Annotated in this window: 94 protein-coding genes and 2 tRNA genes (2 of these 96 only partly in view); 52 read left to right on the top strand and 44 right to left on the bottom strand. The window is 65.2% G+C overall.

The window, feature by feature from the left end:
- The 9 genes from U6115_RS16995 to U6115_RS16955 form a co-directional block, all read right to left on the bottom strand.
- Positions 1 to 263 carry the start of an MATE family efflux transporter gene (locus U6115_RS16995; RefSeq protein ID WP_043574040.1) on the bottom strand. The gene continues 1135 nt to the left of window position 1, outside the view, so the window shows 263 of its 1398 coding nt (coding positions 1–263); it begins with the start codon at positions 261 to 263; its stop codon lies beyond the left edge, outside the window.
- A 74-nt stretch (positions 264 to 337) separates the two neighbouring features.
- The gene (locus U6115_RS16990; protein WP_043574037.1) at positions 338 to 637 is read right to left on the bottom strand and encodes a hypothetical protein; all 300 of its coding nucleotides are present in this window, start codon (positions 635 to 637) and stop codon (positions 338 to 340) included.
- A 351-nt stretch (positions 638 to 988) separates the two neighbouring features.
- Positions 989 to 1708 carry a two-component system response regulator KdpE gene (kdpE, locus tag U6115_RS16985; RefSeq protein WP_043574034.1) on the bottom strand — a complete coding sequence of 240 codons (720 nt, stop codon included), beginning with the start codon at positions 1706 to 1708 and terminating at the stop codon, positions 989 to 991.
- A 20-nt stretch (positions 1709 to 1728) separates the two neighbouring features.
- A complete protein-coding gene (locus U6115_RS16980) occupies positions 1729 to 4416 on the bottom strand; it encodes a sensor histidine kinase (RefSeq protein WP_043574032.1) in 2688 nt (895 codons plus the stop codon).
- A 6-nt stretch (positions 4417 to 4422) separates the two neighbouring features.
- A complete protein-coding gene (kdpC, locus tag U6115_RS16975) occupies positions 4423 to 5001 on the bottom strand; it encodes a potassium-transporting ATPase subunit KdpC (protein WP_272900403.1) in 579 nt (192 codons plus the stop codon).
- A gap of 102 nt (positions 5002 to 5103) precedes the next feature.
- Positions 5104 to 7224: a potassium-transporting ATPase subunit KdpB gene (gene kdpB / locus U6115_RS16970; protein ID WP_047236899.1), complete on the bottom strand. Its 2121-nt coding sequence runs from the start codon at positions 7222 to 7224 to the stop codon at positions 5104 to 5106.
- A 23-nt stretch (positions 7225 to 7247) separates the two neighbouring features.
- Entirely contained in the window at positions 7248 to 9056 is a 1809-nt protein-coding gene (gene kdpA / locus U6115_RS16965) for a potassium-transporting ATPase subunit KdpA (protein ID WP_043574026.1), read from the bottom strand.
- A 2-nt stretch (positions 9057 to 9058) separates the two neighbouring features.
- Positions 9059 to 9148 (bottom strand): K(+)-transporting ATPase subunit F, encoded by a 90-nt coding sequence (gene kdpF, locus U6115_RS16960; protein ID WP_021476355.1) that lies wholly within the window; start codon positions 9146 to 9148, stop codon positions 9059 to 9061.
- Positions 9149 to 9556: 408 nt separating this feature from the next.
- Positions 9557 to 9745 carry a hypothetical protein gene (locus U6115_RS16955; RefSeq protein ID WP_011135152.1) on the bottom strand — a complete coding sequence of 63 codons (189 nt, stop codon included), beginning with the start codon at positions 9743 to 9745 and terminating at the stop codon, positions 9557 to 9559.
- A gap of 351 nt (positions 9746 to 10096) precedes the next feature.
- Between U6115_RS16955 and U6115_RS16950 the strand changes: the two genes are divergently transcribed.
- Complete coding sequence (locus U6115_RS16950; RefSeq protein WP_043574022.1) at positions 10097 to 10864, top strand: sulfite exporter TauE/SafE family protein; 768 nt, start codon at positions 10097 to 10099, stop codon at positions 10862 to 10864.
- 1 nt (position 10865) lies between these two features.
- Here U6115_RS16950 and U6115_RS16945 read toward each other — a convergent pair whose 3' ends face one another.
- The 6 genes from U6115_RS16945 to recA form a co-directional block, all read right to left on the bottom strand.
- Positions 10866 to 11618, bottom strand: a complete 753-nt coding sequence (locus U6115_RS16945) for a substrate-binding periplasmic protein (protein WP_043574020.1) — start codon at positions 11616 to 11618, stop codon at positions 10866 to 10868.
- 185 nt (positions 11619 to 11803) lie between these two features.
- Positions 11804 to 12295, bottom strand: coding sequence for a GNAT family N-acetyltransferase (locus U6115_RS16940; RefSeq protein ID WP_043574018.1), 492 nt, complete (start codon positions 12293 to 12295; stop codon positions 11804 to 11806).
- 107 nt (positions 12296 to 12402) lie between these two features.
- The gene (gene alaS, locus U6115_RS16935) at positions 12403 to 15036 is read right to left on the bottom strand and encodes an alanine--tRNA ligase (protein WP_043574016.1); all 2634 of its coding nucleotides are present in this window, start codon (positions 15034 to 15036) and stop codon (positions 12403 to 12405) included.
- Positions 15037 to 15101: 65 nt separating this feature from the next.
- On the bottom strand, positions 15102 to 15560 hold the full coding sequence (locus U6115_RS16930) for an SRPBCC domain-containing protein (RefSeq protein ID WP_043574014.1): 459 nt from the start codon (positions 15558 to 15560) through the stop codon (positions 15102 to 15104).
- Between the two features lie 3 nt (positions 15561 to 15563).
- Positions 15564 to 16022 (bottom strand): recombination regulator RecX, encoded by a 459-nt coding sequence (gene recX / locus U6115_RS16925; RefSeq protein WP_043574012.1) that lies wholly within the window; start codon positions 16020 to 16022, stop codon positions 15564 to 15566.
- Positions 16022 to 17074, bottom strand: coding sequence for a recombinase RecA (gene recA / locus U6115_RS16920; RefSeq protein WP_043574009.1), 1053 nt, complete (start codon positions 17072 to 17074; stop codon positions 16022 to 16024). Before recA ends, recX begins: the two co-directional genes overlap by 1 nt.
- A gap of 158 nt (positions 17075 to 17232) precedes the next feature.
- On the opposite strand from recA, the gene hrcA reads away from it, so the two are divergent.
- The 7 genes from hrcA to U6115_RS16885 all read left to right on the top strand — a co-directional run bounded on the left by hrcA (position 17233) and on the right by U6115_RS16885 (position 23885).
- Positions 17233 to 18255 carry a heat-inducible transcriptional repressor HrcA gene (gene hrcA / locus U6115_RS16915; protein ID WP_043574169.1) on the top strand — a complete coding sequence of 341 codons (1023 nt, stop codon included), beginning with the start codon at positions 17233 to 17235 and terminating at the stop codon, positions 18253 to 18255.
- A 33-nt stretch (positions 18256 to 18288) separates the two neighbouring features.
- A complete protein-coding gene (gene mltB, locus U6115_RS16910; RefSeq protein WP_172670379.1) occupies positions 18289 to 19332 on the top strand; it encodes a lytic murein transglycosylase B in 1044 nt (347 codons plus the stop codon).
- Positions 19333 to 19416: 84 nt separating this feature from the next.
- A complete protein-coding gene (gene dnaX, locus U6115_RS16905; protein ID WP_043574007.1) occupies positions 19417 to 21345 on the top strand; it encodes a DNA polymerase III subunit gamma/tau in 1929 nt (642 codons plus the stop codon).
- Between the two features lie 6 nt (positions 21346 to 21351).
- Positions 21352 to 21678 (top strand): YbaB/EbfC family nucleoid-associated protein, encoded by a 327-nt coding sequence (locus U6115_RS16900; protein ID WP_043574004.1) that lies wholly within the window; start codon positions 21352 to 21354, stop codon positions 21676 to 21678.
- Between the two features lie 41 nt (positions 21679 to 21719).
- Positions 21720 to 22163, top strand: a complete 444-nt coding sequence (locus U6115_RS16895) for a hypothetical protein (RefSeq protein WP_052257996.1) — start codon at positions 21720 to 21722, stop codon at positions 22161 to 22163.
- A 56-nt stretch (positions 22164 to 22219) separates the two neighbouring features.
- A complete protein-coding gene (gene recR / locus U6115_RS16890) occupies positions 22220 to 22816 on the top strand; it encodes a recombination mediator RecR (RefSeq protein ID WP_043574002.1) in 597 nt (198 codons plus the stop codon).
- 268 nt (positions 22817 to 23084) lie between these two features.
- On the top strand, positions 23085 to 23885 hold the full coding sequence (locus tag U6115_RS16885; RefSeq protein WP_043574165.1) for a class I SAM-dependent methyltransferase: 801 nt from the start codon (positions 23085 to 23087) through the stop codon (positions 23883 to 23885).
- A gap of 51 nt (positions 23886 to 23936) precedes the next feature.
- Here U6115_RS16885 and lolA read toward each other — a convergent pair whose 3' ends face one another.
- The 3 genes from lolA to U6115_RS16870 all read right to left on the bottom strand — a co-directional run bounded on the left by lolA (position 23937) and on the right by U6115_RS16870 (position 27482).
- Positions 23937 to 24554 carry an outer membrane lipoprotein chaperone LolA gene (lolA, locus tag U6115_RS16880; RefSeq protein WP_047244563.1) on the bottom strand — a complete coding sequence of 206 codons (618 nt, stop codon included), beginning with the start codon at positions 24552 to 24554 and terminating at the stop codon, positions 23937 to 23939.
- Positions 24555 to 24647: 93 nt separating this feature from the next.
- Positions 24648 to 25754 carry a hypothetical protein gene (locus U6115_RS16875; RefSeq protein WP_043574000.1) on the bottom strand — a complete coding sequence of 369 codons (1107 nt, stop codon included), beginning with the start codon at positions 25752 to 25754 and terminating at the stop codon, positions 24648 to 24650.
- Between the two features lie 135 nt (positions 25755 to 25889).
- Positions 25890 to 27482 carry an NAD+ synthase gene (locus tag U6115_RS16870; RefSeq protein ID WP_043573997.1) on the bottom strand — a complete coding sequence of 531 codons (1593 nt, stop codon included), beginning with the start codon at positions 27480 to 27482 and terminating at the stop codon, positions 25890 to 25892.
- Between the two features lie 73 nt (positions 27483 to 27555).
- Here U6115_RS16870 and U6115_RS16865 point away from each other — a divergent pair, with 73 nt between their 5' ends.
- From U6115_RS16865 to U6115_RS16850, 4 genes are all read left to right on the top strand, one after another.
- The gene (locus tag U6115_RS16865) at positions 27556 to 28683 is read left to right on the top strand and encodes a GNAT family N-acetyltransferase (protein ID WP_230623345.1); all 1128 of its coding nucleotides are present in this window, start codon (positions 27556 to 27558) and stop codon (positions 28681 to 28683) included.
- A 60-nt stretch (positions 28684 to 28743) separates the two neighbouring features.
- Positions 28744 to 28834 (top strand) — tRNA-Ser (locus U6115_RS16860).
- A 51-nt stretch (positions 28835 to 28885) separates the two neighbouring features.
- Positions 28886 to 28976 (top strand) — tRNA-Ser (locus U6115_RS16855).
- A gap of 120 nt (positions 28977 to 29096) precedes the next feature.
- On the top strand, positions 29097 to 29960 hold the full coding sequence (locus U6115_RS16850) for a hypothetical protein (RefSeq protein ID WP_146008460.1): 864 nt from the start codon (positions 29097 to 29099) through the stop codon (positions 29958 to 29960).
- A gap of 62 nt (positions 29961 to 30022) precedes the next feature.
- Here the strand turns inward: U6115_RS16850 and U6115_RS16845 are convergent, their stop codons facing one another.
- Positions 30023 to 31285 carry a DEAD/DEAH box helicase gene (locus tag U6115_RS16845; protein WP_173427807.1) on the bottom strand — a complete coding sequence of 421 codons (1263 nt, stop codon included), beginning with the start codon at positions 31283 to 31285 and terminating at the stop codon, positions 30023 to 30025.
- Positions 31286 to 31443: 158 nt separating this feature from the next.
- On the opposite strand from U6115_RS16845, the gene hflX reads away from it, so the two are divergent.
- From hflX to U6115_RS16820, 5 genes are all read left to right on the top strand, one after another.
- Positions 31444 to 32832 (top strand): GTPase HflX, encoded by a 1389-nt coding sequence (gene hflX, locus U6115_RS16840; RefSeq protein ID WP_043573992.1) that lies wholly within the window; start codon positions 31444 to 31446, stop codon positions 32830 to 32832.
- 132 nt (positions 32833 to 32964) lie between these two features.
- Positions 32965 to 33417, top strand: coding sequence for a MarR family winged helix-turn-helix transcriptional regulator (locus tag U6115_RS16835; protein ID WP_043573988.1), 453 nt, complete (start codon positions 32965 to 32967; stop codon positions 33415 to 33417).
- Positions 33414 to 34940: a DHA2 family efflux MFS transporter permease subunit gene (locus tag U6115_RS16830; RefSeq protein ID WP_043573984.1), complete on the top strand. Its 1527-nt coding sequence runs from the start codon at positions 33414 to 33416 to the stop codon at positions 34938 to 34940. The genes U6115_RS16835 and U6115_RS16830 overlap by 4 nt, the downstream gene beginning before the upstream one ends.
- A 191-nt stretch (positions 34941 to 35131) precedes the next feature.
- Positions 35132 to 37612, top strand: coding sequence for a GGDEF/EAL domain-containing response regulator (locus U6115_RS16825; protein WP_043573982.1), 2481 nt, complete (start codon positions 35132 to 35134; stop codon positions 37610 to 37612).
- Positions 37613 to 37739: 127 nt separating this feature from the next.
- Positions 37740 to 42917, top strand: a complete 5178-nt coding sequence (locus tag U6115_RS16820) for a PAS domain S-box protein (protein ID WP_193603937.1) — start codon at positions 37740 to 37742, stop codon at positions 42915 to 42917.
- A gap of 19 nt (positions 42918 to 42936) precedes the next feature.
- Here U6115_RS16820 and U6115_RS16815 read toward each other — a convergent pair whose 3' ends face one another.
- Positions 42937 to 45240, bottom strand: a complete 2304-nt coding sequence (locus tag U6115_RS16815) for an FdhF/YdeP family oxidoreductase (protein ID WP_043573978.1) — start codon at positions 45238 to 45240, stop codon at positions 42937 to 42939.
- A gap of 139 nt (positions 45241 to 45379) precedes the next feature.
- Positions 45380 to 45616, bottom strand: coding sequence for a hypothetical protein (locus tag U6115_RS16810; RefSeq protein ID WP_043573976.1), 237 nt, complete (start codon positions 45614 to 45616; stop codon positions 45380 to 45382).
- Between the two features lie 100 nt (positions 45617 to 45716).
- On the opposite strand from U6115_RS16810, the gene fdhD reads away from it, so the two are divergent.
- The 3 genes from fdhD to U6115_RS16795 are packed head-to-tail and all read left to right on the top strand — an operon-like array spanning position 45717 to position 48276.
- A complete protein-coding gene (gene fdhD / locus U6115_RS16805; RefSeq protein ID WP_047244475.1) occupies positions 45717 to 46529 on the top strand; it encodes a formate dehydrogenase accessory sulfurtransferase FdhD in 813 nt (270 codons plus the stop codon).
- A 32-nt stretch (positions 46530 to 46561) separates the two neighbouring features.
- Positions 46562 to 47080 (top strand): molybdenum cofactor biosynthesis protein B, encoded by a 519-nt coding sequence (gene moaB, locus U6115_RS16800; RefSeq protein ID WP_043573972.1) that lies wholly within the window; start codon positions 46562 to 46564, stop codon positions 47078 to 47080.
- Positions 47080 to 48276, top strand: a complete 1197-nt coding sequence (locus tag U6115_RS16795) for a molybdopterin molybdotransferase MoeA (RefSeq protein WP_043573968.1) — start codon at positions 47080 to 47082, stop codon at positions 48274 to 48276. The genes moaB and U6115_RS16795 overlap by 1 nt, the downstream gene beginning before the upstream one ends.
- Here U6115_RS16795 and mobA read toward each other — a convergent pair.
- Both mobA and U6115_RS16785 read right to left on the bottom strand, forming a co-directional pair.
- On the bottom strand, positions 48249 to 48872 hold the full coding sequence (gene mobA / locus U6115_RS16790; RefSeq protein ID WP_197465996.1) for a molybdenum cofactor guanylyltransferase MobA: 624 nt from the start codon (positions 48870 to 48872) through the stop codon (positions 48249 to 48251). The two genes, U6115_RS16795 and mobA, sit on opposite strands and share 28 nt — an antisense overlap.
- Entirely contained in the window at positions 48869 to 49111 is a 243-nt protein-coding gene (locus U6115_RS16785) for a hypothetical protein (RefSeq protein ID WP_146008461.1), read from the bottom strand. The genes mobA and U6115_RS16785 overlap by 4 nt, the downstream gene beginning before the upstream one ends.
- Between U6115_RS16785 and U6115_RS16780 the strand changes: the two genes are divergently transcribed.
- On the top strand, positions 49110 to 49889 hold the full coding sequence (locus tag U6115_RS16780; protein ID WP_052257994.1) for an alpha/beta fold hydrolase: 780 nt from the start codon (positions 49110 to 49112) through the stop codon (positions 49887 to 49889). The two genes, U6115_RS16785 and U6115_RS16780, sit on opposite strands and share 2 nt — an antisense overlap.
- Positions 49890 to 49958: 69 nt before the next feature.
- Here U6115_RS16780 and U6115_RS16775 read toward each other — a convergent pair whose 3' ends face one another.
- From U6115_RS16775 to U6115_RS16745, 8 genes are all read right to left on the bottom strand, one after another.
- The gene (locus U6115_RS16775; protein WP_043573965.1) at positions 49959 to 53024 is read right to left on the bottom strand and encodes an efflux RND transporter permease subunit; all 3066 of its coding nucleotides are present in this window, start codon (positions 53022 to 53024) and stop codon (positions 49959 to 49961) included.
- Between the two features lie 9 nt (positions 53025 to 53033).
- Positions 53034 to 54140: an efflux RND transporter periplasmic adaptor subunit gene (locus U6115_RS16770; protein WP_043573961.1), complete on the bottom strand. Its 1107-nt coding sequence runs from the start codon at positions 54138 to 54140 to the stop codon at positions 53034 to 53036.
- An 89-nt stretch (positions 54141 to 54229) separates the two neighbouring features.
- Entirely contained in the window at positions 54230 to 55780 is a 1551-nt protein-coding gene (locus U6115_RS16765; protein WP_052258004.1) for an efflux transporter outer membrane subunit, read from the bottom strand.
- A 161-nt stretch (positions 55781 to 55941) separates the two neighbouring features.
- Positions 55942 to 56745 (bottom strand): glycine betaine ABC transporter substrate-binding protein, encoded by an 804-nt coding sequence (locus U6115_RS16760; protein WP_043573959.1) that lies wholly within the window; start codon positions 56743 to 56745, stop codon positions 55942 to 55944.
- The gene (locus tag U6115_RS22825; protein WP_366241011.1) at positions 56742 to 56933 is read right to left on the bottom strand and encodes a hypothetical protein; all 192 of its coding nucleotides are present in this window, start codon (positions 56931 to 56933) and stop codon (positions 56742 to 56744) included. Before U6115_RS22825 ends, U6115_RS16760 begins: the two co-directional genes overlap by 4 nt.
- Entirely contained in the window at positions 56867 to 57073 is a 207-nt protein-coding gene (locus U6115_RS16755; protein ID WP_269082742.1) for a hypothetical protein, read from the bottom strand. The genes U6115_RS22825 and U6115_RS16755 overlap by 67 nt, the downstream gene beginning before the upstream one ends.
- A gap of 20 nt (positions 57074 to 57093) precedes the next feature.
- On the bottom strand, positions 57094 to 57390 hold the full coding sequence (locus U6115_RS16750; RefSeq protein ID WP_043573955.1) for an antibiotic biosynthesis monooxygenase family protein: 297 nt from the start codon (positions 57388 to 57390) through the stop codon (positions 57094 to 57096).
- Positions 57391 to 57418: 28 nt separating this feature from the next.
- Positions 57419 to 58432 (bottom strand): zinc-binding alcohol dehydrogenase family protein, encoded by a 1014-nt coding sequence (locus U6115_RS16745; RefSeq protein ID WP_043573953.1) that lies wholly within the window; start codon positions 58430 to 58432, stop codon positions 57419 to 57421.
- Positions 58433 to 58580: 148 nt separating this feature from the next.
- Between U6115_RS16745 and U6115_RS16740 the strand changes: the two genes are divergently transcribed.
- The 9 genes from U6115_RS16740 to U6115_RS16700 all read left to right on the top strand — a co-directional run bounded on the left by U6115_RS16740 (position 58581) and on the right by U6115_RS16700 (position 67321).
- Positions 58581 to 59492 (top strand): LysR family transcriptional regulator, encoded by a 912-nt coding sequence (locus U6115_RS16740; RefSeq protein ID WP_236686500.1) that lies wholly within the window; start codon positions 58581 to 58583, stop codon positions 59490 to 59492.
- A 116-nt stretch (positions 59493 to 59608) separates the two neighbouring features.
- Positions 59609 to 60979, top strand: a complete 1371-nt coding sequence (pcnB, locus tag U6115_RS16735; protein ID WP_043573951.1) for a polynucleotide adenylyltransferase PcnB — start codon at positions 59609 to 59611, stop codon at positions 60977 to 60979.
- Positions 60976 to 61485, top strand: a complete 510-nt coding sequence (folK, locus tag U6115_RS16730; protein ID WP_043573948.1) for a 2-amino-4-hydroxy-6-hydroxymethyldihydropteridine diphosphokinase — start codon at positions 60976 to 60978, stop codon at positions 61483 to 61485. Before pcnB ends, folK begins: the two co-directional genes overlap by 4 nt.
- A gap of 1 nt (position 61486) precedes the next feature.
- Positions 61487 to 62122: a deoxynucleoside kinase gene (locus tag U6115_RS16725; RefSeq protein WP_043573946.1), complete on the top strand. Its 636-nt coding sequence runs from the start codon at positions 61487 to 61489 to the stop codon at positions 62120 to 62122.
- 60 nt (positions 62123 to 62182) lie between these two features.
- On the top strand, positions 62183 to 62971 hold the full coding sequence (gene panB, locus U6115_RS16720) for a 3-methyl-2-oxobutanoate hydroxymethyltransferase (protein WP_043573944.1): 789 nt from the start codon (positions 62183 to 62185) through the stop codon (positions 62969 to 62971).
- Positions 62972 to 62990: 19 nt separating this feature from the next.
- Positions 62991 to 63824 (top strand): pantoate--beta-alanine ligase, encoded by an 834-nt coding sequence (panC, locus tag U6115_RS16715; RefSeq protein WP_043573942.1) that lies wholly within the window; start codon positions 62991 to 62993, stop codon positions 63822 to 63824.
- Positions 63825 to 63847: 23 nt separating this feature from the next.
- Positions 63848 to 64228 (top strand): aspartate 1-decarboxylase, encoded by a 381-nt coding sequence (gene panD, locus U6115_RS16710; RefSeq protein WP_043573938.1) that lies wholly within the window; start codon positions 63848 to 63850, stop codon positions 64226 to 64228.
- Between the two features lie 319 nt (positions 64229 to 64547).
- Positions 64548 to 66542, top strand: coding sequence for a bifunctional 2',3'-cyclic-nucleotide 2'-phosphodiesterase/3'-nucleotidase (locus U6115_RS16705; RefSeq protein ID WP_043573934.1), 1995 nt, complete (start codon positions 64548 to 64550; stop codon positions 66540 to 66542).
- A 71-nt stretch (positions 66543 to 66613) separates the two neighbouring features.
- Entirely contained in the window at positions 66614 to 67321 is a 708-nt protein-coding gene (locus U6115_RS16700; protein ID WP_052257993.1) for a tetratricopeptide repeat protein, read from the top strand.
- Between the two features lie 12 nt (positions 67322 to 67333).
- On the opposite strand, the gene U6115_RS16695 is transcribed toward U6115_RS16700, so the two are convergent.
- On the bottom strand, positions 67334 to 68125 hold the full coding sequence (locus U6115_RS16695; protein ID WP_043573931.1) for a substrate-binding periplasmic protein: 792 nt from the start codon (positions 68123 to 68125) through the stop codon (positions 67334 to 67336).
- Positions 68126 to 68326: 201 nt separating this feature from the next.
- Here U6115_RS16695 and U6115_RS16690 point away from each other — a divergent pair, with 201 nt between their 5' ends.
- Positions 68327 to 68734 carry a GFA family protein gene (locus tag U6115_RS16690; protein WP_043573929.1) on the top strand — a complete coding sequence of 136 codons (408 nt, stop codon included), beginning with the start codon at positions 68327 to 68329 and terminating at the stop codon, positions 68732 to 68734.
- Here the strand turns inward: U6115_RS16690 and rraA are convergent.
- The 3 genes from rraA to aceA all read right to left on the bottom strand — a co-directional run bounded on the left by rraA (position 68731) and on the right by aceA (position 71064).
- Positions 68731 to 69210 (bottom strand): ribonuclease E activity regulator RraA, encoded by a 480-nt coding sequence (gene rraA / locus U6115_RS16685; protein ID WP_043573926.1) that lies wholly within the window; start codon positions 69208 to 69210, stop codon positions 68731 to 68733. The genes U6115_RS16690 and rraA overlap by 4 nt on opposite strands.
- Before the next feature lie 38 nt (positions 69211 to 69248).
- Positions 69249 to 69632, bottom strand: a complete 384-nt coding sequence (locus tag U6115_RS16680; protein WP_043573924.1) for a hypothetical protein — start codon at positions 69630 to 69632, stop codon at positions 69249 to 69251.
- Positions 69633 to 69765: 133 nt separating this feature from the next.
- Entirely contained in the window at positions 69766 to 71064 is a 1299-nt protein-coding gene (aceA, locus tag U6115_RS16675; RefSeq protein ID WP_043573922.1) for an isocitrate lyase, read from the bottom strand.
- 447 nt (positions 71065 to 71511) lie between these two features.
- Here aceA and grpE point away from each other — a divergent pair, with 447 nt between their 5' ends.
- The 3 genes from grpE (at position 71512) to dnaJ (ending at position 75340) form a co-directional block, all read left to right on the top strand.
- The gene (grpE, locus tag U6115_RS16670) at positions 71512 to 72057 is read left to right on the top strand and encodes a nucleotide exchange factor GrpE (protein ID WP_043573920.1); all 546 of its coding nucleotides are present in this window, start codon (positions 71512 to 71514) and stop codon (positions 72055 to 72057) included.
- Between the two features lie 114 nt (positions 72058 to 72171).
- Entirely contained in the window at positions 72172 to 74094 is a 1923-nt protein-coding gene (dnaK, locus tag U6115_RS16665; protein WP_043573918.1) for a molecular chaperone DnaK, read from the top strand.
- Positions 74095 to 74215: 121 nt separating this feature from the next.
- On the top strand, positions 74216 to 75340 hold the full coding sequence (dnaJ, locus tag U6115_RS16660) for a molecular chaperone DnaJ (protein ID WP_043573916.1): 1125 nt from the start codon (positions 74216 to 74218) through the stop codon (positions 75338 to 75340).
- A gap of 120 nt (positions 75341 to 75460) precedes the next feature.
- Here dnaJ and U6115_RS16655 read toward each other — a convergent pair whose 3' ends face one another.
- Positions 75461 to 76573 (bottom strand): porin, encoded by a 1113-nt coding sequence (locus U6115_RS16655; protein ID WP_052257992.1) that lies wholly within the window; start codon positions 76571 to 76573, stop codon positions 75461 to 75463.
- An 891-nt stretch (positions 76574 to 77464) separates the two neighbouring features.
- Here U6115_RS16655 and U6115_RS16650 point away from each other — a divergent pair.
- The 3 genes from U6115_RS16650 to U6115_RS16640 are packed head-to-tail and all read left to right on the top strand — an operon-like array spanning position 77465 to position 91631.
- Positions 77465 to 79159, top strand: coding sequence for a ShlB/FhaC/HecB family hemolysin secretion/activation protein (locus tag U6115_RS16650; protein WP_043573914.1), 1695 nt, complete (start codon positions 77465 to 77467; stop codon positions 79157 to 79159).
- A gap of 36 nt (positions 79160 to 79195) precedes the next feature.
- On the top strand, positions 79196 to 91174 hold the full coding sequence (locus tag U6115_RS16645; RefSeq protein ID WP_043573913.1) for a hemagglutinin repeat-containing protein: 11979 nt from the start codon (positions 79196 to 79198) through the stop codon (positions 91172 to 91174).
- Positions 91175 to 91193: 19 nt separating this feature from the next.
- A complete protein-coding gene (locus U6115_RS16640; protein WP_146008462.1) occupies positions 91194 to 91631 on the top strand; it encodes a hypothetical protein in 438 nt (145 codons plus the stop codon).
- 68 nt (positions 91632 to 91699) lie between these two features.
- On the opposite strand, the gene U6115_RS16635 is transcribed toward U6115_RS16640, so the two are convergent.
- Positions 91700 to 92683 (bottom strand): IS110 family RNA-guided transposase, encoded by a 984-nt coding sequence (locus tag U6115_RS16635; RefSeq protein ID WP_047244354.1) that lies wholly within the window; start codon positions 92681 to 92683, stop codon positions 91700 to 91702.
- A gap of 415 nt (positions 92684 to 93098) precedes the next feature.
- On the opposite strand from U6115_RS16635, the gene U6115_RS16630 reads away from it, so the two are divergent.
- Complete coding sequence (locus U6115_RS16630) at positions 93099 to 93773, top strand: hypothetical protein (protein ID WP_146008463.1); 675 nt, start codon at positions 93099 to 93101, stop codon at positions 93771 to 93773.
- Between the two features lie 221 nt (positions 93774 to 93994).
- Here U6115_RS16630 and U6115_RS16625 read toward each other — a convergent pair whose 3' ends face one another.
- Both U6115_RS16625 and U6115_RS16620 read right to left on the bottom strand, forming a co-directional pair.
- Positions 93995 to 95584, bottom strand: a complete 1590-nt coding sequence (locus tag U6115_RS16625; protein WP_043578016.1) for a methyl-accepting chemotaxis protein — start codon at positions 95582 to 95584, stop codon at positions 93995 to 93997.
- The gene (locus U6115_RS16620; RefSeq protein ID WP_146008464.1) at positions 95553 to 95993 is read right to left on the bottom strand and encodes a hypothetical protein; all 441 of its coding nucleotides are present in this window, start codon (positions 95991 to 95993) and stop codon (positions 95553 to 95555) included. Before U6115_RS16620 ends, U6115_RS16625 begins: the two co-directional genes overlap by 32 nt.
- 416 nt (positions 95994 to 96409) lie before the next feature.
- On the opposite strand from U6115_RS16620, the gene hemB reads away from it, so the two are divergent.
- The 4 genes from hemB (at position 96410) to tdh (ending at position 100126) form a co-directional block, all read left to right on the top strand.
- Entirely contained in the window at positions 96410 to 97414 is a 1005-nt protein-coding gene (hemB, locus tag U6115_RS16615; RefSeq protein ID WP_043578015.1) for a porphobilinogen synthase, read from the top strand.
- A 72-nt stretch (positions 97415 to 97486) separates the two neighbouring features.
- Positions 97487 to 97708 carry a hypothetical protein gene (locus tag U6115_RS16610; RefSeq protein ID WP_043578013.1) on the top strand — a complete coding sequence of 74 codons (222 nt, stop codon included), beginning with the start codon at positions 97487 to 97489 and terminating at the stop codon, positions 97706 to 97708.
- Between the two features lie 135 nt (positions 97709 to 97843).
- On the top strand, positions 97844 to 99049 hold the full coding sequence (locus tag U6115_RS16605) for a glycine C-acetyltransferase (protein ID WP_043578010.1): 1206 nt from the start codon (positions 97844 to 97846) through the stop codon (positions 99047 to 99049).
- Between the two features lie 51 nt (positions 99050 to 99100).
- On the top strand, positions 99101 to 100126 hold the full coding sequence (tdh, locus tag U6115_RS16600) for an L-threonine 3-dehydrogenase (RefSeq protein ID WP_043578008.1): 1026 nt from the start codon (positions 99101 to 99103) through the stop codon (positions 100124 to 100126).
- A gap of 64 nt (positions 100127 to 100190) precedes the next feature.
- On the opposite strand, the gene U6115_RS22855 is transcribed toward tdh, so the two are convergent.
- Positions 100191 to 101732: a methyl-accepting chemotaxis protein gene (locus U6115_RS22855; RefSeq protein WP_197466025.1), complete on the bottom strand. Its 1542-nt coding sequence runs from the start codon at positions 101730 to 101732 to the stop codon at positions 100191 to 100193.
- Between the two features lie 160 nt (positions 101733 to 101892).
- Between U6115_RS22855 and hemG the strand changes: the two genes are divergently transcribed.
- The 9 genes from hemG (at position 101893) to U6115_RS16550 (ending at position 110786) form a co-directional block, all read left to right on the top strand.
- Positions 101893 to 103218 carry a protoporphyrinogen oxidase gene (hemG, locus tag U6115_RS16590; protein WP_043578005.1) on the top strand — a complete coding sequence of 442 codons (1326 nt, stop codon included), beginning with the start codon at positions 101893 to 101895 and terminating at the stop codon, positions 103216 to 103218.
- Positions 103219 to 103260: 42 nt separating this feature from the next.
- On the top strand, positions 103261 to 104151 hold the full coding sequence (glyQ, locus tag U6115_RS16585) for a glycine--tRNA ligase subunit alpha (RefSeq protein ID WP_043578002.1): 891 nt from the start codon (positions 103261 to 103263) through the stop codon (positions 104149 to 104151).
- Between the two features lie 67 nt (positions 104152 to 104218).
- On the top strand, positions 104219 to 104647 hold the full coding sequence (locus U6115_RS16580; protein ID WP_043578000.1) for a surface-adhesin E family protein: 429 nt from the start codon (positions 104219 to 104221) through the stop codon (positions 104645 to 104647).
- Positions 104648 to 104657: 10 nt separating this feature from the next.
- On the top strand, positions 104658 to 106718 hold the full coding sequence (glyS, locus tag U6115_RS16575; RefSeq protein ID WP_080770286.1) for a glycine--tRNA ligase subunit beta: 2061 nt from the start codon (positions 104658 to 104660) through the stop codon (positions 106716 to 106718).
- A gap of 110 nt (positions 106719 to 106828) precedes the next feature.
- A complete protein-coding gene (gmhB, locus tag U6115_RS16570; RefSeq protein ID WP_043577996.1) occupies positions 106829 to 107368 on the top strand; it encodes a D-glycero-beta-D-manno-heptose 1,7-bisphosphate 7-phosphatase in 540 nt (179 codons plus the stop codon).
- A 16-nt stretch (positions 107369 to 107384) separates the two neighbouring features.
- Complete coding sequence (locus U6115_RS16565) at positions 107385 to 108161, top strand: lysophospholipid acyltransferase family protein (protein ID WP_043577993.1); 777 nt, start codon at positions 107385 to 107387, stop codon at positions 108159 to 108161.
- Positions 108121 to 108831: a M48 family metallopeptidase gene (locus U6115_RS16560; RefSeq protein WP_043577991.1), complete on the top strand. Its 711-nt coding sequence runs from the start codon at positions 108121 to 108123 to the stop codon at positions 108829 to 108831. Before U6115_RS16565 ends, U6115_RS16560 begins: the two co-directional genes overlap by 41 nt.
- 19 nt (positions 108832 to 108850) lie before the next feature.
- A complete protein-coding gene (gene gloA, locus U6115_RS16555) occupies positions 108851 to 109240 on the top strand; it encodes a lactoylglutathione lyase (RefSeq protein ID WP_043577988.1) in 390 nt (129 codons plus the stop codon).
- 136 nt (positions 109241 to 109376) lie between these two features.
- On the top strand, positions 109377 to 110786 hold the full coding sequence (locus tag U6115_RS16550; RefSeq protein WP_043577986.1) for a sodium:proton antiporter: 1410 nt from the start codon (positions 109377 to 109379) through the stop codon (positions 110784 to 110786).
- A 65-nt stretch (positions 110787 to 110851) separates the two neighbouring features.
- Here U6115_RS16550 and U6115_RS16545 read toward each other — a convergent pair whose 3' ends face one another.
- Genes U6115_RS16545 through U6115_RS16530 form a run of 4 tightly spaced genes read right to left on the bottom strand, consistent with a single transcriptional unit; the run spans position 110852 to position 114135 of the window.
- Positions 110852 to 111655, bottom strand: coding sequence for a penicillin-binding protein activator LpoB (locus U6115_RS16545; RefSeq protein WP_146008465.1), 804 nt, complete (start codon positions 111653 to 111655; stop codon positions 110852 to 110854).
- A 59-nt stretch (positions 111656 to 111714) separates the two neighbouring features.
- Positions 111715 to 112317: a penicillin-binding protein activator LpoB gene (gene lpoB, locus U6115_RS16540; protein ID WP_043577983.1), complete on the bottom strand. Its 603-nt coding sequence runs from the start codon at positions 112315 to 112317 to the stop codon at positions 111715 to 111717.
- A gap of 21 nt (positions 112318 to 112338) precedes the next feature.
- Entirely contained in the window at positions 112339 to 112722 is a 384-nt protein-coding gene (locus U6115_RS16535; protein ID WP_043578161.1) for a YcfL family protein, read from the bottom strand.
- An 18-nt stretch (positions 112723 to 112740) separates the two neighbouring features.
- Positions 112741 to 114135 (bottom strand): COG3014 family protein, encoded by a 1395-nt coding sequence (locus U6115_RS16530; protein WP_052258202.1) that lies wholly within the window; start codon positions 114133 to 114135, stop codon positions 112741 to 112743.
- Between the two features lie 326 nt (positions 114136 to 114461).
- Between U6115_RS16530 and mpl the strand changes: the two genes are divergently transcribed.
- On the top strand, positions 114462 to 115343 hold the 5' portion of the coding sequence (gene mpl, locus U6115_RS16525; RefSeq protein ID WP_043577980.1) for a UDP-N-acetylmuramate:L-alanyl-gamma-D-glutamyl-meso-diaminopimelate ligase. It continues 489 nt past the right edge of the window; only the first 882 of its 1371 coding nucleotides appear in the window; its start codon is at positions 114462 to 114464; its stop codon lies beyond the right edge, outside the window.

Raw genomic sequence — 115343 nt, 5'->3', positions numbered from 1 at the left:
CCGGAGCCCAGATGGTGCGACAGGATGGGATTGAGCGCGGCCACCACGCCCATCAGCGTCACGTAGACGGTGATGAACACGCTGGCGCCGAGCGAAACCGCGGCCAGATCGTCGGTGCCGACGCGGCCGGCCATTACGGTGTCGACGAAGCCGGTGGCCACCTGGGCGATCTGGGCCACCATCATCGGCAGAGCCAGGCGGGCGATCTGGCGCCCTTCGCGCAGAATCTCCGAGCGCGAGGCGTGGTTGAGTTCAAACAGCATCAAATCCTGCCGGCATGGGTGCGAAACAGCACATTATAGCCGGCGCGCCCGCTTACTGTCTGCGTGCGTACCGACTAGAAGCGCACCGGCGGATCGCGGCGCAGATCGCAACTGATGATCAGCGTTTCGCCGAAGCGGGTGTTGATCGCCAGCGCGTCGGCCAGGCTGATGGCGTGCACGGTGAGATGCTGTTCATGGTGATCGAGGCTATAGCCCTGTTCGCGGGCGAAGGCGGCGAGATCGTAAAGGGCGCTGTCGTCGCTGGACGGCAGCGGTGTGGCGCTCAGGCTGCCACAGAGGGGGCGAGGTCTTCCCACGGCGTCGTAAATCGCAAAAGAAAAATCGGCATAGCTGTCTTGCTGGCAATCGTACATACGGCTCTCCCAAGGTCGGTCGCGCTGCGCGTGCCGGGCGGGTGGCCGTCGGCGACGCTTTAGCAGGATTTCTCGGCGCCCTGCAAGTTGTCATTAACTCGGCGCCTGGACGACCGCCGGATGGCGGCGCGTCCCGCGTCGATCAGACGGCTTGCGGGGGAGAGCGGTACGGCGCCAAGGCTGTGTCGCAGCCATGAAAAAACCCGCTGGCCACTTTACATCAGGAGCGCAAGCGGGTTCACCGTATACGCTTTAGCTGGCATTTGTATCGCGCCCGCAAGCTGTGTCAAATCGGCGCATGAACATCAGAATATGCCGCTGGCAGGGGGCTGTCAACCCTGGCCGCCGCGTTCAGGCGGTCTGGTTGCGGCTGGGGTCGCTTTCCACCAGCCGGTAGCCGACGCCGGTTTCGGTGACGATGTGGCGCGGCATTGCCGGGTTGTCTTCCAGCTTTTGCCGCAGGTGGCCCATGTAGACGCGCAGGTACTGGTTGTGCTCGGAGAACGACGGCCCCCATACCGCCAGCAGCAGCTCGCGGTGGGTGATGACTTTGCCGGCGTTGCGGATCAGCGTGGACAACAGCCGGTATTCGATCGGCGTCAGGTGCACCGGCGCATCGCCCTTGTGCACCAGGCGGTTGACCAGGTCGATCTTGATGTCGCCGAAGTGGAAGTTCTGCTGCGGCGCGGCGCTGCCCTGGATGCGGCGCCGCAGCAGCACGCGGATGCGCGCCAGGCATTCGGCCACGCCGAAGGGCTTGGTCAGGTAGTCGTCGGCGCCGGCGTCCAGCGCCGCCACCTTTTCCGTTTCCTGGGTGCGGGCCGACAGCACCAGGATGGGAATGTCGGTCCACTCGCGCAGGCTCTTGATCACGTCGATGCCGTTCATGTCCGGCAGGCCCAGGTCCAGTATCACCATGTCGGGTTTGCGGGTGGCCACTTCTATCTGGCCCTGCTTGCCGGTTTCGGCCTCGTAGACGGTGAGCCTTTCCTCATCCAGCGCCGACGACAGGAAGCGGCGGATCGGTTTTTCATCTTCGATGATCACTACGGAAATCGGTGCGTCGTTCATAGGGGTTCGCTCTTCTGGTTTCAGGCGTCTTCCGGCGGCAGCTCGGGCGGCGCGCCGGCGGGCAGGGTGAAGGAGAAGCGGGCGCCGTGCGGGCTGAGGTTGCCGGCTTCTATGCTGCCGCCGTGGTTTTCGATGATGGCGCGGCAGATGGCCAGCCCCAGCCCGACGCCGGGCGTGGTGGATTCCGGCGCGCCGCGCGAGAATTTCTCAAAGGCTTTCTGTTCCATATTGGCCGGCAGGCCGGGGCCGTCGTCGCTGACGCTGATGCGCACCCGGGCGCCGTCGTGCTGGGCCGCCAGCTCGATGCGCGAGCCGGCCGGCGTGTATTTGGCGGCGTTTTCCAGCAGGTTGACCAGCACCCGCTCGATCAGCACCGCGTCGTATTCCAGCACCGGCAGGTCGCGGTTCAGTTTTAGCGCCAAATGATGGCGGCGCAGGCTGTGCTCGCAGGCGCGTACCGCGCTGCCCACCACCTCGTCCAGCAGTTGCCATTCCTTGTTCAACTTGACGCCGGATTGCAGCCTGGCCATGTCCAGCAGATTGGTCACCAGCTTGTTCATCCGCATCGCCTCATCCTGGATCGACTGCGAGATGTCGGCCTGCTGCTCCGGCGGCAGGCTGGGCGAATTCAGCATATTGGCCAGGCCCAGCATGGTGGTCAGCGGCGTGCGCAGATCGTGCGACACCACCGACAGCACGCTGTTGCGCAGCCGTTCCGACTCCATCGCCACGATGGCGTCTTGCGCCACTTCCACATAATGCACCCGCTCCAGCGCCAGCGCGATCTGCGCGGCGCAGGTTTCCAAGAGCCGCTGCTGCTCCGGCAGGAAGGCCGGGATCGTTTCCTCCGGCAGCAGCGCGATCACGCCGCGGGTGCGCATCGGCGCCTTCAGCGGCACGTAGAGCGCGGCGTTGGACGGCAGCGTGTTGGTGCCCAGGCCGGCCGGCTGCAGGTTGTCGAACACCCATTGCGCGACGCCGGTGTCGGCGCCGTTGCCGGCCTCGGTGGCGGCGCGCAGCTGGTCTTCGCTATTGGGGATGAACAGCATCACCTTGGCGCGGAACAGCGGCTCCAGCCGGCCGACCGCGGTGTCGATGATCTGCGACGCGGTCAGCGCGCCGGCCAGCTCGCGGCCCAGGTCGTACAGCGCGCGGGTACGGCGCTCGCGGTAGGTGGCGATGGTGGCCTCGAAGCGGAAGCGGGCGGTCAGCTGGCTGATCACCAGCGCCACCACCAGCATCACGATGAAGGTGAGCAGGTACTGGGTGTCGGACACCGCGAACGACAGCTGCGGCGGCACGAAGAAGAAATCGAAGGCCGCCACCGACAGGAAGGACGCCAGCACGCCGGGGCCGCGGCCGTAGCGGGTGGCGATCAGCACCACCGCCAGCAGGTGCACCATGATGACGTTGGACAGCGCGAAGTAGGGCACCAGCAAGTGGTTGAGCGCGGTGGTGGCGGCGCAGACCGCGGCGGCGGCCAGGTAGCCGCGCTGCGGCTTGCCGGATTCGCCGTCGCTGAACAGCAGGCTGGGCACGCGCTTGCCGCTCTTTTCGTCGGACGGTTCCAGGTCGTGGGCCACCACGTAGACGTCGACGTCGCCGGACTGACGGGTAAGCTCCTCCACCAGCGAGCCGCGCCACAGCCGCGCCAGCGGGCTGCTGGCCGACTTGCCGACCACCAGCTTGGAGACGTTGCGGGTGCGGGCGTAGGCCAGCAGGGTGGCGGCCAGCGAGCTGCCGCCCAGCACTGTGGTTTCCGCGCCCAGCTCTTGCGCCAGCTTCAGGCCCTTGAGGATGCGCGCGCGCTTTTCCTCCGGCAGCCGCTGCAGGCTGGGGGTTTCGACATAAACGGCGATCCAGTCGGCGTCCAGATTGGCTGCCAGCCGCTTGGTGCTGCGGATCAGCTTGTCGGTGCCCGGGCCGGGGCCGACGCAGACCAGCAGCCGTTCGCGCGCGTGCCAGACCGGGTTGATCGACTGGTCGGCGCGGTAGGCGCGCATCTGCGCGTCGACGCGGTCGGCGGTGCGCCTGAGCGCCAGTTCGCGCAGCGCCAGCAGATTGCCCTTGCGGAAGAAATTCTTGACCGCGCGCTCGGCCTGGTGCGGCAGGTAGACCTTGCCGGCGGCGAGGCGGGACAGCAGCTCGTCCGGCGGCAGGTCCACCAGCGAGACTTCGTCGGCCCTGTCGAACACATGGTCGGGCAGCGTTTCCCTGACGATGATGCCGGTGATCTGGCCGACAACATCGTTAAGGCTCTCCAGATGCTGCACATTGAGAGTGGTGTAGACGTCGATGCCGGCGGCGAGCAGCTCCTCCACGTCCTGCCAGCGCTTGGGATGGCGCGAGCCGGGGACGTTGGAGTGGGCGAACTCGTCGATCAGGATCAACTGCGGGCGGCGCGAGAGGGCCGTGTCGATGTCGAATTCCGACAGCGCGCGGCCCTTGTACTCGATCTGGCTGGGCGGAAGCACCTCCAGCCCGGCCAGCTGCGCCTCGGTTTCCTTGCGGCCGTGGGTTTCCACCACGCCGACCAGCACGCCGACCCCTTCCTGCTGCTTGGTTTTCGCCGCCGCCAGCATCGCGTAGGTCTTGCCTACGCCGGCGCAGGCGCCGAAGAAGATTTTCAGCCGGCCGCGCTGGGCGTCCAGCTCTTCGCGTTTCAATTCGTCCAGCAGGGCATCCGGGTCGGGGCGCAGATCGGTCATGCGGGTTTAGGCTTTCTTGGAAAGTTCGTCCAGCGCCAGGTTCAGCTCCAGCACGTTGATGCGCGGTTCGCCCAGCAGGCCGAAGGTTTCGCCGATGATGCGGCCTTCCACCAGCTTGCGCACTTCGGTTGCCGGCAGTTTACGCGCCGCGGCGACGCGGTCAACCTGGTAATAGGCGGAGGCGACCGAGATTTCCGGGTCGAGGCCGCTGGCGGAGGCGGTCACCAGGTCCACCGGCACCGGGCCGGTCTGGGTCGGGTGCGCCTTGCGGATGGCGTCGACATTGCCTTTCACCGCGTCCAGCTGGGCCTTGTTGGTGGGGCCCAGGTTGGAGCCGCCGGAGTTGCCGGCGTTGTACGGCATCGGGCTGGTGGCCGACGGGCGGCCCCAGAAATACTTGTCGCCGGTGAAGTTCTGGCCGATCAGGCGCGAACCCACCACTTTGCCGTCTTTCTCGATCAGGCTGCCGTTGGCTTGCGCCGGGAACAGCGCCTGGGCGATGCCGGTGGTGGCCAGCGGGTAGGCGAGGCCGGTGAGCAGCGACAGGCCGCCGAAGATCACCAGCAGGGGACGAATGACTTTCACGATAATCCTTTCCATTCTCTTGGCGAGAGGCCCGTTGCGCGTTCCGTGCGCCGGGCCTGCCGTGCGCCCGCTCCCCGGCGCGCCGGGAGGCGGGCTTGCCTGTTACACCAGACCCAGCGCGCCCAGCGCCATGTCGATCAGCTTGATGCCGGCGAAGGGCACCAGCAGGCCGCCCAGGCCGTAGACCAGCAGGTTGCCGCGCAGCAGCTCGGCGGCGCTCTTGGCGTGGTACTTCACGCCCTTCAGCGCCAGCGGGATCAGGAACACGATGATGACCGCGTTGAAGATCACCGCCGACATGATGGCGGAGGCCGGGCTGTTCAGGCCCATCACGTTCAGCGCGTTCAGCTGCGGGTAGGTGCTGGCGAACGCCGCCGGGATGATGGCGAAATACTTGGCCACGTCGTTGGCGATGGAGAAGGTGGTCAGCGAACCCCGCGTCATCAGCATCTGCTTGCCGATTTCGACGATCTCGATCAGCTTGGTCGGATTGGAGTCCAGGTCCACCATATTGCCGGCTTCCTTGGCCGCCTGGGTGCCGGTGTTCATCGCCACCGCCACGTCGGCCTGGGCCAGCGCGGGGGCGTCGTTGGTGCCGTCGCCGGTCATCGCCACCAGCTTGCCTTCGGCCTGATGGCTGCGGATCAGCTTCAGCTTGGCTTCCGGCGTGGCTTCCGCCAGGAAGTCGTCGACGCCGGCTTCGGCGGCGATGGCGGCCGCGGTCAGCGGGTTGTCGCCGGTGATCATCACCGTCTTGATGCCCATCTGGCGCAGTTCGGCGAAACGCTCCTTGATGCCGCCCTTGACGATGTCCTTCAGCTCGATCACGCCCAGCGCGCGGTTGCCTTCGGCCACCAACAGCGGGGTGGAGCCGCGGCGGGCCACTTCGTCGGCGCTTTTCGCCAGCGCGTCCGGGAACTGGCCGCCCAGTTCGGCGATGTGGCGGCGGATCGCGTCGATGGCGCCCTTGCGGATCTGGCGGCCGTCGTAGTCGATGCCGGACATCCGCGTTTGCGCGCTGAAGGCGATGAAGCTGGCTTCATGGCTGGCCAGCTGGCGCTCGCGCAGATTGAACTTCTGCTTGGCCAGCACCACGATGGAGCGGCCTTCCGGCGTTTCGTCGGCCAGGGAGGCCAGCTGGGCGGCGTCGGCCAGGTCTTTTTCCGACACGCCCGGCGCCGGGATGAAGGCGGAGGCTTGGCGGTTGCCCAGCGTGATGGTGCCGGTCTTGTCCAACAGCAGCACGTCGACGTCGCCGGCGGCTTCCACCGCGCGGCCGGAGGTGGCGATCACATTGGCGCCCATCATCCGGCTCATGCCGGCCACGCCGATGGCCGACAGCAGGCCGCCGATGGTGGTGGGGATCAGGCACACCAGCAGCGCCACCAGGGTGGTGATGCTGATAGGGGTGCCGGCCTTCACCGCGTCCACGCTGAACAAGGAGAACGGCAGCAGGGTGACGGTGACGATCAGGAACACGATGGTCAGCGCCACCAGCAGGATGGTCAGCGCGATCTCGTTCGGCGTCTTCTGGCGCTTGGCGCCTTCCACCATCGCGATCATGCGGTCGAGGAAGGTTTCGCCCGGATTGACGGTGATCTTCACCACGATCCAGTCGGACAGCACGCGGGTGCCGCCGGTGACCGAGGAGAAATCGCCGCCCGATTCGCGGATCACCGGCGCTGATTCGCCGGTGATGGCGGATTCGTCGACCGAGGCCACGCCTTCGATCACCTCGCCGTCCACCGGGATCACGTCGCCGGCTTCCACCAATACGAAATCGCCCTTGCGCAGGCTGGTGCCGTCGACGATGGTCTTGGCCGCGCCATGGTTGCCGCCTGCCAGCTTCTTGGCCACCACGTTTTTCTTGGCCGACCTGAGGCTCGCCGCCTGGGCTTTGCTGCGGCCCTCGGCCAGCGCTTCGGCGAAGTTGGCGAACAGCACGGTGAACCACAGCCACAGCGCCACGCCCAGGATGAAGCCGGACGAGGCTTCGCCGTGGCCGCCCAGCGACTGTATCCACAGCGCGGTGGTCAGAATGCTGCCCACGTACACCACGAACATCACCGGGTTGCGCCACTGGGTGCGCGGCGACAGCTTCTTGAACGAATCGACGATGGCGGGTTTCACCAGCGCCGGGTCGAACATCGACTTGCCGGCGTTCTTGTTGCCGGTGGCGATAGGTTCCGCCACCACGGATTTCAAATGATTCTTGTCGTTCATTGTCGTTTCCTTGACTGACGGGCTTAGTGGACGGCGAGCATTTGCAGCTGCTCGACCACCGGGCCCAGCGCCAGAGCCGGAACATAGTTGAGGGCGCCCACCAGCAGCACGGTGCCGATCAGCAGCACCACGAACAGCGGGCCGTGGGTGGGCAGGGTGCCGGCGGTGACGGCCAGACGCTTCTTGGCGGCCAGCGAGCCGGCGATGGCCAGGATGGGCACGATCATGAAGAAGCGGCCGAAGAACATGGCGACGCCGGTGGCGATGTTGTAGAACGGCGTGTTGGCGGACAGGCCGGCGAAGGCGCTGCCGTTGTTGTTGGCGGCGGAAGTGAACGCATACAGGATTTCGCTGAAGCCGTGCGCGCCCGGATTGGCGATGCCGGCCTTGCCCGCGGCGACGCTCACGGCGATGGCGGTCAGCGCCAGCACCAGGGTCGGTGTCACCAGAATGGTGATCGCGGTCATCTTCATCTCGTAGGTTTCAATCTTCTTGCCCAGGTATTCCGGGGTGCGGCCCACCATCAGGCCGGCGATGAACACCGCCAGGATGGCGAAGATCAGCATGCCGTACAGGCCGGAACCCACGCCGCCGAACACCACTTCTCCCAACTGCATCAGGAACATCGGCACCAGACCGCCGATCGGGGTCAGCGAGTCGTGCATCGAGTTGACCGCGCCGCAGGAGGCGGAGGTGGTCACGGCGATGAACAGTGAGGTGTCGATGATGCCGAAGCGCGCTTCCTTGCCTTCCATATTGCCGCCGGACTGCAGGTGGCTGGCTTGCTGGTCGATGTGCAGCGCCTTGTATTGCGGCACGCCGGCCTGCTCGGCGCTGGTTTCCACGACCACCGCGGTGGCGAACAGGATGGTCATCGCGGCGATGATGGCCCAGCCCTGGCGACGGTCGCCCACCATGCGGCCGAACAGGAAGCACAGCGCGGCCGGGATCAGGAAGATGGCGATGTCCTGCAGGAAGTTGGCCAGCGGCGTCGGGTTTTCAAACGGGTGGGCGGAGTTGGCGTTGAAGAAGCCGCCGCCGTTGGTGCCCAGCATCTTGATGGCTTCCTGAGAGGCCACCGGACCCATCGGCAGAGTTTGCGTCTGCGCAGTCTTGTCCTCCATCACCGGCTTGCCGTCCTTGCCGGTCACCGGGTTGCCCTTGGCGTCGACCTTGGGTTGCTGGTACTTGGTGACTTCCAGCGTGTGCACGTCCTTGTAGGCGGCCAGGTTCTGGATGGCGCCTTGCTGGGTGAACACCAGCGCGAACACCAGCGACAGCGGCAGCAGGATGTACAGCGTCAGGCGGGTGATATCCACCCAGAAGTTGCCGATCTTGGCGCTGCTGTGGCGGACGAAGCCGCGGATCAGCGCGATCACCACCGCGGCGCCGGTGGCGGCGGACAGGAAGTTCTGCACGGTCAGACCCAGCATCTGGGTCAGATAGCTCATCGTGGTTTCGCCGCCGTAGCCTTGCCAGTTGGTGTTGGTGACGAAGGAAACGGCGGTGTTGAATGAGGAGTCCGAGCTCACCGCGGCCATCGCCTGCGGATTGAACGGCAGAGAGCCTTGCAGGCGTTGCAGCGCGTAGACGGCCAGCGCGCCCAGCACGTTGAACAGGATCAGGGCCACGGTATAGCCGCGCCAGCCCATCTCCTCATCCTTCTGTATGCCGGCCAGCCGGTAGAAGCCGCGTTCCAGCGGCGCGAACCAGCGTACCGGACCGACGTTCTCCCCCTGCATGATGCGCGTCATGTACGCGCCAAGAGGCCAAGCCAGCGCCAGAAGCACGGCCAGGAACAGCCCCAGTTGGAGCATGGCGGGTGTTGTCATGATTAGAAATTCTCCGGCTTGACCAATGCGTAGATCAGATAAACGAACAGACCCAGCGCCAACAGGGCGCTGATCAGGTACCAGGCAGTCATTGCTTGCCTCCCAATTGGTCGCAGGCTGCGATCAACAGCCAGGTCAACGCGCCGAACAGCGCGAACAGACCGATGTAAAGAAGATCCATAGTGAAAATCTCCATGCGTAATGTGCAACCTGGAAGGTACGCAAACGGACGTCAAAAACCTGATAAAAGCGGGAGTGGGGGTGTAAAGAAAGTATAAAAATACTGTCGGATGCCAGTTTTTTTGAAAAATGCCGCCGCGCAAGGCGGAATGTTTCAATTTTTTTTAGGTAGACCGGCGGAATGGGGATGAGTTCGGCGCTCTGGCCGAACGGGCATTCGGCGGTTTGGTCAGCCCAAAGCGGGCATAAAGAAAAAACAGCGGGCGCTTGCCTTGGGCGGAGCGGAGAAGGCAGAGGGCGGGGGCGCGGCCCCCATCGGGTCAGAACAGGTCGTCGCAGCGATCAGCCAGGAAGCGGGCGTCGTCGCGGTCATGCGCGCGTTGCCGCACTTTTTGCTGGCGGGATCTTTCCTCATCGCTCAGTTGCGGTTTCGCCACCGCGTAGAGGAAGCTTTCATGTTGGTCACGGGCTTGTTTTCTACGAACGCTCAGGGGGATACGAGAAATCATCCTGCACCTTTCGATCTCGAAACGTGGGCTTCTCAGGGGGCCTGGCGGCTGGCGCTCCATGCGGGCGTCGCAAGCGGTCAGGCTGTGCCCTGACAGTATCAAATTGACGCTATTCATCCGGTTTGTAAAGCGATTGCGTGAATATCCGCGAGGGATTGTGGCGTTCCTTGTCGTTTTGTTCTGATTGCAAACATAGGCCGCCCTTGTTACGGGGCCGTGATGGCGCGATGAATCTTGGCGCGCAGGGGTGGCTTGGAATTAATGTTTATAATGTTGTATCTAATTAATCTAAATTGTTATAAGCAAAGCGCGTAGCATCGGATGGATCTTGCAGGATGAATGGGGAATCCGATGGATTTGGGATATACGGTTGCGGGCCTGGCGGTGGGCTTCATCGTCGGGCTGACCGGAGTGGGCGGAGGCTCGCTGATGACGCCCATTCTGCTTTGGTTCGGCATCTCGCCTGCCACCGCCGTCGGCACAGATCTCTTGTACGCCGCGCTGACCAAGGCCGGCGGCGTGGCGGCGCATCACCGGCAGCGCCACATCGACTGGCGCATCACGCTGCACCTGGCGCTGGGCAGCGTGCCGGCGGCGATGCTGACGTTGGGCCTGTTGAGCTGGCTGCACGTGCCGTCGCAGGTGATGGACGCGCTGTTCCGTTTCGTGCTGGGCATCGCCTTGCTGCTGACTGCCGCCGCCATCCTGTGCAAGCCGTGGCTGGTCCGCCTGGGGCAGCGCCATTTCGGCAGCCTGGGCGTAGGCGAGCGGCTGTGGCCGACCGCGCTGGTCGGCGCGGTGCTGGGTGTGCTGGTCACGCTCAGCTCCATCGGCGCCGGGGCGCTGGGCACGCTGGCCTTGTTTCTGCTGTACCCGGCTTTGCCGACTTCGCGGCTGATCGGCACCGAAATCGCCCACGCGGTGCCGCTGACGCTGGTGGCGGGCCTGGGCCATGCCGGCATGGGCCACCTGGACTGGGTGCTGCTGCTCAAGCTGCTCAGCGGCTCGTTGCCCGGCATCTGGCTGGGCAGCCGCTTGACCGGCAGGCTGGCCGACCATTGGCTGCGGCCGACGCTGGCGGTGATGCTGGCGCTGGCCGGCGGCAAGCTGGTATTGTGAGTCAGGGGTGGGTGTAGCGCCTTAGCAAAGCCGCGTAGCGCCCATCCTGCTTGATCCTGTCCAGCGCGGCCTGCAGCCGGGCGATGTAGTCGGGATTGCTGTCCCTCTGCATCGCGAAATAGAACTGGGTGCTGTCGTCCAGCACCTGCACCGAATCCAGCCTGTCCGGCTGCTGGTTCTGCTGCTTGGCGGCGTAGCGCTGGAACAAGCCGACCCCGACGCTGTATTGCACGCGGCGGGCGTACAGCAGCCTGGCCGACTGGGCCTCGTCATTGGTCAGCACCAGATTGACATTGTCGACGAAGCCCAGCTTCTCCATCATTTTCTGTCCCGGCGTGTCGCGCGCCACCGCCACCATCGCATGCCTGGCGTCGTCTATGGAGGCGGGCTGCGCGGCCCGCGGCCCGCTCAGCCGGAACAGTTCTATCGGCAGCGGCAGCGCCGGGCCTATCCATTTGAACATCTCTTCCCGCTCCGGCGTGCGCACGGCCAGATACAGCATGGTGTTGGGCGCTTGCTGCGCCTCGCGCAGCGCGCGGCTCCAGGGCTTGACCTGGATGACGGCGCGCAGGCCGCTGTCGCGCAGCATCATCGCCAGCAATTCGTTGGAGAAGCCCTTGTGCTCGCCGCCCTCGTCGTAGCTGAGCGGCGGCAGGATTTCGGTCAGCGCGTAGATGTCGGGCTGGGGCAGGTCGGCGCAGGCGGGCAGCGCTTGCAGGCAGCAAGCGAGGAAGGCGGCGCGGAGCAGGCGCATGATGCTCTCCGGTATCCGGTGCGTAATCCCACTATAAGCATTCCGCCGCGCGCGCCGGGCAAAAAAATGCCCCGGACGAGCCGGGGGCATCAAGCAAACAACAAAGGAGAAGCCATAAGAAGCCTCTGTATATTAGTAATGAATGATTTATTGCGTATTGATCTGGGACAAGCTTGCGCCGCGCTTCAGCACACCAGCTCCGCCAGCGGCTTGCTCAGGGTGACGCGCTCGTCCTCTATGCCCTGCGGATACGGTTGCTGCGCGCTGACCTCGTAGCCCAGCCGCTGGTAGAACTGCAGATTGCTGGGCAGGCGTCTGCGGGTGGATAGCTTGAGCTGCTGCACGCCCTGGCGTTGCAGCTCTTGCTCGGCGTAATCGAGCAGCGCCGCGCCCAGGCCCTGGCCTTGCAGGTCGGGATGGGTGCAGACGCGCTTGATTTCGGCGCAGCCGTTTTCCGGCGGCAGCACCAGCAGGCAGGCGACGATGCGCGATTGCCTGGCGGCGACGAAGATCTGGCTGCCGCTGCTGAGGTGGCCGGTGAGGCTGGCTATGGTTTCATCCAGCGCGGTGGGCGGGCTGGGCAGCTGCGACAGCAGCGGCGCGAAGGCCTGCTGGATCAGCTGGCATACCGCGGGCAGGTCATCCCAGCTGGCCTGGCGGAGTTTTATGGCGGACATGGCATGCTCCTAGTCTAGGGTGTGCCGACATTGTGAAAATTGATTATTACCATATGAAAAACGGCCACATGAATAACATGTGGCCGTTGGTACAGGTGCGTTTGGCTTTACAGCTTGCCGGCTACCCAGGCTTCCACGCCTTTCAGCGCGGCGGCCAGGTTTTCCGGCTGGGTACCGCCGGCCTGAGCCATGTCCGGGCGGCCGCCGCCCTTGCCGCCCACTTGCTGGGCGACGAAGTTGACCAGCTCCCCGGCCTTGAGTTTGCCGGTCAGGTCGGCGGTGACGCCGGCCACCAGCGCCACCTTGCCGTCGCTCTTGGCGGCCAGCACGATGGCGGCGGAGCCCAGCTTGTCCTTCAGCTTGTCCAGTGTTTCGCGCAGCGCGGTGTTGTCGGCGCCTTCCAGTTCGGCGGCCAGCACCTTGACGCCGCTCACCACGGCTGCGCTGTCGGCCAGGCTGTCGCCGGCGGAAGCGGCCAGCTGGCCCTTCAGCTTGGCCAGTTCCTTCTCCAGCGCCTTGGCGCCGTCCTGCAGCGCGGCGATCTTGGCCAACACCTCGTCGCTGGTCTGCGCCTTCAGCGCGCCGGCGGCGTCTTTCAGCAGGGCGTCCTGCGCCTGCACGTGGGCTATCGCGCCTTCGCCGGTGACGGCTTCGATGCGGCGCACGCCGGCGGCCACGCCGCTTTCGGCGACGATCTTGAACAGGCCGATGTCGCCGGTGCGTTTGACGTGGGTGCCGCCGCACAGCTCGGCGGAGAAGTCGCCCATGGTCAGCACGCGCACTTCATCGCCGTATTTCTCGCCGAACAGCATCATCGCGCCGGATTTCTGCGCGTCTTCCATGCTCATCAGCTCGGCCTTCACTTCCACGTTGTGGCAGATCACGCGGTTGACCACGCGTTCCAGCTCGGCGATCTGCTCGGCGGTCACGGCTTCGCCGTGGGCGAAGTCGAAGCGGGTGCGTTCCGGGTTGACCAGCGAGCCCTTCTGCGCAACGTGGCTGCCTAGCACATGGCGCAGCGCCGCGTGCAGCAGGTGGGTGGCCGAGTGGTTGCGCGCGCTGGCGAGGCGGGCATGCAGGTCGATGGTGGCGGTGACGGCGTCGCCCACCTTCAGCGCGCCGCTGAGCAGCCGGCCCTTGTGGCCGAAGGCCGCGGACTGGATCTTCTGGGTGTCGGCCACGTCGAACAGCGCGTCCAGGCCGGCGGTGGCGGAAATCTTGCCCACGTCGCCCACCTGGCCGCCGCCTTCGGCATAGAAGGCGGTGCCGTCCAGCACCACGATGCCTTCGTCGCCGGCGGACAGGCTGTCCACCGCTTCGGTGCCCTTGTACAGCGCCAGGATTTTTGCTTCCACGCTGCTCTTGTCGTAGCCGTGGAAGGCGGTGTCGGCGCCGCTGTAGGCGATTTTGCCGGTCATCTTGAAGTTGGAGCCGGCGCGGCCGCGCTCGCGCTGGGCCTCCATCGCGCGCTCGAAGCCTTCCAGGTCGGCGTGGATGCCGCGTTCGCGGCAGATGTCGGCGGTCAGGTCCACCGGGAAGCCGAAGGTGTCGTACAGCTTGAAGATGGTGTCGCCGTCCAGCGCTTTCTTGCCGCCTTCCAGCGCGGAGTCCACCAGACCCATGCCGATTTCCAGCGTTTCGGCGAACTTGATTTCCTCGGCGCGCAGCGCGTCTTCGATATGCGCCTGCTTTTCGCGCAGTTCCGGATAGGCTTCGCCCATCTCGGCCACCAGGTCGGCGACGATCTTGTGGAAGAACAAGCCCTTCTGGCCCAGCTTGTAGCCGTGGCGGATGGCGCGGCGGGCGATGCGGCGCAGCACGTAGCCGCGGCCTTCGTTGGACGGCAGGATGCCGTCGGCGATCATGAACGAGCAGGCGCGGATGTGATCGGCGATCACTTTCAGCGACGGCACGTCCTGGCTGTAGGCGACGCCGGTTTCGCGGGCGGCGGCGCGCACCAGACAGGCCAGCGCGTCGGTTTCATAGTTGGACTTCACGTGCTGCAGCACGGTGGACAGGCGCTCCAGGCCCATGCCGGTGTCGACCGACGGCTTCGGCAGCGGGTGCAGCGTGCCGGCTTCGTCGCGGTTGAACTGCATGAAGACGTTGTTCCAGATCTCCATGAAGCGGTCGCCGTCCTCGTCCGGGCTGCCCGGAGGGCCGCCGGCGACCGACGGGCCATGGTCGTAGAAGATTTCGGTGCACGGGCCGCAGGGGCCGGTGTCGCCCATGGTCCAGAAGTTGTCGGAAGCGTACGGCGCGCCCTTGTTGTCGCCGATGCGGACGATCTTGTCGGCCGGCACGCCGACGGTCTTGTGCCAGATGTCGTAGGCCTCGTCGTCGGACGCGTAGACGGTGACCATCAGCTTGTCTTTGGGCAGGTTCAGCCACTCGTCGCCGGTCAGGAACTCCCAGGCGAAGGTGATGGCGTCGCGCTTGAAGTAGTCGCCGAAGCTGAAGTTGCCCAGCATTTCGAAGAAGGTGTGGTGGCGCGCGGTGTAGCCGACGTTTTCCAGGTCGTTGTGCTTGCCGCCCGCGCGCAGGCATTTCTGGCTGGTGGTGGCGCGGGTGTAGTCGCGTTTCTCGAAGCCGAGGAAGGTGTCCTTGAACTGCACCATGCCGGCGACGGTGAACATCAGCGTCGGGTCGTTGCCGGGGATCAGGCTGCTGGAGGGGACGACCTGGTGGCCTTTGGCGGCGAAGAAGTCCAGGAACTTCTTGCGGATTTCGGAGGTTTTCATGATTTGTCTGGTCTATTTCAAAATTTTGCCCCGGACTGGCCGTCGGGGCGAATCCGTCGATTGTGTCAAGCCGTGGCGGCGCTGGCAAGGGTTTCGCAGCGCTGTTTCAACGCCTCGTTCATCAGCAGGAATCCCCGGCGCGCGCTTTCCTGGATTCCGGCGCCGCACAGCGGCAGCAGCACTCCGCTGTGCGCGCCGTCGTGATGCAGGCGGGTGGCGCCGCCGGCCAGCGCTTCCAGCCGCCAGCGGTGCTCGCGGTCCAGCAGGCCGGGCATCAGCGCTGCGCTGCGCCAGGCCAGCGTTTGCGACGCGGAGAGTTCGATGACGACGGGGCGCAGGGTGGCGCGCGCGCCGCCGGGATAGCGCAGGGTGGCCACCAGGCGGGCGCCCAGCCGATGGCGGCCGTGCAGGCCGACGATGAAAGGATTCCATTCCGGGTAGCGCGGCCAGTCGCACAGCACCTGCCACACCGTTTCGGGGACGGCGGCGATGTCGATCTCGGTGGCGATGGCGCGCGCCCTCATGCCTCAGTCCTCGTAGCCGTCGTCGTCCGCGCCGCCGGCCAGCACCTGGCGGATCACGTCGCCGGGAAAACCGCGCTGGGCGAGGAAGCGGTACTGCCTGGCCTTTTCCGCCGCGTCGGCGGGCGGGCGGCCGAATTTCTTGCGCCATTGCTCGCGCGCGCTGGCCAGGTCGTCCTGGCCGGACAGCGCTTCGCGTATGGTGTCGTCGTCGACGCCGCGCTGGCGCATTTCCTGCTGCAGCCGACGGCTGCCGAACTTGCCGCCCTTGCTGTTGGCGAACTGGCGGGCGAAGCGGTCGTCGGATTGCCAGTTGGCGGCGGCCAGCTCGTCCAGCGCCGCGTTCAATTCGTCTTCGCTGTCGGCAAAAGGCGCGAGCCGCCGAACCAGCTCGCGCCGGGAATATTCCCGGCGGGCAAGCAGTTCGACGGCCCGCGCCTTCAGGCTTTTGCCTGTCGCCGCCATCAGGCGTCGAGGGCGTCGTCGGCGAACTCTTCGTCGCCCTGGTTTTCGTTGATTTCGATCTTCACGCCCACCGCTTCGCGGATCTTGCGTTCGATTTCCTCAGCGATCGCCGGGTTGGACTTCAGCCATTCGCGGGTGTTGTCCTTGCCCTGGCCGATCTTCTGGCCGTTGTACGCGTACCAGGCGCCGGACTTGTCGATGAAGCCGTGCTTGACGCCCAGCTCGATGATTTCGCCCTGGCGGGAGATGCCTTCGCCGTACAGGATTTCGAAATCGGCCTGGCGGAACGGCGGGGACACCTTGTTCTTCACTACTTTGACGCGGGTGTCGTTGCCGATCACTTCCTCGCCCTTCTTGATGCCGCCGGTGCGGCGGATGTCCAGGCGCACCGAGGCGTAGAACTTCAGCGCGTTGCCGCCGGTGGTGGTTTCCGGGTTGCCGAACATCACGCCGATCTTCATGCGGATCTGGTTGATGAAGATCACCAGGGTGTTGGTGCGCTTGATGTTGCCGGTCAGCTTGCGCAGCGCCTGGCTCATCAGGCGGGCTTGCAGGCCGACGTGGCTGTCGCCCATCTCGCCTTCGATTTCAGCCTTGGGCACCAAGGCGGCCACCGAGTCGATCACGATCAGATCGACGCCGCTGGAGCGCACCAGCATGTCGCAGATTTCCAGCGCCTGCTCGCCGGTGTCCGGCTGCGAGATCAGCAGGTCGTCGACCTTGACGCCCAGCTTTTGCGCGTATTGCGGGTCCAGCGCGTTTTCGGCGTCGATGTAGGCGCAGGTGCCGCCCAATTTTTGCATCTCGGCCACGGCTTGCAGACACAGGGTGGTCTTGCCGGACGACTCCGGGCCGTAGATTTCCACCACGCGGCCGCGCGGCAGGCCGCCGACGCCAAGCGCCAAGTCCAGACTCAGCGAGCCGGTGGAGACCACCTGCAGGTTTTCGTTGATCTGGTTGTCGCTCATGCGCATGATCGAACCCTTGCCGAACTGCTTTTCAATCTGGGAGAGGGCGGCGGCGAGCGCCTTGCTCTTGTCTTCGGAAGCCATGCTGTCTCCAAATGGGGTAGGTCGGACCAATAATGGGGCGATTATCGCAGAAAACCAGAGCCCTAACAGCAGCTTGCCGGGGAACAAAAGCGCCTAACCGGCGCAAAGTCTTGCTGCTGGCCCTTTTGGCGCGGTTCAGGATGTGTACAATGGGGAACATGATGAACGAACGCGCCCAACGCCTGCTCAAGGTCCTGATCGAACGCTACATCGCCGATGGCCAGCCTGTCGCGTCCAAGGCCTTGTCGCTGCTGCCGGGGATGGAGCTGTCTTCGGCGTCCATCCGCAACGTGCTGGCCGAACTGGAGGGCATGGGCCTGATCGCCTCGCCGCACACCTCGGCCGGACGGGTGCCCACCGCGCGCGGCTACCGCCTGTTCGTCGACCGCTTGCTGACGATACGGCCGCTGGACGAGCTGGCGCGCCACGAGCTGGAGGCCAGCCTGCAGCCGGACAGCCCGCAGCGCATCGTCCAGGCGGCGTCGTCGCTGCTGTCGGAATTGACCAGCTTCGCCGGCGTGGTGATGACGCCGCAGCGCAGCGACGTCGCCTTCCGCCAGATCGAATTCCTGCGCCTGTCCGAGCGCCGCATCCTGATGATACTGGTGACGCTGGACGGCGACGTGCAGAACCACCTGCTGCTGACCGAGCGCGACTACACGCCGTCGGAACTGGTGGAGGCGGGCAACTTCATCAACCAGCATTACAGCGGCCAGGCGCTGGACGCGGTCACCTCCCGGGTGGAGGGGGAATTGCGCCAGCTGCAGGGCGACATCGCCGAGCTGATGTCGGCCGCGGTGCGGCTGGGACAGAAAACGCTGGCCAGCAGCGGCGAGGACGTGGTGGTCAGCGGCGGCTCGCGCCTGCTGCAGGTGAACGACCTGTCCGACGACCTGTCGCGGCTGCGCGAGCTGTTCGGCGTATTCGAACGCAAGACCGAACTGCTGAAGCTGTTGTCGCAAAGCCGCGAGGCGCAGGGCGTGAACATTTTCATCGGCGAGGAGTCTGGCCTGGTGACGCTGGACGAATGCTCGGTGGTCACCGCCCCTTACCGCGTCAACGGCCAGGTGGTCGGCACGCTGGGGGTGGTCGGGCCCACCCGCATGGCTTACGAAAGGGTGATCCCCATCGTCGACATCACCGCGCGGTTGGTGGGCAGCGCCTTGTCCTTCCGCGAATGAACCGCGCCTACGCTCATAAAAGAAAGCAAAATCATGAAATCGATGTTGAAACTGGCTATTGCCGCCGCCCTGGCCGGCGCGGCCTTCTCTGCGCCGCAGGCCCAAGCCGACGCCGCCTTTCTGGGGCGCCCGGACGTGCAGCGCTATATCGACGAACAGGTGGCCAGCGGCCAATTCAACCGCCCCGAGCTGGAGGCGGTGTTCGCCAATGTCGAATTGAAGCCCAATATCATCCGCATTCTGGACAAACCGTCCACTTCGCGTCCCTGGTACCAGTTCCGCGCCTCCACCGTCAGCGACAAAGTCATCGCCGACGGCGCGGCGTTCTGGCAGGACAATGCCGACGCGCTGGCGCGCGCCGAGCGCCAGTACGGCGTGCCGCCTGAGGTGATCGTGGCCATCCTCGGCGTGGAAACCCACTACGGCCGCAACACCGGCAGCTTCCGGCTGGTGGATTCGCTGTCCACCATCGGTTTCGATTATCCGCGCCGCGCCGCCTACTTCCGCGGCGAGCTGACCCAGTTCCTGCTGCTGGCCAAGGAAGAGGGCAAGGACCCGCTGACGCTGAGGGGATCGTACGCCGGCGCGATGGGGCTGCCGCAGTTCATGCCGTCCAGCTACCGCAAGTGGGCGGTGGATTTCGACGGCAGCGGCCATCGCGACATCTGGAACAACCCGCACGACGCCATCGGCAGCGTGGCCCATTACTTCAGCCGCTTCGGCTGGAAGCGCGGCGACGACGTGGTGGCGCCGGCCAGCGTGGTGCCGGGGCCGCAGGTGGACAAATTGCTGGCCGACAAATTCAATCTGCACTACACGGTGGGCGATTTGCGCAAGATGGGCGTCGCGCCGCAGACGCCGCTGGCGGACAACGTGCCGGCGGTGCTGTTCGCGTTGGAAAGCTCGCCCGGCGTCACCGAATACTGGCTGGGACTGAACAACTTCTACGCGATCACCCGCTACAACCGCAGCACGCTGTACGCCAAGGCGGTGCAGGAAATCGCCGACCAGGTGCGCCAACGCTATTACGCCGCGCTGGCGCGGAAACTGCCGGAGCCGGCATCCGCCGCCCAGTAAGGCCGCAAGCGCCGGCGCGCCAGGCCTGGCCGCGCCGGTAAAATCAGTCGCCTTGCGCGGCAATTGCCATTAAAATCCGCCCCCATGAGCTATCAAGTCCTTGCCAGAAAATGGCGCCCCAAGCGTTTCGCCGACCTGGTCGGCCAGGAACACGTGGTGCGCGCCCTCAGCAACGCCCTCAAGGAAGCGCGGCTGCATCACGCCTACCTGCTGACCGGCACCCGGGGCGTAGGCAAGACCACCATCGCCCGCATTCTGGCGAAAAGCCTGAACTGCGAAACCGGCAGCACCGCCGACCCTTGCGGCGAATGCTCGGCCTGCCGCCAGATCGACAGCGGCCGCTTCGTCGACCTGCTGGAGATCGATGCCGCGTCCAACACCGGCATCGACAACATCCGCGAAGTGCTGGAAAACGCCCAGTACGCGCCGACCATGGGCCGTTACAAGGTCTACATCATCGACGAAGTGCACATGCTGTCGAAAAGCGCCTTCAACGCGATGCTGAAGACGCTGGAAGAGCCGCCGGCCCACGTCAAGTTCATCCTGGCCACCACCGACCCGCAGAAGGTGCCGGTGACGGTGCTGTCGCGCTGCCTGCAGTTTTCGCTGCGCAATATGACGCCGCAGCAGGTGTCCACGCATCTGGCGCACATGCTGGACGTGGAAGGCATCGCCTATGAGACGGCGGCGCTGGCGCTGCTGGGCCGCGCCGCGGCCGGCTCGATGCGCGACGCGCAGTCGCTGCTGGACCAGGCCATCGCCTACGGCCTGGGCGAAGTCAAGGAAGACGGCGTGCGCGCCATGCTGGGCGCGGTGGACCGCCGCTATCTGTACACCCTGTTGCAGGCGCTGTCCGCCGGCGACGGCGCGGCGCTGATGGCGGAGGCGGACAATCTGGCCGAGCGCGGCGTCAGCTTCGACGCGGCGCTGGCCGAACTGGCGGTGCTGTTGCAGCAGTTGGCGCTGGCGCAGACGGTGCCGGCGGCGCTGGCCGACGACGAGCCGGAGCGCGAGGCCTTGTTCGCGCTGGCCGACGCCATCGCGCCGCAGGACGTGCAGCTGTATTATCAGATCGCCATCCATGGCCGCAAGGATCTGGCGCTGGCGCCGGACGAGCATGCCGGCTTCAATATGACGCTGCTGCGCATGCTGGCTTTCCATCCGGTCAACGCGCCGGCCGAAGCCGCGGCGCCGGCTCGTGCGGCTGTCGCGCCCCAGGCCAGGCCCGCGGCCGCATCCGCCGCAGTAGCCTCCGTCTCGGTGCCGGCGGAGCGGGGCATGTCGCCGGCGGCGCGCGCCCTGCAGGCGGCTGGCTTGGCGGCGCCAACGCCGGCCAAGTCCGCGCCGCGCGCGGCCAGCGAAGAAAGCGTCCCGGCCGCCGAGCCGGAACCCGAGCCCGCGCCCCGGCCGCAGCCTGCGCCGGCCGCCGCGCCCGCGCCTGAAGCGCTTGTCGCCGCGCCGGCTCCGGCGCCGCAACCGCAGCTGGTCGCAACGGCAAGCGAGGCGGACGATGATGGCCGCGACGAGGACGAAATCGACGACACGCCGTGGCAGGCCGATGACGGCGACGCGATGCCCGACTACGCGCAGGCGCCGCCGCCGGACGACGAGCCGGTCGACTACCAGTTCGACGGCGACTGGCAGGCGCTGGTGGTGGATCTGGGCGGCAAGCTGGGCGCGGCGCGAATGCTGGCGCACAATGCGGTATTGAAAGGCTGGAACCAGCAGCGGCTGGAGCTGGCGGTGCCGGAAAGCTTCCGCCACATGAGCGGACGCGATTACCAGGACAAGTTGAAGGCCGCGTTGAGCGAGCGCTTCGGCCGGGCGGTGGAGCTGACGGTGACGGTGGAGGAACTGGGGATGGAAACCCCGGCCATGGTCGACGCCCGCCAGCGCCAGGAGCAATTGGCCATTGCCCGAGAATGCATGAAAAACGATCCGGTGGTGCAGCAACTGGTGCGCGAAATGGGCGCCGCGCTGCTCATCGAGACCATCCAACCCGTACAGGAGTGAACAGCAATGTTCGGTAAAGCTGGAATCGCGGGCCTGATGAAGCAGGCCCAGCAAATGCAGGAAAACATGAAGAAGGCCCAGGACGAGCTGGCCACGGTGGAAGTCGAGGGCCAGTCCGGCGCCGGCATGGTGAAGGTCGTCATGACCTGCGCCCATGGCGTCAAGCGCGTCGCCATCGACGACAGCGTGCTGGACGACAAGGAAATGCTGGAAGACCTGATCGCCGCCGCGTTCAACGACGCCGCGCGCAAGGTGGAAAGCACCACCCAGGAGCGGATGTCCGGCTTCACCAACGGCCTGAACCTGCCGGCCGGCATGAAGCTGCCGTTCTGATCCCCCAGGCCCGGCGACGGGCCTTTTTTGCCGGAGCCGGGATGTTCGGCCATTTCACCATGCGCAGCCGGCTGCCGCGCCCGCCGGAAACGGTATGGCGCGATGTCGTCAGCCGCGGTGGCATCGCCGACGAATTCTTCCCCTGGCTTGGCATGCGGCTCCCGGCGGGCGAGCTGCCCGCGCGGCTGGACGCGCCGCTCCACGTCGGCTCTTGCTGGCTGCTGCTGTTCGGCTGCCTGCCGGTGGAGTGCGACGATCTGACGCTGCTGCGGCTGGAGCCGGGCGCTTTCGACGAGCGCTCCCGCATGCTGGGGCAGCGCGTCTGGTGGCACCGCCGCCGGGTGGCCGCCACGGCCGACGGCTGCGAGCTGGTGGACCGGGTGGCGTTCGTGCCGCGCTGGCCCGCCACGCTGCCGCTGTGCCGGCTTCTGTTTCGGCTGGTGTTCGCTTGGCGCCATCGCCGGCTGCGCCGGCGCTATCGCTGATTAAATGATTTCCGTGTGCGGCCCCGGCCGCTTTCCCCCAGGTTGATGCCGTGTCGATGAAGAATCCCCCCGCGCTGGAGCATTTGATTGCCGCGCTGAAAGTCCTGCCCGGCGTCGGTCCCAAAACCGCCCAGCGGATGGCTTTCCACCTGCTGCAACGCGACAAGAAGGGCGCCGACAAGCTGGCGCGCGCGCTGGACCGGGCGCTGACCCAGCTGACCCACTGCCAGCGCTGCAATACCTTCAGCGAGGCCGAGCTGTGTTCCATCTGCGCCGACGAAGGCCGCCGCCAGGACCAGCTGTGCATCGTGGAAATGCCGGCCGACCTGATGATGCTGGAGCAGGCCAAGTGTTTCGAGGGCCTGTATTTCGTGCTGATGGGGCGGATATCGCCGCTGGACAATATCGGGCCGAAAGACCTGAATCTGGACAAGTTGCTGACCCGGGCGCTGGACGGCCAGGTCAGCGAGATCGTGATCGCCACCAACTTCACCGCCGAGGGCGAGGTGACGTCCCACATGCTCAGCGAGCTGTTCAAGGAGCGCGGCCTGGCCGTCACCCGCATCGCGCGCGGCATGCCGGTGGGCGGCGAGCTGGAGTATGTCGATCTGGGCACGCTGGCGCAGGCGGTGTACGAGCGCCGCGGCGTGTAAGCGGGCATTGTCTTGTCATGGCCGTTTCGCTAGAATCGGCCCTTCCCGCCCCGACTTTCATCCTCAGGAGTCCTGTCGAAATGAACAAGTGATGCCCGGATGCTTCCGCATCCCCGATTCGTTCCGCCGTCCGGCGCGTGCGAGCGTGCGCATTGCTTGTTTTCGACAATCCGTTCCGAATCCTTCCCGTCTCTTGAGTCTGATGGGAGGCCGCTTTCGCGCAGCGCGCGCGTCGGCATTGCTTTCCCTTCCCTCAATGGAGGACAAGATGCCTGATGCCGTTCAACAACACGATGTTTTTCATTACAACCAGGCCGCCTGGGACCGCCAGGCGCGCGCCGATTGCGAGTGGTCGCGGCCGGTGGATGCCGCCGCCATCGCCGAAGCCCGGCGGGGCCGTGTGCTGGCGCGGCTGACGCCCAGCCCCTTGCCCGCCGGCTGGCTGGACGACGCGCGCGGCCTGGACGTCTTGTGCCTGGCCGGAGGCGGCGGCCAGCAGGCGCCGCTGCTCGCCGCCGCCGGCGCGCGGGTGACGGTATTGGACGCGTCCGTTGAGCAGCTGGCGCGCGACCGCGAGGTGGCCGAGCGCGATAGCCTGGCGTTCCGGCTGGAGCAGGGCGATATGCGCGATCTGTCGCGCTTCGCCGACGCGAGCTTCGACTGCGTGTTCCATCCGATCTCCAATCTGTATGTGCCGGATGTAGCGCCGGTGTGGCGGGAGTGCCATCGAGTGCTGAGACCGGGCGGACGCTTGCTGGCGAGCTTCTACAACCCGGCGGTGTTCGTCGCCGACCGCGATCCTGCGCTGATGGAGCAGGGCCTGATCCGGCCGCGATTCGCCATTCCATACGCCGATCCCGAGCATTTGTCCGAGGCCGAGCTGGAGGCGAAGCGAACGAGGGGCGAGGCGCTGGTGTTCGGCCACAGCCTGGACGAGCTGATCGGCGGGCAGACGGCGGCGGGCTTTCTGATCGCCGGTTTTCACGAGGACTGGCAGCTGCGGCCGCGCTTCCTGATCGACCGCTATCTGCCGACCTTCATCGCCACCTGGGCGCTCAAGCCGGCGTGAGGCGCGAAAAAAAGCCCGCCGGCACGGCGGGCTTTTTTTGCGCGGCGGGGGTCAGTCGCCGCTGACCACATCCACGCCCTTGGGCGGGATGAAGGCGAAGCGATTGGCCGGAAGCACCACGTTTTGCTGCGGCTTGACGAAGCTGACGCGGGTGTCGTTGCCGAAGCTGTCGGTCAGCTGCATTTCCACCAGCATATTGCCCTTGAAGCCCATGCGCACGCTGCTGAAGGTGTTGTCCTGCTTCTTGGGGCTGGCGGTCAGCCACTCCACATCGCCCTGCTTGCCGGCCTCGTTCAGCCGGTAGTCGAGCTCGATGGCGTTGCTGCCGGCCAAGAGCGCCGCCGGGCTGGAGCCCAGCGCCGCGCCCTGGGCCTTGCGCGTCACCTGGGCCAGGTCCTGGTCGTAGATCCACAGCGTCTTGCCGTCGCCGACGATCAGCTGCGAGTAGGGCTTGCTGTATTCCCAGCGGAATTTGCCGGGGCGGGCGATTTCCAGCCGGCCGCTGGCTTCCTCGCGCTTGCCCTTGTTGGTCACCAGCTGGGTGAAATCGGCGCTGAGAGTCTTGCTGCCGGCGACAAAAGCCTTCAATTGGGCGATGGCGGAGGCGTGCGCCGGCACAGCCAGGCAGGCCAGGGCGGCGGCGGTCAGGGCGAGCTTGAGCGGTTTCATCGGGTAAAGTCCTTGCGGGCGGCCGCGGCCGCCGGGAAAACAGGTATGACAGTCTGGCTTCCCAGCCGTTCCGGACGGCCGGGCGTTTGACGATTACTGCGCGCGCGCCTTGGCCTTTTTCTTTTTGGCCTTAGCGGCCGGCTGCGGGTAGGCCGGGGCCGGCAGGGCGGCATCGGCGGCGGGCGCTTCGTCGGCGCCGGCCTTGCTCTTCAGCCAGTCCGGCAGCTCCAGCTTGTCGTAGTCGATGATGTCGCTTTCGGCCGGCTGGTAGGCGAACTGCGGCTTGCCGTGGTGGCTGTAGCGCAGGTTGAAGTAGGCGTCGGCGCTGAATTCGGCGCTGGTCATGTGGATGGTCTGGCGGATGGCCTCAAGCTCGCCGCCGCGGCTGACATAGATGTCGCTGACGGTCTGGCCGTTCATTTCGCCGGCGGGGCTGAGCTTGACCAGGTCGCGCACCAGCGTGAGCATGGATTCGGCGTTGAACTTGTCATCCGGTTGGGCAGCCTGCTGATGGGCGGCCTTGGCCAGGCCGTCCAGGATCTGCAGCGTCATTTTCTGCTCCTGTTCCTTGCTGAGGGTCAGGCGCAGCTTGTACTTGGCGCCGACCTCGTCGGCATAGGCGTCCAGCGGCTCGAAGCTGAAGGCTTTCTTGTCCACTTGGGCGTAGGCCTGGTCGAGAATCTGCGGCATCGCCTGGTACATTTCCTTCAGCGGGATCTTGGCGGCGATGTCTGCCGGCAGTTTGGCGCGGATGAATTTGCCGGGGTTTTTGCGCAGCGAGGGCAGGGCCAGGTCGATGGCGGACGGGTCCACCAGCAGCGACATGTCCTGGGCGTGGAACTGCAGCGGCACCTTGACGCTGGCCAGCAGGTTGCGGCGCTCGAAGCGCAGTTCCGGTGTCAGCTCCAGTCGGCCGGTCGGCGCGTCGATGGCGCCGCTGATGTTCATCTTGATGGAGCGGCCGACCTGATCGACGGTGTCGGCGATGTCGGGCTGGCTCAGTTTGCCTTCACTATCGATAAAGCGCAGCTGGGTGAAGCCGAGCTGTCCGTCGAAATTGTAGCTGGCGTTTTGCCAGTTCTGAGCGATTACCTTGCGGGTTGCCTCGTCGGCCGGCTTGCCGGCCAGCGGCGTGGCGCAGCCGGTCAGCAGGGCGAGGGAGGAAAGCGCCGCGGCGGCGGCCAGTTTGATGCGAGTCATTGTTTTCAGGGTCCTGTGAAAGTCCGGTGATCCGAGGGCAGCTTGCCATTGTACCTGAAGCGGGAAGGGTTATGCCCTTGACCTGTTTTCGGCTTGGCGCGCAGGCGGGCGGCATGCTGCCGCCCGGGTGTGGATTCAGCTGAAGCGGTTGGTGATCGGGTAGCGCCAGTCCTTGCCGAAGCCGCGCTGGGTGACGCGCGGGCCCACCGGCGCCTGGCGGCGCTTGTATTCGTTGATCTTCAACAGCCGCACCACGCGGTTGACGTCCGCTTCGGCGTAGCCGGCGGCGATGATGTCGGCGGCCGACTGGTTGCCTTCTACATAGCGCGCCATGATGGCGTCGAGAATCTCGTACGGCGGCAGGCTGTCCTGGTCCTTCTGGTCCGGGCGCAGCTCGGCCGACGGCGGGCGGGTGATGATGCGCTCAGGGATCACGTCGGACACGGTGTTGCGCCAGCGGCAGAGTTCGAACACCAGGGTCTTGGCCACGTCCTTCAGCACCGCGAAGCCGCCGGCCATGTCGCCGTACAGCGTGCAGTAGCCGGTGGTCATTTCTGACTTGTTGCCGGTGGTCAGCACCAGCTTGCCGCTCTTGTTGGACAGCGCCATCAGCAGGGTGCCGCGGATGCGCGCCTGCAGGTTCTCCTCGGTGGTGTCCATCGCCAGGCCATCGAACGACGGCGCCAGCGCGGCCATGAAGCTTTCGTACATCGGCCAGATCTCGATTTCGTCGTACTTGACGCCCAGGCGGGCGATCATGTCGCGGCTGTCGGCCACGGAAATGTCGGCGGTGTAGCGCGACGGCATCATCACCGCGTGCACCTTGTCCGCGCCCAGCGCATCCACCGCCACCGCCAGCGTCAGCGCCGAGTCGATGCCGCCGGACAGGCCGAGCAGCGCGCCGGGGAAGCCGTTTTTGACTATGTAGTCGCGCACGCCGACCACCAGCGTGCGGTACACGCTTTCCAGCGCGTCCGGCAGCGCGGCTTGCTTGCCGGGCTGGAAGTCGCCGTCGGCATAGTCGACCAGCAGCAGCTCCTCGTCGTAGGCTGCGGCCTGGGCGACGACTTCGCCATCCTTGTTGACTGCGAAGGAGGCGCCGTCGAACACCAGTTCGTCCTGGCCGCCCACCATCTGCACGTAGGCCAGCGGCAGGCCGGTTTCCTCGACGCGGAAGCGCGCCATTTGCTGGCGGGTTTCGATCTTGTCGCGGTGGAAGGGCGAGGCGTTGAGCGCCACGATCAACTCGGCACCGGCGTCGGCGGTTTCCGCGGCGGGCTCCAGATGCCAGATGTCCTCGCAGATCAGCACGCCCAGCTTGACGCCGTTCTGCTCGAACACCAGCGGCGCGGCGCCCGGGGTGAAGTAGCGGCACTCGTCGAACACTTCGTTATTGGGCAGCTGCATCTTGTGGTACTGGCCCAGGCGGTTGCCGTCGCGCAGCACGGTGGCGGCGTTGAAGCGCTCATTGCCTATCCGCGCCGGATGGCCGACGATCACGGTGATGCCGTCCAGTTGCTCGATGGCGTCCAGGCCCTTGGCCACCTCGCGGTAGAAGCTTTCGCGCAGCAGCAGGTCTTCCGGGCTGTAGCCGGTCAGCGCCAGTTCCGGCGTGACCAGCACGTCGGCGCCTTGGGCGATGGCGGCGTGGGCCAGGGACAGGATTTTTTCGGCATTGCCGGCGATGTCGCCGACGACGGGGTTGAACTGGGCGAGTGCGATACGCATCTTGAGAAGACACCGATGATTCTTGATCGTCCGATTTTACCTGAAGATGGCATCGGTCCAGAAAGGAAAAGCATTGCAGCTGCAACTGTATGACGGCGTGGCCGCCATAAAGCGGCCGGCGTGGCCGCAGGGAGACGGCGCGAGCGTGTTCGTCGGCCAAGCATGGCTGACGGCGCTGGAGGAGACCGGCTGCGTCGGCGGCGCCACCGGCTGGCAGCCGATGCCGCTGGCGCTGGAGCGCGACGGCCAAGCGGTGGCGCTGGCGCCGGCTTATTTGAAACGGCACAACCGCGGCGAATACGTGTTCGATTGGTCGTGGGCCGAGGCTTACGCCCGTTCCGGGCTGGATTATTACCCGAAGCTGGTGGTGGCCTCGCCGTTCACGCCGGTGACTGGCGGCCGGCTGCTGGGCGGCGCGGACGAGCAGGCGCATCTGATCGCCGGCCTGCGGCAACTGGTGGACGACAACGGCCTGTCGTCGGCCCACGTGCTGTTTCCGACTGCGGACGAGGCCAGCCGGCTGCGGCAGGCCGGTTGGCTGCTGCGCGACGGCGTGCAGTTCCATTGGCGCAATCGCGGCTACGCCGATTTCGACGATTTCCTCGCCACGCTCAGCCGCGACAAGCGCAAGAAAATCCGCCAGGAGCGGCGCAAGGTGGCGGAGGCCGGCGTCGAAGTGAGGGCCTTGGCCGGCGCGGAGATCTCCGACGCCGATTGGCGGCTGTTCTACCGCTGCTACCGGCAGACCTATCTGGAGCATGGCTCGGCGCCCTATCTGAACCTGGATTTCTTCCGTCTGATAGGCGAGCGGCTGGCCGGCCATTGCGTGATGTTCGTCGCCAGCCGCGGCGGCCGGCCAATAGCCGCCAGCCTGTGCATGCGCCAGAACGATGTGCTGTACGGCCGCTACTGGGGCGCGCTGGACGACGTGCCCTGCCTGCATTTCGAACTGTGCTACTACCAGGGCTTGGAATATGCGATCGCCCAGGGGGTGGAGGCCTTCGAAGGAGGCGCCCAGGGCGAGCATAAGCTGGCGCGCGGTTTCGAGCCGGTGGCCACCTGTTCCGCCCACTATATCGCCGATGGCCGTTTTCGCGCCGCGATCGCCGCCTGGCTGGAGCGCGAAAGGCAAGGCGTGGGCGATTATGTGGACGAGCTTTTTTCACATTCCGCTTATAAAACGCTTGCGCCAGACGAATAGGACTTATATACTGCGCAGCCTCTGTCGGCGAAACGCCAAAGCGCAACGGCGGCAGGGTCTGGAGAGGTGGATGAGTGGTTTAAGTCGCACGCCTGGAAAGCGTGTTTAGGGTAATACCCTAACGGGGGTTCGAATCCCCCCCTCTCCGCCAGATTTCATGAAAATCCGCCGCGCGGGTTTTTATTTTAGCAGTACACCTCACGGAGAGGTGGATGAGTGGTTTAAGTCGCACGCCTGGAAAGCGTGTTTAGGGTAATACCCTAACGGGGGTTCGAATCCCCCCCTCTCCGCCAGTATTATAAAAAGCCCCGGCATGCCGGGGCTTTTTGCATGTCCGGCGTTTGGTTTTGCGCCGCCGGTATTTTCAGAGCCCGTCAGAGGCCTTTATTTTCCCGTGATGAATGGAACGAATGATGAAACGATTGCATTCTGTTTTGGGCATCGCCATGGCGGCGTTGCTGAGCGCCTGCGGCAGTTTGCAGAGTATCCCGGCGGCGAAAGTGCCGGCCGCTGTCGCGGCGAATGGGGTGGCGCTGAGCCAAGCCCGTCCGACCAAGGATGAAGTCGATTCCCGCTCCTATGAAATTCCCGAACATTCCGCTTTTGTGCGGCAAACTTCGGGAGGCAGCGTGGCGGTGGGGGTATTGCTGGGACCGCTGGGGGTGTTGGCCAATTCGATGAATATCGACCGCCTGACCCAGGATATGGGCGAATCCGGCAAGTCTTCCGCTTTGTACCAGCTGGATGCGCGGGCGGAAGCCATCGCTGCGATCGGCGACGAGCTGGGCAAACTCAACGCCGGCAGCATTAGGGACAAGGCGGCGTTGAAGCCTTACCTGATGTATTTCGTCGCCGACGAGAAGGTTGGCATTCAGGTTCAACTGCATTTGCGCGCCGAGTCCACCGTGGAGGAAGACGGCAAGAGCAAGCCCTGGGTCGGCGAATACGTGGTCTTGCTGCGCGATGCCCTGCCATTTTCCGCGTTGACGAGCCAGGATCCGGCCGCTTTGCAGGCGCTGCGCGGCGATATCAAGGCGGGATATCGCGAATTGCTGGACGAAATGGCCAAGGATTTCAGCGCCGGGGCGCTGCCGCGCCGCGATATCGCCTGGGTTATCGCGCCGGTTCTCGGTCTGGGCATGCCTGGCGATATCGAATACAACGCCCAGGGCCACATGGTGCTGCGCTCGCAATGGGGCAAGTACAATCTGGTGATTTTCCAGGACAAGAAAAGCTATGCCTTCAGCAATGGCCCGGTGCCGCGCGAGCAAGGCTGATTCTCCAGGCGCCAGCCGCCGGATGCCCTTGAGCCGAAGCCCCTCGCGGGGCTTCTTTCATTTCATCGGTCGGCTGCGGTTTGCTGCGCGGCGGCTTCGCGCAATTTGTCCTTCTTGCTTTTGCGCTTGCCCTTGATGCCGCCGTTGCCGTCCGGGTCCGTCAGAGAGGCGGCTGGCGCGGCGGCCTCGCTCGGTTCGAAGCCGTCTATCCGTTCGCGCGGCAACCGCAGTTGCTGGCGTTTTTCGATCAGCTTGAAGTGGGCGGCGCAATCGGCGCTGACGAAGCTGATGGCCTCGCCGCTGGCGCCGGCGCGGCCGGTGCGGCCGATGCGGTGGATGTAGTCGGCCGGCGAGCGCGGCAGGTCGTAGTTCACCACCAGCGGCAGCCGGGCGATGTCGATGCCGCGCGCCGCCACGTCCGTGGCCACCAGCACCCGCAAGCGCCCGGATTTCAGGTCGGCCAGCGCCTGGCCCCGCTGGCTCTGGCTGCAGTCGCCGTGCAGCGCGGCGGCGGCCACGCCGTTGCGCGCCAGCTTGCCGGCCACCCGGTCGGCGGCCTGGCGGCTGGCGACGAATACCAAGACCCGATCCCAGTCATGCGTCGCCAGCAGATGGCGCAGCAGCAGGGTGCGCTTGTCGGCGTCCACTTCGATGGCGCGCTGGCGGATGTCCGGCGTGGTGGCGGCGTTTTGTTCGATGTCTATCCGCAAGGGCTGGTTCAGCAGCGTTTGCGCCAGCGCGCATACCGCCGGCGGGAAGGTGGCGGACAGCATCAGGTTTTGCCGGCCCGCCGGCAGCAGGGCCAGCACGCGGTTCAATTCTTCGGCGAAGCCTTGGTCCAGCAGGCGGTCGGCCTCGTCCAGCACCAGGGTTTTGACCGACGACAGCCGCAGCGCGTTATGTTGATGCAAATCCAGCAGGCGGCCCGGAGTGGCCACCACGATGTCGGCGCCGCCGCGCAGCGCCATCATCTGCGGATTGATCGACACGCCGCCGTACACCACCGCCACTTTCAGCTTGCGGGGCAGGGCCTGGGCCAGGTCGCGCAGGATTTCGCCGACCTGGGCCGCCAGTTCGCGGGTGGGCAGCAGGATCAGCGAGCGCGGCTGGCGCAGCACGGCGCGCGGGCTGGCCAGCCATTGCTGCAACAACGGCAGGCAGAAGGCCGCGGTTTTGCCGGAGCCGGTTTGCGCGGTGGCCAGCACATCGCCGCCTTGCAAGATGGCCGGAATGGCGGCGTTCTGGATGGCGGTGGGCTGGATATAGCCTTGCTCGAGAGCGGACTGGACCAGGTCGGGCTGCAGGCCCAGGGAAGCGAATGACATGAATGATTACGGCTGTGGAAGATAAAGGGCGGAGCCCGAAGCGGCACGAGTATCGGCCGCGCCGGCCGTCCGGTCAAGGAAGATGCGCGACTGGCCAGCGGAGCGCGCCGTTTGCGGGTACTATCTGGGCTCTTCATCCAAAATAAAGCCATCCGTAGATGCAAACAGAAGTCAAAGAGAAGCCCCGCTACGCCATTGTGGCCTCGGTGCAGCTGCCGGAAGTCAGCGATGTCGAGTTCGAGGCCTCGCTCACCGAATTGAGCGAATTGGCCAAGACCCTGGGTTTCCAGGTGGTGCAGACCTTTGTGCAAAAGCGCAACAGCTTCGACCGCACCGCCTATATGGGCGTGGGCAAGCTGGAAGAAATCAGCATGTTCGTCAAACGCGGCATCCGCGCCGACGAGCTGGAAGACGAGCCGCAGCAGATGGACGCCAGCGCCGTCGAGATAGACGCGTTGCTGGTGGACCATGAAATCTCGCCGTCGCAGATGCGCAACCTGGAGCTGGCCGTCGGCTGCGAGGTGATGGACCGCACCATGGTCATTCTGGAGATTTTCCACCGCAACGCCCGCTCGCGCGCGGCGCGGGCCCAGGTGGAAATCGCCCGTCTCGGCTATATGGCGCCGCGCCTGCGCGAGGCGGCCAAGCTGGCCGGCCCGCAAGGCCGGCAGCGCAGCGGCATGGGCGGCCGCGGTTCCGGCGAATCGCACACCGAGCTGGACCGCCGCAAGGTGCGCGACCGCATCGCCGAGCTGCAGCGCGAAATCACCGCGATGGAGCTGGAGCGCAAGACCCAGCGCGCGCGCCGGCTGGAGCGTCAGGGCCAGGGGCTGGGCGGGGTGTCGCTGGTCGGCTACACCAACGCCGGCAAGTCCACGCTGATGCGGGCGCTGACCGGCAGCGAGGTGCTGGTGGCCAACAAGCTGTTCGCCACCCTGGACACCACGGTGCGGGTGCTGTACCCGGAAAGCGTGCCGCGCGTCTTGGTCAGCGACACTGTCGGCTTCATCAAAAACCTGCCCCACGGCCTGGTGGCCTCGTTCAAGTCCACGCTGGAGGAGGCGCTGGACGCCTCGCTGCTGCTGCATGCGATCGACGCCAGCGACCCCGGCTTCGAGCGCCAGCTGGAAGTGACCGACGTGGTGCTGAAGGAGATCGGCGCCGACGAGGTGCCGCGCATCCGCGTGTTCAACAAGATAGACCACGTCGGCGACGCCGCGGCGCAGGCCGCCTGGACCGCCGAACTGCGGCAGCGCTACCCGGGCTGCGTGGTGATGAGCGCGCTGCGCCCGGACGATGTGGCCGGCCTGCATGCGGCCATCGTCTCCTTCTTCCAGCAAGACCTGGTGGAGGACGAACTGCTGTTGCCGTGGTCGGCGCAGCAGCTGCGCGGCGAGATCTACAGCCACTGCCAGGTGCTGGAAGAGCATGCCGAGGACGAGGGCAGCCGCTTCCGCGTACGCGGCGAGCCGGAAAAGCTGCGCCGCCTGCGCGAGCAGCTGAATCCGGGCTCGCAGGGCCGGGAAAAGGAATATTGGGAACTGTGAGCGCCGCCGCGAGAAGGCGCAAGGCCCGGACGTCCGCGTCCGGGCCTTTTTCATGGCCGCGGCCGGCGCTGCTGGACTCCTGCCGCGGCTATGGTATTGTGCAAATAATAAACCACTATACGATATGACATCATGAAGATACGCATCGCGGAACGCTTCGGCTTTCTGGTCAGCGACACCGGGCGGTTGTACGGCCGGGTTTTCGACCAAAGGGCGCGGCAGCAGCTCGGCTTGTCGCTGGCGCAGTGCCGCTTGCTGGGCGCGCTGGCGGCGCACGAGGGCGAAAAGCCCTTGTCGCAGGCCGAACTGGCAGACAAGCTGGACCTGACGCCGATGGGCGTGGCGACGCTGTGCGACCGGATGCAGGCCGCCGGCTGGCTGCGGCGGGTGCCCAGCGCGACCGACCGCCGGGTCAATGAAATCGAACTGCTGGAGCCGGCCTTCGCGGCGTTGAAATCGGCGATGGCGCTGGGCGACGAGCTGCAGCAACAGGCGCAGCAAGGCCTGAGTCCGGAGGAGGACGCGCAGCTGCGCGCGCTGCTGGGCAAGGTGCACGGCAATCTGGCGAGCCTGCTGTCCCGATGAACGCCGCCGTCGGCGCGCCGCACCGCGGCATGATCACCGTGGCCATCATGCTGGCCACCATCATGCAGGCGCTGGACACCACCATCGCCAATGTGGCGCTGCCGCACATGCAGGGCAGCCTGCAAAGCTCGCAGGACCAGATCAGCTGGGTGCTGACTTCCTACATCGTCGCCGCCGCCATCGCCACCTTGCTGACCGGCTGGCTGTGCGCGCGCTTCGGCCGGCGCCGGGTGCTGCTGGCGTCGGTGGCCGGCTTCACCGTCGCCTCGGCCTTGTGCGGCCTGGCCGATTCGCTGTGGCAGATCGTCGCCGCGCGCTTGCTGCAGGGGGTGTTCGGCGCGGCGCTGGTGCCCTTGTCGCAGGCGGTGCTGCTCGACATCAACAGCAAGGAAAAAGTGGGGCAGGCGATGGCGATCTGGGGCGCCGGCATCATGGTGGGCCCCATCCTCGGGCCGCTCTTGGGCGGCTGGCTGACCGACAACGCCAGCTGGCGCTGGGTGTTCTACATCAACCTTCCGGTGGGCGTGCTGGCCTTTTACGGCATCGCCCGCTATCTGCCGGAGAGCCGCGCCGGCAACGACAAGCTGGACCGTTTCGGCTTGGCCACGCTGTGCGTGGCCATCGGCGCGCTGCAGCTGTTTCTGGACCGCGGCGAGCAGCTGGACTGGTTCAGCTCCGCCGAAATCTGTCTGGAGGCCATCGTCTGCGCGGCGGCCTTCGTCTATTTCATCATCCACACCTGGTCCGCGCCGGAAGGGCAGTCCTTCCTTAGCCGCGGCCTGCTGCGCGACCGCAATTTCGTCACCGGCAGCCTGTTCATTTTCGTGGTGGGGATGATCCTTTACGCCACCATGGCGCTGCTGCCCAGCCTGCTGCAAAGCCTGCTGGACTACCCGGTGGTGTTCACCGGCGAGGTGATGGCGCCGCGCGGGGTGGGTACCATGCTGGCGATGATGCTGGTGGGGCGGCTGGTGCACAAGGCCGACCCGCGGCTGATCATGGCCGGCGGCTTTCTGCTGACGGCGCTGTCGCTGTACCAGATGGCCGGCATCGCGCCGAACATGGGCAGCGGCATCATCGTGTTGTCAGGCTTCATCCAGGGCGCCGGGCTGGGCTTCACCTTCGTGCCCTTGAGCATGGTGACCTTCGCCACGCTGGAGCCGCAGCTGCGCAACGAGGGCACGCCGATCTACAGCCTGCTGCGCAATGTGGGCAGCAGCGTCGGCATCTCGCTGGTGCAGACCATGCTGACCGAGGACGCCGCGCGAGCGCATGCGGTGCTGGGCGAGCATGTGGCGCTGGGCAGCCCGCTGCTGCGGGAGTTGCCGGCGGCGCTCAGCCCGTTCACCGACGCCGGCCGCGCCTTGCTCAACCTGGAGGTGACCAGGCAGGCGGAGATGGTGGCCTATATCGACGACTTCACCGTGATGATGTGGCTGTCGCTGGCGGTGCTGCCGCTGTTGCTGCTCATCCGGCGTCCGGCGCCAAGCGCGCCGGCGGCGGGAGCGGACAGCGCGCACTGAAGTTGTTGCGCTGCAACATAAACATGCGCGCAGCGCTACGTGCTTACCATTATTTCGCTGGAATCTTGATCCCATCCGTATCCTGCCGGCTTGTGGCCGGGGCGGCCGAAGGCTATGCCTAACTCATGAGCCGGGCGCAGCCGCGCCCAGGCCGTCGCCGCATCGGCGCAGCCGCGCCATAAGGAAGCCGGATGTTCAACGATCTAAGGCATGAGAGGGCGCGGATACTGATCGTCGACGATATGGCGAGCAATATCCATGTCATCCGCGAGGCGGTGCGGGATCTGGGCGAGGTGCGCTTCGCCACCAGCGGCCGCGAGGCCTTGGAAATGGCGCAGCGGGCGGTTCCGGACGTGATCCTGCTCGATATCGAAATGCCCGGCATGGATGGCTACGCGGTATGCCGGGAGATCAAGGCCACGCCGCGGCTGAGCGACATCCCGGTGATTTTCGTCACCTCGCATGACGAAGACGGCCACGAGCTGCAGGCGCTGAACATCGGCGGCGTCGATTTCCTGCACAAGCCGCTGAACGTGCCGGTGGCGCGCGCGCGGGTGCAGACCCAGCTGGCGCTGCGTTTGCGAACCCGCCAACTGGGGGCCGCGCAGCGGGATCTGGCCGAGGTGCTGCGGCGGTTGCCGGCCTTCGTCGCCTACTGGAACGCCGATCTGTGCAACGAGTTCGCCAACGACGAGAGCGGCGCCTGGTTCGGCATCGCCGCCGCCGACATGCGCGGTCTGCCGGCGCGGGCGGTGCTGGGGGAGGCCAACTTCCTGGCGATGGAGCTGCGGCTGCGGGCGGCGCTGAACGGCGACGCGGCGACTTTCGACCTGAGCCTGGCCAAGCCGGACGGCGGCACGCTGCATGGCCAGGTGGCGCTGGCGCACCGGCCGCAGGAGGGCGGCAGGCCCGGCTGCCTGATGCTGATCGCCGACGTCACCGAGCGCAAGCGCGCGGAGCTGGCGCTGCGGGATGAAAAGGAGCGCATCCGCATCACGCTCAATTCGATAGGCGACGCGGTGATCGCCACCGACGCCGCCGGCCGGGTCACGTTTTTGAACCCGATCGCGGAGGAGATGACCGGCTGGCTGGCGAAAGAGGCGCTGGGCCAGCCGATCGAAAGCGTGATGCCGCTGCAGGCCAGCGATGCCGGCCGTGGCGTCGACAACCCGGTGCGGCTGGTGCTGGCCGAACGCCGCGCCGTCGGCATGACGCTGGACCGGGCGCTGCTGCGCCGCGATGGCCGGCTGTTGGAGGTGGAGGATTCCGCCGCGCCCATCCTCGACCATGCGGGCGAGCTGACCGGCGCCATCATCGTGTTCCACAATGTCGGCGAAGCGCGCGCGCTGGCGGTCAAGATGATGCATCTGGCGCAGCATGACGCGCTGACCAATCTGCCCAACCGCATGCTGCTGCAGGACCGTACCCAGCAGGCGCTGCGCCAGGCCGAAAGCAGCGGCGAGCGGCTGGGGCTGTTCATTCTCGATCTCGACCATTTCAAGGTGATCAACGACTCGGTCGGGCATTCGGTCGGCGACCGCTTGCTGCAGCTGGTCGCCAAGCGCCTGCAGGCGATAGTGCGGCCCGGCGACACCATCAGCCGGCAGGGCGGCGACGAGTTCATCATCCTGATGCCGGATCCGGTCAGCATCGAACAACTGGGCGCCGTCGCCGCCCGCTTGCAGAAGGCGGTGTCCGAACCTTGCCTGCTGGACGAGGAACGATTTGACCTGTCGGTCAGCATAGGCGTCAGTCTGTACCCGGACGATAGCCGCGACCAGGAAGAACTGTACCGCCACGCCGACGCCGCGATGTACCAGGCCAAGGAGGACGGGCGCAACCGCTACCGTTTTTTCTCGGCCGAGATCGAGGAGGCGCTGCTGTCGCGGCAGGCGCTGGAGCGCCATATCCGCATGGGCGCGGAGTCGGGAGGGTTTCGCGCTTACTACCAGGCCAAAGTGGATGTGACGGAGGGGCGGATCGTCGGGGTGGAGGCGTTGATGCGCTGGCGCGATGAGAGCGGCGAAATCATTTCTCCCGGACATTTCATCCCGCTGGCCGAGGAAACCGGGCTGATTTTGCCGCTGGGCCGCTTCATCCTGCGCCAGGCCTGCCTGGACGGCAAGCGTTGGCACGACGCCGGCTTGCCCTTGCGCATCGCCGTCAATGTCTCGGCCGCGCAGATCGCCGACGGCTGCTTCAGCGATACGGTGCGCGCGGTGCTGGCCGAAACCGGCATCGCTCCCCAACTGCTGGAGCTGGAAATCACCGAAGGGGTGCTGGCGGCCAATATCGCCCAAACCATGAGCGTGCTGGCCGAGCTGAAGCGCTTGGGCGTCGCCATCGCCGTCGACGATTTCGGCACCGGTTATTCCAATCTGGCCTATCTCAGGCAGTTTCCCATCGACGTGCTGAAGATAGACCAGAGCTTCGTCCGCGACATGATAGGGGACAAGAGCAATCTCGCCATCATCTCCGCCATCGTCAGCATGGCCCGGGGCCTGGATCTGCAACTGGTGGCCGAAGGCGTGGAGTCGGCCGAGCAGGAGCGGGCGCTGCTCGCGCTGGGGTGCCGCGTGATGCAGGGCTTTCTGTACGGCAGGCCGGTGCCGGCGGAAGAGATGGATCGCCAGTTGGGCAATGGCGCCCGCCTGGCCGGCAGCCAGGCCTGAGGCGCGGACGGCGGCGGTTTGCACACGGGAGGATAGGGTGGACGGGGAATCGGGCGCTCAGGCTAGCCATGGCCGTTCTTCTTTCGCATTGGGCTGGTCCTTGCTGGCCTTGCTGGCAGGGCTGGGATTGAGCGCCCTGACAGCCTGGCAATTGGCGCGCCAGAACGACGCCGATGTCCAACTGGCGGTGCGGAACGCGACGCAGCGGATGGCCAGGCAGGTGGCGTCCCGCGTGCTGCGCTATCAGTTCGGCCTGAAGGCGATGCGCGGGGTGGCCATGGCGGCGGGCGAGCGCGGCCTCAGCCGCGAACGTTTCCGCGATTACAGCGAGGGGCGCGACATCGCCACCGAATTCCCGGGGGCGCAGGGCTTCGGTTACATCCTCAGAGTGCCTCTGCGGCAAAGCGCGGCGTTCGAGCGCCGGATGCGGCGCGAGGGCATGTCCGATTTCCGCATCTGGCAGTTGCAGCCGCATCAGGGCGAGCGCGATGTCGTGGCCTACATCCAGCCGGAGCTGGGCAATCTGCGCGCGGTCGGTCTGGACATCGCCTCGGAGCCCAATCGCCGCGCCGCCGCGGAGCAGGCGCTGCGCAGCGGCCAGATGACGATGACTGCGCCGATCAAGCTGGTGCAGCGTTCGCTGGCCCAGGATCCGGCTTTTGTGGTTCTGCTTGCGGTCTATCGCGGCGGCGTGGTGCCCGCCACCGGCGCCGCCAGAATGGAGCAAGGCTACGGCTGGGTGAGCGTTCCCCTGCACATGAAAACCGTGATGGGAGGGCTGGAGCAGGAGCAAGGCGGCGTGCGGGTGGAGCTGAACGATGTCACCGACCCGGCCCGGCCGATTGCGGTGTACGCCAGTTCGACGCCGGCCGGGCAAGCGCTGGCGAGCTATTCCGAATACCAGTTGGTGCTGGGGCGGCGCTGGCAGCTGACGCTGCGCGCATATCCTGGCTTCGCCGCCCGGCTGCAGCAGCCGCGGCCGGCGGCGGCCGGCCTGGCCGGCGCGTTTCTGAGCCTGCTCGGCGCGCTGTTGGCTTTCATCTGGCAGCGCAGCCACCAGCGGCGGATGCAGCTGGCGGCCACCCAGGCGCGGCTGGCCACCATCGTCGAGAACTCGGCAGACGCCATCATCGGCAAGACGCTGGCGGGCGTGATCACCGACTGGAACCGCAGCGCGGAGCGGATGCTGGGTTTTTCCGCCGCGGAAGCCATAGGCCGGCCGCTGGCGGGGCTGGTGGTGCCTCAGGAGCGGCAGTCCCAGGTGGAGGACATCCTGGCGCGGGTCGGCAGGGGCGAGCCGGTCGAGCATTTCGCAACCCGCTGGCGGCGCAAGGACGGCAGCCTGGTGGACGTGTCGGTTTCCATCTCTCCGGTGCGCGACGCCGCCGGCGAGGTGGCCGGAGCGTCCACCGCGGTGCGGGACATCAGCCGGCAAAAGCAGGTGGAGGCGCAGCTGCACAGCCTGAACAGCCACCTGGAGGAGCTGGTGGCCGAACGCGGCGCCGAGCTGGGCAAGGCCAGGCATACCCTGCGGACGGTGGTGGACGCGGTGCCGTCGCTGATCGGCTATTGGGACCGCGGCCAGATCAACCGGGTGGCGAACCGGGCTTACCTGGATTGGTTCGGGGTGGCCGCCGACAGCCTGCCGGGCCTGTCATTGCGCGAGTTGCTGGGCGCGGAGCTTTACCGCGCCAACCAGCCTTACATCGAGGCGGCGCTGCGCGGCGAACCGCAAACCTTCGAGCGGCGGATTCCCGGGCCGGACGGCCGGGTGCGCGACGCGCTGACCCACTATCTGCCGGATATCGTCGACGGCGAAGTGCAAGGTTTCTACGCGGTGGTGCACGACGTGTCCGAACTGGTGGAAAGCCGCGACCGCCAGGCGCGCGCGCGCCAGGAGGTGGACTTGCTGCTGAGCACCATCAACCGCCAGCTCCTGTACTCGGTGACCGATGCCGACGGCCGGCTGCTGGAGGTCAACGATCTGTTCTGCTGCAGCCACGGCTACGCGCGCGAGGCGCTGCTGGGCCGGGATCTGCAATGGCTGGACGGCGGCGGGCAGACGCCGGCGTTCTGGTCGGCGTTATCGGGCGCGCTGCGCCGCGGCGAGGCCTGGCGCGGCGAAATGTGCAACCGCGCCAGCGACGGCGGCCTGCGCTGGCTGGACACCGTGATCGCGCCGCAGCTGGGCGCCGACGGCAGCCTGGGCCGCTGCGTGGCGCTGAGCATAGACACTACCGAGCGGCGGCGCGCCGACGCCGAGCTGGGCCGGGTCAATCGCCTGCTGAGCGATGTGCTGGGCGCGGCGTCGGAGATTTCCATCATCGCCACCGACGTCGACGGCGTCATCACCCTGTTCAACCGCGGCGCCGAGCGCATGCTGGGCTATCGCGCGGAGGAGCTGGTCGGCGTCAGCACGCCGGGACGCTTCCATCCGGCGGAGGAGATCGCCGCCCGCGGACGGGAGTTGAGCGAGCGTTACGGCCAGCCTATCGAAGGCTTCCGCATTTTCGTCCATGAATCGGAAATCCTGGGCGCTGATCATAGCCAATGGACCTATCTGCGCAAGGATGGCTCGCAACTGAAGATATCGCTGGTGGTGACCACCATGCGCGACGACGAGGGGCGGATCAACGGCTATCTGGGCATCGCCGTCGACATTACCGCCCAGCTGCAGCAGCAGCAGGAACTGACAGTGGCGCGCGACCAGCTGCAAATGGCGGCGGATGTCGCGCAGCTGGGCGTGTGGAGCTGGGTGCCGGCGGACGGCATGCTCAACTGGAACCACAGGATGTTCGAAATCCACGGCCTGGCGCCGCAACCGGAGCCGGCGCGGCAGGAACTGGAGTACCGGAGCTGGCTGGAGCGGCTCCATCCCGACGACGCGCGGCGGATGGAGGCAGGCATGATGGCGGCGGCGGCGGAAGGCGGGGCCTATGACGCCGCCTTCCGCGTGGTGCGTCCTAACGGCGAGGTGCGCCAGTTGCAGGCCGGCGCGCGGATCGAGCGCGACGGCGACGGGCGCGCGCTGCGCTTCACCGGCATTTGCGAGGACGTCACCGAGCGCCAGGCCTACGAAGCCACCTTGCTGGAGGCCAAGCGGCAGGCGGAGCAGGCCAGCATCGCCAAAGGCCAGTTCCTGGCCAATATGAGCCATGAGATCCGCACGCCGATGAACGCGGTGCTGGGTCTGCTGCAGCTGCTGCAGCGCACGGGGCTGGACGGGCGCCAGCGCGACTACGTCGAAAAAACCCAGGCGGCGGCCCGCTCTTTGCTGGGCCTGCTCAACGACATCCTCGATTTCTCCAAGATCGACGCCGGCAAGCTGCAGCTGGACCCGCACCCCTTCGACCTGGAAAGCCTGATGCGCGATCTGGCGGTGGTGCTGTCGGGCAATCACGGCGACCGCAATGTGGAAGTGCTGTTCCGGATGGATCCGACCCTGCCTTCCATGCTGTATGGCGACCGGCTGCGCCTGCAGCAGATCCTGATCAACCTGGCCGGCAACGCGCTGAAGTTCACCGTGGCGGGACAGGTGGTGGTCAGCCTGTCGGCGACGCGGCGCGGCGAGCGCGACGTCGTGCTGCGGTTCGAGATTCTGGACAGCGGCATCGGCATCAGCGCCGAGCAATTGAACCGCATTTTCGAAGGCTTCTCCCAGGCGGAAGCCTCCACCTCCCGACGGTTCGGCGGCACCGGGCTGGGCTTGGTGATCAGCAAGGGGCTGATCGAGCTGATGGGCGGCCGCCTGCAGGTGGAGAGCCGGCCCGGCGAGGGCAGCCGCTTCTGGTTCGAGCTGGCCTTCGGCTTGAGCGGGGGCGCGGCGCTGGCGGCCAGTTGGCCGGGGGATGGCCTGCGGGTGCTGGTGGTGGACGACAATGCGCTGGCCGGGGAGATCCTGCTCGACACCTTGTCCTTGGTGGGCTGGCATGCCGATTACGCCAATGGCGGCGAAGAGGCGATAGCGTTGGCGCGCGCGGCCATCGCCGGCGGCTGGCGCTACGACGTGGTGTTGATGGACTGGCGCATGCCGGGGCTGGACGGCGTGGAAACGGCCAGGCGCATGCGGCAGCAGGCCGCGCCCAACCATTCGCCGGTGATCGTGATGGTCACCGCCTTCGGCCGCGAGGTGCTGGCGGGCATCGCCCAGCAGCCGCAGGCGCCGTTCTGCGACGTGCTGACCAAGCCGGTGACGCCGCAGCAGTTAGTGGACGCCATTCGCCGCGCGGTGGCGGGCGCGGATAACGATTTGTGCGAGGCGATGCCGCCGGCCGCGCCGAGGCGGCTGGCCGGGTTGCGCCTGCTGCTGGTGGAGGACAACGCCTTGAATCGGCAGGTCGCGATGGAATTGCTGCGCGACGAAGGCGCCGAGGTCGCGCTGGCGGAGGGAGGCCTGCAGGGGGTGGCGCTGGCCAGCGCCGCCGATCCGCTTTACGACGTGGTGATCATGGACGTGCAGATGCCCGATATCGACGGCCTGGAGGCGACGCGCCGCCTGCGCGCCGATCCGCGCTGCCAGGCGCTGCCGATACTGGCGATGACGGCCAACGCCTCCCGGGCCGACCGCGACGAATGCCTGGCCGCCGGCATGGACGACCATGTCGGCAAGCCGATAGACATAGACGAACTGGTGGCCAAGCTGCAGGCGCTGGCCGGCTGGCAGGCGCGTAATACGCAGACGACCGGCGGGGAAGGCGAAGACGGCGGGAGCGACGATGGGCCGGCGATAGAGGCGCTGCCTTCGCGGCTGCGCCGCTTCGGCAACAAGCTCAAGGTATACCGCGCGGCGCTGGCGACTTTCCGTCCGGAGTGCGAAAGGCTGCTGGCTGATATGGAGCGGCAGGTGGACAAAGGCGCCTGGCCCGGCTTGCTGGTCAGCCTGCATGCGCTCAAGGGCGTGGCGGCGACCATGGGAGCGACGGCGCTGAATCGGCAGGCGCAGGAGCTGTCGCGGCTGGTGAAGGCCGGCAATCCGGGGCGGCTGGCGGCAACGGCGCTGGCCGACCGGCTGCGCGAACTGGAGCGGCTGGCCGACAGCAGCGCCGGCCAGCTGGCGGCGTCGCTGCCGGCCGAAGCGCGGAGCGCGCCGGCGTCCGGCGCGCTCGCGCTGGAGCGGGACCGGCTGCGGGATGTGCTGGCGCTGCTGGAAGACCACAATCTGGCGGTGATAGACCTGATCGAAGAATTGCTGGCGTTGGAGCTGGGCGACAGCGAGGCGCGGGTGCGCCAGGCGGCCGCCTGCGTGCAGCGCCTGCAGTTCGGCGACGCGATAGCGATCGTCCGCGGCCTGGTGGCGGCCGGCTGAGGGCCGGTCGCGCGGGCGCTCAGCCGGCGGCGCGGCGCAGGAGCACCGGCACCGATTTGGAGGTGGGGGTGTTGGAGACGTCGGCCACGCTGTCTAGCGGGATCAGCGGATTGGTTTCCGGGAAGTAGGCGCCCAGGCAGCCGCGCGGAATATCGTATTCCACCAGCAGGAAACCGTCGGCGCGGCGCTCCACGTCGTCGTCCCAGACTGTGAACAGGTCCACCCGCTCGCCGGCGGAAAAACCCAGCCGCGCCAGGTCGTCGCGGTGGATGAACAGCACCCGGCGCTGGCCGTAGACGCCGCGGTAGCGGTCGTCCATCGCGTAGATGGTGGTGTTGTACTGGTCGTGCGAACGCGCGGTCATCAGCACCATCAGTTGGTCGCCGTGGCGGGCGCGGGCGCGCTGGATGGGGGTGTCGCGCTCCAGCGCGTGGACGATGAACTGCGCCTTGCCGGCCGGGGTCAGCCAGCGCCGCTCGCGCGAGGCGGGCGTGAGGTGGAAGCCGCCCGGCTTCGCCACGCGGGCGTTGAAGTCGCGGAAGGCGTCCAGCACCTTGGCGATCTCGTCGCGGATTTTGGCGTAGTCGTCGACGAAGCTCAGCCAGTCCACTTTGCCGCCGCCCAGCGTCGCCTGCGCGATGCCGGCGACGATGGCGGTTTCGGAGCGCAGTTCGCGCGAGGCCGGCGGGTTGATGCCGTAGGACAGATGCACCATGCACATCGAGTCCTCCACCGTCACGCCCTGCGGGCCGCTTTTCTGCAGGTCTATCTCGGTGCGGCCCAGCGTCGGCAGGATCAGCGCGTCCTTGCCGTGGATCAGGTGGCTGCGGTTGAGCTTGGTGGAGATCTGCACCGTCAGCGCGCAGTTGCGCAGCGCGGCGAAGGTGAGCGGGGTGTCCGGCGTGGCCATCGCGAAATTGCCGCCCAGGCCGACGAATACCTTCACCCGTCCGTCGCGCATCGCGGCGATGGTGTCGACGGCGTCCAGGCCGTGATGGCGCGGCGGCTCAAAGCCGTAGACGTCGCGCAGCCGGTCGAGGAAGGCCGGGGTTGGCTTGTCCTCGATGCCGACGGTGCGGTCGCCCTGCACGTTGGAGTGGCCGCGCACCGGGCATAGGCCGGCGCCGCGCTTGCCGATATTGCCGCGCATCATCATCAGGTTGGACAGCATCTGTATCGCCGCCACCGAATTCTTGTGCTGGGTCAGCCCCATGCCCCAAGTGGCGATCACCGCCTTGCCGCGCGCGTACAGCCGGGCCAGCGCGTCGATGTCGCTCCAGGGCACGCCGGAATCGGCCGCCAGCGCCGGCCAGCTTTCGGCGCGCAAGTCGGCGGCGAAGGCGTCGAAGCCGCTGCAATGCTCGGCGAGGAAGCCGGCATCCAGCACCCGCTCGCCGCCGGCGGCCACGGCCTCGTCGTCCAGCTCCAGCACCCGCTTGGCCACGCCCTTGATCAGCGCGAAGTCGCCGCCCAGGGTCGGGCGGATGAACATCGAGCTGATGGCGACGCCGCCGCCCACCATGTCCAGCGGATGCTGCGGGCTGGCGAAGCGCTCCAGGCCGCGTTCTTTCAGCGGGTTGATGGAGACGATGGCCGCGCCGCGCTTCGCGCATTCGCGCAGCTCGTTCAGCATGCGAGGATGGTTGGTGGCCGGGTTCTGGCCGAATACCAGGATGGTGTCGGCGTGCTCGAAATCGTCGAGGATCACCGTGGCCTTGCCCACACCCACCGTGGCCGGCAAGGCGCGGCTGGTGGATTCATGGCACAGGTTGGAGCAGTCCGGAAAATTATTGGTGCCGAACATGCGCACGAACAGCTGGAACAGGTAGGCGGTTTCGTTGCTGGTGCGGCCGGAGGTGTAGAACGAGGCCTGGTTGGGGTCCGGCAGCGCCCGCAGGTGGCGCGCCGTCAGCGCGAAGGCGTCGTCCCAGGAGATGGGCAGGTAGCGGTCGCTGGCGGCGTCGTAGGCCAGTGGTTCGGTCAGCCGGCCATGCTGCTCCAGTTCGTAGTCCGATTGCTGCAGCAGCGCCGTCACCGTGTGGCGGGCGAAGAAGTCGGCGCCTATCCTCTTGCCGGTGGCTTCCGCCGCCACCGCCTTGACGCCGTTTTCGCAGAATTCGAAGGTGGAGGTGTGTTCGCGGTCGGGCCAGGCGCAGCCCGGGCAGTCGAAGCCGTCGGGCTGGTTCTGATGGAACAGCGTCTTGTAGCGGCTGCCCGGCACCTTTTCCTTGACCAGGGCGACGGTGGTGCTTTTCAGCGAACCGAGGCCGCCGGCCGGCGGCGCGTAGGGTTCGATTCGTCCCTTGGTCTTGGAATGGTCCATGCTGAAACAGGCTCCTGCGGCGGGTGGGTTAAGGGCGGGGCGGCGCCCCGCGTCGGGATGCAAGGATAAAGCATGCGGCCGCTTTGGTGGGAGTTTCCGGCGCGGCGGCTGGCGCCCCGTTCGGCAGGGGGGGATAATGTCAGCCTTCGTCGCTGAGCCAGGCGCGGCCGCGGCCGTCGGCGTACAGCTCGATGGCGGCCAGCTCCAGTTCGGCGAGCAAGGTCAGGCTGCGCCGCAGCGTGCTCATGCGCAGGCCGGACTGTTTGCACAGCCGCGGCAGCGACCAGGCCGGCGCGCCGGATTGGGCGGCGCGCCATAGCTGCGCCAGCAGGGCGGCGATGGCGGGGTCGAGCTGATCGGACGAGGGCTGGGTCATGGTTCGTCGGTCGGAGGTGGCAGGCGGTGTAGTGTAGGCGGATTGCGGCGCGGCGGAAATGCCGGCGCGCGCCGGTGGCGGGATGGCGGGAGAGGGCGATATGCGGGAGCAGCCAATGGGCGAGGGCGACGGTTTCATTCAATGCGCGGTGACGCGCCATCAGGAAGACGGCGGGCAGCGCGCCGACGCGGACCGGGTGGCGGAGGAAACGCCGGTGGCGCTGGTGTTCAACGGCATTTCCCACGCGGTGATGATGGCCACGCCATGCGACCTGGAGGCGCTGGCGGTGGGCTTCGCGCTGACCGAGGGCATCGTGGCGCGGCGCGGCGAGATCTTCGACGTCGAGGCCGAGTTTTTCGCCAGCGGCGCCGAGGTGAGGCTGGAGATCGCCCAGCCGGCTTTTTTGGGTTTGAAGGAGAGGCGGCGCTCGCTGGAAGGCCGCAGCGGCTGCGGCGTCTGCGGCATCGAGAGCCTGGCCTTGCTCGACCTGGCGCCGACGCCGATCGCCGCGGCGCGGCGGATAATCGCCCGCGCCGACATCATCGCCCGCGCCGCGCGCGAGTTGCCCGAGCATCAGCGGCTGATGCGCGCCACCGGCGGCGTGCACGCGGCGGCCTGGTGCGGGCCGGACGGCGCGGTGCTGCGGGCGTTCGAGGATGTGGGCCGCCATAATGCGATGGACAAGCTGATCGGCCATCTGGCGCTGCAGGGCGCGGCGCTGGATGAGGGCTTCGTGTTCATGTCCAGCCGCGCCAGCTACGAGTTGGCGCGCAAGGCGGCCAGGATGGGCATTCCGCTGTTGGCCACCATTTCCGCGCCCACCTCGCTGGCGGTGGACATCGCGCGCCAGGCCGGAATGTCGCTGGCCAGCTTCTGCCGCAAGAACGGCTTTGTCGAATACACCGCGGGCTGAGGTCCGGAGGCACTTACAGAAAGGTCATCGAAATGCATGACGAACAAGCGGTTTCGCTGCGCTGCGCGGTGCTGACCATCAGCGACCGCCGCACCCTGGACAACGACGGCGCCGGCGACCTGCTGGCGGAAAAACTGAGCCAGGACGGCCATGTCTGCGCCCGGCGCGGCATCGTCGCCGACAATATCTACCAGATCCGCCGCGTGCTCAGCGAATGGATAGCCGAGGACGAGGTGCAGGTGATCCTCACCAGCGGCGGCACCGGCTTCTCGCCGCGCAACTCGGCGCCGGAGGCGGTGCTGCCGCTGCTGGACAAGGAGATAGACGGCTTCGGCGAGCTGTACCGCCATTTCTCGCTGGCGCAGGTCGGCAGTTCGGCGCTGCAGTCGCGCGCGCTGGCCGGTTTCGCCAACCGCACGCTGATCTTCTGCCTGCCGGGGGCGGAGCGGGCGTGCGAGCTGGCCTGGGACAAAATACTGCGCGAGCAGCTGGACAGCCGCCACCGGCCCTGCAATTTCGCCAGCGCCTTCCGCGCCCAGGAGGAGAGCTGATGCTGGCATTCGAGGACGCCCAGCGCTACCTGGCCGATTACGCGCCGCCGTTGACGGGGACCGAAACCGTGCGATTGGACGAAGCGGCGGGCCGGGTGCTGGCGCGGGCGCTGACGGCCGCGCTGGACATGCCGCCGGCCGACAACAGCGCGATGGACGGCTACGCCGTGCGTTGCGCCGACGCCGCGCCGGGCGTGGCGCTGCCGGTGCAGCAGCGTTGCTATGCCGGCCAGGCGCCAGAGGCCTTGCTGCCCGGCCAGGCTATCCGCTTGTTCACCGGCAGCCTGCTGCCGGACGGCGCCGACGCGGTGGCGATGCAGGAGGACGCGGAAGAGGCCGACGGCATGGTGACGATCAGCCGCCCGCCGCTGCCGGGCCAGCATATCCGCCGCCGCGGCGAGGATGTGGCGGCGGGCGCGATCCTGCTGGAGGCCGGCTGCGTGCTGGGGCCCGGCCATATCGCCTTGCTGGCGTCGCAAGGGATGGCCGAAGTCCCGGTGTTCCCGCGCCTGAAGGTGGGCATCCTGACTTCCGGCGACGAGCTGGTCGCGCCGGGGGAGGCGCGCGCGCCGCAGCAGATCTACAACAGCAACGGCGCGATGCTGGCGGCGCTGGCGGCCGGCATGGGCGCGCGGGTGGCGGCGCGGCGGCATGCCCGCGACGTCGAGGACGAGCTGCGCCAGGCCTTCGCCGAGCTGGCGCGCGAATGCGACCTGGTGCTGAGCGTCGGCGGGGTGTCGGTGGGCGAGCGCGACCTGGTCAAGCCGGTGCTGGCCGGATTGGGGGCGGAGCTGGATTTATGGAAGGTTAGGATGAAGCCCGGCAAGCCGGTGGCGCTGGCCCGGCTGGGCGCGACGCCGGTGGTGTGCCTGCCCGGCAACCCGGTTTCGGCCTACGTGGTGTTCGCCTTGCTGGTGACGCCGTTGATGCGGCGGATGCAGGGGCGCGGCGAATGCTTCCCGCCGGTGGGCCAATTGCCCCTGGCCAGCGGCGCGCAGCGCAAGGACTGCGGCCGAGAGGACTTCCTACGGGTGCGGCTGGAAAGCGACGCGCGGCTGCATCCGCATGGCCGCCAGGCCGCCGGCATCATCAGCGCGCTGCCGGGATCGTCGGGCTTGGCCAGGCTGCCGGCGGACCGGCAACTGGCCGATGGCGACAGGGTCGCCTATTACGACTGGCGCCACTGGCTGGCGTAGGCTTCCGCCGCGGCCAGATCGTCCGGGGTATTGAGATTGCGAAAGGCCTCGGGCGCGTCGTCGAAATCTATCTGCAGCGCGCCGACGCGGGCCTGCCATTCCCTGACCTTGCGGCCGCCGGCGCGCAGATAGGCGCGCAGATCCTCCAGCAGCTCCACCGACAAAGCCATGCAGGCCGGGTGCTGCCGGCCGGCGCAGCTGGCCGCGCTCAGACTGGCCTCTCCGCGCAGCAGCGGCGCCAGCAGCCGCGAGGCCAGGTCGGCGGGCAGGAAAGGCAGGTCGCAGGGAACCGCCACCAGCCAGGGGGCCGCGCAAGCCGCCAAGCCGGCTTCCAGGCCGGCCAACGGCCCGCAGCCGGCGAACTCCGGCGCGTCCGGCAGCGCGCGGGCCAGCGCGGCATAGCGTTCCAGGTTGCGGTTGGCGCTGATCAGCAACTCTCCGTTTGCCAATTGCGGCCGCAGCCGCGCCAGCGTCAGCTCGACCAGCGGCGCGCCGACCAGTTCCAGCCAGCCCTTGTCCTGCCCGCCCATCCGCATGCCCTGGCCGCCGGCCAGAATCAGGCCGCTGACGCGGCGCGCTTCCATGGTCTGTTTCATTTTTTCGCTTTGCTTGCCGCGCCTGCGGCAGATTTCGGGCTGCGCCGCCGGCCGGGCGATGCAGCAGCGCGGGCCAGCGTCATGACTGCCCCGTCCGGGAATGCGATTTTGGCGGAGCATGGCGCAATGATTGAGTCATTTGGAATAATTTGGCGGCCGGTGCGTGTGGTAATGGCATGTTGGCTGCTGCGCGCCTTCTCCGCGCCGGCCAGCTTGGTTATGGCAAGGGGATTTCGCATGAGCATCACCATTCAGGCGGCCGGCGCTTCGGTCAATTATACCTGCAGCGGCGTTGGCCGGCCTTTGGTTCTGTTGCACGGCACCAGCGTCGATGCGCAGGGCAATTTCGGCCAAGTGGCGGAACGTTTCGCCGACCACTGCCAGGTGGTCATGCCCAATTACGGCGGTTGCGGCGGCTCCACTCTGCCGGACGGCGAACTGACGTTGGACATTTTGGTAGAGCAGGTCGCGGCGGTGATCCGCCATGCTGCGGACGAGCCGGTCGATCTGTTGGGCGATTCGCTGGGCGCGGTGGTGGCGGCCGCCGTCGCGGCGCGGCACCCGGACCGGGTGCGGCGCCTGATCCTGGTGGCCGGCTGGGCGGACAGCGGCGATGCCCGCCACCAGATGGTGTTTGAAGGCTGGCGGCGGCTTCTGGCGGCGGACGCCGAGCTTTGCAACCGCTATGCCTTCGCGCTCGCGGTCAGCCCGGCCGCGCTGACCCGGTTTGGCGGCGACAGCATCGACGCCTTGCTGCGCCAGCCCATGCCGCCCGACACGGCGCGCCGTGTCGAACTGGGCCTGCGCATCGATATCCGCCAAGCGGCGCGGACGATCGCGGCGCCGACGCTGGTGGTGGCGTGCCGCCAGGATTACCTGGTGCCGCCTTACCAGACGCGTGGGCTGCATCAGCTGATCCCGGGCAGCCGCTGCGTCGAAATCGACAGCGGCCACGCCGCTTTTCTGGAGCGGCCGGATGAACTGGTGGCGTTGGTGCGCGAATTCTGTCTGGCCTAGCCCGGTGGCGGCGCAAATGAAAACGGGCGGCTCCCAAAGGAGCCGCCCGGCGCGAATGGCGCGGCTGGCTTAGCGCGGCTGGTTTTCCAGCGCGGCGTCGCCGGCGGTTTCCACGGCGGTTTCGCGTTTGGAGGCCAGGAACATATACATCGCCGGCACCACGAACAGCGTGAACAGCGTGCCGATGGACAGGCCGGTGAAGATCACCAGGCCCATCGCGTAGCGGCCGGCGGCGCCGGCACCGGAGGCGATCACCAGCGGAATCACGCCGAACACCATCGCGGCGGTGGTCATCAGGATCGGGCGCAGCCGGATGGCGGCAGCCTGCTCGATGGCGTCCTGCTTGGACAAGCCGGTCTTGCGCAGCTCGTTGGCCACTTCCACGATCAGGATGCCGTGCTTGCTGATCAGGCCCATCAGCGTCACCAGCCCCACCTCGGTGTAGATGTTGAGCGAGGAGAAACCGAGGAAGATGAAGATCATCGCGCCGAACAGCGCCAGCGGCACCGACACCAGGATCACCACCGGGTCGCGGAAGCTTTCGAACAGCGCCGCCAGCGCCAGGAACACGATGATCACCGCGAACATCATCGTCACCAGGAAGCCGCCGGACTCCTGCATGAACTGGCGCGACTGGCCGGAGTAGTCGACGGTGTAACCGCTGGGCGCGACCTGCTGCACGGTATCGCGCATGAACTGCAGCACTTCGCCCTGCGACACGCCGGCCACGCCGGAGATGGTCACCGAATTGAGCTGCTGGAAGCGAGTGATCGACTCCGGCACCACGTCGTATTTCAGCTTGGCCACGGTGCCCACCGGGATCACGCCGCTGTTCGGCGTCTTGATGTAGTAATCCAGCAGCTGGGATGGATTCAGCCGGTCGGTTTGCAGCACCTGCGGAATCACCTTGTAGGAGCGGCCGTCGATCGAGAAGTAGTTGACGTAGCCGCCGCCCAGCGCCGCAGACAGCGAGTTGCCGACGTCCTGTTGGGTCAGGCCCAGCGCGGTGATCTTGTCGCGGTCCACTACCACCGTCGCCTGCGGCTTGTCGATTTTCAGGTCGGCGTCGACGAAGTAGAACTTGCCGGAGGCGCGCGCCTTGTCCATCACCTGCTGCGCCACCTGGTTCAGGTTCTCGAACGGCTCGGTGGTGGTGATGACGAACTGCACCGGCAGGCCGGACGCGCCGGGCAGGGCGGGGAACTGGAAGGCCGCCACGCGCGCGCCGGCGATCTTGTTCCAGCGCGCCTGCAGGTCCAGCTGGATTTCATGCGCGCTGCGCTTGCGCTGGTCCCATTCCTTGAACAGCACGCCGCCGATGCCGGCGTTGGTGGTGGGCACGCCGGTGATCTGGAACATCTGCTTGTATTCCGGCATGCTCTTGCCCACCTGGAACACTTGGTCGGCGTAGGCCTGCATCTGGTCGGCGGTGGCGGTGGGCGCGCCCACCACCTGCGACAGCACGATGCCCTGGTCCTCTTCCGGCGCCAGCTCCGACTTCGACATCTTGAACATCAGGCCCAAGAGCGCGATCAGGATCACGCCCATCACGATCAGCACCGGCCAGGTCTGCAGCAGGCTGCGCAGGATGCGCTGGTAGCGGTGGCGCACGCGTTCGAAGGTGCGGTCGATGGCGTGGACGAAGGGGCTGTTGTCCATGTCCGACTTGAAGAAGCGCGAACACATCATCGGCGACAGCGTCAGCGCCACCACGCCGGACACGGTGACCGAGGCGGCCAGCGTGAAGGCGAATTCGGTGAACAGCGCGCCGGTCAGGCCGCCCTGGAAGCCGATCGGCACGTACACCGCCACCAGCACCACCGTCATCGCCAGAATCGGGCCGCCCAGCTCGCGCGCGGCGATGATGGCGGCTTCGAGCGGCGTCTTGCCCTCGCGCATGTGGCGGTCGACGTTTTCCACCACGATGATGGCGTCGTCCACCACCAGGCCGATGGCCAGCACCAGCGCCAGCAGCGTCAGCAGGTTGATCGAGTAGCCCAGCATCAGCATGATGAAGAAGGTGCCGATCAGCGACAGCGGCATCGCGATCACCGGCACCACCACCGCGCGGAAGCTGCCGAGGAACAGGAAGATCACCACGGTCACGATCACCAGCGCCTCCAGCAGCGTCTTCACCACCTCGTGGATGGAGGTGTTGATGAAGTCGGTGGAGTCGTAGACGATCTGGCCGGTCAGGCCGGTGGGCAGCTGCTGCTGGATGGACGGGAACACCGTGCGCACGCGTTCGGCCACATCCAGGATGTTGGCCTCCGGCGCCACCTTGATGCCGATGAACACCGAGCGCACGCCGCTGAACGCGACGTTGAAATCATAGTTTTCCGAACCCAGCGTCACGGTGGCCACGTCCTCCAGCCGCACGATGGCGTCGCCGTTGCGCTTGACCGCCAGCTGCTTGAATTCGTCGACCGAATGCAGGTCGGTGGCGGCGGTCAGCGGGATGGTCACCATCTGGCCCTTGCTGGCGCCCAGCGCGGTCAGCGTGTTGTTGTTGGCCAGCGCGGCGCTGACGTCGGCCGCGGTGACGCCGTGCGCCGCCATCTTGGCCGAATCCAGCCAGGCGCGCAGCGCGAACTGGCGCGCGCCCAGGATTTCCGCCGTCTGCACCCCCGGCACCGAGTCCAGCTTGGGCTTGACCACCCGCACCAGGTAGTCGGTGACGTTGTTGGTCGGCAGCGTGTCGCTGTAGAAGCCCATGTACATCGCGTCGGTGGTCTGGCCGGTCTGCACCGTCAGCACCGGCTGCTGCGCCTGGGCCGGCAGCTGGTTCTTCACCGAGTTGACCTGGGTGTTGATCTCGGTCAGCGCGCGGTTGGCGTCGTAGTTCAGCCGCAGCGTGGCGGTGATGGTGGACACGCCGCTGGTGCTGGTGGACGACAGGTAGTCTATGCCCTGCGCCTGGGCGATGGCGGATTCCAGCGGCTGGGTGATGAAGCCGGCCACGGTCTTGGCGTCGGCGCCGTAATAGGCGGTGGAGATGGTCACCACCGCGTTTTGCGTGCGCGGATACTGGTTGACCGGCAGGCCGAACAACGAGCGCAGGCCCAGCACCACGATGAGCAGGCTCACCGTGGTGGCCAGCACCGGCCGTCGGATGAAGATATCGGTAAAGTTCATGGCGCGGCCTCAGTGTTCTTGCGGCGTCGGGTTCGGGCTATCGGCCGGCTGCACCGAATTGTTGACGGCGATCGGCGTGCCGGTCTTCAGTTTCAGCTGGCCGCTGGTCACCACTTCCTGGCCTTCCTTCAGGCCGGAGAGGATGGCCACCTGGTCGCCGCGGGTGTCGCCGGTGGTGACGAAGGCCTGCTGCGCCTCGGGGCCGTTCTTGCCAGCTTTAATGATGAACACCGTCGAACCGTACGGGTTGTAGGTGATGGCGGTCTGCGGCAGCGTCAGGTGCTTCTGCTTGCTGCCCACGTCTATGGTGGTGTTGGCGAACATGCCCGGCAGCAGCTTGCGCTTGGGGTTGGCGATGGTGGCCTCCACCTGCACGTTGCGGGTGGCCGGGTCGATCTTGGGGCTGATGGCGTTGATCTTGCCGTGGAACAGCTCGTTGCCGAAGGCGTCGCTCTTCAGCGACACGCTCTGGCCGATCCGCACCTGGCCGATCTGGCGTTGCGGCAGGTTGAAGTCGACATAGACCGGGTCTATGGTCTGCAGGGTGACGATCTTGTCGCCGGGGTTGAGGAACTGGCCCGGGTTCACGGTGGTGATGCCCAGCCGGCCGGCGAACGGCGCGCGGATGGTCTTTTTCGCCACCAGCGCCGCCTGTTGCGCCACCAAGGCCTTCTTGCTCTTCAAATCGGCTTCGTCGGCGTCCACCTGGGCCTGGCTGACGCCCTGCACCGCCAGTTGGGCGCGGTCGCGCTTCAGCGTGGTGGCGGACAGCTCGGCCGCCGCCTGCAGCGAGCGCAGCTGCGCGACGTCAGCGTCGGCGTTCAGCTGCACCAGCACCTCGCCGGCCCTGACGTCCTGTCCGGACTTGAAGGCGATCTCGCGCACTTGGCCGGCCACTTCGCTGCTGATGTCCACGCCGTGGACGGCGGTGAGGGTGCCCACCGAGCCCAATTGCGGCTGCCACTCTTGCGTTTTGGCGATGGTGGTGGACACCGTTTGCGGCCCGGGCTTGGGCGAGCTGGCGATCAGTTTCTGGATGTGGAGGAAAAAGCCCACGCCCAGCGCCGCTACCAGCAGCACTACGCAGCCCAGCATGATCAACATTCGCTTGGTCATGATTCGTTTTCTCTATATGGCAATTCGGATTGTGTTGGCGCAGGCCGCCGCGGTTGCGCCGGCCTGCGCGATGCGTGCTTGTCCGCCGCTCAGCCCCCGGCCCCCTGGGCGTCGGCGGCGGGGTGGCGCCACCAGCCGCCGCCCAACGCCAGGAACAGCGCCGCGGTGTCGCTGTAGCGGGCGGCCTGGGCCTGGATCAGGCCGATCCGCGCCTGCTGGTAGCTGCGCTGCGCGTCCAGCAGCGACAGGTAGCTGATGCCGCCCAGCTGGTACTGGCGGGTGTGCACCTGCAGCGATTCGCGCGCCTGGGTTTCGGCGTCGGCCTGGGCTTTCAGCGCCAGCGCGTCGGCATCCACCGCGCGCAGGCTATCGGCCACGTTCTGGAAGGCCTTCAGCACGGTGGAGCGGTACTGGGCCTCCGCCTGGCGGTAGGCAGCTTCGGCGCCGCGGCGCTTGGCGCTGAGCGCGCCGCCGTTGAACAGCGGCTGGGTCAGGCCGGCGGAGAGGCCCCACAGCGTGTTGCCCAAGTCCATGCCTGGCAGCACGGTGTGCTGGGTGCCGTAATTGCCGCTGAGGGTGATTTGCGGATACTGGTTGGCGGTGGCCACGCCGACATTGGCGCTGGCCTGGTGCAGCAGCGCCTCGCTGGCGCGGATGTCCGGCCTTTGCTTCGCCAGGTCGGACGGCAGCGATACCGGCAGCTCGGCCGGCAGCCGCAAGGAGTCGAGGTGGAATTCCGGCAGGCCGCCTTCGCCGGGGAAGCGGCCGACGAACACCGCCAGCTGGTGGCGGGTTTGCGCTAGCGCCTTGTCCAGCGGCGGCAGCAGGGCGCGGGTCTGCGCCACCAGCGTGCCCTGGGTCAGCGCGGCCGCGCGCGGCTGCGCGCCCAGCGCGACTTGCTTGTCGACGATGCGCAGTTGCTCTTCCTGCGCCTTCAGCAGCTCGCGCGTGGCTTCCAGCTGGCCGCGCAGCGAGGCTTCCTGCACCGCGGTGGTCACCACGTTGGCGATCAGGGTCTGGTAGGCGGCTTCGGTCTGGAAGCGCTGGTAGTCAGTGGCCGCCATCAGGCTTTCCAGCTGGCGGCGCTCGCCGCCGAACAGATCCAGCGTGTAGGACACGTTGACGGTGGCGTTGTAGACGTTGAACTCGCTGGGGCTGGTGCCGGTCAGGATGGCGCGCTGGCGGCCGCCGCCCAGCTGGGCGTTGACTGCCGGGTAATAGGCGGTGCCGGCGGCGGCGTTGTAGTTTTCGCGCGCCAGCGCCAGCGAGGCCTGGGCCGCGTCCAGCGTCGGGTTGTGCTCCAGCGCGGCGCGGATCAGTTGATCGAGCGAGTCGGAGCGGAACAGCGTCCACCATTGCTCCGGCAGATCCTGGCCATTGGCCAGCCGCTGGCTGGCGCCGGCGGGGCCGACATGCTCGCCGCGAGCGGAGACGGTGCTGGCGGGCAGCGGGGCTTCGGTATAAGGGCCGTTGGCCGCCGATGGCAGGACGGGCGGCTTGAAGTCGGGACCGACCGCGCAGCCGGCCAGCGCGATGGCGACGGCCAGCGCCGCGGCGCCATGTTTCAGATGATGTGGCGGCAGCCGGCGCGCAATGCCGCCAGGCTGTCCGCCGCCGCTTGGACTCGATTTGGAATACACAGCGTGCTCCTGGATTTGCGGAACGCCGCCCGCCGGCAAAGGCCGGCGGCTTTCCTGATCTCTTCCCCTGCGCCGGTGCGCATGGCCGTGGCATGGGGCTGAAGCCTGTATGCTCTATGGATTTCGTCCATATGTCTACTGAGTTGATGAATGGCCGGCCGCTATGTTGCTTTGATGGCGGAGGCGGCCGCGCGGGCGGTTTGCAGCCAGTGCCGCGCCGCCTGGAGCGGATCCATGCCCTGGCGCGAAATCTGGTGGTCTAGGCAAACCACCGACGGGTTGCCCAGCGTCAGCGCGCGCAGCGCCTCGACTGCGGCCGGCGGCAGGCGCGCCAGCGCGGACTTGCGGATCAGCAGCGTCGCCTCGTCCTTGCCGCGCAGCAGCTTTTCGGGGTCGGCCAATTCCCGGATGCTGTGCCGCCAGTGCAGGAACTGCGGCTGCCAAAGCGGCACCACCGCCCAGTCCTGGTTCGCCACCGCCCGCTCGAAGGCGGTGGCGCAGTCGTCCAGGCTGCCGTGGCGGAAGTGATAGCCGGCTTCGTCCAGCCGGTAGCGCTCGATGATTTCCAGCGAAAAGCGGCTGATGCCGGCGCCGGGGTTGATGCCCTGTATCGTTTTTTGCATGCGGGCGGCCACTTCCGGCTTTTCCAGGTCGGCCAGGCTGGAAACCTGCTCCTGAGGCACGTAGTCGGGCACGCCCCACAACGCGTACGGGGTGTAGAGCACAGCCAGCTTTTCCACTTCGTCTTCCAGCGGCGCGAGATAGGCGCCATGGCTGCCTGGCAGCCAGGCGCTGCACAGCAGATCGCCTTCGCCGTTGCGCAGCAGCTCGAACGCGCGTTCGTGCGGGACGCGCCATTCGCTGACGGCCACGCCATGCGCTTCCAGCAGGGCGGCCACCACCGCGGCGCTGGCGTGGTGGAAGGACAGGTCTATCGTGATCAGGGTGAGGTGGGGGCGGTTCATGTCGTCTCCGTGGCGTTGGGGGGAGGGGCGGCCGCCAGCGCCCGGCGCAGGGCTTCGCCGCCCAGATCGGTCAGGCGGCGCGCCTGCGCGACGACGCCGCTCAGGTGCAGGCCGGCGTGGGTCAGGCCGGACAACAGGATGCAGCTGGTATCGACGCCGGCCGCGCGCAGCGCCGCGGCGTAATCCAGGCCGTCGTCGCGCAGCGGATCCAGCCCGGCGGCGCTTGCCAGCGGCGCAGGCCCTCCGCCGTCGCCCGCGCCTGCGCCAGCGTTTCGGCGGCGATGTCCAGCGTGCCGGCGGCGCGGGCGCGCGCCAGGAAGGCTGTCATCTGCGGGTCGGCGGCCGGGCTCATAGCGCGGGGTTGGGCTGGAAGTGGATCAGGTCCGGCTCGCCGTCGAAGAAGTGCCAGAAGCTTTGGGCGAAGGGCTGGAAGTCGGCATGGTCCATGAAGGCGCGGTGCGCGTCCAGGCTGTCCCACTGCACTGCCAGCAGGTAGTCGCGCTCGGTTTCCAACTGGCGGCCCAGCTTGTGCGCCTGGTAGCCGGGCTGGCGGCGCAGGTAGCGGGCGGATGCCTCGGCCCAGGCGGTTTCGAAGGCTTGCGATAGGCCCGGCTTGACGCGCAGACGGACGATTTCAACGATCATTTCGCATTTTCCTTTTCGGCGATGGGGTTCAGAAGCCGGACAGCACGATCTTGCCCTTGGCGGTATGGCTTTCCAGCAGCGCGTGGGCGCGCTTCAGGTTGTCGGCGTTGATGGCGCCGAAGCGCTCGGCGACGGTGCTCTTGACGATGCCGGCGTCCACCAGCCGCGCCAGCTCGGTCAGCAGCTTGTGCTGCTCGATCTGGTCGTCGGTGGCGAACATCGAGCGGGTGTACATGAACTCCCAGTGCAGCGACAGGCTCTTGCGTTTGAGCTGGGAGATGTCCAGCGCAGCCGGGTCGTCGATCAGCGCGAGCTTGCCCTGAGGCGCCAGCGCTTCGACGATTTCGCCGAAGTGCTGGTCGGTCTGGTTCAGGCTGGCCACGTAATCGACCTGATCGATGCCGATGCGTTTGAGCTCCCGGCTCAGCGGTTGGCGGTGGTCTATCACATGATGCGCGCCCAGCTCCGCCACCCAGGCCTGGGTTTCCGGGCGCGAGGCGGTGCCGATCACGGTGAGGCCGGTGAGCCGGCGCGCCAGCTGGACCAGGATGGAGCCGACGCCGCCGGCGGCGCCGACCACCAGCAGCTTCTTGCCGGACGGCTGTTGGTTGGCCAGCACTTGCAGACGGTCGAACAGCAGCTCCCAGGCGGTGATGGCGGTCAGGGGCAACGCGGCGGCGGTTTCGAAATCCAGGCTGTCCGGCATGCGGCCGACGATGCGCTCGTCCACCGCGTGCAGTTCGCTGTTGGCGCCGGGCCGCTGCAGCGCGCCGGCGTACCAGACGCGGTCGCCCGGCCGGAACAGGCTGACCTGGCTGCCGACGGCCTTCACCACGCCGGCGGCGTCCCAGCCCAGCACGCAGGCCTCGCCGGCTTCCGGCGCCATATTGGCGCGGACTTTGACATCCACCGGGTTGACCGAAATGGCCTTCACTTCGACCAGCAGGTCATGCTTGCCGACGACGGGCTCGGGCAATTGCACGTCTTGCAGCGCTTCCGGATGGGAGATGGGCAGATTCTGATAGTAGGCGACGGCTTTCATCGCGTTTCCTTTGCTTGGCTGAGGGACCGCCGGGATGGCGGCTCCAAGTGATGGTTTGCATGGTATTCCTGTTTTATTTCCATTAAATCCAGCTAGAATTCGAATCAGTTTCAAAAAAATATTGATAAAAATGGTCAGGACCGATGATTTGCAGGTTTTCATCCGCGCCGCGGACAACGGCAGCCTGTCGGCGGCGGCGCGGCAGCTGGATCTGAGTCCGGCGGTGGCCAGCGCGGCGCTGAAGCGGCTGGAGCAGGCGGTGGGCGCGCAATTGCTGGCGCGCTCCACCCGCAGCCTGAGGCTGACGCTGGCGGGGGAGCGCTATCTCGAACACGCGCGCGCGGCGCTGGACGCGCTGCGGGCGGGGAGCGTGGCGCTGGCGCAGGATAGGCAGGCGCTGTCCGGCAGCCTGTCGCTATCGATGCCGTCTGACCTGGGGCGCAATCTGCTGCGGCCCTGGCTGGACGATTTTCTGCTGCGGCATCCGGGCCTGGGGCTGCAGCTGCAGATCAGCGACCGGGTGGCCGATCTCTACCGCCAGCCGGTGGACGTGGCGTTGCGCTACGGCGTGCCGGAGGATTCGGCGCTGGTGGCCTTGCCGCTGGCGCCGGACAACCGCCGGGTGCTGTGCGCGTCGCCGGACTACCTGGCGCGGCACGGCGCGCCCGCCGCGCCGCAGGAGCTGCGCGGGCGCGAATGCCTGCGCTTCATCCTGGGCGCGGCGGTGCACGAGCGCTGGAGCTTCGCGCAGGGCGGCGAGCGGCAGACGGTGACGGTGGCCGGGCGCTGGCAGAGCGACGACGGCGAAATCGTGCGCCGCTGGGCGCTGGCCGGACGCGGCATCGCCTACAAGTCGCGGCTGGACGTGCTGGCCGATCTGCGCGCCGGCCGTCTGTTGCCGCTGCTGGACGGCTATGATACGGAGCAGACCCCGCTGTTCCTGGTGACGCCGCACCGGCTGATGCTGTCGCCGGCGGTGGTGGCGCTGCGCGCGCATCTGCGGCAATGCCTGGATGGCTATCTGCTTGGCCCGGACGCGGCGGGCGACAGTCTTGATTGAAACAAGTTGCGGCGCGGGAGGGCGGGGATGTGTATTTTCCGTAAAGAATCGGGCTATAATCGCGGCCTTGAATCCCTAATCTTGCGAATCCAGCATTCCAAGTCACAATCTTCCACATGATCCGCAAGCTAATCCGAAAAGTACTGGACCTGCCGGCCGGCATGAGCAAACGCCGCAACAAGCCCCGCGTCTTCCCGTTGCCGCAACACGGCGTGCGCCGCGACCAGCTGAGCCAGGCGGCGCTGCGCGTCACCTCCCGGCTGCAGGAGGCCGGCTATGCCGCCTACGTGGTGGGCGGCGCGGTGCGCGACCTGATGCTGGGCGTGTCGCCCAAGGATTTCGACGTGGCCACCAACGCCACGCCGGAGCAGGTGCACCATCTGTTCCGCCGCTCCCGCATCATCGGCCGCCGCTTCCGCATCGTCCACGTGATGATGGGTCCGGAAACCATAGAGGTGACCACCTTCCGCGGCGGCAATGTGGACGACACCAATGAAACCGGCCGCATCATGGCCGACAACAGTTTCGGCAGCCAGGAAGAGGACGCGCACCGCCGCGACTTCACCGTCAACGCGTTGTTCTACGACCCGTCCGACGAAACCGTCATCGACTACCACAACGGCGTCAAGGACCTGCACGCCAAGAAACTGGTGATGATAGGCCAGCCGGCGCGCCGCTATCAGGAAGACCCGGTGCGCATGCTGCGCGCGGTGCGCTTGGCGGCCAAGCTGGGCTTCGAGATCGACGAGGACACCAGGAAGCCGATTCGCGCCCACGCCCATCTGCTGAAGAAAGAGCCGGCGGCGCGCCTGTTCGACGAAATGCTGAAGCTGCTGATGTCCGGCCAGGCCTACGCCTGCCTGAAGAAGCTGCGCGACGAGGGCCTGGCCCGCGGCGTGTTCCCGCTGCTGGACGCGGTGATGGACGACAAGGGCAACAACGACGACGCCTTCCTGCGCCTCAGCCTGGAAAGCACCGACGCCCGCCTGCGCGCCGACAAGCCGATTTCGGTCGGTTTCTTGCTGGCCACCCTGCTGTGGCGCCAGGTGAACCAGGGCTGGCAGCAGCGCCTCGCCGCTGGCGAGAAGAGCCTGCCGGCGCTGTTGTCCGCCATTTCCGACGTGGAGTCCGAACAGGACAACGATTTCGCCATCCCGCGCCGTTTCAGCGTGACCATGCGCGAAATCTGGACGCTGCAGGCGCGCTTCGACAGCCGCAGCGGCGGCCGGCCGTACCGCTTCCTGGAGCAGCCGCGCTTCCGCGCCGCCTACGATTTCCTGGCGCTGCGCAGCGAAGCCGGCGAAGTGCCGGCGCAACTGGTGAGCTGGTGGGAGCGCTTCCAGCGCGCCGACGCCGACGAGTGCGAGCGCCTGATCGCCGAGGCCAAGGAGCAGGGCGGCGACGCCGAGCCGGCCAAGAAACGCCGCCGCCGCCGCAGCAACAGCCGCCGCCGCGACGAGTCCGGAGGCGGGGAGAGCGCCGAGTGACGCTGGCCTACGTGGCTCTGGGCAGCAACCTGGAGCAGCCGGCGCAACAGGTCGGGGCCGCGCTCGCGGCCCTTGGCCATTTGGCCGGCGCCACGCTACTGCGCCATTCCTCGCTGTACCGCACCGCGCCGGTCGGTTACGCCGACCAGCCCGATTTCATCAACGCGGTGGCCCTGCTCGACACCGATTTGCCGCCGCTGGCGCTGCTGGATAGGCTTTTCGAGATCGAACAGCGCTTCGGCCGCGAGCGCAGCTTCCGCAACGCGCCTCGGGTCTTGGATCTTGACCTTCTGCATTACGATGGCGTCATAATGAGCGAGCCGCGGCTGACCCTGCCGCACCCGCGCATGCGCGAACGCGCCTTCGTGATGGTGCCTCTGGCCGAAATCGCCCCGGCCGGCATGCTGCCGGGCGTCGGCGACGTGGCCGCGCTGGCGGCCGCGCTGGACGCGTCCGGCGTGGAGCGGCTGGACGAAAGCCGTGGAACCCGACAACAACAGGAATAATATGAGCCAATTGCGCTACGTGGTGGTGGAGGGGCCGATAGGCTCGGGGAAATCCTCGCTGGCGGCCCGGCTGGCGCAGTACTGGGGCGTGCAGCTGAAGGCGGAAGACCCGGCGGCCAATCCCTTCCTGCCGCGCTTCTATCGCAATATGCCGGCCCATGCCTTGTCCACCCAGCTGAGCTTCCTGATGCAGCGCGCCGACATGGCGCGCGAGATGCTGCAGGGCGATCTGATGGCGGCGCCGCTGGTGTCGGACTTCCTGTTCGAAAAGGACGCGCTGTTCGCGCGGCTGAACCTGGACGAGCACGAGCTGGCGCTGTACCAGCGCCTGGCGCGCCAGGCCTTGCCGGAATACCCGGTGCCGGACCTGGTGATTTATCTGCAGGCGTCCGAAGACACTTTGCTGCAAAGGGTGGCCGCGCGGGCGGTGGAGTACGAGGTAAACTTCCCCGAAGGCTATCTGAAGCGCGTGCAAGCCGGTTATAGCGAGTTTTTCCACCAGTACGAGTCGTCGCCGCTGTTGATCGTCAACACCGATCATCTGAACCTGGTGGACGGCGACGAAGATTTCGATCTACTGATCCGCTGCATTGCCGAAATGCGCGGCCAGCGCAGTTATTTCAACAAGAGCGTCTGACCGGGGACCGGTTGCATCGTCCCCCTGGGCGCCGCAGATGGAACACGAGGAAGTCGAGAAATGAAAATAACCGTCAATACCCTGCACAAGCTGGCCGCGGAAGGCCAGAAGATCACCATGCTGACCTGTTACGACGCCAGTTTCGCCAGCCTGCTGGACGAGGCGGGGGTCGAGATTCTGCTGGTCGGCGACTCGCTGGGCCCGGTGATGCAGGGGGTGGATTCCACGCTGCCGGTCAGCGAGGCGGACATGCTCTACCACATCCGCTGCGTGGCGCGCGGCAGCAAGAACGCGCTGATCCTGGGCGACATGACTTTCGGCGCCTACCAGGAAAGCCCGCAGCAAGCCTTCGCCCACGCCGCCCGCCTGCTGCAGGCCGGCGCGCACATGGTGAAGCTGGAAGGCGGCGCCTACATGGCCGAGACCACCCGCTTCCTGGTGGAGCGCGGCATTCCGGTGTGCTCGCACATCGGCCTGACCCCGCAGTTCGTCAACGCTTTCGGCGGCTACCGCGTGCAAGGCCGCGGCGATGACGCGCAGCGCATCGTCAACGACGCCAAGGCGCTGTCCGACGCCGGCGCCAGCCTGATCGTGATGGAATGCGTGCCGGCGGCGCTGGCCAAGGAAATCACCGCAGCCATTTCCGCGCCGACCATAGGCATAGGCGCCGGCGTCGATACTTCCGGCCAGGTGTTGGTGCTGCATGACATGCTGGGCGTGTACCCGGGCAAGAAGGCGAAGTTCGTCAAGAACTTCATGGAAGAGGCCGACAGCATCCAGGGTGCTGTCGAAGCCTATGTCAAGGCGGTGAAGGAACAGACCTTCCCGACCGCGGAACACACCTACTAAGCCCGGGAGAGAACAAGCGATGGAAATCATCCGTACCGTGGCGGACATGCGCGCCTGGCGGAAACAGGCCGGCAAGCTGGCCTTCGTGCCCACCATGGGCAATCTGCATGAAGGCCACCTGGCGCTGGTGCAAGCCGCCCGCGGCCAGGCGGACAAAGTGGTGGTCAGCATCTTCGTCAACCGGTTGCAGTTCGGCCAGGGCGAAGACTTCGACGCCTACCCGCGCACCTTCGAGGCGGACTGCGACAAGCTGCGCGCAGCCGGCGTCGACGCGCTGTTCTTCCCGACCGAAGGCGAGCTGTATCCGCGCGTCAAGCAGGACTTCAACGTGGAGCCGCCGCGCATCCAGGACGAGCTGTGCGGCGCCTTCCGCCCCGGCCACTTCCGCGGCGTGGCCACGGTGGTGACCAAGCTGTTCAACATCGTGCAGCCGGACCTGGCCTGCTTCGGCAAGAAGGACTTCCAGCAGCTGCATGTGATCAAGGCGATGGTCGAAGACCTCAACTCGCCGATTGAAATCCTGCCGGTGGACACCGGCCGCGCCGCCGACGGCCTGGCGCTGTCCTCGCGCAATGGCTACCTGAGCGCGGAGGAGCGCGCCGAGGCGCCGCGCCTGTACCGCAACCTGACCGCGATCCGCGACGGCCTGCTGGCCGGCAGCCAGGATTACGCGGCGCTGGAACAGTCCGCGCGCGACGACCTGTCCGCCGCCGGCTGGGTGGTGGACTACGTGGAAGTGCGCCAGGCGGACACGCTGGAAATCGCTCACGCCGGCGAAAAGCGCCTGGTGGTGCTGGCTGCCGCGCGCCTCGGCCGCACCCGCCTGATCGACAATATCGAAGTGTTCCGCTAAGCCGGAACGACAAGGAAGCTGTCATGCAACGCAATATGCTCAAGTCCAAGCTCCACCGCGTGACCACCACGCACGCCGAGCTGCATTACATTGGATCCTGCGCCATCGACGAGAACCTGCTGGAAGCGGCGGACATTCTCGAATACGAAGAAGTGCAGATCTGGAACGTCACCAACGGCGAGCGCTTCGCCACTTACGCGATCAAGGCCGAGCGCGGCTCCGGCGTGATTTCGGTCAACGGCTCGGCCGCGCGCCGCGCCGCGCCGGGCGATTTGCTGATCATCGCCTCGTTCGCCCAATACGAAGACGCGGAGCTGAAGAACCACTCGCCCAAGCTGGTGTTTGTCGACGGCGACAACCGCCTGACCGAAGTCAAGGGCGCCACGCCGACCCAGCCGGCCTGAGCATCGTTTATCCGGAATCCAGCCGCCTGCTGAATCAGCAGGCGGTTTTTTATTTTCCAAACAGCGCTGATTCAAATGGCCGGCCTGATTTCCCCCGTTGAAATGAATGCATCCGAATTTTCTGTTCTTGGCCGATTTTTCTTGTTTTGCTTTGCCTATTGTTCGGCAATCCGGCGCTTGGATCATTCTGGCGATGTTTTTCAACCGTTTTTCTTCGCATTGAAATAAATAAATCATCTGCAAAGGCAGAATGCCGACGCTTAAGCCAATAGAATGCCGGCTGGGCGATTCAGACCCGGTAAGACAAGAAAGGCATGTGATGAGCAAGCATAATATCGCGGCGGCAGGATGGGCAGTCCTGCTGCTGGCGGGCTGTTCCAGCGGCAGCGCGCCGTCGGGCAGGCCGGCAGAGGGGACCACGGTCAGCGTGGCGCTGCTGGAAACCACCGATATCCACCAAAACGTCCTCAGCTACGACTATTACAAACTGGCGGCCAATCCGTCGTTTGGTTTGGAGCGGGCAGCCACGCTGATTCAGCAGGCGCGCAGCCAGTATCCGAACAATCTGCTGCTGGATGACGGCGATTTGATCCAGGGCACCGCGCTGGGCGATTACCAGGCGGCGGTGAATCCGGTGAAATGCGCGGATACGCTCGCCGTGCACAAGGTGATGAATTACCTGAAATACGATGCCGGCACCATAGGCAATCACGAATTCAATTTCGGCCTGCCTTTCCTGTCGCAGGTCACCAATACCGATTTCCGCCTGGCCAATATCGCGCGGCCATCCGCCTGCGGCGCGCCGGCTTATCCGCAGGTATTGGCCAATGTGGCCAATCTGGCGGATAAAAAGCCCATTTTCCAGCCTTATGCCCTGCTCAAGCGCACTTTCGCCGGCACCGCGCCGGACGGCAGCAGCGTGCAGGTGCCGGTGAATATCGGCGTGATCGGCTTCACGCCGCCCACCATCATGGATTGGGACAAGAAAAACCTGAACGGCCAGGTCTACACCAACGGCGTGGTGGAAACCGCCAACACCTATGTGCCGCAGATGCGCCAGGCCGGCGCCGACCTGGTGGTGGCGCTGTCGCACGGCGGGCTGGATCCGTCCAGCTACAGCCCGGCGATGGAAAACGGCAGCTGGCACCTGACCAAGACCGGCATAGACGCGCTGATGATAGGCCACTCGCACGATATCTTCCCCAACCCGGGCGCGGCCGGCTCGCAGTTCAACGCTATGCAGGGCGTGGACAACAACAAGGGCTTCGTCAACGGCGTGCCGACGGTGATGGCCGGCAATTGGGGCAACCGCCTGGGCGTGATCCGGCTGACGCTGAAATACAGCGGCGGCAAGTGGGTGGTGCAAACCGGCCAGTCGGCGGTGGAGACGCGTTCGATCAAGAACGCCGACGGCAGCTATGTGGCGGCCGACCCGCGCGTTGCGCAACTGGTGGCGGGCGAGCATCAGGCCACGATCAATTACGTGAAGACGCCGATAGGCAGCACCGATTTTCGCATGAACACCTACTTCGCCTTGCTGGGAGATGTCAGCGCGATCCAGATCGTCAATATGGCGCAGCAGGACTACGTGAAGAAATACGTGCAGGCCAACCTGCCGCAGTACGCGTCGCTGCCGGTGCTGTCGGTATCGGCGCCGTTCAAGGCCGGCCGAAATGGCGCCAGCGACTACACCGACGTGGCGCAGGGGCCGATCGCCATCAACAACGCCGCCGACCTCTACCTCTATCCCAACACGGTGCAGGCGGTGAAGGTGAGCGGCGCGGATGTCAAGAACTGGCTGGAGCGCGCCGCGCAGATGTTCAACAGCGTGGACCCGACGTCGTCGGCGCCGCAGGAGCTGATCAACTCCGCCTTCCAGGTGTTCAATTTCGACGTGATGTACGGAGTGCAGTACCAGATCGACGTCAGCCAGCCGGTGGGCAGCCGCATCGTCAACCTGACGTATGACGGCCAGCCCATCGATCCGTCCCAGCAGTTCATCGTGGCCACCAACAATTACCGCGCCAGCGGCGGCGGCAACTTCCCCGGCATAGATGGCACCAAAACCATCATCCAGGCCCCCGACGCCAACCGCGACGTGTTGATCGCCTACATCAAGGCCAATGGCGACCTGGGCCGGGCCCAGTACGGCAGCAGTCGGCCGTGGAGCTTCGTCAAGATCAACGCCAAGGTCAATTTCAAGAGCATCGCCAACCAGTTGGCGGCGGCCAGCCTCGCCGGCATCAATGGCGTGAGCCAGGGGGCGGACAACGGCGATGGCACCTGGACCTACCTGGTCGATCTGAGCAAGTGAACGCGGCTGCGCCACGGAGGAGCAGAGCCGGCGGCGTCCGCCGCCGGTTGTCAGCGATGAAATCCCATAATATGTCATGGATCGCCGCCATCGCGGCGGTGTCCATTCTCGCCGGCTGCGCCGCCAAGCCCAGCCAGGCCCAGCTGGACGACGCCCGCCAGCACGCGCAGTTCGCCAACGACGCGGCGGCCTGGCGGCAACTGGAGGATTGGGCCAGGAACGACGACGCCGACGCCCAGCGCGCGTTGGCCGAGGCGCTGGCCAGCGACGGCGGCATGGCGGGCTGGCGCAAGGCGCGGCCCTGGTACCAGGCGGCGGCCGAGCGCGGCGACGCGCTGTCGGCGTTCCGCCTGGCGCGGATCTACGCCAAGGGCTTGGGCGTGGCCGCCGACGCCGGCCAGTCCGACCGCTGGCTGGCGCTGGCGGCGCGACGCCGGCAAGCCGACGCCGCCTGCATGCTGGGCCTGCGCGCCAAGGATGGCGGCGACGCGGCGGCGGCCAGGCGCTGGTTCGAACTGGCGGCGGAGCGGGGCAGCGCCGAAGCGATGTTCCAGCTGGGCATCGCCTATCAGGAAGGGCTGGGCGTGGCGGTGGACTTGCCGCGCGCGCGCGGCTGGTACGAACAAGCGGCCAGGCTGGAGATGCCCGCCGCTTTGCAGACGCTGGCGATGGCTTACGAGGGCGGCGATCTGGGTTTGAAGAAGGACCCGGCCAAGGCATCCGAGCTGTTCAACCTGGCGGCCCACGCCATCCACGATTTCGAATCGGCTTTGTTTTGAGGCGGGCGCTGCTCAGCGCGGCACGTAGCGCCGCAGCAACTGCTCCAGCTCGCCGGAAGCCTGCATCTGCCGCAATTCCCGGTCGACCAGCTGTTGCAGCTGGGCGCCCCTGGGATTCTTGCGGCTGAAGATCATGTGGAAGGCGTTGCCCGGCATGCCGGGCAGCGGCATCCGGCCGATGGCCGGGTTGTCGACGATGTGGGTGACGCCCAGCCGGTCCAGGCCGGCCAGCACTTCATAGTCTTCGGCGAACAGGTCGAAACGGTCGGCCTGCAGCATCCTGGCGAGCGTCGGATAGTCGGCGGCGCGCAGCATGGCGTTTTTGTCGACCGCGGTCAGCGCGGAATAGGCGTAGCCCTTGACGCCGCCCAGCCGGTAGCGGCCAAGGTCGGCCTGGCCGGCGACGTTTACCCCGTCCGGATACTTGGCTCTCGAATAAAACACATAGTAGTGCGTCTGGTAATAGGGAAGGGAGAACAGGAACTGCTTCTCCCGTTCCGGATTCTTGCTGGCGCTCAAGGCCATCAGGTATTGCTCGTCGTTGTCGATCGCGGACAAACAGCGCTTCCATGGCAACAGGTCTATCCGGAACGGGATGCGCTGCTTGTCCAGGATGCGGGTGATGACATCCACCGAATAGCCGGTCAGTTCGCGGGTCTGCTGCTGGTTTTTGCGGACATAGTAGGTGTAGGGCGGCCATTCGTCGGCATCGTCGCAAATGCGCAGCGGCGAGCGGTCGAGCGCTTGCGCCTGGCATGGCGCGGACAGGCATAGCCAGGCGGGAAAAAGCCAAAGAGCGCGCATGTCTAGTATCCGCCGCGGGAAAATACCCATTCCGCCAGTATAGAACGCGACGGTCCCGCTGCCCGCCAGCACGGGGCGTGACAGTTTTTTTGCACATGCAGCATAGCTCAGGCATAGTGAAGAGAGCAGGGGCGTAGCGGCGCCCGGCGGCAGGCGCAGGAAGCCGCCCGGATGCGCGCCCCAATCCTTGGGAGAGCCGTCATGACCATTGGCCTGACCGGCGGTTGCCTGTGCGGAGCGGTGCGCTACCGGCTGCGCGGCACGCCTTTCCACATCACCCACTGCCATTGCCGCAGCTGCCGGCGCGCCAGCGGGGCGGCTTTCGTCACCTGGTTCACCATGCGGGTGCATGAATTGGAATGGCGCGGCGAAAAGCCGGTGCAGTATCACTCCTCCGCCGCGGTGTCGCGCGGCTTCTGCCCGCACTGCGGCTCCACGCTGACCTACTTCCACGAATCCGATCCCGAGGAAATCGACATCACCGCCGCTTCGCTGGACAACCCCGAAGTGCTGGTGCCGGAGCACCACACCTGGTGGGAGCAGAGGCTGGAGTGGGGCACCGCCAACGCCCAGGGCGCGCTGCCGGTGCATCAGCGCGGCGGCGGCTAGGCCAGTTGGCGCTCCGCCACGATCACGCCGTCCTCGTCGGCGTACAGCCATTGGCCCGGCGCGAGTTCACAGCCGGCGATGCGCACCGGCAAATCCCTCTGGCCGCCGCCCAGCTTCACCGATTTGCGCGGATGCGCGGCCAGCGCCTTGACCCCCAGCGGCAGTTGGCCAAGCGCCGCGCTGTCGCGCACGCAGCCGTCTATCACCAGCCCGGCCCAGCCGTTTCGCACCGCCAGCTCGCCCAATTGATCCCCCAGCAGCGCGCAGCGGCGCGAGCCGCCGCCATCCACCACCAGCACCTTGCCCTGGCCGTTTTCTCCCAGCGTTTGCCGCACCAGGCTGTTGTCCTCGAACAGCTTCAGCGTGACGATCTGGCCATGGAAGCGGGCATGGCCGCCGTATGACTGGAAAATGGGTTCCAGGACGCGGACGGCGTCTGCAAAGGAATCGCAAAGATCAGGGGTAGTCGGGATCATCGATGTTTCCTGGGGATCAATTGTTGGGGGGCGGCCGGCTAGCCGGGGAACATGCTCAGGAAAGCCTTGCCGATCGCGAAGGTGGCGCCGGACAGCAGCAAGATAAGGCCAGCGGTCTTGACACCGTCAATCTCGTTTTTTTGTACCGCGCTGATATTTTGCCAGGCGAGCCGGGTGAGTTGCTCGCTATCAGTGAGCTTGCCTTCCAGGCCTTGCTGGTCGATGGCGCTCAGCACCAGCGTGTACTCTTTGCCGTCGGTGGTCTTGAGGCTGATCTTGTCGCCCGGTTTCAGCTGGCTTTGTTGCGGCGAGGCCAGGCTGGACAGGGCTTGCTGATTGTCGGCGATGACGCGCATGGACGTGCAGCCGGTGAAGCACAGGCTGCTGGCGATGATTAGGCTGCCAGCCAGTATTTTTTTCATTGCACTAAATCTCCAGACATTGCGATTTGATTTGTTTTGAATGGTCTGTGAACGACATTTAATGAATTTATCATTTTTATCGCAATAAAAAACCGGCGTTTCCGCCGGTTTTTGTGTGCTGTTTGTGACGGTTTTAGTGGAATTGTTCTTCCTCGGTGGAGCCGGTCAGCGCGGTGACGCTGGAGGTGCCGCCCTGGATCACGGTGGTGACGTCGTCGAAATAGCCGGTGCCCACTTCCTGTTGGTGGGACACGAAGCTGTAGCCGCGGTCGCGCGCCGCGAATTCGGGCTCTTGCACCTTTTCGACGTAAGCGGACATGCCGCGCGCCACGTAGTCCTGCGCCAGGTCGTACATGTTGAACCACATGCTGTGGATGCCGGCCAGCGTGATGAACTGGTACTTGTAGCCCATCGCGCCCAGTTCGCGCTGGAATTTGGCGATGGTGGCGTCGTCCAGGTTCTTTTTCCAGTTGAACGACGGCGAGCAGTTGTAGGCCAACATCTTGCCTGGGTGCTTGGCGTGCACCGCTTCGGCGAACTTGCGCGCGAACTCCAGGTCCGGCGTGCCGGTTTCGCACCATACCAGGTCGGCGTAGTCGGCATAGGCCACCGCGCGGCTGATCGCTTGCTCCAGGCCTTTCTTGGTCTTGTAGAAGCCTTCGGCGGTGCGCTCGCCGGTGAGGAAGGGCTCGTCGTTGGGGTCGACGTCGCTGGTCAGCAGGTCGGCCGCTTCGGCGTCGGTGCGGGCGATCACCAGCGTCGGCACGCCGTAGACGTCGGCGGCCAGGCGGGCGGCGATCAGCTTTTGGACCGCCTCCTGAGTCGGCACCAGCACCTTGCCGCCCATGTGGCCGCATTTCTTCACCGAGGCCAGCTGGTCTTCGAAGTGCACGCCGGCGGCGCCGGCGCGGATCATCGACTTCATCAGCTCATAGGCGTTCAGCACGCCGCCGAAGCCGGCTTCGGCGTCGGCGACGATGGGCGCGAAGTAGTCGACATAGCCCTTGTCGCCCTTGTCCAGGCCCTTGGCATGCTGGATTTCATCGGCGCGGGTGAAGGTGTTGTTGATGCGCTCCACTACCTTGGGCACCGAGTCCACCGGGTACAGCGATTGGTCCGGATACATCGCCGAGTATTCGTTGTTGTCCGCCGCCACCTGCCAGCCCGACAGGTAGATGGCCTTGACGCCGGCCTTCACCTGCTGCATCGCCTGGCCGCCGGTGAGGGCGCCCAGACAGTTGATGTAGGGCTCGGTGTTCACCAGCTTCCACAGCTTTTCCGCGCCGTGGCGGGCCAGGCTGTGCTCAACCTGCAGGGAGCCGCGCAGGCGTTCGACGTCGGCGGCGGTGTAGCCGCGTTTGATGCCCTTCCAGCGCGGATTTTCGTCCCAGTCTTTCTGGATGGCTGCAATGCGTTGTTCGCGAGTCGTCATGTTAGAACCCTTCTCGATGCGTTTCTCTGCTCGCCAGGCGGGCCCGGCGTCCTCAATAGCGTGTCGGCGTATCCGGTGTTCCGGATTTTTTTGTCAAACCGGGCCGTGTGGGCCTGATTTTCCGCGCCGGCTTGAACAGCGCGTTCGCGCCATGCCGAGCCGGCTTTTTCCTTGGTGTGCGGCCATTATAAGCACAAAAAAAATCGCTTGTGTGCGGTGCAGCAGAGAAAAAATCGTGTGTTTTCATAAGCTAACAATTCATTCACTTAAACGAATCGTTCATCTGGTTGAAATGTTGCCAATACGAAAAAATGCCAGTTGAAATTTGCGGATATTCGTTTCTTGTCTTTTTGCCGACCGGCGCCGCCGAGGGCTTGAAATCGATGCAAAAGGCCCTACCTTGGGTCTGGACATCAAATTTAGCCGGTGCAATTCCAAGGAAACGTCATGCAAGAAAATCAGAACCCGGCGGCCGAAGCCGTGGAAAACGAAGCGACCGAAACCGCCAGCGACGCGCATACCGAGCTGGAGCAGACCCCGGAGCAGCACATCGCCGGGCTGGAAGCCGAGATCGCCGAACTGAACGACACCCTGCTGCGCGCCCGCGCCGAACTGGACAACCAGCGCCGCCGCGCGCAGGAAGAAGTGGCCGCCGCGCATAAATATGCGATCGGCAAATTCGCCGCCGAGCTGGTGACGGTCAAGGATTACCTGGAAATGGCGCTGCTCGACCAGAGCGGCCAGATCGACACCTTGAAGATGGGCGTGGACCTGACGCTGAAACAGCTGGTGTCCGCCTTCGACAAGGCGCAGATCAAGGACATCGCGCCCAAGGCCGGCGACAAGCTGGACCCGCACCAGCACCAGGCGATGAGCGCGGAAGAGTCCGACGCCGAGCCGAACACCGTGGTGCGCGTGATGCAGAAGGGCTACCTGCTGGCCGACCGCGTGCTGCGACCGGCCATGGTGGTGGTTTCGAAAGCCAAGGCATAAAAAAGGCTGCCGACGACCTCTTGAAAAGATCGGCATAGCCAATATTTATTGAGACAACAGGCGCTGGCTATCGGATCGGCCGGCGCCGGAACGAATCGAGAAAAGGAATACATCATGGGTAAAATCATCGGTATCGACCTGGGCACCACCAACTCCTGCGTGGCAGTGGTAGAAGGCGGCAACCCGAAAGTCATCGAAAACGCCGAAGGCAACCGCACCACCCCGTCCATCATCGCCTACGTAGAAGACGGCGAAATCCTGGTGGGCGCGCCGGCCAAGCGCCAGGCGGTGACCAACCCGAAGAACACCATCTACGCCGCCAAGCGCCTGATCGGCCGCCGCTTCGAAGACAAGGAAGTGCAGAAGGACATCGACCTGATGCCTTTCGAAATCCTGAAGGCGAAGAACGGCGACGCCTGGGTGAAGGTGCGCGACCAGGATCTGGCTCCGCCGCAAATCTCCGCGGAAGTGCTGCGCAAGATGAAGAAGGCCGCCGAAGACTACCTGGGCGAAGAGGTGACCGAAGCCGTGATCACCGTGCCGGCCTACTTCAACGACAGCCAGCGCCAGGCCACCAAGGACGCGGGCCGCATCGCCGGCCTGGAAGTGAAGCGCATCATCAACGAGCCGACCGCGGCCGCGCTGGCCTTCGGCCTGGCCAAGCAGGAAGGCGATCGCAAGATCGCGGTATACGACCTGGGCGGCGGCACCTTCGACGTGTCCATCATTGAAATCGCCGACGTGGACGGCGAGCACCAGTTCGAAGTGCTGTCGACCAACGGCGACACCTTCCTGGGCGGCGAAGACTTCGACCAACGCCTGATCGACTACATCGTCACCGAGTTCAAGAAAGAACAAGGCGTCGACCTGAAGCAGGACGTGATGGCGCTGCAACGCCTGAAGGAAGCGGCTGAGAAGGCCAAGATCGAGCTGTCCAGCGCCACCCAGACCGAGGTGAACCTGCCGTACATCACCATGGATGCCACCGGTCCGAAGCACCTGGCGATGAAGATCACCCGCGCCAAGTTCGAAAGCCTGGTCGACGACCTGATCACCCGCTCCATCGAACCGTGCCGCGTGGCCCTGAAGGACGCCGGCGTGTCGCTGTCCGACATCACCGACGTGATCCTGGTCGGCGGCCAGACCCGCATGCCGAAAGTGCAGGACGCGGTTAAGGAATTCTTCGGCAAGGAACCGCGCAAGGACGTGAACCCGGACGAAGCCGTGGCCGTCGGCGCCGCGATCCAGGGCTCGGTATTGTCCGGCGATCGCAAGGACGTGCTGCTGCTGGACGTGACCCCGCTGTCGCTGGGCATCGAAACCCTGGGCGGCGTGATGACCAAGCTGATCCAGAAGAACACCACCATCCCGACCAAGGCGTCGCAAACCTTCTCCACCGCCGACGACAACCAGACCGCGGTGACCATCCACGTGCTGCAGGGCGAGCGCGAGAAGGCCGCGGCCAACAAGTCGCTGGGCCAGTTCAATCTGGGCGACATCCCGCCGGCGCCGCGCGGCATTCCGCAGATCGAAGTGGAATTCAACATCGACGCCAACGGCATCCTGCACGTGTCCGCCAAGGACAAGGCTTCCGGCAAGCAAGCCAACATCACCATCCAGGCGTCGAGCGGTCTGTCCGAAGCCGAGATCGAGCGCATGGTGAAGGATGCCGAAGCCAACGCCGAGGAAGACAAGAAGCTGCACGAGCTGGTGACCGCGCGCAACCACGCCGAAGGCCTGATCCACAGCATCAAGAAATCGCTGTCCGAGCATGCCGACAAGATCGGCGCCGACGAAAAGGCCAAGATCGAAGACGCCGTCAAGGCGGCTGAGGAAGTGGTCAAGGGCGACGACAAGGAAGCCATCGAAGCCAAGGCCGAAGAATTGGCCAAGGCCAGCCAGAAGCTGGGCGAGATCATGTACGCCCAGGCCGCTCAGGCTGAAGGCGGCGCCGAAGGCGCGCAAGCCGCCGGCGACAAGAAAGACGACGGCAACGTGGTGGACGCCGAGTTCGAAGAAGTGAAAGACAAGAAGTAATCGTCGCATCTCGCTGAACGAGGCACAGGGAATGGGGGAGAGGCTCTCCACCGGCCTCTGTGCCTTTGCCGCATCAAGACGACAGGGCTGGCCGCAAGGCCGGCCGGAGAGTGAATAGACAATGTCGAAAAAAGATTTCTACGATGTGCTGGGCGTGAATCGCGATGCGTCCGACGATGACATCAAGAAGGCCTACCGCAAACTGGCGATGAAGTACCACCCGGACCGCAATCCGGACAGCAAGGAAGCCGAAGACAAGTTCAAGGAGGTGAAGGAAGCCTACGAGATCCTGTCCGATAGCCAGAAACGCAGCGCCTACGACCAGTTCGGCCATGCCGGGGTGGATCCGCAGGCGGGAGCCGGCGGCGGCCAGGGCTTCGGCGGCTTCGGCGATTTCGCCGACATCTTCAGCGACATCTTCGGCGGCGGCCAGCGCGGCGGCGGCGGCGGACGTTCCAACGTCTATCGCGGCGCCGATCTGCGCTACAACATGGAAATCACGCTGGAAGAGGCGGCGCGCGGCTGCGAGAAGCAGATCCGCATTCCGTCGCACGAGTCCTGCTCCACCTGCAACGGCAGCGGCGCCAAGCCGGGCACCCAGCCCAAGACCTGCTCCACCTGCGGTGGCCACGGCCAGGTGCGGATGAGCCAGGGCTTCTTCTCGATCCAGCAGACCTGCCCGACCTGTCACGGCAGCGGCAAGCAGATCTCCGATCCATGCACCAGCTGCCACGGCGCCGGCCAGAAGAAGACCACCAAGACGCTGAACGTGAAGATTCCGGCCGGCGTGGACGAGGGCGACCGCATCCGCCTGGGCGGCGAGGGCGAGCCCGGCCAGAACGGCGGCCCGGCGGGCGACCTGTACGTGGTCACCCACATCAAGCAGCACGCGGTGTTCCAGCGCGATGGCATGGACCTGCACTGCGAGATGCCGATCTCCTTCTCCACCGCGGCCTTGGGCGGCGAAGTGGAAATCCCGACGCTGGACGGCATGGCCAAGGTGAAGATCGCCGCGGAAACGCAGAGCGGCCGCGTCTACCGCCTGCGCGGCAAGGGCGTGAAGGCCGTGCGCGGCAGCGAATTCGGCGACCTGCATTGCCATGTGATCGTGGAAACGCCGGTGAAGCTGACCGAGCGCCAGAAGGAGCTGCTGCGCGAGTTCGAGGCCATCAGCCAGGGCGATGTGGCCACCCACAATCCGCGCTCCAAATCGTTCATGGACAAGCTGCGCGACTTCTTCGAGTAAGCCAGCCGCGGACGCGTCGAAAAGCCAGCCTGCAGCCAGGCTGGCTTTTTTATCGCCGCCAAGCAAAACAGCCACCCGCGAGGGTGGCTGTTTGCACATTCCGGAACCGGGGACGACTGCTTAGAAGTTGTGCTTCATCATCGCCCATACCGTGGAGGAGGTGGACTGCGCGTGGCCATTGATGGTTTGCGCGTCGCGGTTTTCCTTCACTTGGCCGTAGCCGGCCTGCAGCAGGGTGCGCTTGCTGACGGTGTAGTCCAGCGCGGCGGCCCACTGAGTGGCGCCCAGGCTGTAGCGCACGCCGTCCACCTTGGCGTCGCCGCGCTTGGAGTAGACCACCGACGGCTTGAAGTTGCCGAAAGCGTAGGCGGCGTTGATGGCCCAAGTGGTGTTTTCCAGCTTGTTGGTGCCAGTGGCGATGGTCGGGAAGTTGCCGATGCCGGCGAGGACTGGGCCGGAGTTATCGCTCTTCTGGGCGTGGGCATTGCCATACAGGGTGACCCACTGGTAGCTGGCAGCCAAGTACAGATTGTTGGCGTTGTAGCCGCCTTCCAGACGGTTGGTGGCGCTATTGCTGCCGCCCTTGGTATTCAGCGCGCCGGCGTAGGCCCAGGCGCCGAAGAAGCCACTGTTCTGGTAAGCGAGGCGCAGGCCGACCTTGTCGCCCTGTTTCATCTGGCCGGCGGCCTGGCTTTCGCCGGCGCCGTACTGGGCGGTGCCGCTGAAGCCGTATAGTTCCGGGGAGTCGTAGCGGACGCCGTTCTTGAAGCGGGAGTCGCCGTAGGCGCCGAACACGTCGGTGGCTTCGTACAGCGGGAAGCCGGTACCCATATTGTCGCGGAAGGGGCCGTACAGGTTGTCGGTGGATTCTGTGTCGCCGAGCACGTCGGTCAGGTAGCCCAGGCGCACCTTGCCGAAGCCGCCTTCCACGCCGACATAGGATTCGCGGTTGGCCAGCTTGCCGGAGTCGGTGCTGGAAAAGCCGGAAGTGCCGTCCAGCGACAGGCCGGTCTCAACCTGCCAGATGGTTTTCAGGCCGTTGCCCAGATCTTCCTTGCCTTTGAAGCCGATGCGGCTGCCGAAGTCGTCCACGCCGAAGGTGCTGGTGTAGTTGTTGGTGCTGTTCTTGGTGCTGGACACCCCGGCGCGCAGCGAGCCGTACAGGGTGACATCGGCTTGCGCGAGCGCAGGAACGGCCGCGGCGATGGCGGCGGCGAGGATAGCTTTCTTCATTTCTCTAAAACCCTTTGTTTTTGATTTGCCACGCGGGCAGCTGCCAAGGCGGTGCTTTTTTTATTCCGCCGTAGTGAAGGCGCAGTGTGTCGCGATGAAAAGTTCCCAGTCAAGAAACATTTATTAACAAGCTGGATGGTTTGTTTGGATGTCATCCGCATTGAGCGGCGGGCGGATTGATACTATTTGGCAGTTTTATTGATATCAACGGCTTGTCTGCGTCACATTCCGTTGCATTCTCCTGAGCGGATGAAATTATGCATTATGAAATTTTGTTTACGTTTCTTGCTATCCGGATTCGTGTTGTTTTTTTGATAATTCATATCTGGTAAAAATAAAATGCCTTTGGAATTTTCTGTGAATGCTGCATTGCCGCATTGATGGAGTTAAGGGCTGCTATGAGAAAATTTCATTTTATTGGCTAGGACAAGTCTTGAGTCGACACAGCTTCCTATTGATTTGGTAAGGATTATTGCCATTGTCTTTCATCTGCCTCTGCGCGCGATTGTATTTGCCATGACGAATGACGATGGTGTGGCTTCGTAGCGCGGAACAGAGCCTTTTACCCTGGAGCGGCGGTAAAAGTTCGCTAGCGCCATATTTACAAAATCCGGGCCGGATTCTTGTCGTTTGGCTAAGCTTTTGACAAAACCTGCGCGCGCAGGTCAGAGCGTTTCGGCACGGTTTCCCTATTGGCGCGCAGCAGCAGATTTTGCGTTTTTGATGGCGCTTCGCGGTGATTCATTGCCGGCGCGGCTGGGGAAACATGTGTTGAATATCATGGCTTTGTCTTATGGTTAAGTATTTTTACTTATCCATTTAACATGTTAATCAAGTGTAAAATAAGCGGCTAATTGTTAAGTTTTTTATAAAGATATTAAGCCGCCTGTGATGAAACTCCGTTCTCTGGCCGCCGCGCATGGCGGCTTTTTGCTGTCCGCCATCTGCCAGGCCGCCGCGCCGCCTGCCTTGATCCAGCAAACCGATCAGCTGCTGCGCCTGCAGCAGCAACAACTTGAACAGCAACGCCAATCGCTGCAGCAACGTCCGGATGTCTTTCTGCCTTCGTCCGCGGGCGCAAAGCCAGCGCCCGCCATTCCGGGCGCCGCGCCGACGGCGGCTTGCTTTGCCATCGGCCAGGCGCAACTGGACGGCGCGCCAGCCGGCTGGCAGGGCTGGCTGCAGCCGCTGCTGGATGCCGGGCTGGGTAAGTGCATGGGCCTGGACGAGCTGAATCGCCTGGTGGCGGCGCTGACCAACGAGATGGTGGCGCGCGGCTTCGTCACCAGCCGGGTTTATCTGCCGGAGCAGAATCTGCGCGGCGGCACGCTGCGGCTGGCGGTGGTGGCGGGCAGGATACACGCCATCCGCTTGAAGGAAGGCGGCAGCGATCTGGCCCTGCGCTCGGCGTTTTCATCCGGCCCCGGCGACATTCTCAATGTGCGCGACCTGGAGCAAGGGCTGGAGCAACTGGGCCGGTTGCCGGGCCAGCAGGCAACCATGGAGATGGTGCCGGCGGAGGCCCCGGGCGAGAGCGATGTGGTGGTGGCGCGGCAAGGCGGCCGGCCGCTGTCCGGCGCGCTGACGCTGGACGACTCCGGCCAGCGCGCCACCGGCCGGCTGCAAAGCACTGCCAGCCTCAATATCGGCGGCGCCGCTGGCCTGAACGATGTGCTGGCGCTGTCGTGGACTCAGGATGCCGAGCATCTGCGCCATCCCTTGAGCCAGTCGACCGCCGCCTCCTGGCTGCTGCCGCTGGGCGATTGGACCGCCATGGCCAGTTACAGCGGCTTCGCCTACCGCCAGACGGTGCAGGGCGTGAACCAGGATTTCATTTCCAGCGGCCACAGCCGCAATACCCAGTTGTCGCTGTCGCGGCTGTTGCGGCGCGACCAGAGCGGCAAGACCGAACTCAAGCTGAGCCTGACGCGCAAGGCGTCGCGCAGCTTCATCGAGGACGCCGAAGTGGCGCAGCAGCGCCGCGACCTGACCATCGCCGGGCTGGAGCTCAGCCACCGCCAGTATTGGGGCGAGGCGGTGCTGGACGGTTCCATCGGCTATCAGCGCGGCATCGGCGCCTGGGGCGCGCAGTCTGACGCCCAGGCGGCGCAAGGCGGCCCCAATCCGCGCCATCAGCTTTACCAGGGGCGGCTGGCGCTGCAATTGCCGCTACATGCCTGCGGCCAGACCTTGCGCTGGAGCAGCGAGCTGCGCGGCCAGTACAGTCCGGACCTGCTGATGTCCAGCGAGCAATTCGCCATCGGCGGCCGCGGCACCGTGCGCGGCTTCAATGCCAGTTCGCTGGTGGGGCAGAGCGGCTACTACCTGCGCAATGAACTGAGCTGGCCGCTGCCGCCGGCCGGCGCGCTGGCGTTGGAACCCTACCTGGGCCTGGACGCCGGCCAGATCTCGCGCCCGGTCGGGGAGACCGGCCCCGAGCGCAGCCTGTCCGGCTGGGCCGCCGGCTTGCGCCTGAGCCTGGGCGGCCATCTGTCCGCCGAACTGACCCACGAGCGCGCGCTGCACCAGCCGCAAGGCTGGGACCGCCCGGCCATCACCCACTTTTCGATCACCGCGCAGTGGTAAGCCCGCTGCCCTGTCCCGTCTTTTTGAGCTGACAATATGAACAAGCATCTTTATCGGATCATTTTCAATCAATCGCGCGGCCAATTGATGGTGGTGCAGGAAGACGCCAGCGGACAGGGCAAGGGCAACGGCGCAGAGGGCGTCGCCGCCCCGCTGGGGGCGGCGTGCAAGGCATTCTCGCTGAGGCTGAGCGTATTGCTGATCGGCCTGGGGCTGGGCGCCAGCGCCTTGGCGGCCGACATCGTCGCCGATCCGCACGCGGCGGCCGGCAAGCAGCCCGGCGTGATCCAGGCCGCCAACGGCCTGCCGGTGGTGCAGATCGCCGCCCCCACCGCCGCCGGCGTGTCGCACAACCAGTACCTGCAGTTCAACGTCGGCCCCGGCGGCGCGCTGCTCAACAACAGCGCGGTCAACGTCAACACCCAATTGGCCGGCTTTATCAGCGGCAACGCCAATCTGAAGAACGGCAGCGCCAGCATCATCCTCAACGAGGTGACGCAGGCCAACCCTTCGCAGCTGCGCGGCTATCTGGAAGTGGCCGGCCAGCGCGCGCAGGTGGTGATCGCCAACCCCTGGGGCATCAGCTGCAGCGGCTGCGGCTTCATCAACACGCCGCAGGTCACGCTGAGCACCGGCGCGCCGCAACTGAACGCCCAGGGCGCGCTGACCGGCTACCGGGTGGCCGGCGGCCAGGTCAGCGTCGATGGGGCCGGCCTCAATGCCGCCAATGTCGACAGCTTCGCCATCATCAGCCGGGCGGCGTCGATCAACGCCAATTTGTACGCGCAGAAGCTGGACCTGGTGCTGGGCCGCAATCAGGTGGACGCCGCCAGCTTGCAAGCGCAGCCGCTGGAGGCCAGCCCTGCCGACGCGCCGGCTTTCGCGCTGGATGTGGCGCAGCTGGGCGGCATGTACGCCAACGCCATCAAGCTGGTGGGCACCGAAAAGGGCGTGGGCGTCAACCAGCAGGGCGCGATGGCGGCGCAGGCCGGCGATCTGGAACTGACCAGCGCCGGCGACCTGATTCTGCGCGGCAAAACCTATAGCCAGCAGAATCTGGCGCTGCACGCCGGCGGCCAGCTGCAACACGAGGGCATCACCCGCGCCGAAGGCAATGTCCGCATCGACGTGGCCGGCCAGGCCATGCTGCACCAGGCGCTCAGCGCCGGCGGCGATCTGGCGCTGGAGGCCGGAGCCCTGCGCAGCGACGGCGCCCTGGCCGCCGGCTCGCAAGCCAACGGGAAGCTGAGCGAGCGCGGCAAGCTGGCGCTGACGAGCCGCGGAGAGCTGAAAAGCAGCGGCGAATTGCTGGCTGGCGGCGATGTCAGCCTGCGGGCCGGGCAGGCCAACTTGGAGGGGACAGTGCTCAGCGCCAGCCACGGCGCGCTGGAAGTCCAGGTCGCCGGCGATTTGCATGCGCAGCAAGCGCGCCTGAGCGCCGCTGGCGCCGCCCGGCTGGACATCGACGGCCAATTCGACAATCGGGATGGCCAACTGTCCGCCAGCCAAGTGCAGTTGCAATTGGGCGCGCTGGACAACCGGCAGGGCCAGATCGTGCAGACCGGGCAGGCGGATGCCGACTGGCGGATAGCCGGCGCCGTCGACAACCGCCAGGGCGAACTGGCCAGCGCCGCCGGACAGTGGCGGCTGCTGGCCGCCAGCCTGGACAACCGCGGCGGCGACATCAGCCATGCCGGCGGCGGCGCCTTGCAACTGGCGGTCGGCGAGCTGGACAACCGCGAGCAGGGACGCATTGCCAGCGACAGCCGGCTGGATGCGCAGGCCGCGCGATTGGACAACCGCCAGGGGCGCTTGGTCGGCGTGCAGGCGGCGACGCTTCAGATTCAGGGGCAGTTGAGCAATGACGGCGGCGTGCTGGGCGGGGACGGCGCGGTCAAGCTGACGGCCGGCCAGCTCGACAACGGCGCTGGCCTGATCCAGGCAGGCAAAGACCTGCAGCTGAGCGCGACCTCATTGACCAACGCCGACAAGGGCCAAATCCTGGCCTTGGGCAAGGACGCGTCCAGCCGGCTGGATGTCGATGGCGAAATCCATAACCAGGGCAAGCTCGCCGGCAACGCCGACCTGACGGTCAATGCGGCGACCATCGACAACGCCAAGGGCAGCCTGCAGGCCGCCGGCCATCTGGAGTTGGGCAAACAAAGCCAGCTGACTAACGACGGCGGCCATATCGTCGCGCAAAGCCTGAACATCGCCGCCGATGCGCTCAGCAACCAGGGCGGCGAGGTGTATGCGCAGCAGCAGCTGACCAGCCAGCTCAAGACCCTGGACAACAGCAAGGGCAGCCTGATCGGCGGCCAGGGCGTCGACTTGACGGTGGCCGACAGCCTGCATAACGACGGCGCGCTGGGCGGCGGCGGCGCGGTCAAGCTGACGGCGGGCAAGCTGGAGAACGCCGCCGGCACCATCCAGTCCGGCAAAGACCTGCAACTGACCGCCGCTTCGATCACCAACGCCGACCATGGCCAGATTCTGGCGCTGGGCCAGGACGCCGCCAGCAAGGTGGACGTCAGCGGCGAGCTGCGCAACCAGGGCAAGCTCGCCGGCAACGCCGACCTGACGGTCAATGCGTCGACCATCGATAACAGCAAGGGCAGCTTGCAGACCGCCGGCCATCTGGAACTGAGCAAGCAAAGCCAGCTCACGAACGATGGCGGCCATATCGTCGCGCAAAGCCTGGATATCGCCGCCGATGCGCTCAGCAACCAGGCTGGCGAAGTGTATGCGCAGCAGCAACTGACTAGCCGGCTGAAGACGCTGGACAATAGCCAGGGCAGTTTGGTCGGCGGCCTGGGGGTGGATCTCGCGGTCGGCGGCAAGCTGCATAACGACGGCGTGTTGGGCGGCGACGGCGCGGTCAAACTGACGGCCGGCGCGCTGGAGAATGGCGGCGGCTTGATTCAGGCGGGCAAGGACCTGCAACTGACGGCATCCAGCCTGAGCAATGCCGAAAAAGGCCGGGTTCTGGCGCTGGGCAAGGATGCGGCCAGCCTGCTGGACGTCAGCGGCGAGCTGCACAACCAGGGCAAGATCGCCGGCAACGCCGACCTAACCGTCAAGGCGGCAAGCGTCGACAATGCCAAGGGCAATCTGCAAACCGCCGGCGCGCTGAATTTGACCAAGCAAGCCGCGTTGAGCAACGACGGCGGCCATCTGGCCGCCCAAAGCCTGAACATCCAGACCGGCAGCCTGAGCAACCAGGGCGGCGAAATCCGCCAGGTCGGCCAAGGCGCGGCTACTTTGCAGATTGGCCAGGATTTCAACAACCAGCAAGGCCAGGTATTCAGCCAGGGCGGCCTCACGCTCGGCGCCGGCCAGCTGGACAATAGCCATGGCGTGCTGGCCAGCCAGGGCGCGCAGCAGTTGCGGCTGCAAGCGCTGAATAACCAGAACGGCGTGCTGGCCAGCGGCCAGGCGCTGGGCCTCGCCTTGTCCGGCGCGGCCGACAACCGCCAGGGCCAGATCCAGGGCGACAGCCTGCAGTTAAGCGGCCAGAGCCTGGACAACCGCGGCGGCGCCGTCAAGGCGCTGGGCGCGGACGCCAGCCGGGTCAGCCTGTCCGGCATGCTGGACAACTCGGAAAAAGGCGCGCTGGCGGTCAACGGCAAGCTGGACCTCGCCGCCGGCCAGCTGAACAATCAGCAAGGCCTGCTGCAAAGCGCGGCGTTGCTGAACGCGCAGATCGAGCAGGACGCGCAAAACCGCGACGGCCAGCTGTTGGCCGGCCAGCTGTCGCTGAGCGCCGCCAGCCTGGGCAACCAGCACGGCGAGATCGGCCAGGCCGGCGGCGAGCTGGCCAAGCTTGACATCCGCGGCCAGATCGACAACAGCGGCCAGGGCAAGATCACCGCCAACGGCCAGCTGCAGATCCACAGCGGCGACCTCGACAACCATCAGGGCGTGCTCAGCAGCCAGGGCGACCTGACGCTGCGGGGCGGCGCGCTGAACAATCGCCAAGGCACGCTGGGCAGCAACGGCGCGCTGGCGGTGACCGGCGCCAGCCTGGACAACAGCCAGGGCCTGTTGCAGGCAGGCCAGGCCCTGCAACTGGACAGCGGCAGCCTGCAGAACGGCGGCGGCAAGGTGCTGGCGCTGGGGCAGGGCGACAGCACCTTGAATGTGAGCGGCCAGTTAGCCAACGGCGGCCAGATCGCCGGCAACGGCAACTGGCAATTGAACGCCCAAAGCCTGGACAACAGCGGCGGCAGCGTTTACAGCCAGCGCAACCTGGCGGTCAATGCCGCCACCCTGGCCAACCCCGGCGCCATGCAAGCCGGGCAGGATCTGGCGCTGACGCTGCAAAGCGACTTCGTCAACAGCGCCGGCACCCAATTGCAGGCCAACCGCAACCTCAGCATCAGCAGCAGCGGCAACCTGTTCAACAACGGCGAACTGCAAACCGGCGGCAACCTCAAGCTGAGTGGCCTCAACTGGACCAATAACGGCAATGTCAACATCGGCGGCGCGCTGGATACCCGGCTCAGCCAGAGCCTGGTCAACAACGGCAACCTGGGCGCCGGCGCGCTGAATCTCAACGCCGCCAGCCTGGTCAATACCGCCTCCATCACCGCCGGCGACATCGCCATCCACGCCGGCAGCCTGGACAACGGCGGCGGCAAGGCGCTGTTGGCCTCGGCCGGCAATCTGGCTCTGGATGTCGGCGGCACGCTGAATAACCACGACGGCGCCTGGCTGTACAGCCAGGGCGATATGCGCATCGGCCAGGCCGGCGCGAAAACCGGCCAAGTGGTGAATCACGTCGCGACCTTGCAGTCGGACGGCAATATGTTTATTGACGCCGGGCGGGTGAGTAATGAGTCGAATTCGGTGGCGGTAACCGAAGAGTCTAGTTATTTGGATTCATCTAAAGTCACCTATCAAATTCCTCAACTCGTAATTCGGCGCGAAGTGCCATTGCATGATGGGATGGGCCATGTGTTTTATGAGAATAGGAGCGATGTAAGGTCGTTTGATTTTTCTAATGGTGCTGATGTTCAATATGCAGAGGTGAGAAAGAGTTGCAATTCGGATCATTGTGGGAATTTAAGTGCAATCCAGAATATTAAATATCAGTTGGTTAGTGATGATGAGGTAGGTAGGTTTTTAACAGTTCGGAAAGAGGTTTCAGGCGGGTGGAATTTTAATGCTGCACCAGTGGTGAGTGTTGAAAATTTCTATTACGTAGACCATGTTGGTAGTAGGTATACATATTTTCCTGGATTTGATCCAAATAAGAATCTTTTTCCCAGCGTTCTTCCTGATGATGTCAAAACTATTTCATCTGCTGGCTTCGATGTTGCACGAGTAGGTGAGGTTTCTAGAGCTACGAAGACTACTATAGTCATTGATAAGGTAAATAATGAGCCTGTGCAGGCTAAACTCTTGGCCGGAGGTCAGGTAGTTGTTAATGCTGGTGAATTTGTCAATCAATATAGCTCAGTTATGGTTGGTGGAGATTTGATGGTGTCGTCCGGAGGCATCAAAAATGTCGGTCAGCAATTAAAAAAGACCACAACGGTCACCGCAGTTTCAAGTGTAGTACAATCTATTAATAGTGTTTTTGATTTGAGGGGTTGTGTAACCGGGGGGCAGCCTAGATGTGGGACAACTTCGGTTGCGCTGCCTGCGACTACCAGTACTGAAGTTATCGGCTCCCTCGATGCCACCGTCGTCACCAACCAGCACCTGAGCCTGCAAGCGCCCACCATCGCCAACGGCAAGGGCGCGCCGCGGGTGGATGCCGCGACGATGCAGGCCGCGTTGGAGAATATCCAGGTGATGTTCGATCGGACGCCGGGATCGGCCAACGCGATCGACCATGCTGGCCAGACGCAGGGCGCGGCGCAGGCGGTGGACGCCGCGGCCCAGCCCGGCAAGCAGGCGCTGGGCGTGGAGGCCGCCGCGGCGTTGGCCAATGCCAGCCCCATCCGCATTTACGGCCAGGGAGAGCTGGGCGGGCAGTACCAGCCGGCGCCGGCCCATCAGCAGGTCACGCTGCAGGCCGGCGGCGCCAAGGCGGGCAACCCGGTGGCGAATGGCTACGCCGTGCCGGACAACGGCCTGTTCCATACCCAGCCGGCGCCGCAGCAGCCTTACCTGGTGGAAACCAATCCGCAGTTCACCCAGTACAAGAACTTCGTCTCGTCCGACTATCTGCTGAAGCAGCTGAACTACGACCCAAGCAAGGTGGAAAAGCGCCTGGGCGACGGCTTTTACGAGCAGCAGCTGGTCAGCCGCGCCGTCACCGACCTGACCGGCAAGCGCCTGCTGGACGGCAGCCGCAACGCGATGGAGCAGTACCAGCAGTTGATGAGCAACGGCGCGCAGTACGCCAAGCAATTCCAGCTGACGCCGGGCATGGCCTTGTCCGCCGAGCAGATGGCCAAGCTCACCTCCGACATGGTGTGGCTGGTGAAGCAGAACGTGGGCGGGCAGGAGGTGCTGGTGCCCATGGTCTATCTGGCCAACGCCGACCAAAAGTCGCTGCGCGGCCAGGGCGCGGTGCTGGCCGGCAACAGCATGAGCCTGCAAGCCAGCGGCGAGCTGATCAATAACGGCGTCTTGAAGGCCGACGCCACGCTGTTGGCGCAGGCCGGCGCTATCCGCATCGAAGGCGGCAAGGTGCAAGCCGGCGGCGACCTGGGCCTGAGCGCCAGGCAGAACCTGACCATTACCGACGACGCCCAGCACAGCCAGGCCGGCAGCAGCATACTGGCCGGCGGCAATCTGCAGCTGCAGGCTGGCGGCGATCTCAAATTGCAGGCGGCGGACGCGCGGGCGGGCGGCAACGCCTGGCTGCAGGCCGGCGGCGATCTGGACATCGGCAGCCGCGAAACCAGCTATAGCCTGGGCAGCGGCTACGGCAGCTTCCAGTACCAGCAGGTGGACCATGTCGGCAGCCAGCTGAACATAGGCGGCAGCCTGGTCCTCAACGCCGCCAGCGACCTGACCTTGAGCGGCAGCGCCGTCAAGGCGGGCGGCGGCATTCTGGCGGCGGCCGGCAACAACCTTGCGTTGGAATCCACGCAGGACAGCAAGCACGGCGCCGGCAGCTGGCGGGGCGGCGCTTACGACACGCTGTCGCAAAGCCATCACGCCGCCACGCTGCAAGGCGGCGACATCGCGCTGAAAGCCGGCGGCGACCTCAGCCTGCAAGGCTCTTCGGTACAGGCGGACGGCAGCCTGGCGGCCATCGCCGGCAAACAGCTGACGCTGCAAAGCCAGGTGGATACCCAGCGCGACAGCGGCTACAACTGGAGCGGCAGCCATAACTGGCAGACCGACAACCTGGCCGTGGCCGGCCTATCCAGCAAGGGCAGCCTGCAGGCCAACGCCGGCGGCGACGCCGTATTGAACGGCGCCAGCCTGAGCAGCGATGCCAAACTGGCCCTGTCCGCCGGCAACGACATCAAGCTGGGCGCAGTTGCCACCGAAAGCCGCAGCGACAACGACTGGGGCGACACCGTCCGCAATAACTACGACCTGACGCAGCACGGCAGCAGCCTGCATGGCGAAGCCGGCCTGGGGCTGCAGGCCGCGCGGGACATCCGCACCCAGGCCGCCAGCCTCGCCAGCGATGGCGAAGCGGCTTTGCTGGCCGGCCGCGACATCTATCTGGGCGCCGCCGACGACGCCCATAGCGACTACAGCAAGACCGTGCGCTCGTCCGGCGGCTTTTTCAAGCATAAAACCACCGTCGACATCAGCGCGCATCAAAGCACCACCCAGGTCGGCACCAATGTGTCCGCCGACACGCTCCGCGTCCAGTCCGGACATGACCTCAACATCGTCGGCAGCCAGCTGGCCGGCAGCGGCAATGTCGCGCTGCAGGCAGGCGACAATATCGACATCGCCGCCGGGGTCAATACCAGCCAGAGCTTCCAGTTCCACCACGAAAAAACCTCCGGCTTGTTTGGGCTGGGCGGCGCGGGCTTCATGGTGGGCAGCAAGGAGTTGACCGACGCGCTCAACGCCAACGGCGTCACGCAAAGCCAGAGCAAGAGCCTGGTGGGCAGCCTGAAGGGCGATTTGTCGGTGCAGGCGGGGCAGGGCTTGAACGTGCAAGGCAGCAGCCTGAGCGCGCTTGGCGGCAATGTCGATGTTGGCGCCGACAGCGTCGCCGTCGGCGAAGGCCGCGACATCATGGTGGTGGACCACGACCACATCGAAAAACAGCGCGGCTTCAGCGTCACCGAGGTCAACACGCTGAAAAACACCTTCGACAACCTGAAGGATGTGATCCATACCCAGCGCGGCTTCGGCCTGCTCAAGGGGCTGGCCAACGAAGCCGCCGCCAGCACCTCGTCGCAGCAGGGCGTGGACATCGCCTACTCCCGCGGCGAACAGGGCAGCCACGAACATAGCCGCACCGTCAGCAGCGTGGGCAGCGCGATCCTGGCCGGCGGCGACATCCGCCTGCAGGCCAGCGGCAAGCCGGCCGATGCCGCCGGCAGCGGCGATCTGACCATCACGGGTTCGCGCCTGCAGGGCGGCGGCAAGGTGGACCTGTTCGCCAACGGCAGCGTCAATCTGCTGGCCGGGCTCAACCAGCGCCAGGACGACAGCAGCAGCTACCGCTACGACAGCCGCGTGTCGATGTACAACCAGCAGATGGGCGACGTGATCCGCGCGCTGGAGGGCGGCCCCAGCCACAACGGCACTTCGCTGTCGCCGTACAACCAGCTGCGCGCCGAAAGCGTGGGCAGCCGCCAGGACCAGCAGCTGCAGGCCAGCGAAATCCGCGGCGACCAGATCCGCGTGGTCGGCCTGGGCGGCGATGTCAAGGTGGTGGGCGCCACGCTGCAGGGCGTGCACGATGTCAGCGTGGCGGCCAGCCAAGGCAGCGTCAACGTGCTGGGCGGCACGGAACATTACCAGAGCAGCCAGGACAGCCACAGCCTCACCTTCGGCAATATCGGCGGCGGCAACCACAGCGCCACCGTCGGCGCGCAGCATAGCTGGGACCAGCTGGCCGCCAACGGCAGCGCCCAAAGCGGCGGCTTCAGCCGGATAGAAAGCCAGCAGGGCAATATCGCGCTCAGCGCCGCCGACGCCATCACGGTGGCGGGCGCCGCGCTGCAGGCCGGCCAGGACCTGTCGTTGACCGGCAAATCGCTGCAAATCGCCCCCGGCGTGGACCAGGACCAGCACAGCGAAACCCACCGCATGAACCAGCGCGGCATCACCGGCGCGGTCAGCAGCCCCATCCTGGCCGCCGCCGACGCCGTCACCAGCATGGCCGAGGTGGCCAGCAACAAGAACACCGACGCCCGCACCCGCGCGCTGGCCGCCGGCACCGCCAGCCTGGCCGCCTACAACGGCTACCAGTCGGCCAAGTCCGTCTCCGACGGCCAATTGATCTCCGGCAGCCTCACCTTCGGCGCCAGCAAGAGCGAAAGCCGCGAGGAAGGCAAATCGCTGGCCAATGCCGAAACCAGCCTGACGGCGGGGCGCGACCTGATCCTGCGGGCCAGCGGCGGCGGCAAGGACTCCAATATCGACATCGCCGGCAGTCGGCTGCAGGCCGGCCGCAACGCCACCTTGCAGGCCGACAACCAGATCCAACTAGTGTCGGCGCAGGACAGCAGCAGCCTGCGCGGCGAAAACGACAGCTCCGGCTGGGGCGCCGGCATAGCCGTGTCTTTCGGCAAGGGCGGCTTCAGCTTCGGCGGCACCGCCAACGCCAACCACTCCTTCGGCAAGGAAAACGGCAGCACCATCGACCAGCGCGATACCACGGTTTCCGCCGGCGACACTCTCACGCTGAAGTCCGGCGGCGATGCCACCCTCAAGGGCGCCGAAGCGCGCGGCCAGACCATCGTCGCCAATGTCGGCGGCAACCTGGACATCGAAAGCCTGCAAGACCAGCACCAGTACCAAAGCAGCAGCAAGAGCATGGCCGGCAGCGTCACCATCGGCTACGGCTTCAGCGCCAGCGCCAATTACAGCCAGCAGAAGATGGACAACGACTACGCCAGCGTGCGGCAGCAGTCCGGGCTGAAGGCCGGCGACGGCGGCTACCAGGTGGCGGTGAAGGGCAACACCAATCTGGCGGGCGCCGTCATCGCCAGCAGCGACCGGGCGGTGGCGGATGACAAGAACAGCCTGAGCACCGGCACCCTCACCACCAGCGACGTATACAACCACGCTAGGTCTTCCGGCAGCAGCGTCGGCCTTGCCGTCAGCGGCAGCATGGGCGGCGGCGGCAAAAGCGGAGACGGCAAAGGTGGCGATGCCGGCGGCGCGGCCAGCGGCAGTAGCAGTAGCAGCGGAGCCGCGGCGGCCGCAGGCAACAGCGCGCCCGCCAGCCAATCGTCCGGCGGCAATTACAGCGGCGCCCATGTGCAGCAGTTCGGCAACGGGGGCAGCGCCGGCACATCTGGCGTGATGGCTTCCAGCCAAAGCGCCGAAAGCGTCACCCGCGCCGGCATCAGCGGCGGCAAGCTCGCCATCGCCGACGACGCCGGCCAGCAGGCCCTCACCGGCCAAAGCGCCGCCCAGGCCGCCGCGGCGGTAAATCGCGGCGTCAACAGCGACAGGGACGGCGCCAACGCCTTGCAGGACAAGTTCGACAAGCAGCAACTGCAAACCGCCTTCACCGTGGTGCAGACGTTTACCGACCAGATCAGCACCTTCGCCGCCAACAAGGCGGCCGAAGCCAAAGCGGCCAAGGACCTGGCCGACAGGGCCAAGACCGACCCATCGCTGAGCGACGAGCAAAAAGCGCAGTTGCAAGCCCAGGCCGACCAAGCGGCCAAATGGGCGCCGGGCGGCCGCTACAGCCAGATCCTCACCGCGGCGACCGCGGGGATCAGCGGCAATGTCGGCAACAGTCTGAGCGGCATGGCGCAAAATGCCGGCATCGCTTACCTGCAGGGCCTGGGCGCGCAGCAGATCAAGCAGATGGTGGATGAGCTGGAAAAGGGCGACAAAACGGTAGCAGGCGAAACCGTGCGCGCGGTGCTGCACGGCGCGCTGGCCTGCGCCGGCGCGGAAACCAGCAGCCAAAGCTGCGCGGCGGGCGCGATTGGCGGCGCGGCGGCTGTAGTGCTTAACAATGCGCTGGACAAGGCGCAAGACACCAACTCCGACAAGATGACGGCGGAAGAGAAGCAGCAGCGCGAGAATCTGGTCAGCAGCCTGCTGGCTGGCGCATCCGTCGCCGCCGGCGCGACCGATTCCGCCGCGACTACGGTGAATGCGGCGAAGACGGAGATGGAGAATAACTCCTTAACTAAAGACCGTGGTGTCGAGTGGGTCGAAAAGTTTTATAAGGCTACCCCCGAACAACGAGAGAAATTACTCCATAAGCATGACGGGGAGTCGCGCGAGTTAAGTCTGAGGGCTATGCAATGCGTAAGTGAGTCAACGTGTTTTGACCTGGCAGGTGAGATTAAAGGGAATGAGGATTGGTTTAATAAAATTGCCATTGCTTTTGAGAAAGCCGGTGATTCAAAAAGGGCAAATCTTTATCGAGCAGAGGCTCAGGCTTCTCAAGCGGATCTTGTAGTTGCATTGAATCGTGGTGGCGATTATAAAGCAGGGTTCCTATCATGGGGTAATGGGGATAATTCCGCTGGACTGAGAGAGGCTGGTGAGGTACGGCATCCCGATTATTTTTCAATTTCCGTTTCTGGTTTGGGCTTGTCGTTGAATACTACGCTCAATCTTTACAATCTTGATTGGTATGGCGGCCTTGGTGGAGGAGGGCGCGCAGGATTTGGCCTCTCTGGTTCTTTAGGCTGGATTGACGGTAATAGCTCTTGGAAAGGAAAGTCGGAGCAGCTTAAGAATACTAAATCTTTTATTGAAGGTGGATCAATTTCTGGGTCGGGATGTTTAATGAGCGTGTGTGTAGGCATGAGTCACGCAATCGGTGGCAGTACTGCTGCAGAGATTGGGCTTGGGGTAGGTGGCCAGGGACGTCTAAAATTACCTGACCTGCCTGTTAATTTCTGGTCATCATTTAGTTTTCCGCTTAATGTTGATAAATAAATAACTTTGTGAGGCAGTAATGATTCATTTGAGTGAAAAATGGAATCGCGTGTTTGTAAAGATTGTTTGTTGTTATGTTGCTGTTATGCTGGTGTTTGTAGTCAATTCTATGTTGAGAAGTCATGGTTCCGCTGATAGATTGGTTATGATGATATCAGATATTAGTGTTTTAGATGGCTGTGGAGTAAGTGTTGTTGATAGATTTAATAATGATAAAGTTATGATGGGTTCTTACCGGGTATCTCGTAAAATAGCAATGAAATCATGGTTGGCGGAGTCAGCTCATTCATGTATTCAGAAGCTTGTAAGTCGTGGGTGGACGGTAAAGAATGGCGTTTATTGTAAGAATGGTGTGGCGATGATGATTGATCAGTCTGGTGTTTTTTTTAAAGGGGAGGAAGTTGTGGTGGTTGATATGGAGTATGGGTTCCCACAGTCAAAACTCTGTCATGAATGATTTTTTCTGCGTAAAATATTAAGATTGAGGATGGCTTTTTATTAGGATCGTAGATACCGTCTTTCACGTCAAGCGGCTCGTGCGTAGTCGGCCCGGTAAGGCTGGCGTGTTTTCAGCACGCCAAAGCACAGATGGACCAGCTTGCGCATAGCTGCTCCCAGGGCGGACATTTTCGTCTTGCCCCGCGCTAATAATCGTTGATACAGCGCCTTAACATGTGGGTTGTATCGTATGGCGACCACTGCTGCCATGTACAGCACGGCTCGAAGGCGCGCTGGCCCAGCTTTGGATAGGTGAGCTCGGCCCAAGAGCGAACTGCCTGATTGACGTTCCACTGGCACCAAACCAAGATATGCGGCCAATTGCTCGGCGCTGACGAAATGATGGGTATGGATGATGGCCAGAAGATTGCTGCCCGACTGTGGGCCAATGGCCGGAATGCTGCTCAACAGGGCTAGGTCCGCTTTCAATTCCGGATGACGGTCAATATGGTCGTCGATATCCTGCTGCAACTTGGCCAGTTGTGTTCCGATAAACGCAATCGACTCGATCAGCGACTGCTGAATCAACTCTGGTGTATCGGTGGCTTCGGCTTTTTCTTGCCGATTCAGCTCACGGCGAAGATCCTGCTGCAGCGCCTCACGCCGAGCCAGCAACGCCTGTAGCGCACGGGCTTGTCGGCTGGGAGGCATCCAGGCCATAGGTTGGAGCAAGGCACCATAACGCGCCAGGACCAAGCTATCTACGCCATCGGTCTTGGTTCGAATCGCCAAGCCTTTGGCGAAGTCGCGGATTTGCGCCGGGTTGATGATGGAAACGATCACATCGGCATCGCACAAGGCGATGGCTGCTTGTTCGTGATACACGCCGGTGCCTTCCATCACAGCATGAACCTGCCGGGGCTCCAGGCCTTGCTTGGTCAGCCATGACAACAGAGCATGAATGCCGGTTTTATCGTTGCTCACGCATTTGGCTTTGCGTTTGTTGGCGGCATCCAGCAAAAGAGTGCAGTCCAGTTTGGCTTTGGCTACATCTATTCCGAGATAATGCATAAATCGGGTCCTCACGAAAAATGCCTAATCGCCCATTTGCCTTGTGCATGCAGGGTCGAACCCTTGGCTACCGTTCAGTGTCGGATTTGGCGATGAGGTGGAGTCGAAGGCTTTATCTACGGCTCAAGGTCTGGCCTTAAGGTTGGGCCCAAGCTGCTTCGGCTCCAGGCAGTGGCTGCTCACCACTACCGATTGCAAGATACAAGGTTGGGCTAAGCTTGCGAAGCCCAACGTTTACCGTGAAATATACGATAATGCCTATGGGGTAGGTCATATCTTTTCATTCTCGGTAAACGTTGGACTTCATTTCATTCAGCCCAATCTGCGGCCCTGGTTGGATTGATATATTAGATTTTAAAATTAGAGTCCAATTTGGATATAAATTATTATGTTATTCAGCTAAGGACTATCATTCGTGATTGATCGGATTAATTTAAATGTCCTTATGGGAGCGTTTTTTTCTACGTGCTTATTTTTCTTTTCGATTGCAATTTTTTTGACGATTTTTATATTTGCATTTTTGGTAAATGTCTTAAGGAGTTATGATGTTTTTGTTCTCCAGTTTTTGTCGTTTTTCTTTTTTTCGGTATCAGCTCTCGCTTTAGGGGTGATTTTTTCCGGGTTTTTGACAGAGTGTAAATTTTATGGTGGGGTAATTTTGAGGTTGGGGTGGTATTTTTACATCCTCAAACTATTGGTATTGATTTTTTTGGGTTGGCCAGCTCATAGCGGTTGGGTAATGTTAAGGGGGCTGTGGGGATGGGTGGGGTTTTGGGTATATTTCCCTGCTTGGATATTGGAGAGGAGGAGGATGAAATGGTTTTTAGGCTTTCCACTTTACTTGCTTCTTCCTGATGCCATTTTTATTATAATCCTTTTTTTTCAGAAAGGAATTGATTGGAGTGAGGTGTTTGCTTACTTGATTTCTCTGGGGTTTTATTCCATTTTCTTTAAGTATATTTTTGATTTATTTATTCATAGATTTCATTTTAAGTCTAACTGTTTTGAATCGAATATTTTCGTGGTAGTTGCTACTGTTTTTTCTGTTTTAGGAGGAGGTGGTTTGTTTTTGTTCGTTATTTTTGTTTAAGGGTTTTGTGAGGTGGCCGTTCTGGACGGTATCTACGGCCCTGTGGGAGTCAGTTTTGTCTGAGCAAGTCGTAGGCTTCATGTGGTTTAGCCTTTCGTACGCGCCATCGATATGGCGAGAATGCCCAGCTCGCATGCCATCTGGCTGCCGCGCTCAGCCCTGCCTCGATCCACACCCCCGCTAAGAAAGAAAACCGCCGCCATCACTGGCGGCGGCGGGTTTCACATGTGTTTTTCAAACTGGCTGACCAGCCGGCGCAGGTCGCCGGCGGTGAGGTGCAGTTTCTGGGCCACCTGCAGCGTGGTGCTGATGCTGTGGCCGTTTTGCTCGGTCAGGCGGCTCATGGTTTCCATGTTCTGGGCGACTTCGGTGGAGGCCGACGACTGTTGCCGCAGCATATTGGCCACGCTGGCGGAGGATTCCGCCACTTTCTCGTTGGCGCCGCGGATGGCCTCCAGCCCCTGGGCCGCCACCTGTATCGTCGCTTCGGCGATGTGCACCTTGTCCACCGCCGCCTTGACGTCGGCCAGCGCTTCGCTTGAGCGTTCGCGCAGGAAGGCCACCGACTGTTCTATCTCCAGCGTATTGCCGGCGGTGCGTTCGGCCAGCTTGCGCACTTCGTCGGCCACCACCGCGAAGCCGCGGCCTTGCTCGCCGGCCCGCGCCGCTTCGATGGCGGCGTTGAGCGCCAGCAGATTGGTCTGATTGGCGATTTCCTTGATCACGCCGGTGACGGTGTTGATCGATTCCACCGACTGTTCCAGCTTGATGATGGTGTTGCGGGTGCTGGACACCTCGTTGACCACCTCCAGCGCGGCCTGGCGGGTGCCGTTCATCTGCGTTTCGCCCTGGGTGGCCAGTTCGGTGGCCTGGCCGGCGAAGTCGGCGCCGGTGCGGGTGGCCTGGGAGATTTCGTTGACCGCCACCGACAGCTGCTCCAGCGCCGCCGCCACCCGGATGATGCCTTCCTGCGTGTGTTCGCCGCGCGAGTTCAGCGATTCGGCCTCGGCGTGGGTGGCGCTGGCGGCTTCGCTGATGTCTTCGGCTCCGGCCACCACGTCGGCCAGGATGGCGCGCAAGTGGATGCGCAGGGTTTCCATTTCTTCCAGCACCGCGCGCGGCTCGCGCAGGCCGGCCGGGGCGATCTGGCTGCTGAAGTCGCCTTCGGCCAGGCGCATCAAGGCTTTGCGGGCGGCATCGATGGGGGGCGTCTGCCAGCGGGCGGCCAGGTAGCCGGCCAGCGGCGCCCAAAGGGCCAGCAGGGCGAGCAGGCTGACCCGCGCCGCGCCGCCGGGCAGGGCGGCGGCGGCCAAGGCCAGCGCCGCGGAAGGCAGCTGCGCCAGCAGCATGGCCAGGCTCAGCGGCAGCGGCGTGGTGTGGCGGGTTTGCGGGAAGGCCTGGCGCTTTTCCCGGACGCGGGCGTAGAGCTGCTCGGCTTCGGCGGTTTGCGTCTTGGAGGGCGCGCTGCGCACCGACATATAGCCCACCGGGCGGCCGTTTTCGCAGATCGGCGTGACGTAGGCTTCCACCCAGTAGAAATGCCCCTGCTTGCTGCGGTTCTTGACCAGGCCTTTCCACGGGCGGCCGGACTTGATGGTGGTCCAGAGGTCGGCGAACGCCTCTTCGGGCATGTCCGGGTGGCGGACGATATTGTGGGACTGGCCGATCAGCTCTTCTTCGCTGAAGCCGCTGATGTCGATGAAGGCCCGGTTGGCGTAGGTGATCTGGCCTTTCAGATCGGTTTTGGTGACGATGGGACGGTGGGGCAGCAGAAATAATTCAATGCTGTCCACGGGCAGGTTTTTTTTCATCGGCGGCGCCTCCTAGTTCTGTCATTGCGAATCGGCATGGCAAACCGGATTTCGCGCGGCGGCGTCCGGTTTCGAGAGGTTTGCATCCATTCGGATCCATACGGTTGGGATCGGCTTCCATCCCTAAAACCGATTGATGCCCGTAAACTTTTCGCTGCTCGCCTCCATTGGCGATATAGAACAGAAGCCCGCGTTGTATATAAGCAAGTTTGGCGTTCATTTGATGTGAATTGTCGTGCTTAATAATGAGAATGATTGCCTGTCGCCAAAAGACGCGGGGCGGGGTAGGGCAGCCTTGTTTGATTTGCTGTCTATATAAGGCAAGGCCTTGGTCATTTGCGCGGTGCGGCAAACGGCGGCTGGCGCGTGATTTTTCAAGGGGTTTTATTTCTGGCGCGGCAGTCGTCATTTTCTATGAATATTCAGCCGTAACGGGATTGCGGTTTTCGCTGCATGCGTTTGCCGAGCGATTGCGGATTTTTCTTGGATCAGCGGGCTGATTTGGCGTTGGCGTTGGCATGAATGGGTCTGCTGGATGAATGATTGAATTCGGTCGATGCGATTTGGAATGCGGCGCAAGGCTTAAAGCACTTGTAGCCAATATAGACAAGTGGATCACGGCGATGGGGATTTTGCGCTAGGTGCGATTGCTTAATTGGATGACGCCTGGCGCGAGTGCGAGGCGGGGCCGCTTCTCTGCAATCGACCCGGGCGGCCGGTATGGACGAGGATGGCGCGCCGCTGCGGCAGGTCCGGGAGGGTAGCGATGCCCGCCGGCGGGAATAGGCGTACAATTGCCAACGTCTTTTAAGGGGGTTTGCCGTCATGATTTTTGCCAATCGCTATTTCCCTGCCACCCGCATGCGCCGGATGCGCAAGGATGCGTTCAGCCGCCGCCTGATGCGTGAGAATGCGCTCACCGTCGACGATCTGATTTACCCGGTGTTCGTGATGGAGGGCAGCAACCAGCAGATTGACGTGCCGTCGATGCCGGGCGCGCCGCGGCTGACGCTGGACAAGCTGCTTTACGTGGCGGAAGAGGCGCTGGAGCTGGGCATTCCGATGCTGTCGCTGTTCCCGGTGATCACCGGCGACAAGGATAACGAAGGCAGCGAGGCGTACAACCCGGAAGGCCTGGTGCCGCGCGTGGTGCGCGAACTGAAAAAGCGCTTCCCGGAGCTGGGCGTGATGACCGACGGCGCGCTGGACCCGTACACCATCCATGGCCAGGACGGCGTGATAGACGCCAACGGCTACGTGCTGAACGACGAAACCACCGAGATCCTGGTCAAGCAGGGCCTGTGCCATGCCGAAGCCGGGGTGGACGTGTTCGGCCCGTCGGACATGATGGACGGCCGCATCGGCGCCATCCGCCAGGCGTTCGAGGAAGAAGGCTTCATCCACACCAAGATCCTGGCTTATTCTGCCAAGTATTCGTCCGGCTTCTACGGCCCGTTCCGCGACGCGCTGGGTTCGTCGGCCAATCTGGGCAAGGCCGACAAAAACAGCTATCAGATGGATCCGGGCAATATCGAGGAAGCCATCCAGGAAGTGGCGCAAGACCTGGAAGAGGGCGCCGACATGGTGATGATCAAGCCCGGCATGCCTTACCTCGACGTGATTCGCCGCGTCAAGGACACCTTCCATGTGCCCACCTTCGCCTACCAGGTGTCCGGCGAGTACGCGATGCTGAAGGCGGCCTTCCAGAACGGCTGGCTGAACGAAGAAAAGTGCATGATGGAAAGCCTGCTGGCGTTCAAGCGCGCCGGCGCCGACGGCATTCTGACTTATTTCGCGATGGACGCCGCGCGTTTGCTGCGCCAGCGTTGATAATATAAAGCATGGCGTCCACCCCCTCGATCGCGCTGGCGGCAGGGGGTGTTTGTTTTTGAGGATGGGAAGATGGATGTACTGCATGCCACATGGTTTTGGGTGGCGGTGATCGCCGCGCCGGCCATCGCGCTGATCGGCACGCTGGCCAGGCTGGCGCGCAAGGAGCCGCCGATCAAGCTGCCGTCCGGCGTGGCGCCGCTGCGTTGGGATGACGACGAGGAAGACGCGCCGTCCGGCGAGGCCAAGCCGCCCGTCGCCGGCAACGGTGACAGAGTGCCGCCAAAACACTGAAAACTGTCACTGCTAGCCGCGTGACGGCTGGGCTAGAATGGCGACAGTTTATCTCGCGGCCTGCCTGTCGGGCGGGCCGCCGCGCAGTCCGGCTGCGGGCTAAGGCCCCGCGTCCGGCCAATCACAAGGACTGTTATGAACCACACTTACCTTGCCCACCTGCAAGCCACGCTGGCGCAGATCCGGGCCGACGGCTTCGAAAAACCGGAACGCGTGATCGCCACGCCGCAAAGCGCCGGCATCGCGCTGGCCGGCGGCGAGAAGGTGCTGAACTTCTGCGCCAACAACTACCTGGGCCTGGCCGACGACAAGCGGCTGGTGCTGGCCGCGAAGGCCGGCATGGACGAGTACGGCTACGGCTGCGCGTCGGTGCGCTTCATCTGCGGCACCCAGTCCATCCACAAGCAGCTGGAAAAATCCATTTCCGAATTTCTGGGCACCGACGACACCATTCTTTACTCCAGCTGTTTCGACGCCAACGGCGGCGTGTTCGAAACCCTGCTGAGCGAAGAGGACGCGGTGATCTCGGACGAGCTGAACCACGCCTCCATCATCGACGGCGTGCGTCTGTCCAAGGCCAAGCGCTTCCGCTACAAGAACAACGACATGGCCGATCTGGAAGCGCAGCTGATCGCCGCCGAAGCGGCCGGCGCGCGCTTCAAGCTGATCGTCACCGACGGCGTGTTCTCTATGGACGGCATCATCGCCAACCTCAAAGGCCTGTGCGAAGTGGCCGACCGCCACGGCGCCATCGTGATGGTGGATGACTCCCACGCGGTGGGCTTCATCGGCGAATCCGGCGCCGGCACGCCGGAGCTGTGCGGCGTGGCCGACCGCGTCGACATCTACACCGGCACGCTGGGCAAGGCGCTGGGCGGCGCGTCCGGCGGCTACGTGGCCGCGCGCCAGCCCATCGTCGACCTGCTGCGCCAGCGCTCGCGCCCCTATCTGTTCTCCAACACGCTGGCCCCGGCCATCGCCGCCGCCAGCGTGGAAGTGCTGAGCATCCTGAAGAGCGGCGAAGGCGCCGAACTGCGCGCCAAGGTGCGCCGCAACGCCGAATTGTTCCGCAAGGAAATGGCCGCCGCCGGCTTCACGCTGGTGCCGGGCGAACACCCTATCGTGCCGGTGATGCTGGGCGACGCCCGCCTGGCTGGCGAGATGGCCGCCAGGCTGCTGAAGGAGGGCGTTTACGTGATCGGCTTCTCCTACCCGGTGGTGCCCAAGGGCAAGGCGCGCATCCGCACCCAGATGTCCGCGGCGCACAGCGAAGAGCAGGTGCTGCGCGCGGTGGCCGCCTTCATCAAGGTGGGCCGCGAGCTGGGCGTCATCCCCGATTAATGCGTCAAGCGCCGCGCCGCGTCAGGCGCGGCGGGCAAGGATAAGAGAATCATGAAGGCGTTAGCCAAACTGAAGGCCGCTCCCGGCCTGGAAATGACCGATGTGCCGATGCCGGAAGTCGGCCACAACGATCTGTTGATCAAGATCGTCAAAACCGCGATCTGCGGCACCGACATCCACATCTGGAACTGGGACGAATGGTCGCAGAAGACCATCCCGGTGCCGATGCACGTCGGCCACGAGTACGTCGGCGTCGTCGCCGGCATGGGTTCGGAAGTGCAGGGCTTCAAGATCGGCCAGCGCGTGTCCGGCGAAGGCCACATCACTTGCGGTTACTGCCGCAACTGCCGCGCCGGCCGCCGCCACCTGTGCCGCAACACCACCGGCGTGGGCGTGAACCGCGAAGGCGCGTTCGCCGAATACCTGGTGATCCCGGCCTTCAACGCCTTCCCGATCCCGGATGACATCTCCGACGATCTGGCCTCCATCTTCGACCCCTTCGGCAACGCCGTGCACACCGCGCTGAGCTTCAACCTGGTGGGCGAGGACGTGCTGATCACCGGCGCCGGCCCGATCGGCATCATGGCGGTGGCCATCGCCAAACACGTCGGCGCGCGCCATGTCGTCATCACCGACGTCAACGACTACCGGCTGGAACTGGCGCAGAAGATGGGCGCCACCCGCGCCGTCAACGTCGCCAAGCAGGACCTGAAGGAAGTGATGCAGGAACTGGGTATGACCGAAGGCTTCGATGTCGGCCTGGAAATGTCAGGCAACCCGCAAGCCTTCCGCCAGATGCTGGAAACCATGAACCACGGCGGCAAGGTGGCCTTGCTCGGCATCCCGCCGTCCAACACCGCCATCGACTGGAACCAGGTGATTTTCAAGGGCCTGGAAATCAAGGGCATCTACGGCCGCGAAATGTTCGAGACCTGGTACAAGATGGTGGCCCTGATCCAGTCCGGCCTCGACATCAGCCCCATCATCACCCACCACTACAAGGTGGACGATTTCGAAGCCGGCTTCGCCTCCATGCTGTCCGGCCAAAGCGGCAAGGTGATCCTGGACTGGAGCTGATCCGGCTCCCCGCTTCGCCAGGCAAACGGCTCCCTTGCGGGAGCCGTTTTTGTTGGCGGCGGGGTCAGTCATGCGGCGGCGCGTCGGCGGCGCGGCGGGTCTTGAAGAAGGCCATCATCTGCTTCAGGCGCAGCGCCTGGCTGTTGAGCTGATCGGCGGTGGACGACAGCTCTTCCGAGGTGGAGGCGCTCAGCTGCGTGGTCATCGACAGTTGGCACACCGCGGTGTTGATCTGCATCAGCCCCTCGCTTTGCTCTTTCGACGCCATGGTGATTTCCTGCACCAGGTCGGCGGTCTTGCGGATGGAGGGCAGCATCTGCCCCAGCAGTCCGCCGGCCTGTTCGGCCAGTGCCACGCTGTCCACCGCCAGCTTGCCGATGTCGCGCGCGGCGGTGCGGCAGTGCTCGGCCAGTTTTCTCACCTCGGCCGCCACCACGGTGAAGCCCTTGCCCTGCTTGCCGGCGTGGGCGGCTTCGATGGCGGCGTTCAGCGCCAACAGATTGGTCTGGTAGGCGATGTCGTCGATGATGTCGATCTGCCGGGCGATCTCCCGTATCGCCGACACGGTCTGGCCCACCGCCTGGCTGCCCTGGCCGGCGTCCTCGGCGGCTTTGCCCGCCATCTCGTTGGTGATGCCGGCGTTGTCGGAGTTTTGCGCCACGGTGGCGGCGATCTCCTCCACCGACGCGCTGGTTTCCTCCAGGCTGGCGGCCTGCTGCGACGCGCTCTGGCTAAGCGCCTGGGCCGAGGCCGAGACTTCTTCCGAGGTCAGGTTCAGCGATTCGGCGTTGCTCCCCAGCTCCTCGATCACGCCGGTCAGCTGGCGCACCATCTGCGCCATCGCCGCCAGCACGCTGATGTCGTCGCCGGGGCGCGGCGCGACCCGCACCGTCAGGTCGCCGGCAGCCACCCGCTTGGCGATGGCGGCCACCTCGGCCGGCTCGCCGCCCACCTGGCGGAACAGGCTGCGGCCGATATAGATGATGGCGGCGGCCAGCGCCGCCAGGCTCAGCAGCGCGGCGGCGATGAACCAGCCGCGCTCGTCGCGGTAATGGCTGCGCGATTCGGCGATCTGGTCCCGCAGCAGTCGCTCGAAGCCATCCTGGATGGCGGCGCTGGCGTTAAGCAGCTGCTCGGTCATGTCGCGGTCCTGCCCCTGCACCAGCCGGTCCACGGTTTGGCCGGACAGGCGGTCGCTCTGCCGGAAGGACGCCAGCGCGGCGCGGTAGCGGCTATCCAGCTGGCTGTGCTGCTGCAGGATGGCGTTGAGGGCTGAGCTGTCCTGGCCGCTGTCTTTTTGCAGCTGGGCCGCCTGTTCCAGCGTCTGGTCCACCGTTCGGCCTTCGGCCTGAAAGGCGTTGAAGTGGCGCTGGTAGTCGGCCGGCGCGTTGCCGCGCAGCAGGATGTCCTTCCATTCCTGCACCTGGATCTTGAAATGCAAATTGGCCAATTGCACGCTGCGGTTGATCCGGCTTTGCTGGGCGACATGGTTCAATTGCCGCTCCATGTCGCGGTTCATCGCGGAAAGCTGATAGATGCCGGCGACGACCAGCAGCAACAGGGTAGACAGGTTGATCACGCCCAGCGCGACGAGCCGGGTTTTCATGCGGATTTCATGCGCCATCTGCGGATCTCGTTTGCAGTCGGATTATCTTTGTATTTTGTATAGTCCGCTTTGCCCGCGGCGGCCGGCGCTTGACCGCCATCAGGGGCGGCGCGGGCGGCGCGTCGGATAATCTGGGCCGAGCTATGCAAGGGGAGAGACGATGATCGCGGTGATAGGCGCCGGCGTGTCCGGCTTGTCATGCGCCTGGTGGCTGCGGGCGCGTGGCGCGCCGGCACGGGTGTACGAGGCAGCGGGCCGGGTGGGCGGCAAGGTCTGGACCCGGACCGAGGGCGCTTTGTGCGAGGCCGGGCCCAATACGCTGCTGGCGGACGAGGCGCTGCTGCGCTGGTTTGAGGAGCTAGGCCTGTCGCCGGTATGGCCGGCCGGCGGCGGCAGGCCGCGCCATGTGCTGAAGGATGGGCGCTACCGCCCGTTGCCGCAGAGCGTCCCGCAATGGCTGGCGGGCGGTTTTCCCGGTTGGTCCGCCAAACTGGGGGTGGCGGCGGGGCTGCTGAAATCCGGCGATCCGCGGGCAGGGGAGGAAAGCCTGGCGGCGTTTTGCCGCCGCCAGTTCGGCCGCGCGGCGCTGGATAACTTGCTGGACCCGCTGGCGGGCGGCGTCTTCGCCGGCGATCCGGATGAGCTGCTGCTGGCGGAAACCCTGCCAGAGCTGGCGGCGGCGGCCCAATCGCCGGGGCCGCTGTGGCGCGCTTTGCTGCGGCTGCGCGGCCAGCGTGCGGCGCGGCGGGTCTGCACGCTGGCCGGCGGCCTGGAAAGCTTGCCGCGTCGTCTGGCGCGCGATCTGGACATCCGGCTGAACGCGCCGGCGACGGCGCTGGCGCGCGACGGCTCGGGCTGGCGGCTGCGCGCCGGGGCGGATTGGGAGCGCTTCGATCAAGTGGTGCTGGCGCTGCCGGCCGGCGCCGCCGCCGATTTGCTGGAAGGGTCGGAACCGGCGGCGGCGACGCTGTGCCGGCAGGTGCGCTACGCGCCGCTGGCGGTGGCGTTCACGCTGGCGCGCGCCGAGGCGCTGACGCGGCCGCTGCCGGGCTTCGGCGGCCTGCATCCGCACAGCGAGGAGGCGTTGGCGCTAGGGCATTTGATGTCCAGCAATCTCTACCCGCATGTCTGCCGTCCCGGCGAGCGGCTGCTGACCAGCTTCATCGGCGGCCGGCGCCAGGCCGCGCTGCTGGAACTGGACGACGATGCGCTGCTGGCGCGGCTGAATTGGGAACTGGAGCGGCTGTTCGGGCTGCGGGGGGCGCCGATGCTGCAGCGCGTCGCGCGCTGGCCGCAGGCCTTGCCACAGGGCACGGCGATACAGCGCGCGCTGCGCGCGGCGACGGCGCCGTGGGCGGAGCGGGGCCTGCATCTGTGCGCCAACTGGCTGGACGGCGCGTCGCTGCCGGATTGCCTGGACAAGGGGCGGCGGCTGGCGGCCCGCATCGCCGGCGCGGACGGCACGGCTTTGCTCCGGCGGCGCTAGGCGGTAGAATCGTCGTTTACTTCTTCTTCTACCGCCACGTTTATGCTTACCTTCCAGGAAATCATCCTCACGCTCCAGCACTACTGGAACCGCCAAGGCTGCGCGCTCTTGCAGCCGTACGATACCGAAGTGGGCGCGGGCACCTCGCATACCGCCACCTTCCTGCGCGCGCTGGGCCCGGAGCCTTGGAACGCCGCTTACGTGCAGCCCAGCCGCCGCCCCAAAGACGGCCGCTACGGCGAAAACCCGAACCGGCTGTTCCAGCATCACCAGTTCCAGGTGGTGTTGAAGCCGGCGCCGGCGAATATCCAGGAGCTGTACCTGGGCTCGCTGAAGGAGTTGGGCCTGGACCCCACCCAGCAGGACATCCGCTTCGTCGAGGACGACTGGGAAAACCCGACGCTGGGCGCCTGGGGCCTGGGCTGGGAAGTGTGGCTGAACGGCATGGAAGTGACGCAGTTCACCTACTTCCAGCAAGTGGGCGGCCTGGACTGCAAGCCGGTGCTGGGCGAGATCACTTACGGCCTGGAACGCCTGGCGATGTACCTGCAGGGGGTGGAAAACGTCTACGACCTGATCTGGACCCATCTGCCGGACGGCCAGCCTGTCACCTACGGCAACGTGTTCTACCAGAACGAAGTGGAGCAGTCCCGCTACGCCTTCGAGCACAGCAATGTCGAACTGCTGTTCCGCCAGTTCAGCGATTACGAAGCCGAGGCCAAGGCGCTGCTGGAAGCCAGCTTGCCGCTGCCGGCCTATGAAATGATCCTGAAGGCGGGCCACACCTTCAACCTGCTGGATGCCCGCGGCTCCATCTCGGTGACCGAGCGCGCCACCTACATCGGCCGCATCCGCACGCTGTCGCGCGGCGTGGCGCAAGCCTATTACGACGCCCGCGAGGCGCTGGGCTTCCCGATGTGCCGCAAGGACTGACGAGGTTTTGCCGGCATTGCCTATGCTGGTAAGGCCGGCGCGGGCCGGGTTTGCCGGGGAGTGGACGATGAAAGCCTGTATTGCGATATTGCTGTGCTGCAGCCTGCCGGCCTGGGCCGAGCAGCCTGCCGACTGGGTGGTGTACCAGGACGGCAAGTCGCTGCAGCTGGCGATAGACGGCAACTCCCTGTGGCTGGGCAAGGATGGCCTGGTGCATTTCATCCACCAGGAACGCTTTGCCAGGCAACGCTACGAAAAATCGTACCGGCTGCACTTTTACATCCGCCGCACCACCGGCTACGCCGATTGCAAGCAGTACCAATACGTGTTTGTCGGGTCGGAATATTTCGATCAGAACAACAAGCACCTGTTTTCCACGATGTTCCCGGTGCCGCGCTACGCCTGGAAGTGGCAGCCGGTGAACGAGGATTCGGTCGCCCACGCCATGATGAAGGTGATTTGCGAGGCGGCCGGCGCCGCTTCCCAAAATAATTGAAACGATGACAATGAACGCAACCCTGCTGATAGAACTCCTGACCGAGGAGCTGCCGCCCAAGGCCCTGCCGCGCCTGGCCGCCAGCTTCGCCCAGACCATCACCGAAGAGCTGAAAAAGCTGCAGTTCATCGCCGCCGACGCCGAAGCGGTGGCCTACGCGTCGCCGCGCCGCCTGGCGGTGCAGCTGCCGCAAGTGCTGGCCATGCAGCCCGAGCAGCGCGTCACCCGCCAGGGGCCGGCGGTGGCCGCCGGCATGAAGGACGGTCAGCCGACTCCGGCGTTGGCCGGCTTCGCCCGCTCCTGCGGCGTGGAAGTGTCCGAGCTGGCCGTGGTCAGCAACGGCAAGCAGGATGTCTACGCTTATTCCAGCACCAAGGCCGGCGAGGCGCTGTCCGCGCTGCTGTCCGACGTGGTGGCGCTGGCGTTGAAAAAGCTGCCGGCCCCCAAGCTGATGCGCTGGGGCAATCTGGACGTGCAGTTCGTGCGCCCGGTGCACGGCCTGGTGATGCTGCACGGGGACGCCGTGGTCGATGGCGAAGTGCTGGGCCTGAAGAGCGGCCGCGTCACCCGCGGCCATCGTTTCCTGTCGCAGGGCGAGGTCAGCATCGCCGACGCCGATGGCTACGCCCGCGCCATGCATGAAGAAGGCAAGGTGATCGCCAGCTTCGCCGCCCGCCGCGAATTGATCGGCCACAAGCTGGCCGAGGCCGCCGCCAAACTGGGCGCCACCATCGCCGCGCCGGATGCGCTGTTCGACGAAGTGACCGGCCTGGTGGAATGGCCGGTGGTGATGGAAGCCGGCTTCGAGGCCGAATTCCTGCAAGTGCCGCAGGAATGCCTGATCCTCACCATGCAGCAGAACCAGAAATACTTCCCGCTGCTGGACCAGAACGGCAAGCTGATGAACCGCTTCTTGCTGGTGTCCAACATCGCGCCGCAGGATCCGTCCTTCGTCATCGGCGGCAACGAGCGCGTGCTGCGCGCCCGCCTGTCCGACGCCAAGTTCTTCTTCGAGCAAGACCAGAAGGTCCGCCTGGACAGCCGCCTGCCGCGCCTGGCCAATGTGGTGTACCACAACAAGATAGGCTCGCAGCTGGAGCGCGTGGAGCGCCTGCAGAGCATCGCCGGCGCCATCGCCCATGAACTGGGGGCCGACGCCGCGCTGGCCGCCCGCGCCGCTTACCTGGCCAAGGCCGACCTAGTGTCCGACATGGTGGGCGAATTCCCCGAGCTGCAGGGCATCATGGGCATGTACTACGCCCGCCATGACGGCGAGCACGCGGAAGTGGCCGCCGCCATCGAAGGCCACTACCACCCGCGCTTCGCCGGCGACACGCTGCCGGAAGGCAAGATCGCCACCGCGGTGGCGCTGGCCGACAAGCTGGAAACCATCATCGGCATCTGGGGCATAGGCCTGATCCCGACCGGCGACAAGGACCCGTTCGCGCTGCGCCGCGCCGCGCTGGGCGTGGTGCGGATGGCGCTGGAGGCAGACCTGGACCTGAAGCGCCTGCTGGATATCGTGGCCAACGCCTTCCCGACCGGCAAGCTGTCCGCCGGCGTGGCCGACGAAGTGTTCGGCTTCATGATGGACCGCCTGAAGAACTTCCTGGCCGCCGACTGCAAGGCCGACGAGATCGACGCGGTGCTGGCGTTGTCGCCCAGCCGCCTGTCCGAGGTGCGCGCGGTGCTGGCCGCCGTGGCCCAGTTCAAGGCGCTGCCGGAGGCCGCCGCGCTGGCCGCCGCCAACAAGCGGGTGAAGAACATCCTGAAGAAGGCAGAGGGCGACATCGCCGCGGTGAACCCGGCGCTGTTCGCCGAAGACGCCGAGCGCGCGCTGTTCGACGCGGTGGAAACGCTGATGCCGGCGGTGGACGCCAAGTTCGCCGCCCACGACTTCGCCGCCGCGCTGGCGCAGCTGTCCAGCCTGAAGGCGCCGGTCGACGCCTTCTTCGACGGCGTGATGGTGATGGCGGAGGACGCCGCGGTGCGCGCCAACCGCATCGCGCTGCTGGCGCGCCTGGCCGCGCTGTTCAACCGCGTGGCCGACATCTCGCTGCTGGCGGAGTGAAGATAGGGCGGAAGCCCGGCCTGGCCGGGCTTCCGCCAAACTTTCAGCTTGCGATAGCCTGAATGGCGGAAGGCCCTGGCGGGGCTTCCGCCCTACTCATTGGGGGACGCGTGAAACTAGTCATTCTCGACCGCGACGGCGTGATCAACGAAGACCGCGACGATTTCGTGAAGAACAGCGTGGAATGGGTGCCGATCGAGCACAGCCTGGAAGCCATCGCCAACCTGACCCAGTCGGGCTGGCGCGTGGTGGTGGCCACCAACCAGTCCGGCATCGCCCGCGGCCTGTTCGACGTGCACGCGCTCAACGCGATGCACGAGAAGATGCACCGGCTGGTGAACCAGGCCGGCGGCCGCATCGACGCGGTGGTGTTCTGTCCGCACGGGCCGGACCACGGCTGCGAATGCCGAAAGCCGCTGCCGGGCATGGTGCTGGAGATCGCCGAGCGCTTCAATGTCAAGCTGGAAGGCTTGCCGCTGGTGGGCGACAGCCTGCGCGACCTGGAGGCCGTCGCCGCGGTGGGCGGCCAGCCCATCCTGGTGAAGACCGGCAAGGGCGCAAAGACGATGGCGTCCGGCAAGCTGCCGGAAAGCACCCTGGTGTTCAACGACCTGTACGATGCCGCCGAGCATCTGATCAACCATCACTGAGGTAGACACTGCAAGCATGATCAGTCTATGGATACGCAATCTGCTGTACTGGCTGGTGCTGTGCGTCATCACGCCGCTGTTTTTCTGCCTGCTGCTATTGGCGGCGCCGCTGCCGCGCCGCGGCCGCCATGTGTTCGGCGTCAGCTGGGCGTTGACCCTGCTGTGGATGCTTGAGCACGTCATCGGCCTGAAGTACACGGTGGTCGGCCGCGAAAACATCCCGGACGAGCCGTCGGTGATCTGCTCCAAGCACCAGTCCGGCTGGGAGACGCTGGCGCTGCAGAAGATCTTTCCGTGGCAGGTGTACGTGGCCAAACGCGAGCTGGCCTGGATTCCGCTCTTCGGCTGGGGGCTGGTGCTGATGAACCCCATCATGATCAACCGCTCCGACCGTTCCCGCTCCAACCAGCGCCTGCTGGAGCAGGGGCTGGAGCGCAAGCGCCACAAGTTCTGGATCACGGTGTTTCCCGAGGGCACCCGCACCAAGCCGGGCGTGCCGGGCAAATACAAGCTGGGCGCGGCGCGGATGGCCAAGCAGTTCGACATGCCGCTGGTGCCGGTGGCGCACAATGCCGGCGAATTCTGGCCGCGCAACGCCTTCCTCAAGTATCCGGGCGAAGTCACCGTGGTGATCGGCCCGGCGGTGCGTCCGGCCGATGACGCCGGTCCGGAGGCGATGATGGCCGAGGCGGAAGCCTGGATAGAATCGCAGCAGCGCCTGATCGGCGGCGTCGGCCCCTTCGCCCATCCCGATGAAAAACGCCAGCGTCTGGCACCGCCTGCCTCTGCCTGACGGCGAGGTGCCGGTGCTGCTCACCCGCCGCGCGCGCAAGAGCATAGGCATCAAGGTGCAGGGCGGCGTGGTGGAGCTGATCGCCGCGCCCGGCGTCAGCCAGCAGCGGCTGCACCAGGTGTTGGAGCTGCGCCGCGACTGGATAGTCGGCCACGTGCTGCGCCAGCGCAGCCAGCTGGCCGCCGGCGCCGAGCTCACGCACCTGACTCTGCTGGGCCAGCCGCTGCCGCTGCAACTGGCCGGCGGCCTGCGCAAAACGGCGCGCCGCAGCGGCGACGCGCTGCTGGTGGGCGGGGTGGCCGCCGGCGACCGCGACGGCCTGAAGGCGGTGGCGGCCAAATTCCTGAAACGCGAGGCGGCTACGCTGTTTCCCGGCCGCCTGGCCTTGCTGGCGGCGCGCTGTTCGCGCCAGCCGTCCAGCCTGCAGCTGTCGTCCGCCCGCACCCGCTGGGGCAGCTGCAGCGCCGATGGGCGGATCCGGCTAAACTGGCGCCTGATGCAGGCGCCGCTGGCGGTGGTGGACTATGTGATCGCCCATGAGCTGGCCCACTTGCTGCACATGAACCATTCCCCGGCGTTCTGGGCGGAGACCGAGCGTCTGTGCCCCGGCTGGCGCGATACGCGCCGCTGGCTGCGCCAACACGGCGGCGCCTTGTTTGCTTTTGATTGAATCATTTAGGAGATTGATTATGCGAATGCTCCATACCATGCTGCGCGTGGGGAACCTTGAGCGCTCTTTGTCGTTCTATCAGGAAGTGCTGGGCATGAAACTGCTGCGCCGTTCCGATTTTCCGGAAGGGCGCTTCACGCTGGCCTTCGTCGGCTACGGCGACGAGGCCGACCATACCGTGCTGGAACTGACGCACAACTGGGACACCGCATCCTACGAGCTGGGCAATGCCTACGGCCATATCGCCATCGAAGTGGACGACGCCTACGCCGCCTGTGACATGGCGCGCGCCAAGGGCGGCAAGGTGACGCGCGAAGCCGGCCCGATGAAGCACGGCAGCACCGTGATCGCCTTCATCGAGGACCCGGACGGCTACAAGATCGAGTTCATCCAGAAGGGTAGCCGCTAAGCCCAGGCGCCGTCCGCGGCGCATCCGGCCAGGCGGGCACCCGGAGTCTGCCTGCGCCGCTCACTACAACCGGGAACGTTCTGGCAGCATCTCGCTGCATTTTTTGCTCTTGGGCGCATGCCCGCAGGAAGGACTGATGAATCATAAATTACTTGGCATGGCGGCCTTGTCCATGACGCCCGCGCTCGCGCAGGCCGCCGATATGGACGGGGCCGCGATGGGCTTGGCCTGGGGCGTGCCGTTTGCCGGCATCCTGTTGTCGATCGCCCTGTTTCCGATGCTGGCGCCCGGCATCTGGCATCATCATTTCGGCAAGATCACCGCCGCCTGGACCGCGCTGTTCCTGGCGCCGTTCGCCGTGTCCTTCGGCCTGGGGCACGCCGCCACGCTGGTGCTGCACGCGCTGCTGACCGAATACATTCCCTTCATCGTGCTGCTGTTCGCGCTGTACACCGTGTCCGGCGGCATCCTGGTGTGGGGATCGCTGCACGGCTCGCCGCGGCTGAACACCGCGCTGCTGGCGATAGGCACCTGTCTGGCCTCCATCATGGGCACCACCGGCGCGGCGATGCTGCTGATCCGCCCCTTGCTCAAGGCCAACGAGGGCCGCAAGCGCAATGTGCACGTGGTGGTGTTCTTCATTTTCCTGGTGGCCAATGTCGGCGGCGGCCTGACTCCGCTGGGCGACCCGCCGCTGTTCCTCGGCTTTCTCAAGGGCGTGACCTTCGGCTGGACCTTCCAGCACATGCTGGCGCCGGTGGCGACCCTGGCCGCGCTGTTGCTGGCGATATTCTATTTCCTCGACCGCCACCTGTACGCCAAGGAAGCGCAGGAGGGCACGCTCAAGCCGGTGGACGCCAGCCACGACAAGCCGCTGAAGCTGTACGGCAAGCGCAATTTCTGGCTGCTGGCCGGCGTGGTGGGCGCGGTGCTGATGTCCGGCCTGTGGCAGCCCGGCATCGTCTTCGAGTTGCCCGGCGCCCACCTGGAGCTGCAGAATCTGCTGCGCGACGCCGCCTTGCTGCTGCTGGCGCTGGCCTCGCTGTGGATCACGCCCAAGCAGGTGCGGGCCGGCAACGAGTTCAACTGGCTGCCCATCCTGGAAGTGGGCAAGCTGTTCGCCGGCATCTTCATCACCATCGTGCCGGTGATCGCCATCCTGCGCGCCGGCGCGCACGGCGACCTGGCCGGCCTGGTGCAGATGGTGTCGGCGCCGGACGGCAAGCCGCTGGACGGCATGTACTTCTGGATGACCGGCATCCTGTCCAGCTTCCTGGACAACGCGCCGACCTACCTGGTGTTCTTCAACCTGGCCTCCGGCGACGCCGCCACGCTGATGGGGCCGTTGGGCAGCACGCTGCTGGCCATTTCGATGGGCGCGGTGTTCATGGGCGCCAACACCTATATCGGCAACGCGCCCAACTTCATGGTGAAGGCCATCGCCGAGCACCGCCATGTCAAGATGCCGGGCTTCTTCGGCTACATGCTGTGGTCGGGCGCCATCCTGATGCCTTGCTTCGTGCTGATGACCTGGCTGTTCTTCTGAGCGCGGTTCTTGGCGCAAAAAAAGCCCGCGGCGCGCCGCGGGCTTTTTTCATGCCGGCCGCTGGCTTATTTGGCCGGCGCGGCTGGGGTGAGCACCATCACTTCTTCCTGCGGCGCGGCGTACGTCGGCTGGCGGGCGTCGGCGTAGCCGCCGTTGTCGCGCATGGTTCCCAGCGCGCCGAATTGCTCGGTGATCTGTTCGACCACGTTATGGCCCAGCGACTTGGACACTTCGGACACGATCTTGCCGTTGTTGGGGTTGAGGACGGCGCCTTGCTCGCCGACCAGCTTGACGTCGGAGCCGGCTCCCATCGCGCTGAACGCCGCCTTCACCGCGTAGGTCTTGGTGTTTACCAGGCTGAAGTCCGCCACCAGCTGCATATTGCGCGACAAGGACACCGTGGAGGTGCCGGCGATGGGGTTGGCGTCGTCCTGCACGTCGATGTTGGAGACGGTGCCGAACAGCACGTAATCGGCGCCGCGGAACTCGCCACGCTTGATGCGGGTGATCACGTCGAACAGCGTTTCGTTGTTCTTGGAGGGCCGATAGCCCTGGGCTTCCACCAGCTGCACGGTGCGCAGCTTCAGCAGCTCGCCCTTGATGTCGGCGTTGAAGCGGCGCATTTCGCCGCGGTCGATGCGGACCTTGGTGCCTTCCACTTCCAGATAGCGGTTGCTGCTGGAGGCGGCGGCGTAGTTGCGGTTGGCGTTGAAGCTGTCGTCGCTGGAGGCGGCGGTCAGGTGGAAGTATTCTTCCACTTTTTCTTCGTAGGCGAGATTGGCGACGGTGATTTTGAGGGCGGCGGCGCCGGCCAGCGTCGGCAGCACGAGGAGGGCCGCGGCCAGGCTTTTCAATAAGATTTTTGGCATGGAAATGTCAGTCTGCAGAAGGCCGGGCTTCCGTGGGAGGCCCGGCCGGAAAACAAGGATCAGCGGCGGGAGGTCTTGCGGATTTCCTGCTCGTCGGCCCATACCAGCTCGCCGGTTTCGTTGTCCACCAGCTCCAGGCTGAGCTTGTAGTACACGTCCTTGACGTCGCTGTTCTTCTTGACGATGGAGGAGATGCCGCCGGTCAGGCGGTAGTCGGCGCCGACCATCTTGCCTATCTTCTTGCTCTTGCTCTTGTCGTACAGGCCGGACTGGTTCTGGCGCATCAATTCCTGGGTCTGGCCTTCCATGTGGGCCACGTCGGCGACGAAGCGCACGGTGCCGGCCTTCATCAGCTGCACGCGGATCGATTTGGTGATTTCGGCGGTGTCGATGTATTCGCTGGTCTTGTTCTGCACGTCGGCCAGGGTCAGGCGCTTGCCGCGGATGACCGGCACCTGCACCAGCGAGCGGGTCATGCTTTCCGCCAGGCGCTGCAGGTCGGTGGAGCCGAATTCATTGCTGACCAGTTCCACCGCCTTGCTGTCGCCGTAGCTGACGGAGCCGTCGCCCAGCGTCGGCGAGTTGGTCTGGGCGCAGCCGGACAGGGCGGCGATGGCGAGGGCGCACAGGGCGGAGCGGGTCAGATTGCGGGCATTCATCATGGGTATCCTTGACTTGCGGAATTAACGGAAAAGATTGACGGAGTTGTCGGGGCTCTGCAGTTCCAGGCGGAAGTCGGCGGCCTGCGGCGTGGGGGCGACGGTCTGGATGGATTTGCGCTCCAGGCCCTGGAGCTGCAGCTGCTTCCAGGTTTCCTCGGCGCCGGTTTGCATGCCGCTGCCGTCCAGCCATTTGAAGCGGTAGAACAGCATCTGCTGCTTGGTGGCGCTGTTGGACAGCTCGGCCTGGACGTTGAGGAAGTCGTTGCGCTTGACGACGCGCGCGGATTCCACCTTGATGTTGTCCATTTTTCCCAGCATTTCCAGCTTGCTTTCCAGCCCGTCGGCATGGCAGAGCGGGGCCGCGGCCAGAGCGGCCAGAAGCAGACAACGACGGATGTGACGCATGTTCATGGTGTTCCTGAATTAAATGCCGGCGGTTTTCACTGCGGCTGCCGGCGGTTGCTTGCCGCCTTGGGGCGGGATGACGGTTTGTTCGAACAGGCGCAGCGGCACGATGGCGTGGCTGCCGGAGATATCCAGCTCGACCTGGCGTTCGCCGCTCGGGGTGGGCACGCTGACGCTGTAGCGGCCCGGCTTGAGGTTGACGCGGCCGATGGCGATGCGGGCGGGCAGGGTGCTCCAGGCGCGCTCGTCGGATTGCTCGGTCAGCACGGTGGCGGTGATGCCAGCGAGCGAACCCAGCGCGCCGAACTGGTCGCCCAGCTCTTTCTGCGCCAGCCCTTTGGCGACGGCGCGCACGGTGCTGCGCATGATGATGCCGGGCATCTCGTCGCGCAGCGCGCGGCGGGCCATGGCGTCGAAATTGCTGATCGGCGTCAGCGCGACCGGCTTGTCTCCCACCTGCAAGGCCAGCGGCTGGTAGCTGTGGCCGGGCATGATCACCGGGAAGGCGATCTGGGTGATGATGGGCTTGCCGTCCAGGCTGAACGGCATCGGAATGGCCAGCGAGGTGCGGGTGGGGATCAGCCCGCTTTCCACCACGAACAAGACGTCGGTGCCAGCGGCTTTCTGGGCGATGCGGCTGTTCAGGCCTTTCAGGCCTTGCTCCAGCAGCGGCATGTTGGGGCGCAGCTCGATGGCTTTGCGGTAGCCGGCGGAGGCGAGGGAGGGCTCGCGCAGCGACTCGAAGATGTAGCCGGCGAGGTAGTGGCTGAAGGCGCTCTGATAACCGTTCTTCAGGTTCAGGACTTCCGGGTCGTCCAGGGTTTCGACCGGATAGCCTTGCAGATCCTTGAAGGTGGTCTGGACGTTGTTCTCTTTCGCCTCCTCTTCCACCTTGTCGTACTCTTTTTCGTGCAGGCTGGCGATCAGCGCTTCGCGCTCGTAGGTTTTCTTGATTTCGGTGCGGGCGCCGGCGTAGTTGCCGGACAGCGCGTGATCCAGCGTCAGCATGGTGCTGAGCATCACTTTCTCATAGTCTTCGCCGTCGTAGCGCCGGACCTTGTCGTTGATCAGCAGGCTGCCGGCGGTTTCCGCCGCCTTGGATGTGGTGAGCTTGGATTCCTCCTCCCAAACGCGGATCTTTTCATCCGCCTTCAGCCAGGCGTCCACGCTGCCTTGCAGATCGCCCTTCAGCCGCAGCAACTGCCCCTTCTCCAGGTGATAGAGCAGGTCTTTGTCTTCGCTGCTGTTGTTGGCCTCGACGCTGGCCAGCGCATCGTCGATGCGGCCTTCGTTGGCGGCGGCCAGAGCGGTTTTCATTTCGCCTTGATAGCTGCGCATCGAGCCGCAGGCGCTGAGCGAGGCGGCCAGGCCGATGATGAGCACGGAATTGGCCAGTTTGGATTTGCGTTTCATCTTGTCTTTGGCTGTTGTTTTCGAGAGGGAAGATCGGCGGTCGACCCGGCAAGAAAGGCGGTTGCGGCGGCGAGGAGAGGGTTTCAGACGCGGAATTGCCGGATATCAGGCAGGCGGCGAAGCTTGCGCTCCAGAGTATTTGTCGCAGAGGTGACTTTATTTGCCAGGATAGTTCAAAAAATGAATATGTTAATTTTTAATAATTTTTAAGTCAAAAGGAATATTCTTACGTCCTGCCGAGAGCAGGCTGGCGGCGCGGCGTTTTCGCGGCATGGCGTTTCAGCTATGCTAGCAACTTTGTCCTGAACGCCTTACTGACCGACACCATGCACATCCACATCCTGGGTATCTGCGGTACCTTCATGGGCGGCATCGCCGCCATCGCCAAACAGGCCGGCCACAAGGTGACCGGCTGCGACGCCAACGTCTACCCGCCGATGAGCACCCAGCTGGAGGAGATGGGCATAGCCCTGACCCAAGGCTTTGGCGCGGAGCAGATCGAACTGAACCCGGACGTGTACGTGATCGGCAACGTGGTGACGCGCGGCAAGCCCTTGATGGAGGAAATCCTCAATCGCGGCTTGCCTTACATCTCCGGCCCGCAATGGCTGGCGGAGAACGTGCTGCAGGACAAATGGGTGCTGGCGGTGGCCGGCACTCACGGCAAGACCACCACCAGCTCCATGCTGGCGTGGATACTGGAAGACGCCGGCCTGGCTCCGGGCTTTTTGATCGGCGGCATCCCGGAGAATTTCGGCGTGTCGGCGCGCTTGCCGGGCAAGCCGGCGCTGGATCCGGCCAGCGTCAGCCCCTTTTTCGTGATCGAGGCCGACGAGTACGACACCGCCTTCTTCGACAAGCGCTCCAAGTTCGTCCATTACCGGCCGCGCACCGCCATCCTGAACAATCTGGAATTCGACCACGCCGACATTTTCGCCGACCTGGCCGCGATCGAAACCCAATTCCACCACCTGGTGCGCACCATTCCCGGCAACGGCCGCATCGTCAGCAACGGCCGCGAGGCCAATCTGGAGCGCGTGCTGGAGCGCGGCTGCTGGACGCCGGTGGAGCGCTTCGGCGCGGATGCCGGCTGGCAGCTGGGCGCGCTGCATGAGGACGGCGGTTTCGATGTGCTGCTTAACGGCCAGATGCAGGGCACGGTGCGCTGGGCGCTGCTGGGCGAGCACAACCGCCTGAACGCCGTCGCC

The organism is Chromobacterium subtsugae (assembly GCF_035919665.1).
Taxonomy (GTDB): Bacteria; Pseudomonadota; Gammaproteobacteria; order Burkholderiales; family Chromobacteriaceae; genus Chromobacterium; species Chromobacterium subtsugae.
This window is presented reverse-complemented; position numbering and strand designations above follow the sequence as displayed.

Coding starts and splice junctions, on each gene's coding strand:
- U6115_RS16545 (WP_146008465.1), bottom strand. CDS start 111,655: ATGCCAAAAATCTTATTGAAAAGCCTGGCCGCGGCCCTCCTCGTGCTG.
- tdh (WP_043578008.1), top strand. CDS start 99,101: ATGAAGGCGTTAGCCAAACTGAAGGCCGCTCCCGGCCTGGAAATGACC.
- U6115_RS16885 (WP_043574165.1), top strand. CDS start 23,085: ATGCCTGATGCCGTTCAACAACACGATGTTTTTCATTACAACCAGGCC.
- U6115_RS16835 (WP_043573988.1), top strand. CDS start 32,965: ATGAAGATACGCATCGCGGAACGCTTCGGCTTTCTGGTCAGCGACACC.
- U6115_RS16870 (WP_043573997.1), bottom strand. CDS start 27,482: ATGCGTATCGCACTCGCCCAGTTCAACCCCGTCGTCGGCGACATCGCC.
- U6115_RS16810 (WP_043573976.1), bottom strand. CDS start 45,616: ATGACCCAGCCCTCGTCCGATCAGCTCGACCCCGCCATCGCCGCCCTG.
- U6115_RS16815 (WP_043573978.1), bottom strand. CDS start 45,240: ATGGACCATTCCAAGACCAAGGGACGAATCGAACCCTACGCGCCGCCG.
- U6115_RS16580 (WP_043578000.1), top strand. CDS start 104,219: ATGAAAGCCTGTATTGCGATATTGCTGTGCTGCAGCCTGCCGGCCTGG.
- moaB (WP_043573972.1), top strand. CDS start 46,562: ATGCATGACGAACAAGCGGTTTCGCTGCGCTGCGCGGTGCTGACCATC.
- alaS (WP_043574016.1), bottom strand. CDS start 15,036: ATGAAAACCTCCGAAATCCGCAAGAAGTTCCTGGACTTCTTCGCCGCC.
- U6115_RS16635 (WP_047244354.1), bottom strand. CDS start 92,683: ATGCATTATCTCGGAATAGATGTAGCCAAAGCCAAACTGGACTGCACT.
- U6115_RS16825 (WP_043573982.1), top strand. CDS start 35,132: ATGTTCAACGATCTAAGGCATGAGAGGGCGCGGATACTGATCGTCGAC.
- U6115_RS16655 (WP_052257992.1), bottom strand. CDS start 76,573: ATGAAGAAAGCTATCCTCGCCGCCGCCATCGCCGCGGCCGTTCCTGCG.
- U6115_RS16830 (WP_043573984.1), top strand. CDS start 33,414: ATGAACGCCGCCGTCGGCGCGCCGCACCGCGGCATGATCACCGTGGCC.
- U6115_RS16535 (WP_043578161.1), bottom strand. CDS start 112,722: ATGCGTCACATCCGTCGTTGTCTGCTTCTGGCCGCTCTGGCCGCGGCC.
- panC (WP_043573942.1), top strand. CDS start 62,991: ATGGAAATCATCCGTACCGTGGCGGACATGCGCGCCTGGCGGAAACAG.
- mobA (WP_197465996.1), bottom strand. CDS start 48,872: ATGAAACAGACCATGGAAGCGCGCCGCGTCAGCGGCCTGATTCTGGCC.
- dnaK (WP_043573918.1), top strand. CDS start 72,172: ATGGGTAAAATCATCGGTATCGACCTGGGCACCACCAACTCCTGCGTG.
- dnaJ (WP_043573916.1), top strand. CDS start 74,216: ATGTCGAAAAAAGATTTCTACGATGTGCTGGGCGTGAATCGCGATGCG.
- U6115_RS16770 (WP_043573961.1), bottom strand. CDS start 54,140: ATGACCAAGCGAATGTTGATCATGCTGGGCTGCGTAGTGCTGCTGGTA.
- U6115_RS16640 (WP_146008462.1), top strand. CDS start 91,194: ATGATTCATTTGAGTGAAAAATGGAATCGCGTGTTTGTAAAGATTGTT.
- mltB (WP_172670379.1), top strand. CDS start 18,289: ATGAAATCGATGTTGAAACTGGCTATTGCCGCCGCCCTGGCCGGCGCG.
- U6115_RS16875 (WP_043574000.1), bottom strand. CDS start 25,754: ATGACTCGCATCAAACTGGCCGCCGCCGCGGCGCTTTCCTCCCTCGCC.
- U6115_RS16530 (WP_052258202.1), bottom strand. CDS start 114,135: ATGAAACGCAAATCCAAACTGGCCAATTCCGTGCTCATCATCGGCCTG.
- hemB (WP_043578015.1), top strand. CDS start 96,410: ATGATTTTTGCCAATCGCTATTTCCCTGCCACCCGCATGCGCCGGATG.
- grpE (WP_043573920.1), top strand. CDS start 71,512: ATGCAAGAAAATCAGAACCCGGCGGCCGAAGCCGTGGAAAACGAAGCG.
- rraA (WP_043573926.1), bottom strand. CDS start 69,210: ATGATCCCGACTACCCCTGATCTTTGCGATTCCTTTGCAGACGCCGTC.
- recX (WP_043574012.1), bottom strand. CDS start 16,022: ATGGCGGCGACAGGCAAAAGCCTGAAGGCGCGGGCCGTCGAACTGCTT.
- U6115_RS16650 (WP_043573914.1), top strand. CDS start 77,465: ATGAAACTCCGTTCTCTGGCCGCCGCGCATGGCGGCTTTTTGCTGTCC.
- U6115_RS16895 (WP_052257996.1), top strand. CDS start 21,720: ATGTTCGGCCATTTCACCATGCGCAGCCGGCTGCCGCGCCCGCCGGAA.
- U6115_RS16760 (WP_043573959.1), bottom strand. CDS start 56,745: ATGAACCGCCCCCACCTCACCCTGATCACGATAGACCTGTCCTTCCAC.
- glyQ (WP_043578002.1), top strand. CDS start 103,261: ATGCTTACCTTCCAGGAAATCATCCTCACGCTCCAGCACTACTGGAAC.
- U6115_RS16725 (WP_043573946.1), top strand. CDS start 61,487: ATGAGCCAATTGCGCTACGTGGTGGTGGAGGGGCCGATAGGCTCGGGG.
- U6115_RS16990 (WP_043574037.1), bottom strand. CDS start 637: ATGTACGATTGCCAGCAAGACAGCTATGCCGATTTTTCTTTTGCGATT.
- U6115_RS16645 (WP_043573913.1), top strand. CDS start 79,196: ATGAACAAGCATCTTTATCGGATCATTTTCAATCAATCGCGCGGCCAA.
- U6115_RS16750 (WP_043573955.1), bottom strand. CDS start 57,390: ATGATCGTTGAAATCGTCCGTCTGCGCGTCAAGCCGGGCCTATCGCAA.
- U6115_RS16980 (WP_043574032.1), bottom strand. CDS start 4,416: ATGACCGATCTGCGCCCCGACCCGGATGCCCTGCTGGACGAATTGAAA.
- U6115_RS16795 (WP_043573968.1), top strand. CDS start 47,080: ATGCTGGCATTCGAGGACGCCCAGCGCTACCTGGCCGATTACGCGCCG.
- U6115_RS16940 (WP_043574018.1), bottom strand. CDS start 12,295: ATGTCCGCCATAAAACTCCGCCAGGCCAGCTGGGATGACCTGCCCGCG.
- U6115_RS16955 (WP_011135152.1), bottom strand. CDS start 9,745: ATGATTTCTCGTATCCCCCTGAGCGTTCGTAGAAAACAAGCCCGTGAC.
- U6115_RS16700 (WP_052257993.1), top strand. CDS start 66,614: ATGTCATGGATCGCCGCCATCGCGGCGGTGTCCATTCTCGCCGGCTGC.
- U6115_RS16780 (WP_052257994.1), top strand. CDS start 49,110: ATGAGCATCACCATTCAGGCGGCCGGCGCTTCGGTCAATTATACCTGC.
- U6115_RS16690 (WP_043573929.1), top strand. CDS start 68,327: ATGACCATTGGCCTGACCGGCGGTTGCCTGTGCGGAGCGGTGCGCTAC.
- gloA (WP_043577988.1), top strand. CDS start 108,851: ATGCGAATGCTCCATACCATGCTGCGCGTGGGGAACCTTGAGCGCTCT.
- U6115_RS22855 (WP_197466025.1), bottom strand. CDS start 101,732: ATGAAAACCCGGCTCGTCGCGCTGGGCGTGATCAACCTGTCTACCCTG.
- hemG (WP_043578005.1), top strand. CDS start 101,893: ATGATCGCGGTGATAGGCGCCGGCGTGTCCGGCTTGTCATGCGCCTGG.
- U6115_RS16550 (WP_043577986.1), top strand. CDS start 109,377: ATGAATCATAAATTACTTGGCATGGCGGCCTTGTCCATGACGCCCGCG.
- U6115_RS16745 (WP_043573953.1), bottom strand. CDS start 58,432: ATGAAAGCCGTCGCCTACTATCAGAATCTGCCCATCTCCCATCCGGAA.
- lolA (WP_047244563.1), bottom strand. CDS start 24,554: ATGAAACCGCTCAAGCTCGCCCTGACCGCCGCCGCCCTGGCCTGCCTG.
- U6115_RS16755 (WP_269082742.1), bottom strand. CDS start 57,073: ATGACAGCCTTCCTGGCGCGCGCCCGCGCCGCCGGCACGCTGGACATC.
- U6115_RS16850 (WP_146008460.1), top strand. CDS start 29,097: ATGAAACGATTGCATTCTGTTTTGGGCATCGCCATGGCGGCGTTGCTG.
- U6115_RS16785 (WP_146008461.1), bottom strand. CDS start 49,111: ATGCGAAATCCCCTTGCCATAACCAAGCTGGCCGGCGCGGAGAAGGCG.
- dnaX (WP_043574007.1), top strand. CDS start 19,417: ATGAGCTATCAAGTCCTTGCCAGAAAATGGCGCCCCAAGCGTTTCGCC.
- U6115_RS16565 (WP_043577993.1), top strand. CDS start 107,385: ATGATCAGTCTATGGATACGCAATCTGCTGTACTGGCTGGTGCTGTGC.
- lpoB (WP_043577983.1), bottom strand. CDS start 112,317: ATGATGAATGCCCGCAATCTGACCCGCTCCGCCCTGTGCGCCCTCGCC.
- hrcA (WP_043574169.1), top strand. CDS start 17,233: ATGATGAACGAACGCGCCCAACGCCTGCTCAAGGTCCTGATCGAACGC.
- panB (WP_043573944.1), top strand. CDS start 62,183: ATGAAAATAACCGTCAATACCCTGCACAAGCTGGCCGCGGAAGGCCAG.
- aceA (WP_043573922.1), bottom strand. CDS start 71,064: ATGACGACTCGCGAACAACGCATTGCAGCCATCCAGAAAGACTGGGAC.
- kdpA (WP_043574026.1), bottom strand. CDS start 9,056: ATGACAACACCCGCCATGCTCCAACTGGGGCTGTTCCTGGCCGTGCTT.
- U6115_RS16705 (WP_043573934.1), top strand. CDS start 64,548: ATGAGCAAGCATAATATCGCGGCGGCAGGATGGGCAGTCCTGCTGCTG.
- recA (WP_043574009.1), bottom strand. CDS start 17,074: ATGGCTTCCGAAGACAAGAGCAAGGCGCTCGCCGCCGCCCTCTCCCAG.
- fdhD (WP_047244475.1), top strand. CDS start 45,717: ATGCGGGAGCAGCCAATGGGCGAGGGCGACGGTTTCATTCAATGCGCG.
- pcnB (WP_043573951.1), top strand. CDS start 59,609: ATGATCCGCAAGCTAATCCGAAAAGTACTGGACCTGCCGGCCGGCATG.
- U6115_RS16680 (WP_043573924.1), bottom strand. CDS start 69,632: ATGAAAAAAATACTGGCTGGCAGCCTAATCATCGCCAGCAGCCTGTGC.
- kdpB (WP_047236899.1), bottom strand. CDS start 7,224: ATGAACGACAAGAATCATTTGAAATCCGTGGTGGCGGAACCTATCGCC.
- U6115_RS16845 (WP_173427807.1), bottom strand. CDS start 31,285: ATGTCATTCGCTTCCCTGGGCCTGCAGCCCGACCTGGTCCAGTCCGCT.
- kdpF (WP_021476355.1), bottom strand. CDS start 9,148: ATGACTGCCTGGTACCTGATCAGCGCCCTGTTGGCGCTGGGTCTGTTC.
- U6115_RS16560 (WP_043577991.1), top strand. CDS start 108,121: ATGAAAAACGCCAGCGTCTGGCACCGCCTGCCTCTGCCTGACGGCGAG.
- hflX (WP_043573992.1), top strand. CDS start 31,444: ATGCAAACAGAAGTCAAAGAGAAGCCCCGCTACGCCATTGTGGCCTCG.
- U6115_RS16625 (WP_043578016.1), bottom strand. CDS start 95,584: ATGAAAAAAAACCTGCCCGTGGACAGCATTGAATTATTTCTGCTGCCC.
- U6115_RS16605 (WP_043578010.1), top strand. CDS start 97,844: ATGAACCACACTTACCTTGCCCACCTGCAAGCCACGCTGGCGCAGATC.
- U6115_RS16620 (WP_146008464.1), bottom strand. CDS start 95,993: ATGACGACTGCCGCGCCAGAAATAAAACCCCTTGAAAAATCACGCGCC.
- U6115_RS16775 (WP_043573965.1), bottom strand. CDS start 53,024: ATGAACTTTACCGATATCTTCATCCGACGGCCGGTGCTGGCCACCACG.
- recR (WP_043574002.1), top strand. CDS start 22,220: ATGAAGAATCCCCCCGCGCTGGAGCATTTGATTGCCGCGCTGAAAGTC.
- U6115_RS16610 (WP_043578013.1), top strand. CDS start 97,487: ATGGATGTACTGCATGCCACATGGTTTTGGGTGGCGGTGATCGCCGCG.
- kdpE (WP_043574034.1), bottom strand. CDS start 1,708: ATGAACGACGCACCGATTTCCGTAGTGATCATCGAAGATGAAAAACCG.
- U6115_RS16950 (WP_043574022.1), top strand. CDS start 10,097: ATGGATTTGGGATATACGGTTGCGGGCCTGGCGGTGGGCTTCATCGTC.
- U6115_RS16945 (WP_043574020.1), bottom strand. CDS start 11,618: ATGCGCCTGCTCCGCGCCGCCTTCCTCGCTTGCTGCCTGCAAGCGCTG.
- U6115_RS16930 (WP_043574014.1), bottom strand. CDS start 15,560: ATGAGGGCGCGCGCCATCGCCACCGAGATCGACATCGCCGCCGTCCCC.
- glyS (WP_080770286.1), top strand. CDS start 104,658: ATGAACGCAACCCTGCTGATAGAACTCCTGACCGAGGAGCTGCCGCCC.
- panD (WP_043573938.1), top strand. CDS start 63,848: ATGCAACGCAATATGCTCAAGTCCAAGCTCCACCGCGTGACCACCACG.
- U6115_RS16695 (WP_043573931.1), bottom strand. CDS start 68,125: ATGCGCGCTCTTTGGCTTTTTCCCGCCTGGCTATGCCTGTCCGCGCCA.
- U6115_RS16900 (WP_043574004.1), top strand. CDS start 21,352: ATGTTCGGTAAAGCTGGAATCGCGGGCCTGATGAAGCAGGCCCAGCAA.